Source organism: Brevundimonas sp. NIBR10 (assembly GCF_027912515.1).
Classification (GTDB): Bacteria; Pseudomonadota; Alphaproteobacteria; order Caulobacterales; family Caulobacteraceae; genus Brevundimonas.
Genome location: NZ_CP115464.1, coordinates 3,077,501 through 3,189,924, shown reverse-complemented (window position 1 = coordinate 3,189,924; position 112,424 = coordinate 3,077,501). Strand labels below are relative to the sequence as shown.

The following is a 112,424-nucleotide window of genomic DNA, read 5'->3' as shown; positions in this document are numbered from 1 at the left end:
CCGGTGGGACGGGCTGAACATCGAGCAGCAGGCCATGGCGGTCGAGCATCGGTTCCGGCGCTCTCGGGGCCAGGCGACGCCGGGAGACGACGCCTTCTATGCCCGCATCTGCCCGTTCGAGGCGGTGGTCGAAACCCAGCGTTTCGATCCCGGACCTTGATCGCGGGAGGGGAGGTATTAAATCCGCTACAGACGCTGTTACGATAGCGCGTCGCGGTTTTTGCAGGAGCGCCCCATGGCGAAGGTTCTGGTTCTCTATCACTCCACCTATGGCCACCTCGAGACGATGGCGAACGCCGTTGCCGAAGGTGCCGGTTCCGTCGAGGGCGTCACCGTCGACATCAAGCGAGTGCCTGAGACGGTGCCGCACGACCTGGCCGTCGCCTCCCACTACAAGCTGGACCAGGCGGCGCCGATCGCGACGGTCGAAGACCTGAAAAACTATGACGCCATCATCGTCGGGGCCGGGACCCGGTTCGGGACCATGGCGTCGCAGATGCAGGCCTTCTGGGACACGACCGGTGGCCTGTGGTTCAGCGGAGCCCTGATCGGCAAGGTCGGCGGTGCCTTCACCGCCACGGCGACGCAGCATGGCGGGCAGGAGACGACCCTGACGGGCTTTCACAAGACCCTGCTGCATCACGGCCTGATCGTCGTCGGCCTGCCCTACAGCTATCAGGAGCAGATGACGCTGGACGGCATTCACGGCGGCAGCCCTTATGGCGCAACCACGATCACCGGCGGCGACGGATCGCGTCAACCCAGCGAGATCGAGCTCGGTGGTGCCCGGCATCAGGGCCGGCACATTGCCGAGATCGCCCTGAAGCTGCACGGCTGAGCCGTGACCCAACCGGCCATCTTCTTTGGTCACGGCTCGCCGATGAATGCGCTCGGCGGACCGTACGTCGCGGCCTGGCGTGAGCTGGGCGAGGCGATCGGCAAGCCGAAGGGCGTCGTCATGATTTCGGCCCACTGGGAGACCCGTGGGCTGGGGGTGACGGCGCAGGGACGGCCGGAAACCATCCACGATTTCGGGAACTTCGGGCCGGAACTGCATGCGATGCAGTACCCGGCACCGGGGTCTCCCGATCTGGCGCGGCGGGTGTCCGAGCTGACCCGGGCCCATGCGGTCGAGACCTGGGGTCTGGATCACGGGACCTGGTCGGTGCTGGTCCATGTCTGGCCCGACGCTGATGTGCCCGTGGTGCAGCTGTCGCTGGACCGAAGCCTGACCGCGCGCCAGCACTATGAGCTGGCCAGAGCGCTGAACCCACTGCGGGACGAGGGGATCGTCATCGCGGGGTCAGGCGACTTCGTTCACAATCTGCGGACTTGGAAGCGGACGGGCGACGATGGGCCCTATCCGTGGGCGACGCATTTCAATGACGCCGTGAAGGCGGCCTTCGTTCGCGGCGACCACGACGCCCTGATCGACTGGGTCGACCTGGCCGAGGATGCGCAGCTCAGTGTGCCAACGGATGAGCACTATCTGCCGTTGCTGTATGTGGCGGCCCAGCAGCGGCCGGGGGATGAGATTTCCTTCTTCAATGACGAGATCACCGGCGGGTCGATCTCAATGACGGGCGTTCGGATCGGCTAAGGACCGGGTATCCAGAACGACCATACGCCGTTCGATTTCTCGGTCGCGGCGAAAGTGACGGGCGTAGGCCACGGCGGTTCTCCCATGCGATAGATGGCGTAGGTCCGTCCGACATCGGCGTTTTCAGGCAGCCGGATCGTCGAGCCCGTCGAAATCCAACGATGTTTCCACACCAGAAGTCCGCCGACCTTGGCGTCGTCGTTCTCAAGGCCGGTGTGAGCGTGAATCCACCCGTGGTCGTTCATACCGCTTCGTGTCAGTCCTTCGCTTCCGCCAGCTTCTGGATCGCGACGTAGTCGGTCTTGCCGGTGCCCAGGACGGGCAGTTCCTTCACCTTGAGGATCTTCTTCGGCACCGCCAGGTCGGGGGCACCGTGGTCGCGGGCCCATTCGGAGAGGCGGCCGGATTCGGCGTCCTTCTGGTCGGTGACGAGGACCAGTTTCTCGCCCTTTCGGCTGTCGGGGATCGACACGACGGCGTGGCGGCCCTCGGGCCAGACGGCGGCGGCCAGGCCCTCCACGGCGGTCAGGGAGACCATCTCGCCGCCGATCTTGGCGAACCGCTTCACCCGTCCCAGGATGGTGACATAGGCCTCGTCGTCGAGGGCGCAGATGTCGCCCGTGTCGTGCCAGCCGCCTTCCAGCGGGTCGATGGCCTCGGGATCGTCGGGCGACAGATAGCCCTTCATGACATTGGGGCCGCGCAGATACAGACGCCCGCCCTCGAGGATGCCGGGGACGGGATCGAGCCGCCATTCCATGCCGGGCAGCATCTGGCCGACGGTGCCGGGGCGATTGCGCTCGGGATGGTTGACGGCGACCACGGGTGCCGCCTCGGTCGCGCCGTAGCCTTCCAACAGCAGGACACCGCCGAACTTGGTGTTGAACAGGTGGCGGGTCTCGTCTCGAACCCGCTCGGCGCCGGCGACCACGAACTTCAGCGTCGAGAAGTCGTCGGGCCCGGCGACGCGGGCGTACTGGTTCAGGAAGGTGTCGGTGGCGAACAGGATCGAGGCGCCGACCTGGGGCAGCAGTTCGGTGATCTGTTTGGCATGGAGCGGCGAGGGGTACTGGAAGGCCTTCAGCCCCTGCAACAGGGGCAGAAGCACCCCCCCGGTCAGGCCGAAACAGTGGAAGGTCGGCAGGGGGTTGAACATCACCCAGTCGGGGTCGAGCGGGATGTGGGTATTGATCTGGCGGCAGTTGGCGACGAGGTTGCCCTGGCTCAGCACCACGCCCTTGGGCGCGCCGAAACTGCCCGAGGTGAACAGGACGACGCCGGGATCGGACGCCTTGGTCGGAGTGCGGAAGCGTTTGGGCATGAAGCCCGCCATCAGGCCGAACAGCTTGTCCTGAAGCCCGATCGTGCCGCGCAAATCGTCCAGCCAGACGATCTCGGCGACCGTGGCCAGTTCGGTCATCAGGTCGTCCAGCTTGGCCTGGCTGACGAACCGCTTGGCGGACAGGATACGTTTGACGCCGGCGGCCTTGATGGCGGCCTTGATGTTGGCCTCGCCCGAGGTGAAGTTCAGCATGACCGGCACCCGCCCGAAGGCGTGCAGGCCATAGAAGGTCACGACCACCCCCATGGACGACGGCAGCAGGATGGCGACCCGTTCGGCCGGTTCGGTCAGCCCCGCGATCTTGCGTCCCAGCACGAAGGCGGCGCGGATCAGGCCGGTATAGGTCAGGGGCTTGCGGTCCTGATCCTCGAGAATTTCCTTGTCGCCGAACCGCTCGCGCGCGGCGATCAGGGCGTCGAAGATGGGTTCGTCACTCGCCTTGGGATCCAGACCGGGCCGCAAACGCATCTCCTCTCGAGGCTTGTGCCGCCCCGTCACTTCGAACGGGCGGACCCTAGTGCCGGGGCCGGCGATTGAAAAGATGCGTTACGTTGGGTGAGGGGTTGGTGGCTGGTGGCTGGTGGTTGTGGCATGCTCGACGCAGCGACCATGGCTGCCGCCGGAGCCCGTTGCCAGACGCAGCTGCCAGCTGCCAGCAGCCACCCAGCCACCCAGCCACTCATCACCCTCCACACACGGCTCTTCGCCCTCACGCGCCGAGGCGCTGAAGTCATGGGAAGGGCCAGCGGAGCGCCCGGGCCTTCGCCCGGAAAAGAATAGAAAATACCGTTTCGGCGAAAGACGAACGCTCCGCGCATGTGGTCTTCCGGGAGCTGTACGGCTCGGTCTCCCGAACCAGCGGGGGTATTAACCCCTTGCCGCTACCGCGCCCCCGGCGGGAAGGTGGCCCCCTTGCAGAGCCATCCCCTGAACGATCCGACTCTCTTCGCCAGATCCTTTGCACGGCCGGCGACACCGCCCCCGATCCCCCGGGCGCCGCGCCCAGCCTCCCGAGGGACGCCGGCTTCGGAGCTCGACAAGGCTGACCGGAGACGAGGCCTCGACCGCCCCGCTCCACACACCCCCGCCGCAACAAGATCGCAAGGCCTTGCGCCCTTCCCCGCGACGGGACGAAGGGCAGTATAGCCGCAGCCGGTACCTGGGCGGGTTGGAGGGGGTCAGAAATCTGCAATCCGTTGCGGGGCAAGGGATTGGTGGCTCGAAGTTCGCAAGTTCGAGGCGGCGGACAAGCCGGATTTCACCTCTCCGGCGCCGAAGGGCGGCGGGGAGGACAGACCGCGAAGCGGTCAGGAGGGGGCGAGGTGACGGTGGGCGTGGGGGCTGCCGGACACGTCGGGGTGGCGCAAGGAGTCCCTCACCGGCCAGACCTCGTCGCCCCCTCCTGGCGTCGCAAGGGCGCCGCCTGTCCTCCCCGCGCGCCTTCGCGCACGGAGAGGTGAGTTAAGACGCGGGCCATTTCGTCACGGCGCAGACGGAGCGCAGCGCCTGTCGTCGGTCGTAGCGCCAGCGACCCTGTTGAAGGCGCTGGATATGCCGGCGATGGGACTGCACACTCGGCTCTGATCGATAGACGGATATCCCCATGAAACGACCGGCCAAGCCTTCTTCGGACACCCCCACGCCCCGTCGCCTGGTCGCTGCGACCCCGGCGGTGGCGGCACCCGTCGAGGCGGCATCGGCCAGTGAGGAGGTCGTCGAGGCCCGTCCGGTCAAACACCCCTTCTATCGTCATCTGTATTTCCAGGTGCTGATCGCCATCGCGCTGGGGGCGCTGATCGGGCATTTCTGGCCCAGCACGACCGGGCCGAACGGGGAGGCGATCGCGGGCTTCGGCGAGAAGCTGAAGCCGCTGGGCGATGCCTTCATCCGGCTGGTCAAGATGATCATCGCGCCGGTGATCTTCCTGACCGTGGCGACGGGGATCGCGCATCTGAGGGATCTGGCGCGTCTGGGCCGGGTGGTGGGCAAGGCGTTTGCCTATTTCCTGACCTTCTCGACCCTGGCGCTGATCGTCGGGCTGATCGTGGCCAATCTGGTCAAGCCGGGCGCCGGCATGAACATCGATCCGGCCAGTCTGAACGCCGGGGCGGTCGCCGCCTATGCGGACAAGGCGCACGATACCTCGATCGTCGGCTTCCTGATGAACATCATCCCCGAGACCGTGGTCGGGGCGTTCGCGGGCGGCGAAATCCTGCAGGTGCTGTTCTTCTCGGTGCTGTTCGGGGTGTCCCTGGCCATCATCGGGGACCGGGCCCAGCCGGTGCTGAACGTGCTGGAGAGCCTGTCGGACGCCATGTTCAAGCTGGTAGCGATCCTGATGAAGGCGGCGCCGATCGGGGCGTTCGGGGCCTTTGCCTTCACCATCGGCAAGTACGGGATCGAGTCGGTGGTCAACCTGGCCGCCCTGGTGCTGACCTTCTATTTCACGGCCGCCCTGTTCGTCGTCGTGATCCTGGGGACCGTGGCGCGGCTGAACGGGTTCTCGATCTTCAAGCTGATGCGGTATCTGAAGGAGGAGCTGCTGCTGGTGCTGGGCACATCCTCGTCCGAGGCGGCCCTGCCCAGCCTGATCCAGAAGATGGGCGCGGCCGGGTGCGACAAGTCCGTGGTCGGGGTGGTCGTGCCCACCGGGTATTCGTTCAACCTGGACGGCACCAATATCTACATGACGCTGGCGGCGCTGTTCATCGCCCAGGCGTGCGGGGTCGAGTTGACGCTGGGCGAGCAGGTTCTGCTGCTGGCGGTGGCGATGCTGAGCTCCAAGGGGGCGGCGGGGGTTACTGGTGCCGGGTTCATCACCCTGGCGGCGACCCTGGCGGTGGTGCCGTCGGTGCCGGTGGCGGGGATGGCGCTGATCCTGGGCGTGGACCGCTTCATGAGCGAGTGCCGGGCCCTGACCAACTTCATCGGCAACGCCGTGGCCACCATCGTGGTGGCGCGCTGGGAGAACGAACTGGATCGCGAGGCGCTCGACGCCGCCCTGAACGGAACGCCCAGGCCCCTGGCCGCACAGCCCGACCCGAAGGCGGGGCCGGGCGACGATACGGCCGTGGTCGCAGACTGAACCCGGAAGGCGCTTGCCGGTGTTGCGCGGTGCGTCATACCTTCGCCACGAGCGGCCTGTCAGCATCCGCGCGTCGAGTGAGCCGCGAGGCTGAGGGGGACCACGATGAGCCAGGTCGAGACCGGAAACGCCGTGAGCGACGCCGAGGACCTGGACGGGTTGCGGGCCGATCTGGCGCGGCTGATCCTCAATGAGGCAGGGCAGGCGGTGGCGCGCGATCCGGGTCTGGCGCTGTCGGCGGCCCTCGTGCAGGCCGTGGATCGCCGGACGGCCCAGGCGGCGCGGGAGATCGAAAGCCGGACGCCTTCGGCCGAAGCCCTGGCCGACGCCGTGCTCGACGCCGTGGGGCCTGAGCTGATCCGGATCGCGCGGGCGGCGGGCGCGGGGCAGACGGCGGGCCTGGGGGGGCGGTCGTCGCAGATGACCCTGGTGATCGGGGCGGGGGTTGCCGTTCTGGCCGCCGTCCTGCTGTTCGTCGGCGGGTTCGTGACGGCCAGAATGCTGCCGGACAGGGCAGCGCCTGCGGCGGTCGCGGCGGTGCCGAGCCCCGTGGTCGATCCGGCCGCAGTGACGGGCCAGACGCCGCAGGCCCCGGTCGATGGGGCCTCGCCGCCCGTCTCGGGGCCCGCGCAGTGAGCGACTATCCGACGCTGAGCATCGGGCCACGCGACCGGGGGCGGTCGTACGGGGTGCTGCATCATTCGCTGGAGGCCGACGATTTCGCCAGGGCGCGGCCCCGGCTGGAAGATTTCGCCCTTGCCCTGGCCGCCTGGGCTGATTTGGGGCTGACGCGGTTCGCGGCGCTGACACCGCTGGAGGGGCCGGGTGGTCCGGCCGTGCTGTGGCGGGCCCGGTTCATCGGGGCGGGCGAGCTGGGCAGTATCGCGGTGGCCAACGGCCTGTTCCTGTCGGAAACCGAGGTCGCGCGACTGGGCGGGCAGGCGCATCGACTGTTGGGCAGCCTGCCCGAGCCGGACGGGAGTCCGTTCGGGGTGACACGCCTGTCGATCGGCGGGCTGTTGACGGCGGGGCCGGACATGCTGGCGGCATTCGGGCTGGAGTGGCGGGATCAGGTTCTGGATTTGCTCGACGACGCCGATCCCGAGGCGGTCGCGATCGCGGCGCTGGACGGGATTTCGCCGCGCGTACAGCAGGCGCGGATCGACGGCTGGGCGACCACGGGCAGTTTGCGGCCCTCTGGCGGGTTCGATCCGGACGCGGCGTTCCGGCTGATCGTTCGACCCCAATCCGAACCGCGTGAGCCTCGGCGGGTCGAGGGCGGGGACCGGGCGGCGGTCGAGCTCAGTGGCGGACGGATCATGGCTCCGCCCCAGTCGGAGCCGGCGTCGTGGCGCGCTTGGCAGGCGGTGCAGACGGCGGTGGCGGGGGTCTCGCAGGCGGCCGATACGGGCTGGAAGCCGGCGTATCAGGCGCTGTTGCCCGATCGGAGCGCGGCCCTGGCGCTGCTGCAATTTGCAGCACCCCTGACGGCCCCGGATCGACTGGCGTTGATATCTAGGGCGGTGAGCGGCGCTCCTGCCGATGAAGAGATTGCGGAGGCCTTGAGCCGGGCGGCGGGTCAGGCCCTGGTCCGGCTGGCGGCGGCGACCGACGAGGCGGGTGCCGGCGACGCCTATCTCGAAGCGGGGCTGACTGAGGTGGCTCTGGGGGATGTGGCGGCACGCGAGGTGGTTCAGGCGGCACCGATCGAAGCGGTGGCACGGCTGGGGCCGGCGGCGACGGCGCGTGCGCTGGAGGTCGGGCTGATTGAACGGGTCGCCGCAGCCGGCGTGGCGGCCGTGGCGGCGCTCGGTCCCGACCTGACCATGACCATGCTGGGCAAGGTTCTGGGGCGGCCCCGGCTGGAGGGCGAAACGCGGGCGCTGGCCGTCGGCCTGATCCGGCGTCTGTCTGGCGGCGAGCCTTTGTCGAGGCGCTATGCCGCCGCCGGGGTCGCGGCCCTGATGGAGCGACCGGCGGACGCGGTGGACGTCGGTCTGGCCCGGGTCGAGATCGCCGGACTGGTCCGGGATCATCCGCGCATCGATCGCGCCGCCTATGCCGAGCGGGCGCTGCGTCCGGTGCTGAGACGGCAGACGAGCATGACGCGGCCCGACTTCATCGAGGGCCTTCGCGCCGTCGCCCTGATCCTGGAGCCTGCCGCATGAGCGTCTGCGAAAGCCATGGCCGGTACGAGGCGACCGACGGCGAATGTCCGCAGTGTCGCCGAGAGCGTCAACGCGCCGAGGCGGTGAACCGGCTGCTGGGCGTGACGACGGAACCGGCGGTGCGGGTCGAGGCCCCTGCCGTGGAGGTGGCTCCGCTGACTGAGCCGACGGCGGTGAAGCCACCGCTTGTCCTCGTGGAGCCGGAGCCGGAGCTAGGTCCCGAGCCTGAGCCGAAACCGGAGCCAGAGCCGACAGTCGGGCCTCGTTCCGTCGAGGTGGCGGCTCCCGCGCCGTCGGCGGAAGAGGCCGCGCGTATCCATGACGAGATCCGCAAGCTGACGGCCGATCTGGACCCCGCGCCCGTCATCACGCCCAGTTTCGCCGAGCCGGTGGACGCGCCCGCCGATCCGCCGCCCGCGCCGGCCGAGGTGGCGGTGCCGGTGCCGGGCGTCGCCGAGACGGTGGCGGACGATGCGGCGGTGCTGGAACGGTTCAACCGGACCCTGGCCGAGGCCGGTCCGTCGGGGGCGGCCCCCCGCGTCGTCGAGCCCGAGATGTCGGCCGAGCGGATCCAGGAGTTGATCGACAAGAACGCGAATGTCGTCGGCCTGCTGGGCTTTCCCGGGGCCGGAAAGACCTGGTTCCTGAACCGGCTGAAGTTCGAACTGTTCACCTCGCGCGACGACCGGCACGCGGCGATCCCGCCCCATGCTGCCCAGTGGGACAATGTCGGGCGGACCAACGGCGTCAGCGAGCATTTCTTCCGCTCGACGCGGCATGACGCGCCGTCGTCCTTCTATGTGATCGACATTCCGGGCGAGCGGTTCATCTCCCTGGCCGAGGGGCGCTTCCTGGGGCGGGAGCGGGAGCTTTTGGCGCTCAAAGCGTGCAAGGCCCTGATCATCGTGGTGCCGGCCGACGAGGTGCTGCTGGGCGAACGGGCCAGCGCCCTGTTCTCGCGCCAGGCCGGCGGCGCCGAGGTGAGCGACTTGGAGCGGCAGGCGCGGGCGCTGGCGGCCGACAATCCCCGACTGGAGCGGTTCACGGCCCATGTTGCCCAGCTGAACGTGGTCCTGTCGTTGCTGAGCCACGGGGTCGAGGTTGGCAAGATCGCGGCCATGACGTCGGAAGATCTGATCCGGCATCTGGATTCCGAAGCCTACAAGCCCTCGTCCAAGCCGGTCTTCGTGGCCCTGTCCAAGGCCGATGTGATCGAGGCCCAGGCGGTGTCGAGCGGGGCGGGCGAAGACGGTGCGCCGAAATCCGTGCTGGACCTCCTGTACCGCGATGCACCCGCCGACATCGAGGCCTTGCAGGAGTTCGACCGCGACCCGGAGGAGATCGTCGATCGCTATCGGCCCGCGCTCGCCAGTGCGGTCGGGGCGTTCCGGTGGAGCAAGTTCGACTTCGTGACCGCGTTCAGAGGCCATGGTGACGGTGGGGCGGCAGGGACGGTGGTGGATTACACGTTGGGCCGTCGCGGAGTGGCGGCGGTGCTGCGCTGGATGGAGTGGGCGCGGGCGTCCGACACCGACCTCACGGAGGCCGACTGGCGCGCCATCGGCGCGGCGCGGGCGCTGCGGCGGTTCCGGAATCAGGGACGTCTGAGAAAAGTCCGTCGCGGGGATCAGTTTCGATGAGCGGACGGGGGAATGATCCGGTGAGCCGGGGGCGGCGGTGGCTGATCGACACGGTCCTGATGCGCGCCGACGCCCGGCCCGAGATGGGGGCGGCGGCGCTGGGCGCGGTTCTGGTTCTGGTGTTTGCGGCGATCCTGTTCGGGGCGTTCCCGGGGGAGGGGGCGCAGGGGCCGGTGGACTTCGAGCGGGCCGAGGCGGGACGGGGGGCGGACAGGCTGGCCCCGCGCGCCTTCCTCGACACGTCGGACGAACCGTCGCCGGCCGTGTTGCAACCCGTGCTCTCGGCGATCAACACGGGGCGTGATTTCGCGGCACCCGAGGGGCTGTTCCGGACGGCCGAGGCGCGTGAGTGGCTGGACGAGAACCTGTGCGCCGTGACGGCGCGGCGGACGGGCGACGAGAGGCGGGCCTTGGTCTGGTATCTGCGGGAACACGCCGACCTGTGCCGAGGCGCGGGCAAGGCGATGATCCTGGCCCCCATGGCGACGACCCTGACGCCGATCGGATCGGCGATCTTGTCGCTGGCGCTGCTGGCGGGACTGACGGGGGTGGTGGTCAGCGGCGCGCGGTTCCTGCGGCGGGTGCGGCGGGCCTATCGGCGGCTCTATGTGTCGGAGCACCGGGCCGACCATCTGGAGGCCGAGGGGTGAGCGCCGGATGACCGGAGCTCTGGTCGCCGTCGCCCTGGGGTTGCTGGCCTGGCTGATCTGGTCGGGGTCGGGCCAGTCGTCAGGACAGCCTGCGCCGCTGTCGGGACGGGTCGCGGTGCTTGGGGTGCTGGTCGCCCCGGCCATCGTGCTGATTGCCATCGGCAGCGCGGTGCTGATCGATCGCGCCGGAGGCCAGACGGCGCGGTTCGGCCAGATCCGGTTGACGCTCGAGAGCCTCGACCTCGGCGGGCGCGGCGACCGGCTGACCATCGGCGGCGGGCCCGAGGACGGGCTGGTCGTCGAGGGTGCGCCGGCGGGGCTGGCGTCGTTGCGGCCGGTTTCGGCGGGTCCGGACGGTGAGGGCATCGCTGAACTGATCATGCGGCCGCCCACGCCAAGGGACGAGACCGTCTCGGTGGTCTCGATCGATAAGGATTTCGTCGGGTCGGAGCCGTTTCCGCGCGGCAGCGCCCTGTGCGTCGGCGCCTGTGAAGGCCCGGGCGCGCGCTGGCGTGTGCTGAGCCGATCCGGTGCGGTGCGGTTCCGGCCAGGTCGGCTCGACGCCGAAGGCCGGGTCGAGGTCGCCGAGTACGGCGCAGCAGACGGCGAGACTTTTCCGCGCCGCGAGCCCTTCCCCTTCATCGCCGCGCCCCGGCCGTGGCGGGCGTCGCAGGCCGTTTATCCCGTCGAGCGGTATCTGGAGGCGGACGCAGCCGCCGGACGGCTGAGGTCGGTGCTGTATCAGCAGGGCGGCTGGCGGGGCGCGGACTGGCGGCTGCTGGCGCTGGACCCACAGCTCTGGGTCGCCCTGCCCGGCGAGACGCCGCGTCGGGCCAGCGCCTATGGTGGGGCGAACGGGCTGAACGGCCGGTCGGTCGAGGTCGCGTCGGGTTCGACGGTCACGGTCTGGGACCTGCGGACCTATGGATTTTCGCAGGCCGGGCAGCCGGCGGGGCGGTTACAGGAGCGGCGGGCCCTTCTGGTCGAGCAGCAGGGTCGGGGTATCTCGGTTCGGCTCCAGACCCCGGCGACCGAGGTGGTGGCGACCTGTCCGACCAACGGGCGACTGACCACGGCGGATATCCGCTATCCGATCCTGGGTGGGCCGGTGGCGGCGGGGCTGGATCAGCACCCGACCCTGCCGCGCGCGGCCAGTTGCGCGCGGTTCCAATCCAGTGTGATCAAGGGTGAGGGCGGTGTCGCGCCGACCTTCACCATGGCCCGGTTCGGGGCGCCCTGGTCGCTGGTGGTGCTGATCCTGGCCTGGACCGGGGGCGTGCTGTGGTTGCAGCGCGGCGTGTGGACGGAGCGCGCGGTCCACTGGTCGATCTATTGCGTGTTCCAGACACTGCTTGCGCTGAGGTTCGTGATCGCGGTGTCGGGGGCGGCGGCCGATCCGGAGACCCTGGCGCCCGGCCGGCTGATCGGCGAGGCGGCGATCGCCTATGTGGTTTTGCCGGTTCTGTTCCTGCTGCTTGTGCCGCCGAAGGACGGACGCAGGCCGTGGGCGGTCGGGCTCGGTCTGTTCGCGGGCGTGGCCCTGGTGGTCGGCGGGTTGTACGGCGCGCCCGTCGCGGCGGAGGGCGGTCTGGCGGGCGCGGTGCCGGGCGGACTGGCCCTCGTTGGAGGTGTTCTGGCGATCCTCGGCGCGGCGGTGGTCGGCTTCTGGCCGGATCGAGGCCTGCCGGATGCGGATGCCGAGGTTGGAGCCGAAGCCGAGGCCGAAACTGACACGGCCCAGACCTGGCCGGTGCTGTTCGGGGCGACGGCGGCAATGCGGGCGGTGCTGGGATTCCTGTCGATCAAGGAGCGGATCCCCGGCCTCGGGTTCGCGGTCAGCGTGATCTATACGCCGGCGATGATCCTGGGGTTCTCGGGGCTGCTAGCCGAAGCGTTGCGGGCGGATCCCCGGCGTCTGATGCGGCTGGGGCTGGTGTTCGCAGGCCTGTTGTTCGTGATGCTCGCGGTGCTGCCGGGGCTGGTCAAGGACAACGGCTATGTGATCGTCGCCCTGCCCATCGCGGGGATGGCGGCCTGGGTGGCGTGGAGCCGGTTCGGGCGCGGGTCGCCGTTGCAAACGCGGATGATCTGGTCGGCCCCGGCGGCGGGGCTGGCGGCGCTGCTGCTGGGGGTGCTGGTCGCGGGGGCGTTTTCGCTGGGGTTCGCCGAGAACCGGGACCGAAATATCGCCCAGGCCCGTGACGCGGTCAGCGACGCCCAGGCGCTGAAGATCCTGGAACAGGCGGTGGACGAGGACCCGACCCTGCTGCGGGTCTGGATGCGGCTGGATCCCGAGCGGTTGCTGCGGTCGGGGGCGAGCGAGGCCGAGGATCTGAGGGTCATCTCGCGCCAGCTATCGGGGTACACCGACACCCTGTTTGGGCGAGGCTATCTGACACCGGCCAATCTGACGGTGCTGAGGCCCGTGCATCTGAACGACAACCTGTCGGCCATCCATCTGATCTCGCCGTTCGGTCGGGTGACGGCGGCGGCCCTGTTGATCCTGCTGGTCGTGGTGCCCGTCGCTCTGGCGCGGCGGACGCGACGGGATGGGACGCTGCGCGGTCGCTATGAGATCGCGGGCTTCATGGCGCTGTGGGTCGTGTTCGGGGTGGACGCTTATATCGTGCTGGCCAATCTGCAGCTCGTGCCGTTCACGGGGCGCAACGTCTATCTGCTGGCGGCGGCGTCGGATAGCGACCTGCTGGAGGGGACGATCCTGATCGTCCTGGCCTATGTCGGGATCGCCGGTCTGTGGGCGAAGGACGCCTTCGCCTGGGAGGCGGGGCTGGGACGGATGGTGCGGCGGTTGCGACCGGGGCGGGCGTCATGAGCCGGTCGCGCATTCCGAAGGCCCGGATGGCCCTGCCGTCGCTGAAGGCGATGCGGGTCTCTTGGGGCGGTGCGCTGGGCGCGCTGCTGGTGCTGCTGATTTGCGTCGCGCCCCAGGTTCTGACCGTGACCAATCCGATCCCACGCGTCGCCGGTGGTGCGGTAGCGTCGGGGGGCGACGAGCGGGCGGAGGGGTACAATGCCCTGATCGACGACCTGGTTGTCGCGCGAGGTTGGCTGGAGATGCGGGAGACCGGCGGGGGATATGCCGTGGTCGAGTCGCCCTTGGCGCCCGACGATCCGGTCTGGCAGCGGTTCAAGCGCGAGTCCTATCTGTTCGGCGACCTGAGAGCACCCGAGCGTTGGCGGGTCTCGGACTATCGGTTCCAGCGCGACGGCCGCGAGACCATCGAGATCGTAGGCGTCGATCCTTCCGCCCATCAGGTGGCTGGGCCGTTCAATGCGCCGGACAACTGGCGCGGAGGATTGTTGTACCGGCCCGGCACGGCGCGGGTCGTCGGCCTGACGAGGCGCGTCGCGGAGGCCGGCGCGGGACCGGGCCGTGAGCGGCCGATGCGGTTCCGGCCCAACGGTCGCGATGGGACAGTCGAGCTGTTCGGCGAGACCCCGGCGACGGCGGACGCGGCCTGGCGCTATCGGTTCCGCGCGACCAAGGCGGGCTGTGTCGGCGAGGTGGCCAGTGTGATGCGGATCGGCACCGACCTGCGCGGCGACGCCCTGGTGCGGCTGCGAGCCCATCCCGAATGCCGGCTGGCGGTGCGCATCGGCGGCCGGCTTCAGGCGGCTGACGGGGTGGCCTATGCGCGGCTGAGGGCCGGCGAGACCCTGACCTTCGAGGCGGCGGGACCGGGCGGCGCGATGCTGCGGGACGCCTATGACTACGGCGGGGCGAACGAGGCGATCTCGCCGGCCCCTGTGCCCGGGGCCAGGCGGACGCGGGCCTGGGGGCTGGATGCCTTCAGCCGGGGGGTAGAGACGCTGGTGGCGGGTCGGCCGGGCCTCGGCGATATCGAGACGACGCTGGACGCACGGTTGCAGGACGCGGCCGAGACGGTGCTGGGGCCGCCCGGCCGGCTGCTGAATGCAGCGGGCCTGCCGGCGCGGGCCTCGATCACCCTGATGGACGCCAATACGGGCGAGGTGCTGGCCATCGCCAGCCGGCCGCAGCGACCGCCCGACGCCTCGATCTTCACCCGCGCCGGGATGGACGACCGCAATCACAACTTCACGGCCCAGCCTGTCGGGTCGGTGGCCAAGGCACCGATCACCATGGCGATCCTGCAAGCCCATCGGGAACTCGCGGGGCTGAAGCTGACCGCCATGGGCGACTTCAAGGGGGTGGTGGGGGTCGAGGCGCCGTTCAGGGATACGGTGTCGGGTGATCTGGACATGGTCAGCTTCCTGGCGCGGTCGAGCAATCGCTACGCCGTGGGGCTGATGCTGCTGGCGCTCAGTGATGCGCCGGCCGTACCCGATCCGGCGCTGGTCGACGGGTCGGACTGTTATGCGATCGGGGTGACGCGGCTGTGCCGGCCGCCGATGATCGAGACCATGCGGCCGATCGGGCCCTCCGGGCCGGACGGCTATCGGCTGGAGGGACGCACGGGGCCGCCGCTGTCCTGGGGCGTGACGATGAACGACCTGTTCGGCGCCCTGACCGAGTTCGAGGCGGGCGGGGCGACGTCTTCGGCCAATCTGTGGCCCGGTCTGGCGGAGACGCCGAAACAGGGGGCCGGGTGGATCTTTCTGGAGGAGGGCAACCTCGGTCTGAACGACCTGGTCGATCTGCATCGCGACTATCTGATGAGCATATTGGGCGGGAACCGGACGCGATGGTCCTCGATCAAGGTAGCCGAGATCGTGTCGCGGATGGTGACGCGGCGGCCTGTCAATGCGCGGCTGACCCAGCCGGACCGCCTGCCGCTGCCCGCCGTGCGCATGATTGCCCATCCGGCGGAATGGAATCTGGTATTGCAGGGGATGGAGGCCGTGACCGGCCGCGATCCGGCGGTGCGGGGCACGGCGGCGCGGTTGCGGCCCAGCCTGCCGCCCGGCGACTATCGCGTCTTTGCCAAGACCGGGACGCCGACGCTGGAGATCGGGGTGGCGCCGTCGCCGGCGCGGGCAGCGGCCGTGCGGCTGGCCGAGCGCCAGTGCGGTCTGACCTGGGATCCGGAGCGTCGCAGGATCACCGCGCCGATCACGATGCGGCCGGTCTGTGCAGACATCGCCGGCCAGGCGGGATCGCGGGCAAGCCTCGATGCTGCGCTGGGGGCCATGTCGCCGGCCTATCGCAGCCGGATCGATCGCGACCTGCTGGCCCGGCCCCATGCGGTGACGGACTTGACGCTGGAGGCGTCCGCTGCGGTCGGGGTGGGGCACGGGATCGCGCTGGTGATCGGCCGCTATCCGTCGGCCGTGGCAGAGGCGAAGGCCGTGCCGGGTGTGCCGCCGTACCGGGCCCTGGCCATCGTCATCAATCTGGAGAGCCATGACGGAGAAGCACCGGCGACCGACATGGCGGGGGCATTGCTGGCCTCGGCGGTGGTCCGCGCCTGGCTGGTGCAGGAGGCAACCGCGCCATGAGCCGGGGCAGTCGCGTGCCGAAAGGACAGAGGTCCAGATCGCGAGCCGTGCCGACCGGGTGGGGCAGGCTCGCGCCCGTCGTCGGACTGTGCGCCGTGGCGCTGATTTCCGCCGTGATGGCGTTTGGCGGTCGCGGCGGGGTCGAGGCGGCGTCGGGCGCGGCCTGTGTCACCGACGCGGTCCCCGGCGAGTTCAAGAGCTGGTCCGCCTTTTTCCGTCGCTACCCGTTCGACGACGCCTTCGTGAAGGCCCGAATCGAGGCGGTGAACGGGCCCACGCCCGGGGAGGTCGTCACCATCCCGCTGGCCGGCGATGCATCCTGCGGCCAGGCCGCTGAGATCGACTAGATCAGGGCCGACACCGGCAGGGCGGCGTTCCAGTCCTTGAAGGCGACCGTCAGGGGCGGGGTCAGGTCGGGTCGGGCCAGTTCGACGACCAGGGGTCCGATCTCCGATGGATGGGGCAGGGTTTGGGGGTCTTCGCCCGGGAAGGCCTGGGCCCGCATGGCGGTGCGCATCCGGCCGGGATCGAGAACGGCGACGCGGATCGAGGTGTTCTCGATCTCGTCGGCCCAGATTTTCATCATGATTTCGGCGCCCGCCTTGGTCGCGGCGTAGGGGCCCCAGAAGGCCTTGGGCACGGAGGTCAGGCTGGTGGTCAGATGAATCACGCGGGCGGCGTCGGACTGGCGCAACAGCGGCTCCAGCGACCGGATCAGGCGATAGACGGCGGTCAGGTTGGTCTTCTCGATCTTGCCCCAGCCGCGCGGGTCCAGATGCGAGACCGGCGTCAGGCCGGCGGCGCCCAGGGTGGCGGCGGTGTGGACCCAGATGTCCAGCCGGCCGAACCGCTCGAAGATCGCGCCGCCCAGCCGGTCGATGCCGCCGCCGTCCACGAGGTCGAAGGGGACGAGCGTGGCGTGCTTGCCGGTCGCGGCATAGATGGCGTCATCGAGCTCTTCCAGCCCCCCCTGCGTCCGGGCCGTCGCGACGACGTGGGCACCGGCCCTGGCCAGGGCAAGCGCGCTCTCATAGCCGATACCGCGCGAGGCGCCGACGACAAGGGCGATACGGTCGGCGAGGAGTTGATTGGGAGAGGTTGTGGTCATCTGGTATGCTTCCGGTACAGGCCGGCCTTTTAGCGGAGCGGCGACGTGAGTGCTGAAGAAAAGCTGACATTGACCCTCTCAGCGGAGGTTCAAGAGGCTCTGGCCTACATCTCCGGGCTGTCGGGGAGAACATCCGCAGCGTTAGTCGAAGAGGCGTTGCGCCAGTTCATCGACCGCGAAGTGCCGATCTTCGAACAGATCGAGGAAGGCATGGACGATTTTGCCTGCGGACGGACGGTCAGCCATGAAGACGCCATGGACCGCCTCCGGGCACACATTGCTGAAAGATCGGCCGAAGCCGCGTGACGGTTTTGCATTGGTCTGAGTCGGCCAGCGCGGAATTCAGAGCGGCCTACGATTATATCGCCAAGGATAACCCAATGGTCGCGCTGAAAGTCGTCAATCGAATTGGCAGCCAGTGAGTTGGTCGCCCGCCGTAATATTGGTCGGGTCGGCCGTCGGCGCGGCACATTCGAAAAATCGGTGATCGGAGCACCGTACGTTCTTATCTATACGAGAGATGAAGTCTCATCCGTGACGACAATCATCACCTTGATGCATACGGCTCGACAATGGCCAGCAGAGCATGATGTCGGCTAGAAACCCGGTGCCGCCTGCCACAGGCTGAAGCTGACGCCCTGGTCGTCGCAGACGACGCAGGACTGGCCGGTCGCGCTCTCGGCGGGAATCGCGGCCTTGCCGCCGAGTTCGGCGACGCGGGCGCAAGTCGCGTGGATGTCGTCGACGCGGAAGTACAGGTTGGGTTCGCTGACGGGGCGTTCGGCCTTCACGAAGCCGAACGGCGGGTTCGAGTCCGCGACGTGGGCATAGGTCGACCGTGACGCGTCCTCGTCAAACGTCCAGCCGAACAGGGCTCCGTAGAAAGCGCGTGCCTTGCCGATGTCGGCGGTGTCGAGGGTGAAGTAACCGAGCTGGACCTGCGTCATGGCGTTCCTTGTTGCGCGCGACCCGATCCGAAAACCGGCGTCCACTTTTCGGGATCGCGCTGTTAAGCACTCACCAGCAGGGAAAGTTGCCGGTCCAGCATCTGGCGGCCGCCTTCCTCGATCTCGCGGTCCACCAGGCGGGTCGGATAGTCACCCGTGAAATAGTGGTCGGTGAACTGGGGCAGGGCGTCGTTGCGGCCAGACTCGCCCATGGCCTTGTAGAGACCATCGACCGACAGGAAGCCGAGCGAGTCGACCTCGAGGAACTGGCGCATCTCTTCCAGCGTCTGGTTGGCGGCGATCAGCTGGTCGCGTTCGGGCATGTCGATGCCGTAGAAATCGGGCCACAGGATCGGCGGGCTGGCCGAGCGCAGATGGACCTCGGTGGCCCCGGCGTCGCGGACGGCACGGACCAGTTTGACCGAGGTGGTGCCGCGCACGATGGAATCGTCGATCAGCACGACCCGCTTGCCTTCCAGCACCGCGCGGTTGGGGCTGTGCTTCATGGCCACGCCCTTCTGGCGGGCCCCCTGGCTGGGCTGGATGAAGGTGCGGCCCAGATAGTGGCTGCGGATGATGCCCATCTCGTAGGGGATGCCGCTTTCCTGGGCATAGCCGAGGGCGGCGGGCACGCCGGAGTCGGGGACGGGCACGACCACGTCGGCGTCGATCGGGAACTCGCGGGCCAGGCCCTGACCCATGCGCTTGCGCACGCCATAGACCGAGCGGCCGTTCACGACGCTGTCGGGGCGCGAGAAGTAGACGTACTCGAACAGGCAGGGTCGGGCGGCGCGAGCGGGGAAGGGTTTGAGCGAGCGCAGGCCCTCGTGGTCGATGACGATGACCTCGCCGTGTTCGACGTCGCGCACGAAGGTCGCGCCGATGGTGTCGAGCGCGCAGGTCTCGGACGCCAGGACCCAGGCTTCGCCGATCTTGCCCAGTACCAGCGGGCGGATGCCGAGGGGATCGCGGGCGCCGATCATCTTGGTCCGGGTCTGGGCGACCAGGGCATATCCGCCCTCGATCCGGGCCAGGGCGTCGATGAAGCGGTCGACGATCTTGGCTTTGCGGCTGCGGGCGATCAGATGGAGGATCACCTCGGAGTCTGACGTCGACTGGAAGATCGAGCCCTCGCCGACCAGCTGGTTCCGCAGATAGTGGAAATTGGTCAGGTTACCGTTGTGGGCGATGGCGATGCCGCCCTGATCCAAGTCGGCGAACATCGGCTGGATGTTGCGCAGGAAGCTGCCGCCGGCGGTGGAATAGCGGGTGTGGCCCACGGCCGCCGCACCGGGCATCCGTTCCTTCAGGTCCGTGCCGCCGAAGGCCTCGCCGACATGGCCCATGTGGCGTTCGGTGTGGAAGCGGGTGTCGTTCACCGAGGCAATGCCGCAGGCTTCCTGACCGCGATGCTGGAGAGCGTGCAGGCCGAGGGCGACGATGGCGGAGGCCTCATCCGCTTCGGCGCCCCAGACGCCGCAGACGCCGCATTCCAGACGCGGATGATCGTCATCGGCGTCGCGGAAATGCTCCCGATGAACGACGGGGGCGGCGATGGAATGGTCAAGGCTGCTCATCGTGGGGGGCTCCGATGATAGCGGGGTGACATTACTGGGCAGGGGCGGCAGGCGAACTATTGCCTGTTTGGGGCGACTGCAAGGCTTCATCGTCGGAAAAGCCTCTGCGGACGGATGAATCGACGACGGGCGACAGGGCATCTGCCCCGCGACCGATGCCGGGGAGGATGATCTGGATGGCGCGGGCGGCCCCGGCGCTGACCGGGCGCAGCGTGGCCTCGGACAGCCAGCGCGGCGTCCGCTCGCCCGGAAGGGCCGCGACGATGACCAGATGGATGGCCCCCAGCAGCACCAATGACCGACCCGCGCCGACGAAGACGCCGAAGATGCGATCGACGCCGCCGAGGGTCGGATGAGCCTGGGCCCGCTTGGACAGGATCGAGCCGAAGATGCGGATGCCGAAATAGATGATCAGGAAGGCGGCGACGGCGGCGAAGATGGTTCCGGCCCAGTCGGGGTCGATCAGTGCCCGCCCGATCCGCGACGTCAGCGGCAGGCTGACCAGGGCCAGAAACGCCGCCAGCACGAAGCTGAGCAGGGTGATGATCTCGCGCGTACCACCGCGCACCCAGCCAGCGGCAGCCGAGGCCAGGATGACCAGGATGGCGAAGGCGTCGAAGCCGGTCATTCGGTTCCCGTGGGGCGCATGGGACCCTAATACCTGTTCTGGGAGATTCGTTCGACGGCTTCGGTCAATCGGTTGACGGATGTGACGGAAACGCCGCCACCCTTGACGGTCAGGGGCGGTGCCAGGGCCTTGTCGAAGCCCAGTTTGGAGGCTTCACGCAGGCGGGCCTCGGCGCGGCCGACGGCGCGGACCTCGCCCGACAGGCTGATCTCGCCGAAGACGATGCAGCCTTGCGGCAGGGGGGTGTCGGTCACCGACGATATCAGGGCGGCGGCGGCGGCCAGGTCGGCGGCGGGCTCGTTGATGCGCAGGCCGCCCGCGACGTTCAAGTAGACGTCCTGCTGGCCGAAGCCGACGCCGCAGCGCGCCTCCAGCACCGCCATGACCATGGCCAGGCGTCCGGTGTCCCAGCCGATCACCGCGCGGCGCGGCGTGCCGTAGGCGGACGGGGCGACCAGGGCCTGCATCTCGACCAGGACGGGGCGAGACCCCTCGATCCCGGCGAAGACAGCCGCGCCTGGCGCACGGTCCTTGCCTTCGCCCAGGAACAGGGCCGAGGGGTTGGCGACCTCGGTCAGGCCGGCGTCGCCCATCTCGAAAACCCCGATTTCGTCGGTCGCGCCGAAGCGGTTCTTGCCGGCGCGCAGGATGCGGAACGGATAGCCGCGCTCACCCTCGAAGGTCATGACGGCGTCGACCATATGTTCGACCACGCGGGGGCCGGCGACCTGGCCGTCTTTGGTGACGTGGCCGACCAGGACGACGGCGGGACCGCCCGCCTTGGCCATGCGGACCAGTTCACCGGCGCAGGCGCGGACCTGGGTGACCGATCCCGGCCCGGCCTCATGGACGTCGGACCACAGGGTCTGAATCGAATCGACAATGACGATGTCGAACTTCTCGCGCTTCAGGGTGCCGAGGATGTCGCGAAGCGCCGTGGCGCTGGCCAGCTGGACCGGGGCCTTCTCCAGCCCCATGCGGCGGGCGCGGGCGCGGATCTGTTCGATGGCCTCCTCGCCCGAGATATAGGCGACACGGACGCCGCGCAGGGCCGCACGACCGGCGACGTCCAGCAGCAGGGTCGATTTGCCGACGCCGGGATCGCCCGACAGCAGCAGGGCCGAGCCCGGCACCACCCCGCCGCCGCAGACCCGGTCGAACTCGGCGACGCCGGTGACGATTCGGGGCGGCTCGGGAGTGTCGGAGTCCAGGGTCTCGAAGGTCAGGCCCCGGCTGCGCGAGGCGCTGACCGGCTTGATCGCGCCGGGCGGGGTGGCGCGGCTCTCCTCGACGATGGTGTTCCACTGGTTGCAGGCATTGCACTGGCCCGACCACTTGCCGTGGACCGCCCCGCAGGACTGACAGACGTAGATCGCGGAATCCCTGGCCATGGTCAGGGCTTACAGGAGGTGGGGCGGGATGGGCAGGGGCTGGTGGAGGGGGTGCGTCCGGAAATGACGTAGAGACGCAAGGCCTCCTGTTCTTCTCCCGCGCAGCGGGGAAGTGCCGCGTCGCTGAGCGCAGCGAAGGCAGCGACGATGGGGGTCTGTGAAGGGAGCGAAGAAATCAGACTTCCCCCATCGACCCTGGAGCCCTTCGGGCTCGACGGGCCACTTCCCCCGTGAAGGACAGGGGAAGAAGGAAAGCGGCGACGTCAGACCCCCAGCGCCACCCGGCTGAGCCGTTCCAGCAGGGGGCCGCCCTGGCCGACGGCGGCGAGGCGGCTGGAGACGTGGCCCAGGACGTTGGCGGCGTAGACTTCGTAAAGGACGATCTTGCCCTCGAGCCATTCCGCGTCGCCCTCGCCAGTGTCGAGTTGGGACTTCGCGGCCAGCGCGCCCTTCGCCAGCATCCAGCCGCCGATGACGTCGCCGAGCAGTTTCAGATAGGCGTCGGCGGCGGCCAGGACGTCGGCCCGGCGCGCGGGATCGGCCTTGGCGTCCAGCAGCCACAGGGTGGCGTCCTCGACGGCCTCGATGGCGGTCTTGAACCGTTCGACGGGCTTGCCGGAATAGAGCTTGCCGAGTGCCGTCAGGGTGGTCCTCATCTCGGAGATCACCGCCTTGGCCGAGGCCCCGCCGTCCTGGGACAGCTTGCGGCCGACCAGGTCCATGGCCTGGATGCCGTTGGTGCCCTCGTAGATCGGGGTGATGCGGGCGTCGCGATAGTACTGGGCGGCACCGGTCTCCTCGATATAGCCCATGCCGCCGTGGATCTGGACGCCCATGGAGGCCACGTCGCAGCCGACGTCGGTGCCCCAGGCCTTGGCGATGGGGACCAGCAGGTCCTCGCGGCCCTTCCAGGCCCGGCGCTCGTCCTGGGTCGCCGCGTGCCTGGCCAGGTCGGCGGCGACGCCGGTGGCCAGGGCGATGCCCCGCGCGGCCTCGATCTTCGACTTCATGACGCCGAGGGCACGGCGGATATCGGGGTGGTCGATGATCGGAGCGTTGGCCTCTCCGGTCCAGATCGAACGACCCTGGCGGCGGTCCAGCGCATAGGCCAGGGCGTGCTGATAGGCGCCCTCGGCGACGCCCACGCCCTGCACCGCCACGGCGACGCGGGCGTTGTTCATCATGACGAACATATGGGCCAGGCCCTGGTTCGGCAGGCCGACCAGTTCGGCGCGGGCCCCCTCATAGCTCATCACACAGGTGGGCGAGGCGTGGATGCCCAGCTTGTGTTCGATGCCGACGGGGCGGAAGTCGTTGCGGCCGCCCAGGGTGCCGTCGTCCCTGACCTCGAACTTCGAGGCCAGGAACAGGCTGATGCCCTTGGGTCCTGCGGGTGCGTCGGGCAAACGGGCCAGGACCAGGTGGACGATATTGTCGGTGGCGTCGTGGTCGCCCCAGGTGATGAAGATCTTCTGGCCGTTCAGGGCATAGGTGCCGTCGCCGTTCGGGGTGGCTGTGGCCGTCAGGGCGCCGAGGTCGGAGCCCGCGCCGGGCTCGGTCAGGACCATGGCCCCGGTCCATTCGCCGCTGACCAGTTTGGGCAGATAGGTCGCCTTCTGATGCTCCGTGCCGACCTGTTCCAGCGCCTCGATCGCCGCCAGAGACAGCATGGGGCAGAGGGCGAAGGCCATGTTGGCGCCCTGGATCGTCTCATAGGCCGCCAGTTCCAGCGCCTTGGGCAGGGCCTGTCCGCCGGCCTCGGCCGAGGCGGTAAGGCCGGTCCAGCCCCCTTCCGCGAACTGGCGATAGGCGTCGGCGAACCCGGGGGCGGCGGTGACCGAGCCGTTGGCGTATTTGGCACCGTTCAGGTCGCCCGGGCGGTTCAGCGGAGCCAGCACCTCGTCCGAGAACGATCCGGCCGCCTCCAGCACCGCATTCATGAGATCGGCGTCATAGTCGGGGAAGGCCCCGGTGGCGGCGACCTGGTCGATGCCCGCGACGGCGGTCAGGCTGAAGGCGAGGTCACGGACGGGCGAGCGATAGGGCATGGCGGCAATCCAGATTGATCCGCCTTTGTGACGGTTTGCCGTAGGGGCACGCAAGCATCTTGGCGAACGTCATCGGCTGGTTCAGTGTGCCGCCGAATCCGATGGGAGCCCCGATGGCCGAGCCGAGAAACCGCTATTCCGCCGTGTCGCTGGCCTTCCACTGGGGGCTGGCGCTGATGATCCTGGCCCAGGTGCTGCTGATCACGGCGCACGAGGCCACGGAGGGGCCGATCTCGCGCGAGTTTGTCCAGAGCCACAAGGCGCTCGGCCTGACCATCCTCGTCCTGACCCTGGCGCGGATCGGGTGGCGGATCGCTAACCCGGCCATTCCCTTGCCGGCCGGGACGCCGAAGTGGCAGGCGTTGGCGGCCAAGGCCACGCATGTGCTGTTCTATGTGCTGCTGATCGGCCTGCCGCTGGGCGGGTGGGCGGCGTCGTCGGCCGGCGGTCGCGCGATCGAGTGGTTCGGCCTGTTCAACTGGCCGCTGCTGCCCCTGCCCCAGAGCCGGGATCTGGCCGGGACCTTCATGGACATGCACGAGGCGGGGGTGAAGGTCCTGTACGTCCTGCTGGCCCTGCACGTGCTGGCGGCGCTCAAGCACCAGTTCGTGGATCGCGACAACGTCCTGCACCGGATGATCCCGCTGATCCCGCGCAGGCCCTGATATGAGGCGGTTCGCGGCCTTGATGGGGGCGGGTCTCATGGCGATCGCCATGGCCGGACCTGCGGGTGCCGTGGCGGATCGCTGGGCCGTCATCGGCGAAAGCTCGGCCATCACCATGTCGGTGCGGGCCCTGGGCGTGACCCAGACGGGGCGGTTCGGGCGCTGGACCGGCGACATCCGCTTCGATCCCGACGCGCCCGAGGACGCCGAGGTGGCGATCACGGTGCGGGCGGCCAGCCTGACCATGCGCCAGGCGGCGGTGACCCAGCGCGCCGTCGGGCCGGGGTTTCTGGACGCCGAACGCTATCCGACCATCCAGTTCCGGCTGCGCGCGCTGGAGCCGACCGCGCCGGGGCGATACACGGCGCGGGCCGATGTGACGGTTCGTGACCGGACCCGTCCGGTGACCTTTCCCGTGACCCTGGCGGTGGACGGGGGGACAGCGCGGATGCGGGGCGGGTTCGTGCTGGATCGCGCCGACTATGGCATCGGGACGCAGGGGGCGATGAACGCCCTGGTGGCCCGTCAGGTGCGCGTCGATGTAGCCCTGGCCACGCGCCGGGCGTCGTGACCGGGTCAGATACCCTCCAGGCGGCGCAGGCGCTGCGGGAGGGCCGGCTGGTGCTGCTGCCGACCGAGACGGTCTATGGGCTGGCGGCGGATGCGGCCAATGCGGAGGCGGTCGCCGCCATCTTCGAGGCCAAGGGAAGGCCGCGCTTCAACCCCCTGATCGCGCACGTGGAAGATGCGGCGGCGGCGGAAGGTGTCGCCGTGTTCGACGCGGCGGCGCGGCGGCTGGCCGAAGCCTTCTGGCCCGGCCCGCTGACCATCGTGGCACCGGTGCGGGCCGGCGACCGGGTCTGTGACCTGGCGCGGGCGGGGCTGGACAGTGTGGCGGTGCGGGTGCCCGGCCATCCGAAGGCAAGGGCTGTGATCGCGGCCTTCGGCGGGGCGGTGGTCGCGCCGTCGGCCAATCGGTCGGGCAGGCCCAGCCCGACGACCTTCGTCGACGCGTTCGAGGAGACGGGGTTCGCAGTCGCGGCCGCCGTCGACGGCGGGCCCTGCGCGGTGGGGGTGGAGAGCACGGTGGTCTCGGTTCTGGACGGGCGGATGGCCTTGCTGAGGCCGGGCGCCGTGACGCGCGACGAGATCGAGGCCCTGGTCGGGCCGATCGATCGCGGCGGGGAGGGGCATCGCTCGCCCGGCCGGCTGACGACCCACTATGCGCCGGACGCGCCCGTGCGGATCGAGGCGCAAGGCGCGCGCGACGGTGAAATCCTGCTCGGCTTCGGGCCGGGGGTGGGGGAGGCGCGCTGGAGCCTGAGCGCGTCGGGCGACCCGCGCGAGGCGGCGGCGAACCTGTTCCGGCTGCTGCGGGAGGCGGATCGGGAGCAGCCGGCAGGGATCGCGGTGGCCCCTGTGCCGATGGCCGGGCTGGGTGAGGCGATCAACGACAGGCTCAGGCGGGCGGCGGGATTTGTAGGGTAGATTTCTCCTCCCCGTTCGCCGCTTGGCGAATGGGGAGGTGGCAGCGAGCGCTTGCGAGCTGACGGAGGGGGCGACTCGATCTGTCCGATCAACTCTGCCAGCCCCTACTCCAGTTACCGCGTCGCCCCCTCCGTCTCGGCGCGAAGGAGCGCCGATCCACCTCCCCATCGCTCCGCGACGGGGAGGAGAATTCTACCCAAACCGCGCCTGCAGATCGACGCTCGACCGCACGCCGACCTCCGCGAAACAGCTCCCCAGCCACTCGTCCGCCGCCGCCCTCCCGCGCGTCTTCAGGTCGTTAAGGAAGGTCCATTCGGTGTTGAATTTGGAGCCCAGCGACAGGTCGCCCAGCCAGCTGTCGGCCTCGATGGCGTGCATCAGGATGTTGCGATAACGGTCCTTGGCCGAGGGCGTCAGGCGGCCCTGTTCGATCAGGTCCTGAACGAAGGCGACGGCGCGCAGTTCGGCGCCCAGGGGGGCGTTGAAGACGACCTCGTTCAGCCGGTCCATGATATCGCCGGGGGCCTTGGGCGTATCGGCGCGCTCGAAGGCATTCAGGGTGATCAGCAGGACGTCGTCGGGCGTGTCCTCATAGAACAGCGGCCAGAGCGGCGGATTGGCCAGATAGCCTCCGTCCCAGTAGGGCTCGCCCTCGATCTCGACCGCCTGGAACAGTTGCGGAAGACAGGCCGAGGCCAGCAGGACCTGGTCGGTGATCTCGGCATTGGTGAAGACGCGGGATTTGGCATGGCGGACGGCGGTGGCGGCGACGTGCAGCTTGACGTCGGAGGCTCGCACCGCCTCGAAATCGACCGTCGCGTTCAGGACCCGCTTCAGAGGATTGAGGTTCAGGGGATTGAACTCATAGGGCGACATCGACATCGCCAGGGTCTCCGACGCCCGCCACAGGGTCGTGTCCTTGAGCCAGCCGGGGGTCAGGGCATTGGACCAGATCGAGGTATCGCCGAACACGTTCTTGCCGCCCGACTGATTGGTCTCCCGCCACAGCTTGTCGAGGGTGGCGCGGGCGCCGTCATGCCCGCCCGTCGCCAGGCCCGAGACCAGGGCCGCCCCGTTCATCGCCCCGGCCGAGGCCGCCGTCACCGCCCGGATGTCCAGCCGCCCATCCTCGAGCAACCGGTCCAGCACCCCCCACTGAAACGCCCCGTGCGCCCCGCCGCCCTGAAGCGCCAGACAGACCTTGCGCTGGCCGTCGTCGGGGGCGACTGGCGCGGCTTTCGCCGCCGGAGCCTTGCGTTTGAAAAGCGCCATGGGCCGGCCTCAGCTCAGATGTCGGGGGAAATCCATCGAAGCGTGCAACAGACGCAGGATTTCGACGCGGTGTGGGTCGAACCGAAAGACGATCACATGGCTCGCAGTCCCGACGCGGTCGCCGCGCGCCACGCGGTCGCGGCTGTGTCGGATGGGATAGAAACGCAAGCTTTTGGGGACATCGTCGTGCGCGCTGACGCCGACCCTCGTCGGGCTTTCCAGCAAATCAGCATAGGCCTGCTCGATCAGGATCCTGTATCTGAACGCTGCCGCCAGGCCGAATTTCGCTGCGCTATGGACGAGTATCTCCTCAATCTCCAGCTCTGCTTGGAGCAGACATCGAGGGCTCTCAAGCCACGCGCGCTTTCACACGTTCCATGATCCCGTCGAAATAGGCTTTGAGGTCTGTGACCCTGATCCCTTCGCCTCGATCCAGGCTGTCGATGCTCACTTGAAGCTTGGCGTTAAGCTGGGCCAGCTTGACGTCATCACTCTCCTCATGGGCAACCGTGTGTTCGCGCAACATGCCCACGGCATCGGCGATCACAGCATCCCGGTCGGGGTAGGCTCCCGAGCGCACCTGTTCGTCGACGAAGGCGTCGAGCGTCGGCGGAAGCTGGAGCGCGGGCTGGGCCATGGCAAACCCTTATCATGCCACGACTGCGGATGCATCAGCCACGGCTCAGAGGGGCGTGTGGCCGTCGGCTATCGGGCGGTCCAGCCGCCGTCGATGGGCATGCTGATCCCGGTGGTCGAGGCCCCCAGATCGCTGACCAGATAGAGGAAGGCCCCGGTCAGTTCGTCGGTGGTGACGAACCGCTTGGTCGGCTGGGATTCCAGGATGACTTCGGACAGGACCTTTTCCTTGGAGGTACCGCGCGTGCGGGCCAGGTCGGCGACCTGGGCGGCGACCAGAGGGGTCTCGACGAAGCCGGGGCAGATGGCGTTGCAGGTGATGTTGTCCTGGGCCAGTTCCAGGGCGACGGTCTTGGTGAAGCCGACGACGCCGTGCTTGGCCGCGACATAGGCCGACTTAAATGGGCTGGCGACCAGGCCGTGGACCGAGGCGATGTTGACGATCCGGCCGCGCCCTTGCGCCTTCATGATCGGAATGGCGGCACGGGTGGCGTAGAAGGTCGACGACAGGTTGATCGCGATGATCTTTTCCCACTGGTCCGAGGGGAATTTCTCGACCGCCTCGACGTGCTGGATGCCGGCGTTGTTGACCAGGATGTCGAGCCGGCCCAGCTGGTGTTTGGCATAGGCGACCATGTCGGCGACCTCGTCGCCCTTGAGCATGTTGGCCGCGTGATAGCGGACGCGGACGCCGCAGGAGGCCTCAAGCTCGGCGCGGGTGCGTTCGATCTCGGAAGGGTCGCCCAGGCCGTTCAGGACGACGTCGCAGCCCCGCGCCGCAACCGCGCGCGCCAGGGCCAGGCCGATGCCTGAGGTCGAGCCGGAGATGACCGCCACCTGGCCGGACAGGTCGTTGGGGTCCTTGAAGACCGGACGCTGGTTGTCCATCGCGTCTTTCTTTGTGCGTTGAAACATGAAGGCGTTTCCCGGATCGTGTCTTGAGGTCGTTTCTGATTTGAGCCCGACTCTAGCGGCTCAGGCGGCGGAAGGCGACAGGCCGGTTCAAGGATTTCGCTACCTGGTGAATATCCAGTCTGTGTTGGTTGATGCGGCCTTGTCGAACCGATAGCCGTCGCGATCGAAAGCCTTGAGCGATTCGGGATCGTCGATGCGTTCGTCGATGGCGAACCGGGCCATGGTGCCGCGCGCCTTCTTGGCGAAAAAGGAGATGATCCGGCTTTCGCCGTCCTTCTGCTCGCGGAAATGGGGCGTCACGACGGGGACCCTGAGCGCCTTGGCATCGACTGCGCCGAAGTATTCCTGGCTGGCCAGGTTGACCACGACCGGGTGAGCATGGCCGTCGAGGTCGGCGTTCAGCTGTTTCGAGATCCGGTCGCCCCAGAAATCATACAGGCTCTGACCCCTGCGGGTGCGCAGGCGGGTGCCCATTTCAAGCCGATAGGGCTGGATGCGGTCCAGGGGGCGCAGCATGCCGTAGAAACCCGACAGGATACGCAGATGGTCCTGGGCGAAGGCCAGGCCCGGCGTGTCGAGGGTGCGGGCCTCAAGCCCCTGATAGACGTCACCGGCGAAGGCGAAGGCGGCCTGGACGCCGGTGTCGAGCGCCTCTGCGTCGAAGGCCTTGAACCGTTCCTGGTTGAGGCGTGCAAGGTCCTCGGAAATCCCCATCAGCCGGCGCAGATCGGCCTTGGTCTGACGCCGCGTCGTCACGGCCAGGGACGCCGTGTCTTCCACGAACCGGCGCGTCGTCGCGGGCAGGGCGGGGTCGGGCTCTGAAAAGTCGAGCCGTTTGGCCGGGGACAGGACGATCAGCATGACGGTCGTTCGGGGCTGAACAGGACGGCCGGGTTCATGATGCCCTTCGGATCGATCGCGCCCCGGATCGCGGCCATGGTGGCGACTTCGAGCGGCGACTTGTAGCGGCGGACCTCGTCGGTCTTGAGCCGGCCCAGGCCGTGTTCGGCGGAGATGGAACCGTCGTAGCAGGCGACGATGTCGTGGACGACCCGGGAGCCCTCTTTCCAGCGTGCGATGAAGGCGGGCACATCCTCTCCGACGCCCGGCAGGATGTCGTAGTGCAGGTTGCCGTCGCCGATATGGCCGAAGACGGAAACGCGGGCACCGGGGTGGAACCGCTCCACCGCCGCCGTTGCCTCGTCGATGAAGTCGGCGATGCGCGAGATGGGCACCGAGACGTCGTGCTTCCAGCCGCCCCCCTCGGGCTTGAGCGCGGCCGAATGCTCCTCGCGCAGACGCCAGAAGGCCGCGCGCTGGGCGTCGTTCTGAGCGATGGCGGCGTCGGTGATCAGGCCTTCTTCGAAGGCGACCTCCAGCAGGCTTTCCATCTGCGCCTCGGCGCCGCCCGGCGTGCCCGAGGCGATCTCGATCAGCACCGACCAGGCGGGGACGGGATCCAGCGGCCAGCGGCTGTCGGGGATGTTCTTGACGACCAGTTCGGCACCCATCCGCTTCATCAGCTCGAAGGCCTCGACCCCGCCGCCGGTCTCCTGTTTGGCGCGGGCCAGGAGCTCGATCGACGCTCCGGCTGTCTCCAGCGCCACCATGGCCACCGCCCGCGACCGCATGATGGGAAACAGCTTCAGCGTCGCGGCGGTGACGACGCCCAGCGTGCCCTCGGCCCCGATCAGAAGCTGCTTCAGGTCATAGCCGGTGTTGTCCTTTCGGAGCCGCTTCAGGCCGTTGAAGATCTCGCCATTGGGCATGACGGCCTCGATCCCCAGCACGAGGTCGCGCATCATGCCGTAGCGCAGGACCTGGGTGCCGCCGGCATTGGTGGAGATCACCCCGCCGATGGTCGCCGACCCTTCCGCAGCCAGACTCAGCGGGAAGAACCGGCCGGCGTCCCTGGCGTGGTGCTGAGCCTCTAGCAGGGTGATCCCGGCCTCCAGCGTCATGGCGTCGTCCAGGGGCGTCACGTCGCGCACGGCGCGCAGGCGGCGCGTGGACAACAGGACCTCGCCATAAGGAATCTGCCCGCCCACCAGACCGCTGTTGCCGCCTTGCGGGATAATCGCCACGCCGTGGGCCGCACAAATGGCCACCGCGCGCTGGACCTGTTCGGTCGTGCCGGGCGTCAGCAGGATCGGCGTCTCGCCCGTCCAGCGATTGCGCCATTCCGTCAGATAGGGGGCCAGGGTGAACGGATCCTGGCTCCAGCCGGACGGGCCGAGCGCAGCCTTCAGTTCGTCAAGCACGGCGGGGGAGGGCGGGGTCATGGCCGCCTTCTGTCAAAATCGGTCGCGGGACGAAAGCGGAAAGCTATGGTGGGCCATGGAAAGCGCGCGATGACCTCGATTCCCCAGGCCGGTCCGGTTCCCGCCGTCGGTGTCGTCTGTCTGAAGGGGGACGAGGTCCTGCTGATCCGGCGGGGGCGACCCCCGCGTGAGGGGGAGTGGAGCCTGCCCGGGGGTCGGATCGAGCCGGGCGAGAGGCTGCACGCGGCAGCATTGCGGGAGTTGTATGAAGAAACCGGCGTCTCGGCGCGAATCCTAAGTCTGGTCGATGTCGTGGACGGGCTGTTTCCAGCCTTTCACTATGTGCTGATCGACTATGTCGCGGTCTGGGTCTCCGGTGATCCGGTTGCTGGGGATGACGCGGCCGAGGCCCGGTTCTTTGCGGTCGATGCGGCTCTTGGACTTCTGGCGTGGGACGAGACCCGGCGGATCGTCACCGAGGCGGTACGGATTCGCGATCAGGACGTCACCGCCTGACCCACGCCGCCGTCTACCGGAACGGCGCTCAACGGACCTGAAATTCCGGCGTGACAGCCGACATTCTCTATGTAACATCCGCGCCCAACGGGTCGATACTGTGTCGGCTCGGGGGGGCTTACCTCGGCTTTTCGCCGAAATGGGGGACTACAATGATCAAGACCACTCTGGCGGCTGTCGCCGCCCTGATGCTCGCCGGCGCGCCTGTCGTCGCCTCGGCCCAGGTGACCGAGCCGGTCACCTTCACCCTGCACAACGAGACCGAGCACGACCTGATCTCGCTCTACATCTCGGTCGTCTCGACCAATGAATGGGAAGAGGACATCTTCGGCGACGGGATCCTGGAAGCCGGCGACAGCGTCGAAGTCACGATCGACGATGATCTGGAAGACTGCGAATACGACCTGAAGGCCGAATTCTCGGACGGTTCCGAAGTGACCGTCGGTTCGGAAGACTTCTGCGAACTGGACGGCGGCGACATCACCGTCAGCGACTAAGCTTCGCGACAGGTCAGACGTCGAGGGCGGCTTCCGAGAGGGAGCCGCCCTTTTCGTTTGTGACGACGGTCCGGATTCGATGGCGCGGCGGGCGCGGCGGGCGTAATCTGGTTCAAACAGCCGAAGGATTGCCGCATGAGCCTCGTCTTCGTCCTCGCCCTGGTCATACTGGCCTTCATTCTGCTGTTCAGCGTGGTGAAGATCGTGCCTCAGGGCCGTGAGTTCACGGTCGAGCGGTTCGGGAAGTACACCAAGACCCTCAAGCCCGGGATCAGCGTCCTGACGCCCTTCGTCGAGCGGATCGGGCGGCGCATGAACATGATGGAGCAGGTCCTGGACGTGCCCCAGCAGGAGGTCATCACCAAGGACAACGCCATGGTGAAGGTCGATGCCATCGTCTTCATCCAGGTGATGGACGCCTCGGCCGCCGCCTATCGCGTCGAGAACCTTCCCTATGCGATCACCCAGCTGTGCTCGACCAACCTGCGGACCGTCGTCGGCTCGATGGACCTGGATGAGGTGCTGTTCCAGCGCGACAATATCAACTCGCGCCTGCTGACGGTCATCGACGCGGCGACCGAGCCGTGGGGCGTCAAGGTCAACCGGATCGAGATCAAGGACCTGACCCCGCCGGTGGACATCACCAACGCCATGGCGCGCCAGATGAAGGCCGAGCGCGAGCGCCGCGCCGTCATCACCGAGGCCGAGGGCGAGAAGCAGGCCGCCATCGCGCGCGCCGAGGGTGCCAAACAGTCGGCCATCCTGCAATCCGAGGGCCGCAAGGAAGCCGCCTTCCGCGACGCCGAAGCCCGCGAACGCGAGGCCGAGGCTGAGGCCAAGGCCACCGCCATGGTTTCGGAGGCGATCGCCCGTGGCGACGTCAACGCCATCAACTACTTCGTCGCCCAGAAGTATGTTGAGGCCTTCGCCGAACTGGCCCGCAACCCCACCGCCAAGACCGTCATCGTTCCGGCCGAGATGAGCGGCCTGGTCGGGACCATCGCCGGCATCGGTGAACTGGTCGGCCTGGCCCGCGATCAGCAGCGGACGCCGTCCGCACCGCCGCCCGCACCGCCCGCACCGCGCGCACCCCGCGGCGGTGCCGTGCCTCCGACTGCGTGACGCCATGGACACCTTGATCGACCTCTATTCGGCCCAGCCCTTCTGGCTCTGGCTCGCCATCGGTGCCCTGTTGCTGGCGGTCGAGGCGGCAGCCTCGACCGAATGGCTGCTTTGGCCGGCGGTTTCGGCCGGGATCGTGGCGGTGGTCACCGCCCTGGGCCTGTCGCTGGGTCTGGCCGGAGAGGTGGGGCTGTTCGCGGCCCTGACCTTGGCCTCGACCCTGCTCTCGCGTCGGCTGGTCCAGCGCGTCAATCCCGACGACCAGCCCGACATCAACGATCGCGACCGCCGCCTGATCGGGCAGAAGGCGACGGTGGTCGAACCGTTCGTCGATGGCCGGGGACGCGTCTTCGTATCGGGTGCCGAATGGTCGGCCGAACTGGACGGAGACACGCCGGCCATCGCTGAGTCCGTCGTGGTGACGGCGGTGGGAAGTGGCAGGCTGACGGTCAAAGCCACGACATGATCCTGATCTGGCTGGCCGCAACAGCCTTGATGACGGCCGCTCCGGGCGCTTCCACGCAGTCCAGCCCGGCCGAGGCGGCCGCGCCGTCCGCTGCCGCCCAGGCGCTTGCGGCCTTCGACCCGCTGATCGGCAAGACCTGGCGTGGGGCGTCGCTGAATGCGGCCGATACCATAGACGAGGTCCGGTTCGAGCGCATCCTGAACGGGCGTGCGATCCGCAGCACCCATTCGGTCAATGGCGGCGTCTATGCGGGCGAAACCCTGATCACCTGGGACCCTGCTCAGAACAGACTGGTCAGCTTCTATGCGACCAACGGCGGCTTCTACACGACCGGCACGATCGCGGTGCGGGGGCCCGGCACCTTCGAATTCGATCAGGTGGCTCACGGCCTGCCCGACCTGCCGGGCGTGCGCGCCACCACGACCTTCGAGAACGGCGTCTACAGCATTCGCAGCCGCCATCTGATCAAGGGCGAATGGGTCGATACGGGCGGCTTCGACTATCGCGTGGTCGAGTAGGGATCAGCCCGCGCGTGCAGACCGCATCTCGGCGATGCCGCGATTGGCCAACTGGTCGGCGCGTTCGTTCAGTTCGTGACCGGCGTGGCCCTTGACCCAGTGCCACTTGACCTCATGCCGGGCGCGGGCGGCATCAAGGCGTTTCCACAGGTCGTCGTTCTTGACCGGGGACTTGTCCGCTGTCCGCCAGCCCCGCGCCTTCCAGCCGTGGATCCATTTGGTGATCCCGTCCATGACGTATTTGCTGTCGGTGTGCAGGTCGATCCGGCACGGGCGGGTCAAGGCCTCCAGCGCCATGATGGCGGCGGTCAGTTCCATCCGGTTGTTGGTCGTCAGGGGTTCGCCCCCCGACATTTCCTTGGTCTTGCCGGACGCTTGCAGTATCGCGCCCCAGCCGCCGGGCCCCGGGTTGCCCTTGCAGGCACCGTCGGTGTGGATGATGACGTGAGAAGACGGTGTGCTCATTTGGCATGTGACTACAGCGTCGATTGCCGCGCCGCCACGCCTTGGCCTATATGGCGCGTATGATTTGCAGCGGGCCGAGGTCGGGCCGCTTTTTCGGAGACGTGTTCGTGGGCAGCTTCAGCATCTGGCATTGGGCCATCGTCGCCGTCATCGTGCTGCTGTTGTTCGGTGGCCGTGGCAAGCTGTCGGGCCTGATGGGCGACGCGGCCAAGGGTATCAAGGCGTTCCGCGAGGGTCTCAAGGACGACGCCAAGAAGGACGGCCCCACTGATGGTGTGTCCTCCCTGCCGCGCACCGAGGCCGAGAAGGAAGAGCTGAAGCGCTAGTTGGCCGCGACGGAAGACTCCGCGCATGGGCGGTCTGACCCCGGGGATCGGGGGCCTGGAATGGGTAGTGATCGGACTGGTGGCCCTGGTGGTCGTCGGGCCCGAACGGCTGCCTGGCCTGCTGCGTCAGCTCGGCAAATGGGTGAGCAAGGCGCGCGGCATGGCCAACGAGTTCCGCGCCAGCTTCGACGAAATGGCCCGCCAGTCCGAGCTGGATGACCTGCGCAAGGAGGTCGAGGCCCTGCGCACCGGCCAGTCGCCCTATTCGCCCGTCCGCCTGGGGGCCGAGGCCGACGCGGCGTTCAAGGACATCCGGAACGAGCTCGAAAAACCCCTGACCGACGAGGCCGTGGCCGCCGATCCGGCGATGACGCCCCAGGCCTCGGAATGGCCCTACGGCGATCCCGTCATGCTGCCGCTCGCCGACCCGCCGCTGGTCGCCCTGCCGGAGGAAGCACCGGTCGTGCCAGTCGCCAGAAAGCCGGCCCGTAAGCCGCGCGCAAAAGCTGCCACAGCCGTCTCCGCGCCCGTGAAGGCCAAGGGCGGGAGCGCCGCCAAGTCTCCGGTCAAGGCCGCCACCAAGGCTCCGGCCAAGGCCAAACCCCGCACATCGCGTAACTCGAAGCTCGACCTATGACCCGCGACGAGTCTGAAATCGAAGCCTCGCGCGCTCCCCTGATGGATCATCTGATCGAGCTGCGCGGGCGCCTGGTCGTGTGCGTGATCGCCTTCGTCCTGGCCTTCTTCCTGTGCTTCTTCTTTGCGGCCCAGATCCAGATCGTGCTGATCAAGCCGTTCCAGGCGGCCTCGGCGGTCCATGCCGCCGCGGCGGCGACTGGCGGGCACGGTAACATGATCGATCTGCTGATGGTTACGGCCGGACTAAAACCGATCCCGGAGGGCGGCCAGGCGGCGGTGCAACTTATCGCCACCGCGCCGCTGGAACAGCTGTTCTCCAAGATGAAGATCGCCGGGTTCGGGGCCATCGTCCTGGCCTTTCCGGTCATCGCCTGGCAGCTGTACCGGTTCGTGGCACCGGGGCTGTATCGCAACGAGCGCGGGGCCTTCCTGCCGTTCCTGATCGCGGCACCCGTGCTGTTCTGCCTGGGGGGAGGGCTGGTCTATTTCGTCATGCTGCCGCTGGTCATGTGGTTCTCGCTGAGCCAGCAGATCGTTTCGGACGGCATCTCCGTCGCCCTGATGACCAAGATCAGCGAATACCTCAGCCTGGTGACGTCCCTGATCCTGGCGTTCGGCCTGTGCTTCCAGCTGCCGGTCATCACCACCCTGCTGGGCATCGCCGGCATCGTGTCGTCAAAGATGATGGCCGAGGTCCGCCGCTATGCCATCGTCGCGGTGGTCGTCGTTGCCGCCGTCGTCACCCCGCCCGACCCCATCAGCCAGCTGATGCTCGCGGTGCCGCTGGTGCTGCTCTACGAGATCTCGATCTGGTGCGTGCGCGCGATCGAGTGGCGGCGAGGGAAGGGTGAGACATCACCGGCTGCCTGAAGGATGCTGGTCAGGAGTTTTTCATCGTTCTCGGTGCGACCCTGCCCAGTGCGTTTCAGGCGCGACCAGAAACGGGCGTGCTTGGCGCTGACGTAGGGCTACAGGTCGGAAATCGAAGTCTGCTTCGCGCGAAGCTGCGCGATCAGCCGTTTGGCCTCATCTGTAGGATAGATCGTTCTGGCTCCCAGACCACTTTCCAGTCGATCCGCATCTCCAGGATCGCCCCTTCGCTCCAATACCAACAAGACGAAGACAGCGGCGTCGTATGGCAGGAAAGGCGCGAACTCCGCCAGCTGGTCCAGAGGCGCAAGGCCGGTCAATGGCCATACGGACTCCGCAAGACCCTTTGCCTCGGACGCAAGCATGTCGTGATCACGCTCTGCTAGAATGGCGTCGAGCAGAGCCTGATGGAACAGCTGAGCTTGGACCGGCGTCATGGCGTCGATTCGCTTGAGGCGGTCCGCCGCCACAACCACGCCGTGGCGTCGCTCGTCGACATTCTGGCTCATCAGATAGGTCAATATCTGTTGATGATCGTCCGCGACTTCCGGCTTCGTGAGAGGCTCAGGCGATGTCGGCGCTCGCTGGATCAGTAGTCCAAACGACGTTGTCGCGAAGCCTGAAATGGCGATTCTCAAGCTGACATCGGTACTGAATGGTGGGACGTCGATCACATTCTCAATGACGCCTTCGCCGAGATCGAGTCGAAGAGGGGCCATGCGATGGCCCTTCAGAGTCAGCCTGCGCTGCAGTTCTTCGAAGTCTCGTCTGCGAAACAGAACCGTGCCTTGATTGTCGATCGTTTCGTCATTCGAGAAGAGATTGAATTCCGTCGTGTGGACCGCCCAGCCGCCGGGCCTCAGGCAGTCGATCGAATTTTCAACGAAGCGCAGCCCATGTTCTATCGATCCAAGGTGTTCGAAAGCACAAGACGACCAGCAAAAATCGAAACCTTTCAAACCAGGATCGATCGCGTTCATGTCGCAGGCCTGGAACGACACATTTCGGTCGAAAATATCTTCCGGACAGATATCGGGGCGCCGCAGTGAATCCCGGTCGTGGGCGTGTTGCGCGGTTTCGATCCAACCCGTGCCAACTGCACCTTCTGGCCCTAGATCAGTGGCGACGATTTCGCATCCATGAGCCGCAAACAGCGCCGGCAACACCTCTTCGCCTACGCCGAAACCGACTCCACGCATATGAGGCGCAATGAGGCCGCGTTCGTAGAGGCACTGGCAAATGAACACATACTCCCACAGTTTTCGATGATACCGGGGCCAGAACCCGGTCTGCAGGCTCCAGTGCGTGAACCAGGCGGTATGAAAATCGCTTTCACGACACATGGTCGAAACGTCGAAAATCTGGTTTCCGGGCCCGCCATGGACGAGCGGAGGCCTTTCGATCACATCGCGCCGGGCGAGTGGACGATTTGCTCGATGCAGGAGGCGTGTCTCGGCAGTACTCGCGTTGATTTCGGTGCTTAGAAGGGCAGCTGTCCGTTCCAGCAAATCAATCCGCTGTTCGAGTTGAATGATTGCGTCATCCGTCCGCATGGCCGCAACCGCCTGCTTCCGGCGTTGGGCTTCGCCCGTCACCTTGTGCCAGCGGCGACGAAGCGTGCCGATGATTCCCGCCATTGCCAGTCCCTTCAAAAACGAAGGCGCCGAGCAGAGTTGCCCGGCGCCTCCCTAGTGTCTCTGTGCGGTGCGATCAGCAGCTGTAGTACATGTCGAACTCGACCGGGTGTGGGTGCAGGGCCAGGCGCATGACCTCTTCCATCTTCAGCTCGATGTAGCTGTCGATGAAGTCGTCATCCATGACGCCGCCCTTCTTGAGGAAGGCGCGGTCCTTGTCGAGGTTCTCGAGGGCTTCCTTCAGCGAACCGCAGACCTCGGGGATCGAGCCGCGTTCTTCTGGCGGCAGGTCGTACAGGTTCTTGTCGGCGGGCGCGCCCGGATCGATCTGGTTCTCGATCCCGTCCAGGCCAGCCATCAGCAGGGCGGTGAAGGTCAGATAGGGGTTGCCCATCGGATCGGGGAAGCGGGCTTCCAGACGCTTGCCCTTGGGCGACGACACCCATGGGATACGGATCGAAGCCGAGCGGTTGCGGGCGGAGTACGCCAGCTTGACCGGGGCTTCATAGCCGGGGACCAGGCGCTTGTAGGAGTTGGTGGTCGAGTTGGCGAAGGCGTTGATGGCCTTGGCGTGCTTGATGATGCCGCCGATGTACCACAGGCATTCCTGGCTCAGACCGGCGTACTTGTCGCCCGCGAACTGGGGCTTGCCGTCCTTCCAGATCGACATGTGGACGTGCATGCCCGAGCCGTTGTCCGCGAACATCGGCTTGGCCATGAAGGTCGCCGACTTGCCGTAGGCGGCCGCCACGTTGTGGATGATGTACTTATAGAGCTGCAGCCGGTCGGCCATGGTCAGCATGTCCGAGAACTTCAGGCCGAGCTCGTGCTGGGCCGGGGCCACCTCGTGGTGGTGCTTCTCGGGCTGCATGCCCATGTCGCGCATCACGCCCAGCATCTCGGCGCGCAGGTCCTGACCGGAGTCGACCGGGTTGACGGGGAAATAGCCACCCTTGGGCCCGGGGCGGTGGCCCATGTTGCCCTCGGTGTATTCCGAGCCCGTGTTGGCCGGCAGTTCGATCGAGTCGTAGGAATAGCCGGTGTTGCCCGGCTGGGTCGTCCAGCGCACGTCGTCGAAGATGAAGAACTCGGCTTCCGGCCCGAAATAGACCACGTCGCCCACGCCGGCCGACTGAATGTACTGCAGGGCCTTCTTGGCCATGGAGCGGCTGTCGCGGTTGTAGGGTTCGCCGGTGTCCGGGTTCATGACGTCGCAGAACAGGAACATCGTCGTGGCCTGATAGAACGGGTCGATATAGGCCGTCGTCAGGTCGGGCTTGAGCAGCATGTCCGACTCGTTGATCGCCTTCCAGCCGGCGATCGAGGAGCCGTCGAACATCGTGCCTTCGTTGAGGAAATCCTCGTCGACCAGGTCGATGTCGAAGGTGACGTGTTGCAGTCGGCCCTTGGTGTCGGTGAAGCGGACGTCGACGTATTTGACGTCCTTGTCCTTGATCTCTTTCAGGATCTTTTCGGCGGTGCTCATTCTCGGGTGGTCCTGTTTCTTCTGGGGAGAGAGGGAACGCGAACGACCGCGCGGACGCGGCCGGGTACTGTAGTCGTCAGACCGCCTGGGCGCCGGTTTCTCCGGTGCGGATGCGGATGACGTCGATCACATCGGTGACGAAGATCTTTCCGTCGCCGATCTTGCCGGTGCGTGCGGCGGTCTGGATGGCCTCGACCACGGCCGGGTAGAGGTCGTCGGAGACCACCACCTCGATCTTGATCTTGGGCAGGAAGTCGATGACGTACTCCGCCCCGCGATAGAGCTCGGAATGGCCCTTCTGGCGGCCATATCCCTTGGCCTCCAGCACAGTCATCCCCTGCACTCCGATGTCCTGGAGCGCCTCCTTCACATCGTCCAGCTTGAACGGCTTGATGACGGCTTCGATCTTCTTCATGGGCACCCCGTGACCGGCGTTTCGAACAGCCGGTCGCTCGGGGACGAAAGGGACATCGCATTGCGGTATAAGGCAAGGGCTGCCTTCGAATTTTCCTCAATGTGCGGCCCCGGAAACGTCATGACGCAAGAATATTCCACGCCCGGATCGTGGCGCGCACTGTTTCCCTGGCCGACTCTGCAAACCCACAAGCATGAGAGGGGCAGGCTGGGGGTGGTTTCGGGTCCGGCGCTGAGGACCGGCGCCGCGCGGCTGGCGGCGAGAGGCGGTTTGCGGATCGGGGCCGGGCTGGTGCGAATCCTCTGCCCCCCGGACGCGGCACTGATCGTTGCGGCGGCGGTGGAGGCCGTGATGGTCGACGAGTTCGCCTCGCCCGAGGCCCTGATGAAGCTGGCCGAGCCGCTTGACGCCGTCGTCATCGGACCGGCGGCGGGGCTGGGTGAGGGGACGGTGCATAATCTGCAGGCCCTGGCCCGGACGGGCGCGGCCCTGGTGGTGGACGCCGACGCCCTGACGATCTTCCGCGACCGGCCGGCTGTGCTGTTCGCCTGTCTGGATCGCGACGACGTGCTGACGCCGCATGAGGGGGAGTTCGAGCGGATATTCCCGGGATTGCTGGCCCAGGGGCGAGAGGCGGCGGCGAGGGTCGCGGCCGGACAGGCGGGGGCCGTGGTGGTGCTCAAGGGACCGCAGACGGTGATCGCCGCGCCGGACGGACGGGTCGCGGTCAATGACAACGGCGTGCCCTGGCTGGCCACAGCAGGCAGCGGCGACGTCCTGGCCGGGATGATCGGCGGCCTGATCGCCCAGCGGATGGACAGTTTCGAGGCCGTGCGGGCGGCGGTCTGGCTGCATGCGGATGCGGCGGCGCGATTCGGCCCCGGGCTGATCGCCGAGGACCTGCCCGAGATACTGCCTGCGGTGCTGGCGGGCCTTCGTCCGGCATGACCGGGGCCCGCCCGCCGGGCCTCAGGGCAGGGGACGGACGTTGTTCGCGGCGCTGATCTCCAGGGGTTCACCGTCCAGCACCAGCCGCACCCTCGATCCTGCCGGAGCGGGCCGTGGCACCGACAGGGTCACCGTCTGGACCTTGGGCTGAAGGTCATCGGGTGCCGCCAGGCTTGCGAACCGGGTGCTGGCCAGCACGGCCCCATCCGGTCCTTCGAGGACAACACGCCCGGCCGGAGAGGCGACGCCCCCCAGGCCGTGGACCGTGACCGACAGCCGTCCGCCGCGGCGCACGACGTCGTCCACGCCGATTCCGACGTCGGGCCGGGTGGCCATGGCCGGGCCTGCCTCGGTCAGGGCGAAGGTGATGACGCTGGCCCCCAACGGCAGGGTGACCGGCACCCCCTCTCCGGGCCCGAACGCCACGGTCGATGCGGTACCCGCGTCCGGCCGGTCGTCGCCGTCCGCGTCGATCCCTTGCGTCACCGTCCATTGGCCCGGCGTGACCTGACCGCCCGAGATCGTCGCGGCGACAGGCCGGTCGGCCAGGTTCCAGACCACGACGCGGAAACCGTCGGCCGCCGGCTCGCGCACCAGGATCGCCGTCTTCAGCGCATCCCCGGCGTCGTCGAAGCGCCAGCTGATCCGGTTGCCGGGCACGATCCGGTTGCGGACATGGGCGACGCCGCCCAGCCGGGCGCGCTGCAGCTGGTCCGACGGTACATCGACCCGGTCGGACCACCAGTGATCCTCGGTCTGCATCGTCATCCGCACCGAGGCGAAGCGGATCTCGTCGGCGTACAGCCGCTCCAGCAGCGAGCGGTCGCCGGTCTCCGCGGCGGCGAAGGTCAGGGCGTCCGGCGACGCGCCCGGTCTGGCGGCGGCGGCCACCCATCCCTGGCTGATCTCGGGGCGCTTGAGCTCGCGCGCGACGTCGGCGGTGATGCCGGACCAGCCGGGCGATCCCGGCTCGCCCATCGGCGTCAGATATCTGGCTTCACCGGTCCAGCGATACGAGGCCCAGAGCAGCATGTTGGTCGGCCCCAGACCCGTGCCGCGCTGGGCGTCCGTCGTCCAGTTGATGTCGGCGGGCCAGGTGACCACGCCGTCCGCTCCCGGCTTGCCGTGCGCCAGATAGCCGTCGGCCAGTTCCAGCAGCAGGGCCTTCAGGCGCGGCGACCCGTTGTAGTCGACTAGTGCATACCCGGGATGCAGGATCAGGTTCGACTGCGACTTGGACCAGTCCCAGGGCGTATCCCGCGCGAACAGCGAACCGGAGAAGTTGGACGAGATGATGTGCCGGTGCCCCGCCGCATTGACCTGGGTCAGGTCGCTGTAGCGCCGCGCGGTCGCCATCAGCCGCTCGATCGTCTTCGGATCGCCCCGGTTCAGCATGGCCGCCTGGCTGATCGCGTTGACGCCCTCCTCATAGACGTGAAGCTCGTCGGTCTGGATCATGCCCAGGCCGTTGTCCCACATCCCGTTGCGATAGCTGGCCTCGATCAGGGCCAGGAGGGAGGCGTTGAACTTGTCCGGGTCGACGCCCATCAGGGCCGGGCCGACCCACTGGTTGGTCATGTCGGTGTCGTCGGAAATGCCTCCGCCGAACTCACCCTCGACCTGGCGATTGTCGATCCACCAGTTGATGAAGGTCCGCACCTGTTTCAGGTCCTCGACCTGGCGGAAGGCCCACAGCGGAACGCCCGCCGGCGGCGTGGCCTGGGTGAAGGCGGGCAGGGGCTGGGACGCGTTCCACTCGCTCCAGTAGGCCCGGCCCTCGACATTGCCGGGATCGACCCGCAGCAGGTCGGTCAGGTCCAGATAGAATTGGTCGAACAGGGCCAGGTCGCGCGTGATCTGGCGTTCCTCGACCAGGAAGCCATAGCTGTCCTTGATCTGCATCAGCCGGTCGGCGACGTGCTCGGGCCGGGCGGCGTCGCGGTCCTTGAAGATCAGCCGCACGGCCATCCCGTCCAGGCCCTGGGCGCTGAAGTCGGCGGCCGACGATGCCACGGTCAGGTACAGGCTGTTGTCGTTGTCCAGCACCCGGTCGCGCGTATCCAGGAACACCGTCCGCGCCTCGCCCGGCCTGACCGAGACGTTGATGTCCAGCAGGTCGCGCAGGGCCCAGGTCGGATCCTTGACCCGGATGTTCAGCGAGATCAGCCCGTCCGGGCCCGGCGTCGCGGTCAGGGCCGGGATCTCCAGCACCAGCCCGTCGAGACCGCCCGCCTCCTGATAGCTGAGCGTCGGCACATTGCGGATCAGGGGTCCGGCGGCCCGGCCGCGCCGGAACTCGATCGGGATGACGACGTGGGCGATGGGGCGGGCGCCGTTCAGCGCCGTTGTGCGCGGCGCGGTCGGAGCGCTGGCGGGCAGGGCGGCGACGGTGTCGCGTTCCTCGGCCGGATAACGCCCGGCGATGAAGGCCGACAGGTCGTCGGTGGCGACATAGGATGGCTCGACCCCTGCGCGCACGACATAGCGATAGTCGCCGAGGCTGTCGGGCACAGCGCCGGCCGTGACGTTGTAGACGCCGATCTCCTGGATCGGGGTCTCCTGCTCGACATTGACGAAGCGGATCGCGCCGCCGTCGCGACCCTCGACACGCGTCGTCGTGCGCTCGGCTCCGCGCGGGCGGCTGGCCAGGGGCTGGGGCGCGCCGGCGTCCACGATCTTGCTGGATGCGATGGTGGCATCGACGGCCGACAGGGTGCCGAAGGCGGCCCCCTGGATCTCCACCTGGTTCCACGGTTCGTCAGGCAGGAACCAGGTCGCCGACTTGCCGCCCATGGAATAGACGTCCCAGTCGGGCAGGATGAAATAGTCGCTGCGTCCCGTCAGGCGCGACCGGTTGTAGACGCCGGGCCAGGTGGTCTCGCGGATGCCGTCGTTGCCGAACATCAGTCGCTGGGCGATGTCGCGCTGGTCCGTGAACTCGACCCGGCGGATGCGGGTCACCGGATCGGCGAGATAGGGCGCCGGACCCTGATCGAAGCCGAAGCGGCGATCCCAGGCGGGCCGCCAGTCAGCCGGAGCCGAGGACGTCACAGGGTTTGCGGCGGGACTCACCAGAGCCTGCACCTCGCCCTGATCCAGCGCGTGGTCATAGATGCGCAGGTCGTCATAGTCGGAGCCGCGCGTGAAGCTGTAGCGGCTGTGAACCTGGATCGGCGACACGATCCGTCCGGCCGTGCCGAACTGATCCAGCGCGGCGTCGAGCACCGCCGGGGTCCGCGTCGCCGCCACCCGCTCGCCGTCGACATAAAGCACAACGCCCTCGGCCTCGTCCCAGCTGAAAGCCAGATGCATCCAGGCGTCTGGTGCGGGTGCTTCGGGCATCTTCCACGACACCCGGACGCGGGCCAGGTTGTTGTCGGTGACGAAGGCATCGAAACCTTCGCCGTTCCAGTCGATCCGCAGGAAGGTCATGTCCCAGCTGGAATGGTTGGCGTACCCGACCCGGAACAGGACGAAGGGCGTCGGCCCGGTCGCGTAGCGAGGCCGCCAGTCGAAGGCGATCGTGCCTCTCTGGGCATAGATGTTGCCGGGTGCCGACCAGGCCAGTTGCTGGTCGTCGGTGCCCTCAAGATAGCCGCCGTCGGTGCCGCCGGTGGGTTTCTGGGTGATCTTGTCGGCGAAGGTGGGTTCCGCCTGACCTGCCGCCACATCGGCCGTCAGCCCCGTATCGGCCGACATCCGGAACAGCAGTCCGTCACCGGCAGGCGAGGGGTTCTGCGCCTGGGCCAGGGACGGCAGGGCGAGCCCGGCCAGAAGCGCGGCCACGCAGGCGGTGGAGCGAAGAGCAAGCATGACTGTACCTCGGCGTCGTCCCTGTGCGGCTTGATCGACCGCTTGGGCTCAGGTTATGACACCGGTGTCTCAAAGCAAGCGGTTTGAGACGAGCCTCGGTCGCAACCGGCTTAGGCGAGAACGCGGGGCAGTTTGAACGTCACGGTCTCCCGTTCGCCGGGATCGTCGATCATCGTTACGTCGAAGCGCTCGCGGATCGCCTCGATCAGGGCTTGGATCAGCGGTTCGGGGGCCGAGGCACCGGCGGTGATGCCGACGGTCGAAACGCCGTCGAACCAGCTCCAGTCCACATGGGACGCATCATCGACCAGCCGCGCATCCGCCGCCCCGGCCCTGAGCGCCACCTCGACCAGCCGCACCGAGTTCGACGAGTTCGGCGAGCCCACCACCAGCACCAGGTCCGATCCGTCCGCCAGACCCTTCACGGCCTCCTGACGGTTTGTGGTGGCGTAGCAGATGTCTTCCTTGTGCGGGTCCGGCAGTTCGGGGAACCGGGCCTTGAGCACACTCAGGATCTCTGCGGTGTCGTCCATCGAGAGCGTGGTCTGGGTCGCATAGGCGAGGGGGGCGTTGCCCGGTCGCTGGACCGTCTGCGCATCCTCGACCGTCTCGACCAGGGTGATGGCACCGTCCGGCAGCTGTCCCATGGTGCCGACGACCTCGGGGTGACCGGCGTGGCCGATCAGCAGGATGTGACGGCCGGCGGCGTGGTGACGCTCGGCCTCGACATGGACCTTGGAGACCAGGGGGCAGGTGGCGTCGAGGTACAGCATCTGGCGCGCGCCCGCCGCCGCCGGCACCGACTTGGGCACCCCGTGGGCCGAGAAGACGACGGGCCGATCGTCGGGACATTCGTCCAGTTCCTTGACGAAGACCGCGCCCATGACCTTCAGGCGCTCGACCACATGCTTGTTGTGGACGATCTCGTGGCGGACATAGACGGGCGCGCCGAACTTCTCGATCGCCCGCTCGACGATCTGGATGGCGCGATCGACCCCGGCGCAGAAGCCGCGTGGCGTGGCCAGACGAACATTCATCGGTCGGCGGTTCGGGGAAATCGCGTTCATGCCCTCTAGGTAGCGGTTCCGGCCGCTGATCGCCACCGCGAGCGTTTGCCGCGCCTCGCTTTAGCCGCTATCAGCACCCAGCGTGGCAGGGTCGGCGCCGACCCCTGTGCAGCGCCTCCTTTCGGCTGTCGGATACTTCCCTTGATGCGTCGCGTTATCTCCGTTCAGACCGCCGCCCTGGCTGCCGTCGCCCTGTTCGCCGGTTCGGTTCCGGTCGCGGCTCACGCCCAGTCCATGCCGGGTCAGCAGCAGCAGGGCCAGCGTGACCGCCAGCAGGGTCAGGAAGAAGAGGGTGCCAGCCGCCGTCCTGCGCGTATCGCGCCGCTGAACCAGCGCGCCAACGCCGGACCCTGTCCCTATGTGAAGATCCTCTACGACGCCGCCCGCTACGTCGAACTGGCGGACAACCGCCCGGCCGTCGCCAACGTCGGCTATACCGGCGAGATCGAGGGCGTCACCGCCGGCTGCAGCTATCGCGGGGATGAGCCGATCACCGTCCAGATGGACCTGCTGTTCAACCTGGGCCGCGGCGCCCAGGCGACGGCCGATCAGCGCACATATCGCTACTGGATCGCCGTCACCGCCCGAAACGAGGCGGTCCTGGCCAAGGAATATTTCGACCTGCCGGTGGATTTCGAGGGTGCCCGCACCGCCTCGGTGACCCAGGAAAAGACGATCGTCATTCCGCGCGCCAACGCCGAGACCTCTGGCTCGAACTTCGAGGTCCTGGTCGGCTTTGACGTCACGCCCGAAATGGCCGCCTTCAACCGCGACGGCAGCCGGTTCCGCGTCAACGCCGGCACCGCGCCGGTCGCCCAGCCCCCCGCTCAGTAATGGCCGACCTCAAGACCGAACTGGGCGAAGCGGTGGCCGCCGCCTTCGCCGCCGAAGGCGTGGACGCGTCGCTGGCCCGGGTAACGACGTCCGACCGCCCCGACCTTGCCGACTTCCAGTCCAACGGCGCACTCGCCGCCGCCAAGGCGCTGAAGGCTAATCCGCGCGATCTGGCGACCCGCGTCGCCGCACGCCTGTCCGGCGATCCGCGCTTGTCGGGCGTCGAGGTGGCGGGGCCGGGGTTCATCAACTTCAAGGTCGCCGAAGCGACATTGGCGACGCGCGCCGAGGCGATCGCCGGGGATACCGTGCTTGCCGGCGCATCGGCTGTCACCACGCCGCGCAAGGTCGTCATCGATTACGCCGGGCCAAACGTGGCCAAGCCGATGCACGTCGGGCACCTGCGCTCCTCCATCATCGGCGAGAGCCTGAAGCGACTGTTCCGCCTGCGCGGCGACACCGTCTGGGGCGACGCCCATTTCGGCGACTGGGGTTTCCAGATGGGGTTGCTGATCGTCGCCGTCGGCGATGAGGGCAGGGCGGACGCGTTTCTGACCGACGGTGAGGGCCCCTTCCCGGACCAGAGCCCCGTCAGCCTCGAAGATCTCGAACGGCTGTATCCCGCCGCCGCCGCCCAGGCCAAGGAAGACCCGGCCTTCCGCGACCGCGCCCGCAAGGCCACGGCCGAGCTTCAGGCCGGCCGGCCCGGCTATCGCGCGCTGTGGCAGCATTTCGTGGCCGTCAGCCGCACTGCCCTGGAACGCGAGTTCGGTGCCTTGGGCGTCACCTTCGACCTGTGGAACGGCGAGAGCGACGCCGATCCGCGGATGGCCGAGATGATCGCCCATCTGGAGGCCAGGGGCCTGCTGGTCCAGGATGACGGTGCGCGCGTGGTCCACGTCGCCGGCCCCGGCGAGACCCGCAAGAAGAAGCTGGCCGACGGCTCGGTGATCGAGGCCCCCAGCCCGCCGCCGCTGCTGGTGATCAGCTCCGAGGGTTCGGCCATGTACGGCACGACCGACATGGCCACGATCGTTGATCGTCGCGAGACCATCGACCCCGACCTGATCCTGTATGTCGTGGACGAGCGTCAGGCCGAACATTTCGAACAGGTGTTCCGCGCCGCCTACCTGGCCGGATACGCCGAAAAGGGCACGCTGGAGCATCTCGGCTTCGGCACCATGAACGGCACGGACGGAAAGCCGTTCAAGACCCGCGCCGGCGGCGTCCTGAAGCTGCACGACCTGATCACCCAGGCCCGGGACAAGGCCCGCGCCCGTCTGACCGAGGCCAATCTCGGCGCCGACCTGTCGCCCGAAGAGTTCGAGGCCACGGCCCACAAGGTCGCCATCGCCGCCCTGAAATTCGCCGACCTGTCGAACAGCCGCACCACCAGCTACGTCTTCGATCTCGACCGCTTCATGAGCTTCGAGGGCAAGACGGGGCCGTATCTGTTGTATCAGGTCGTCCGCATCCGCTCCTTGCTGCGCCGCGCGGCCGAACAGGGCGCGGGTGTGTCGCCGATCGCCATCGTCGAATCGGCCGAGCGCGATCTGGCCCTGACGCTGGACGCCTTCGATCAGGCGGTGTCGGACGCCTACGACAAGCGGATGCCGCACCTGATCGCCGAACACGCCTATCGGCTGGCGCAGAGTTTCTCGAAATTCTACGCCGCCTGCCCGGTACTGATCGCGCCGGACGACGCCACGCGCGGCTCGCGGCTGGCCCTGTCGAAGGCGGCGCTGGACCAACTGGTGCTGGCGCTGGATGTGCTGGGGATCGAGACGCCGGAGCGGATGTAAGACGGATCGAACTTGGGATAAGCTGTCCATCAATTCGGAGCTGCCATGTCCCTCGACGCCTTCATCGCCGGCCTGCCCAAGGCCGAACTGCACCTCCACATCGAGGGCTCACTCGAGCCCGAGCTGATGTTCGCCCTGGCCGAGCGCAACAAGGTCTCGATCCCGTTCGACAGCGTCGAGGCGGTGCGCGCCGCCTATGATTTCTCGAACCTCCAGGACTTCCTCGACATCTACTACGCCGGGGCCAACGTCCTGCTGACCGAGCAGGATTTCCACGACCTGGCCTTTGCCTATTTCCAGCGGGCGGCCGCCGACGCCGTGCGCCACGCCGAGATTTTCTTCGACCCCCAGACCCACACCGACCGCGGCATCCCGTTCCAGGTCGTCGCCGACGGCCTGCTGTCCGGCATGAAGGCGGCCGAGACGGAGCTGGGCGTCAGTTCGCAGCTGATCCTGTGCTTCCTGCGTCACCTCGACGAGGACGCGGCCTTCACCACTCTGCGGCGCGCAGAACCGTGGCTGGACCGTATCCGGGGTGTCGGGCTGGATTCGTCCGAGGTCGGCCACCCACCGTCCAAGTTCCAAAAGGTCTTCGCCGCCGCCGGCTCCATGGGGCTGAAGCGCGTCGCCCATGCGGGCGAGGAGGGGCCGCCCGCCTATGTCTGGGAGGCGCTCGACCTGTTGAAGATCGACAGGATGGACCACGGCAATCGCTCGATGGAGGATCCGGCCCTGGTCGAGCGGTTGGCGAAATCGGGGATGACCCTGACCGTCTGCCCCCTGTCGAACCACAAGCTCTGCGTCGTCGATGATCTGAAGGACCACCCGGTTCCGGAGATGCTGCGTCAGGGTCTGCACATCACGATCAACTCGGACGACCCGGCCTATTTCGGCGGCTATGTGAACGAGAACTACCGCCAGCTGGCCCAGGCCGTCGGCCTAACGCGCGAGCAAGTCACCCTGCTCGCGCGCAACAGTTTCGAGGGCGCGTTCCTGACCTCGGCAGAGAAGGCGGCGTACATCGACGAGGTCGAGGCCTACGCCGCCCTCTGATCGCCGTCAGATCGGCAGGATGGCCGTGCCGAACGCCCGCTTCAGCTCATGCGCCGCGAACTGCTGGGCCACCGCCGCGTCCGGCACCACCAGCCCCATGCCGAAGAACTCGTGCGTCGAACCGTTGAAGGTCTTGGACCGGGTATCGACACCGGCCGCTTCCAGCAGTTCGGCCAGCTTCTCGCCCTCGGTCCGCAGTGGGTCGATCTCGGCCGTGATGACCGTGGACGACGGCAGACCGCGCAGGTCGGCATTGCCGACGACATTGACGCGCGGATCGATCAGATCGGACAGGTCGGCGAAGGTCTGTTTCACGAACCATTCGATCATCGGCTTGTTCAGCGGCTTGGCCGTGGCGTTCTCGCGATAGCTTTCGTTGTCGAGGTCGGTGCCGACCAGCGGATAGACCAGAACCTGATGCATGGGTGCCTGCAGCCCCTGATCGCGCGCCGCAATCGAGACATTGATGGCCAGGTTGCCGCCCGCGCTTTCACCCATCACCGCGATCCGACGAGGGTCACCACCGATCGACTGGGCATTGGCAACCGCCCATTTCCAGGCCGCGACAGCGTCCTCATGTGCCGCCGGGAACTTGTTCTCCGGGGCCTGGCGATAGTGGACCGACAGCACCACCACGTCGGCAAACCGTGACACCCCGCGCGGCCCGCCGTCGTAGACGTCGAGGTCGGCGATCACGAAACCGCCGCCGTGGAAATAGACGACCAGTGGCTTCAGGTCGTCGCTGTCGGGATCGGGGCTGTAGACGCGGGCCTGGAGAGGGCCGGCCGCGCCGTCGATGGTGATGTCGCGCGTCTGGATGCCCATTGACGGGTTCTCGTCCTTGACCGCCTCGCGCAGAATCTTCTTCACCGCATCGGTGGGTGTCGGCTGCAGCCGCGCCTCCTGCGCCGTCAGGGTCTCGATCGGCTTGCCGCCCAGTCCGGCCAGGGTGTCCAGCACCTTGCCCATGGCCATGTCGGGCTTGGCAGGCGTGTCGCGCGGCGTTTCGTCCTTGCCGAGAATTTTATCGAGGATGGACATAGGCTTCTCTTGAATCTGGAGGGTGGGATGCTCGCTTAATCCCGCTCTCCGGCCATTGTTCCTTCGCCCAAGCTTGACTTGCCGCGTGAGTCGAGGCCTACGTCACTTCGCTCTCGCGGGAGAGATCGGCGGCTTACGACAGCCGCCGGAGCCGAAGGCGCAACCGCCCCGGAAACGCTCAGGCAAACGGACCGCGAGAACATTCGGACGCTGGAAAGTCGATCTTCGGATCGCGCCGACGGAGCAAGCTTGTCATCCCGGACGGCCTCGGCCGAGCCGGGACGGGCGGAATCTCTCAGGCTTCACAGACAGCGGGGGCGCGAGGACGGCGGAGCTTTCCGCCTCAATACGCGACTCTGAAAGGCCGGATACCATGACCGACGAAATCCTGAAGACCACGCCGCTCAATGCCGCGCATCGCGCGCTCGGAGCCCGCATGGTCGGGTTCGGCGGCTATGACATGCCGGTCCAGTATGAAGGCGTCCTGGCCGAACACCGCTGGACCCGCGAACACGCCGGTCTTTTCGACGTCAGCCACATGGGCCAGTGCAAGATCACCGGCGCGGACGCCATCAGCCAGTTCGAACGGTTCGTACCGGGCGACTATGCGATCCTGAAGGCGGGCAAGCAGAAATACTCCCTGCTGTTGAACGAGAGCGGCGGCATCATCGACGACCTGATGGCCGGAAAGCCCGACCACGACGGCCTGTTCGTCGTCGTCAACGCCGGCAACAAGGACGAGGATTTCGCCTTCTGGTCCGCGAACCTCTCGGGCACCGCCACCCTGACGGTGCTCGCCGACCGCAGCCTGATCGCCATCCAGGGCCCCGAAGCGGCCGAGGTCATGGTCGCCCATGAGCCGGTGCTGGCCGAGATGGCCTTCATGGACTCTGCGCGGCTGATGCTGTTCGGCGTCGACTGCTACGTCTCCCGCTCGGGCTACACCGGCGAGGACGGCTACGAGATTTCCGTGCCGAACGCCGACGCCGAACGCATCTGGAACACCATCCTGCAAGACGCCCGCGTCAAGCCGATCGGCTTGGGTGCCCGCGACAGTCTGAGGCTTGAGGCCGGCCTGCCGTTGCATGGCCACGACATCGACCCGACGACCTCGCCGGTTGAGGGAGCCCTGACCTTCGCCCTGTCGAAATCCCGCAAGGAAGCCGCCAGCTTCAACGGTGCCGATCGCATCCTGAAGGAACTGGCCGAAGGTCCGTCGCGCGTCCGCGTCGCCCTCAGCGTCAAGGAAGGTGCCCCCGCCCGCGAAGGCGCCGAGATCGCCGATGCGGACGGAAACGTCATCGGCAAGGTCACCTCGGGCGGTCCCTCGCCGACGCTCGGCCGCAATATCGCCATGGGTTATGTCCCGCCGAAATACGCCGACCTGGGCACAGACCTGAAGGTCATCGTGCGCGGCAAGGCCGCCGCCGCAGAAGTCGTCGCCATGCCCTTTGTCGCCACCCGCTATCACCGCAAACCCAAAGCCTAGAGATCAGCCATGAAGTTCACCAAGGATCACGAGTGGGTCAGCCTGGACGGCGACATCGCCACCGTCGGTATCTCCAAACACGCTGCCGAGGCGCTCGGTGACGTGGTGTTCGTCGAGGTGCCCGAAGTCGGCAAGACCGTCTCCAAGGGCGACAGCTTTGCCGTCGTCGAAAGCGTCAAGGCAGCCTCCGACGTCTACGCCCCCGTCTCCGGCGAGGTGGTCGAGGCCAACGACGCCCTGGGCACGGCCCCCGAGACCGTCAACGCCGATCCGGTCGGTGAAGGCTGGTTCGCCAGGATCAAGGTTTCCGACGCCTCGGCGCTCGACGCCCTGATGGATCAGGCCGCCTACGACGAATACCTGACCACGCTTTAAAAATCCCCGCTCATCCCGGCGAAAGCCGGGACCCAGTCCTTTCACGCGAGAGGTCTGGGATCAGCGGTTCGTCCTCCCCGGCGAAAAACATCGCCCAAAGCACTGGGTCCCGGCTTTCGCCGGGATGAGCGGAAAAGAATATGCGCTACCTCCCCCTGACCCCCGACGACCGCACGGCGATGCTGTCCGCCATTGGCGTGAAGTCCATCGACGACCTGTTCGTGGACGTGCCCGGCCCGGCGCAGCGCGACGGCTTCGTCGATCTGCCGCGCGTGGCGGGTGAGATGGAGGTCGAGCGGGCCCTGTCCAAGATGGCGGGGCGCAACGTCGCGGCGGGCTCCGTGCCCTTCTTCTGCGGGGCCGGCGCCTACAAGCACCACGTCCCGGCGACGGTGGACCACGTGATCCAGCGCTCGGAGTTCCTCACCAGCTATACGCCGTACCAACCGGAGATCGCCCAGGGCACCCTGCAGTACCTGTACGAGTTCCAGACCCAGGTCGCGAACCTGACCGGAATGCCGGTCGCCAACGCCTCGCTCTATGACGGTTCGACGGCCATGGCCGAGGGCGTGCTGATGGCGACGCGGGTGACGCGCCGGAACAAGGCGATCATCTCGGGCGGGGTCCATCCCCACTACGTTCGCGCGACCGAGACCGTGGTCCACGCGGTCGGCGTCGAGACCCAGGCCCTGACCGCAGCCATCGACGCCGAGGCCGCCGTCATCGACGCCATCGACAAGGACACGGCCTGCGTCGTCGTCCAGACCCCCAACGTCTTCGGCACCGCCACCGACGTCACGAAGATCGCCGAGGCCGCCCACGCCGCCGGGGCCCTGCTGATCGTCGTGGTCACCGAGGCCGTGTCGATGGGCCTGCTGAAATCGCCGGGCGAGATGGGGGCCGACATCGTCGCCGCCGAGGGACAGTCGATCGGTAACGCCTTGAACTACGGCGGCCCCTACGTCGGCCTGTTCGCCACGCGCGACAAACTCGTCCGCCAGATGCCGGGCCGCCTGACCGGCGAGACCGTCGATGCCGACGGCGAGCGCGGCTTCGTCCTGACCCTGTCGACCCGCGAACAGCATATCCGGCGCGACAAGGCGACGTCGAACATCTGTACGAACTCGGGTCTCTGTACTCTGGCCTTCACCATCCACATGAGCCTGCTGGGCGAGACGGGCCTGAGGAAACTGGCCCTGCTGAACCACGAAAAGGCCTTGGCCACGCGTGATGCGCTCGCCGCCATCCCCGGCGTCGAGATCCTGACCCCGCGCTTCTTCAACGAGTTCGCGGTCCGTCTGCCGAAGAACGCGGCCGAGGTGGTTTCGACCCTGGCCGACCACCACGTGCTGGCGGGTGTCCCCTACAGCCGCCTCGCGCCCGACGCCGGTATGGACGACGTCCTGCTGGTCGCCGCCACCGAAACGACGATGGATGTCGACATCCAGATCCTCGCCAAATCGCTGACCAAGGTCCTGGGAGCCTGACCATGAGCACCATGAACACTGTCGGCCGCCCGACCGCCCCGAACGCCGTGACCGCCAAGCCCGCGACCCTGACCGGTGCGCGTGGCCTGTTGCAGGACGAGCATCTGATCTTCGAGAGCGACGGCTGGGGCAAGACCGGCGTCGATCTGCCGGAACCCACGACAGATGGCTCCGATCTCGGCGATCTGGTCCGCCGCGATCCGATCGGCCTGCCGGGCCTGTCCGAGCCCGAGACGATGCGCCACTACGTCCGGCTCAGCCAAAAGAACCACGCCATCGACCTGGCCATCTATCCGCTGGGCTCGTGCACGATGAAGCACAATCCGCGTCTGAACGAGAAGATGGCGCGTCTGCCGGGTTTCTCCGACATCCATCCGCTCCAGCCGATCTCGACGGTCCAGGGTGCACTGGAGCTGATGGATACACTGTCGCATTGGCTCAAGACCCTGACCGGAATGCCGGCCGTCGCCCTGTCGCCCAAGGCCGGGGCCCACGGCGAACTCTGTGGCCTGATGGCCATCCGCGCGGCGCACGAAGCATCCGGCGAACACGTCAGGCGCCGCAAGGTGCTCGTGCCGACCTCAGCCCACGGCACTAACCCCGCGACCGCCGCCTTCGTCGGCTATACGGTCGTGGAGGTCGCCCAGACCGATGACGGCCGCGTCGATGTGGCTGACCTTGCGTCCAAGCTGGGTGACGATGTCGCCGCCATCATGGTGACCAACCCCAACACCTGCGGCCTGTTCGAGCGCGACATCCTGGAGATCAGCCGCCTGACGCACGAAGCGGGCGCATATTTCTACTGCGACGGGGCCAACTTCAACGCCATCGTCGGCCGGGTCCGCCCCGGCGACCTCGGCGTCGATGCCATGCACATCAACCTGCACAAGACCTTCTCGACGCCCCACGGCGGCGGCGGTCCGGGCGCGGGTCCAGTCGTCCTGTCGGCGGCGCTCGCCCCCTTCGCCCCGGCCCCCTGGGTCGTCCACGGCGACAACGGCTACAGCCTGATCGAACGGGAGGAGGGCGATGCGGCCCAGGCCTTCGGGCGCCTCTGCGCCTTCCAGGGCCAGATGGGAATGTACACCCGCGCGCTCAGCTACATGATGAGCCACGGCTCGGATGGCCTGCGCCAGGTCGCCGAAGACGCCGTCCTGAACGCCAATTACATCAAGGCCCGGCTCGGTGATCTGATGAGTCCGGCCTTCCCCGACGGCCCCTGCATGCACGAGGCCCTGTTCGACGACGAATGGCTGAAGGGCACGGACATCACCACCCTCGACTTCGCCAAGGCGATGATCGACGAGGGCTTCCACCCGATGACCATGTATTTCCCTCTGGTCGTCCACGGGGCCATGCTGATCGAGCCCACGGAAACCGAGTCGAAGCAGGAGCTGGATCGCTTCATCCACGCCATGCGCCTGCTGGCCCAGGCCGCCAAGGCCGGCGACGTCGACCGCTTCAAGGGCGCCCCCTTCCATGCGCCGCTGAAACGCCTGGACGAGACCCGCGCCGCCCGCTCGCCGGTCCTGCGCTGGACCGCGCCGCAAGGGACCAATATCGCGGCGGAGTGACGTCTTGCGGTGAGGGCAGGGCATGCCAACATCGACGGCATGGCCACCTTCACCGTTCGCGACATCCCCGACCTCTCCGGCAAGCTGGCCGTCGTCACCGGGGCGACCGGCGGGCTGGGGCTGGAGACGGCGCTGGGGCTCGCCGGTGCAGGTGCCGAGGTCGTGCTTGTAGGCCGCAATCCGGCCAAGGGCAGGGATGCCGCCGCCCTGATCCGGGATCGTCATCCGGCTGCCAAGGTCTGGTTCGAACAGGTCGATCTGGCCAGTCTGGCCTCCGTCAAGGAATTCGCCGACGAGATGCTAGGCGAGGGAAGGCCGATCGACATCCTGGTCAACAACGCCGGCGTCATGGCCCTGCCGAAGCGCCAGACCACGGCGGACGGGTTCGAGATGCAGTTCGGTACCAACTACCTGTCCCATTTCGCCCTGACGGCGCGGCTTCTGCCCTTGCTCAGGTCCGGGCAGGCGAGGGTGGTCCAGCTGGCCAGCATCGCCCACAAGGGCGGCGCGATCCGTCTCGACGACTTGAACTACGCGGCCGGCTACAAGCCCTGGCCCGTCTATCAGCAGTCGAAACTGGCCATGCTGATGTTCGCCATCGAACTGCAACGGCGCAGCGATGCCCAAGGCTGGGGCCTGACCAGTGTGGCGGCTCATCCCGGCTATGCCCGCACCGACCTGATCGCAAACGGACCCATGGTCGACAGCGGGCTTGCCCTGGAAGGGTTGAGGCGGCTGTTCCGGCCCCTGATCGAGCCCCTGGTCAGCCATGATGCGGCCGCAGGGGCCCTGCCGATCCTGATGGCGGCGACCCAGCCGAATGTGACGCCCGGCGGCTACTATGGCCCCCAGGGCTGGCAGGACCTGAAAGGACCGCCCGGTCCGGCCCGGATCAGCCCGCAGGCACTGGATACCGGCGTCGCCGCAAGGCTCTGGACGGTGTCAGAGCAGTTCACCGGACTGACCTTCGGATAGGTCCGCTGCCTGTGGCCCATTGGCCACCGATCGGCGCGTCCGATCCCGCCTTACAAAACCTTCACCGTTCAGCCTCGGTTCAGCCACCGAAGCAGAATGTAAACACCTGTGTGGCAAGGTCGTCACGGTCGTGGTTTTCGCCGCCGATCGTGGACCCGGAGAACTCCGGCGACGTTGTCCAGAACTGACTGACCTCCACTTGGATCGCCCGTGACCTTCGCGCCTGCCCTTTCTGGCTTCACGTCCCGCCCGCGGGATCCGCTGCGCGCCCTGCGCCGCAGCGCGATGCTGGTCGGCGGGGTGCTGGTGATCATTCTGGGTATCTTGATTGCGCCCCTGCCGGGCCCCGGCGGCGTGCCGGTCATCGCTGTCGGTCTGGTTCTGGTGCTGCGCAGCTCTTACTGGGCCAAGCGCCAGTTCATCCGCGCCCAGTACGCTCGTCCTCGCTACGTCTATCCGTTCCGCCGTCTGCTGCGGAAGAACCCCGAGATTGCGCCGGTCTTCTGGCAACAGGCTCTGAGGGCCGAGAAGATGGTGCTGCGTCGTCGTCGGGGCCCTCTGGGTCGGTTCCGCAAGACCCTGCGCCGCGTCTGGCGCCGCACCTTCCACAAGGCCTGATCTCGCTCTCCACGGCGCTGCGGCATCGCATCTGCGAAGCACGCGTTCGTGATTGTGGCCGAATGGCGCCCTGATCTCAGAGGCGTAGACTCCCTTCTGCGTTATCGGAACAGACAAATGCGTTGGGAGGCGCTGTCGTTATGATGTCACGCGTACAAAAGGGTGTGGTCGCGGGTTTTGCGGCCACCGTGGTGGTCTCGATCCTCGAGGCGATCAATATGATGGCCGGTCCCTGGGTCACGCCCTACCCGGACATGCTGGCATTCATGATGGGCATGGAAGGCAATCACGTCGTCGGCTGGATCGCCCACGTCGTCACCGGCACGGTGGTGCTGGGCGCGCTTTACGGGATCGTATGCCCGCGCCTGCCCACCGACCTGCCGGCCACCAAGGGGATCGCCTTTGCGGTCGGGGCCTTCTGCGTCCTGATCGTCGGTCTGCTGATGTTCGGCGATCCGGGGGTGTTCAGCGGCGGCACCCTGGGCATCACCATCGCCTGGCTGCTGGTCTCGAACGTCATCTTCGGCTTCGTGATGGGCTCGGTCTACGGCAACCTGGTCGAGCGCGAGAAGCGGGCGGCCAAGCTGATGGACGGCGTTCCGGCGCACTGAATCAAAAAGGCCCCGCCGTCGCCGGCGGGGCCTGATCGGTTCGGAGTCGAACGGATCTAGTTCAGGCGACCGGCAATCTGGCCGATCGCGGCGTCGAGCAGCGGATCGCTCTTCTGGCCCGAAACGCGGGCGGTCAGGATCTGTTCGGCGGCGCGGGCGGCCAAGTCGGCGGCGGCCTGCTTGACCTCGGTCATGGCCTGGGCCTCGGCCTGGGCGATGCGACGCTCGGCCAGGGCCTGACGGCGGGCCAGGGTTTCCTCCAGCTTGACCTTGGCGTCGGCTTCCATGACGCGGGCATCGGCCTCGGCGGCGCGAAGCATTTCAGCAGCCTGGGCCTCGGCCTCGGCCTTCTCGGCGCGGATCGTGGCCAGCAGGGCCTCGGCTTCGGTGCGCAGGCGCGTGGCCTCGTCCAGTTCGGACTGGATCTTGGCGGCCTTGGCGTCGAGGGCGCCGGCAACCAGCTTGGGCACGCCCACGAAGATGCAGATGCCGATGAAGATCAGCAGGCCGACGCCGACCCACAGCTCGGCCTCGGCAAAGTTATAGAAATGTGCGGTCAGAAACGCGGGCATATCAGGCAGCTTCCTTGACGGCGGCGGCGACTTCGGCGGCCGTGGCGGCCTTGCCGGTCAGGCGCTCGACCATGGCGGCGGCGGTGTCGGTGGCGATCGCCGAGACATTGGTCATGGCGGCGTCGCGGGTCTTGCCGATGGCCAGTTCCGCCTCGGCGATCCGGGCGTTGACGACGGCTTCTTCCTCGGCGGCGCGACGGTTGGCTTCCTCAGTCACCCGGGCCTTGGCGGCGGCGGCGGTGGCGCGCGACGAGGCACGGGCCTCGGCGACCTCGGCCTTGGCGATCTCGGCCTGGGAGGCGGCTTCGGCCTGGACCTGACGTGCGGTGGCGACGGCGGTGGAGATGGTCGAGGCGCGCTCGTCGAACACCCGGCGCATGCGCGGGGCAAAGACCTTGGCGATCAGCCAGTAGAGAATGGCGAACAGGACAACCAGATAGACGATCTGGCCGAACCAGTGCTGGAATTCGAACTGAGGCAAGCCGCCGGACTCGTGCGCGGCCTCGGTTGAGGCGTGCGTGGTCTCGACCACGTCCCCATGCGTCGCGTCAGCGTCGTGGGTCGCGGCGGAACCGAGGTCGGGTGTGTGCGTGGCCATGCTTCGTCTGTCTTGCAAATCAATCGAAAAGGCTCAGGCCCGGATCATCCGGGCCTGAGCCTGTCCGCAAAGGCGGCCTTAGGCCGAGTAGATCAGGATACCCAGAACGAACGACAGGATGCCCAGGGCTTCAGCCAGGGCGGCGCCGACGAACAGGTTGCCGATTTGCGAGCCGGCGGCCGACGGGTTGCGCAGGGCACCCGTCAGGAACGAGCCGAAGATGTTGCCGACGCCGATGCCGGCGCCGATCATGCCGGTCATTGCGAGGCCAGCGCCGATGAGCTTGGCGGCTTCTGCTTCCATAATCTTAAGTCCTAGTCTGGGGTTGGTTGGTTAGGGACGAAAACTGAGGTGGGGCTTTAGTGCCCGTGGCCCAGGTTGACCACATCATTCAGATAGATGCAGGTCAGAACGGCGAAGACGAAGGCCTGGAGGAAGGCCACCAGGAACTCCAGCGCGGTCAGGCCGACGGTCATGCCCATGGACAGCAGGGCGATCGGCAGGCCCAGCCAGCCCACGGCGCCCGTGACGCCGATGACGACGAAGCCGGCGAACACCTTCAGCGCGACGTGGCCGCCCATCATGTTGCCGAACAGACGAAGCGTCAGGGTGATGGGGCGCAGCAGGAAGGACACGAACTCGATGATGACCACGAAGGGCAGCACGAAGATCGGCACGCCCGACGGCACGAACAGCTTGAAGAAGCCCAGGCCGTGCTTGGCGAAGCCGATGGCCAGCACCAGCAGGATGGTGATCACGCCGAAAGTGGCGGTGACCGCGATCTGCGACGTCGCCGTGAAGGTCAGGAACAGGCCGATGAAGTTCATGGCCAGGATGAAGGTGAAGACGGTGAACACGAAGGGGAACAGCTTGCGCCCCTCGTGACCGATGATGGAATCGACGATCCCGTCGATCATGCCGAACAGGGTCTCGCCCGCCGACTGCATCCGGCCCGGCACGACCGTGGCCTTGGCGGTCACCAGTTGCAGGAACAGGATCACCAGGCCGAACGCGATGGTCATGGCCAGGTGCGAGTTGGTGAAGGCGATCTGCTGCTCGCCGACGACGGGCAGGGTAACCGTCCCGAAATCGATCAGGGGTTCGATCTTAAACTGGTGCAGCGGATCAGCCATGGGCCCCTTAGTCTTCTTCGTCTTCGTCGAAGGGAACCGACTTCGGCTCCACTCCCGTTGCTCTTGCCTGGGCCATCAGGCGTTGCGCCGTCGACCAGGCCATAAATACCGAAACGGCGAAGCCCAGAAGGACGCCGCCGATCAAACCCCACGGCCCGGTCTCGAAAAACCGGTCCACGATCGCCCCCAACGCCAGGCCGACGAACACCCCACCGAACAGGTCGGCGATGATCCGCCAGGCCTGACCCGCCGCCGCCTGACCCGCCGCTTCATGCGAAACGGGGTTGGTGGTCCGCGCCTCCAGCGAGGATGCGCTGGCGGAGAGGCGTTTGATCGCCTCTTCGCGCGATTCCTGAGGAGTGGCCATGGGTTGTGTTTGCCCGGTGTCCCGGCGAGCCGGAACGGGTCTGAATTTCGCGCGGAACCTATCGTCGAGGGGCCGATTGGTCAAGGCGTGTTACAGTCCGCTGAAGTCTCTGATTTTACGACAGATTATTCCCGCAAGGCCGTGGCGTGGCGAAGCGTCGCGATGACTGCCGGCCGATCGCCGGATTGGCCCGCGGGCGTGACCGGGGTGTGACATCCTGTCCTCGCGACCCGTGCTAACGACCGCGCGGGGGACACCATCATGCAGCAAGACCTGACCCAGGGATCGATTGCCGGACGCCTGCTGGGCATGGCCGCCTTCATCGGCATCGGCTTGATCTTCCAGACCCTGTATTTTCTCGTCGACCTCTATTTCGTCGCCAGTCAGGGCCCGGAGGCGATCGCCGGTGTCGGTCTGGCCGGCAATGTCTTCTTCCTGGCCATGGCGGCGTCCCAGATGGTCGGGGTCGGGGGCCTGTCGCTGATCGCGCGCTCGATCGGTGCGCGGGACCTGGACCAGGCCCGCGCCGTCTATGGTCAGGCCATGCTGCTGTCACTCATTCTGGCGGTCGCCAGTCTGGTACTCGGCTATCTGTTCTCTCGCCCGGCCCTGACATTGCTGGCCGCCGACGAGGGCACGCTGGAAGCGGGCGTCGTCTATCTGCTTGGCTTCCTGCCGGCGGTCGCCCTGATGTTTCCGACCGGGATCATGGCCTCGGCGCTCCGGGCGGCGGGCGTCGTCCGCCCCGCCATGCTGATCCAGGCGGGCACGGTGATTCTGAACGTGGTTCTCGCGCCGGTGCTGGTCGCCGGCTGGGGTACCGGTCATGCGTTCGGCGTCTTCGGGGCCGGTCTGGCCAGTTCGATCTCGGCGGCGGTCGGGATGGTGGCCACCCTGCTGCTGTTCCCGCGCGTCCAGACGATCTTTGCGAAAGCCATTCCTCTTCCGCGCCCCGACTTCGCGCAGTGGCGGCGCGTCATCGGCATCGGACTGCCGTCGGCGGCGGAGTTCCTGCTGATGTTCATCACCACGGCCGTCATCTATGGCGTGATCCGCCATTTCGGCCCCGAGGCCCAGGCCGGTTACGGCGTCGGATCACGGGTCATGCAGGCCATCTTCCTTCCCGCCATGGCGATCTCATTCGCCGTCGCGCCGGTGGCGGGCCAGAATTTCGGAGCGGGGCGGGCGGATCGCGTCCGGCGCACGGTGCGGGACGCGGCGGTGATCTCCTGCGGGCTGATGCTGGTCCTGACCCTGGTCTGCCAGATCTGGCCGGAGGCCCTGATCCGCGTCTTCGCCCCGGATCAGGCGGTGATTGACGTCGGCGCGGGCTTCCTGCGTATCATCTCACTGAACTTCCTGGGCACCGGTCTGATCTTCATCGCCTCGGGCACCTTTCAGGCCCTGGGCGATACCCGACCGGCGCTGTACGGCAGCGTCTCGCGCCTCTTTCTGTTCGCGGGCCCGGCCATCTGGCTCTCGGCCCAGCCCTGGGCCCGGCTGGAGCATATCTGGTGGCTCTCGGCGACGGCGGTGGTGATCCACTGCCTGATTGCCCTGTTGTTCCTGCGCCGCGAACTCAGCCGCAAGCTGGCGGGACTTGTTCCACCCGAGCCCGTGGCCGCCGGTTAGGCCAGGCGGCGGGGGTCGATCATCGCATGGGTGATCCTGCGCCGATCATGGGTCCAGGTCGCATGGATCATCCCGTCCGCCGCCTGAATGATCGCCGGATAGGCATAGCCGCTGGGCAGGGGCTCGGTGGCCAGCACCAGCGACGGCCGCCAACGCACCCCGTCCTCCGACACCGCCAGCCTCAGCGGATAGCGGGGTCCCTTGCCCGGCGTCTGCGCCGCATGGGCCGAATGGTTGTAGATCAACAGGTGCCGCCCGTCGGCCAGGGTCAGGGCGTCCGTGCCCGAGTTCGGATTGGGCAGGTCGATCGCCCCCAGACCCGACCAGGTCCGTCCGCCGTCCCGCGACCAGGTCGAGGCCAGCGCACCCTGCCGAGTCCGCGCCACGGCCTGCAACACCCCGTCCGCATGGACCAGCAGGCTGGGCTGGATCGCGTCGATGTTGAGCGGCGAGGGGACCGGGTCGGTCCGGGTCCAGCTCCGGCCGCGATCCTCGCTGCGTTCGAAATGCAGACTCCAGCCCGCCCCGGCACCGGCCCCGACGCCTTCGGCCAGCTCCACGCTGGAGGGCGACAGCCATGACCCGTCCGCCAGAACGACCGGCTTGTTCTTGATCGGCCCGAGGATCCCGTCCGGCAGCCGACGCGGTGCCGACCAGCTGCGTCCGCCATCCGCTGACGTCATCACCATGCCCCACCAGTCCTGCGGCGTCGGCCCGACCTTGTAGAACAGGTTGAGGTCACCGCCTGGCGGCTGGAACAGCACCGGGTTCCAGGTCGGATGCCGCGATCCGTCGGCCTGAAGGCCGGTGGCCACGCCGGCGGGCGTCGCCCACCGCCCGTCTTCACGCCGCGCGAACCAGATCTCCACGTCGGGATTGCGCTCCTTGGTCCCGCCGAACCAGGCGGCGGCCAGAGCCCCATCGGTCGTCTGCACGATCGTCGAGGCATGGGCCTCGGGATAGGGGGCGTCGTCGTAGATGAAGCCAGACGACACGACCGGCTCCGCCGCCGATTCCTGGGCCATGACCAGCCCGGGCGCTGCGGCAACCAGGCCCACAGCGCCCAGACCCATTCCGCGACGCGTGACCTTGGTCATCGACGCAGCGCGGCGCTGGCGTCGCGGATGCTGGCACCCTCGACAGCGAACATCTTGTCGCCTGCGCTGACATAGATCGGGATCCGGTTCTGCAACGACAGAAAGACGTGGGTCTCGACGGGTCCCGCCGACACGATCTGACTGACGACCAGCCCGACCGACTGAGCCCCTCGCGGTACCTGGTTCTTCGGCAGGTTCAGGCATGTGTTGGTCAACTGGTCCCGGCGCAGCACGGTTCTGCCGTCGGCACTGATCCTGAAACGGTAATGGCCTCCCATCGGAATGATATTGGCGTCGGTCGTCGAGGTCAGCAGCCAGGCCAGCCAGCCGTCACTGTCGGGATCGCGCATGACGACCGCATTCAGCCTCTCCGAGCAGCGCAGGGCGCCGATGTTGGCCGCCGCCGTCAGCCGCGCGTTCCAGCGCGCCGTTTCCTCGTCGCTCAAAGTGCCGTCAGCGGCGGGGACCACCGCTCCGGCCCGACCGTCAGTGACCAGCACGTCCCAGCCGGCCTGCACGCCGTTGGCTGCGGGCTTGAAGAAGCGAACCCTCTGGTTCTGGCCGTCTGGAATGACGACCCAGCCACGGACTTCGCCGATCCCGGCCTGTCCCAGTGCCGCCACCAGGGCATCGGTGGCGACCCACGAAGCCGTGTCCTGGCGAAAGATTTCCTGGCCCATGGCGATGACCTTGGCCTGCGACCATTCCTCGATCGGTACGGGCATGGGGGTCGCGTCGCGCGACGCCTGCGCCCGAGACGGTGTGGAAATCGATCCCGCCGTCCCGATCAGGGCAAGCGCCACAATGCAAATGGCCGAAAACCGCATCGCCGACTCCCGAGTTACGGGATCAGGCGTAACTTCACACGTCCAGATCGGCAACCGCGAACTGGGCGTTGTCCTGGATGAAGCGGAAGCGGGCGTCGGCTTTCTTGCCCATCAGTCGTTCGACCAGATCCTCGATGTCGTCCTCGCTCTCAGGCAGGGTGACACGGGCCAGGGTGCGCTTCTTGGGGTCCATGGTGGTCTCCTTGAGCTGGGAGGCCATCATCTCGCCCAGGCCCTTGAACCGGCCCAGTTCGACCTTCTTGCCCTTGAAGGTGGTGGCCATCAGCTCCTCGCGGTGCGCCTCGTCGCGGGCATAGTCCGACAGCGGCCCGCTCGACAGGCGATAGAGCGGCGGCAGGGCCATGAACAGCCGACCCTGACGGATCACCTCGGGCATGGAGCGATAGAAGAAGGTGATCAGCAGCGCCGCGATATGGGCCCCGTCCACGTCGGCGTCGGTCATGATGACGATCCGCTCATAACGCAGCTGGTCGATGTCGAAACGCGGCCCCGGCGTGACGCCGAGCGCCAGGGTCAGGTCCGACAGCTCGATATTGGCCCTCAGCTTGTCGGCGGTCGCCGAGGCGACGTTCAGGATCTTGCCGCGCAGCGGCAGGATGGCCTGGGTCGTGCGGTCGCGCGCCTGTTTGGCCGAGCCACCGGCCGAATCGCCTTCGACGATGAATAGTTCGGTGCCGTTGGCCGACTGACGCGAACAGTCCGACAGCTTGCCGGGCAGGCGCAGTTTCCGCGTCGCGGCGGCCCGCTGGACCTCCTTGTCCTTGCGCCGCCGCAGCCGATCCTCGGCCCGGTCGATGACGAAACCCAGCAGGGTGTTGGCCTGTTTCGGGCTCTCGGTCAGCCAGTGGTCCAGGGGGTCGCGCAGCAGGGCCTCGACCAGCCGTTGCCCCTCGGGCGAGGACAGCCGGTCCTTGGTCTGGCCCTGGAACTCGGGATTGCGGATGAAGACGGAAATCAGGGCACCGGCGTTGGCGATGACGTCCTCGGCGGTAATCTGGACCGCGCGCTTCTCGTTGGTCAGTTCGCCGTAAGCTTTCAGCCCCTTGACCAGGGCGGCACGGAACCCGGCCTCGTGCGTGCCGCCGTCGGGCGTCGAGACGGTGTTGCAATAGGACTGCACGAAGCCGTCCGCCTCGCCGAACCCGATCGGGGACCAGGTCACGGCCCACTCGACCGCCCCCGCCTCGCCCTTGCGCTCGACCCGGCCGGAGAAGGCGGGCGTGACCGTCTCCATCTCGCCGATCCGCTCGGCCAGGGCGTCGGCCAGGCCGTTGGGGAAGTGGAAGGTGGCGGTGGCGGGCGTCGCGTCGGTGATCCGCTCGGGCGCACAGGTCCAGCGGATCTCGACCCCTCGGAACAGATAGGCCTTGGACCGGGTCATGCGGAAAAGCCGCGCCGGCTTGAACGCCGCGCCGACGCCGAAAATCTCGTGGTCGGGATGGAAGCGGATCAGGGTGCCGCGCTTCTTGGACGGCTGGACCTGGACGATCGAGCCTTGCGGGATGCCCCGGCTGAACGACTGCTTCCACTCGAACCCGTCGCGCCAGACGGTGACGTCCAGCACGTCCGACAGGGCGTTGACCACCGACACCCCGACGCCATGCAGGCCGCCCGAGGTCTCATAGGCCTTGCCCGAGAATTTCCCGCCCGAGTGCAGCACGGTCATGACGACTTCCAGCGCCGACTTGCCCGGGTGTTTGGGGTGCGGATCGACCGGGATGCCCCGCCCGTCATCCTTCACCGACAGGAAGCCGTCGGCGTCGAGGTCGACGGTGATCAGCTTGGCATGGCGGGCCACCGCCTCGTCCATGGCGTTGTCGAGAACCTCGGCGAACAGGTGATGCAGCGCCCGCTCGTCGGTGCCGCCGATATACATGCCGGGGCGTTTGCGGACGGGCTCCAGCCCCTCCAGCACCTCGATCGACGACGCCGAATAGCCGCCGGGGACCGGGGGCGGAGAGGCGGCTGCGGCGGGCGCAACTGCGGGCGCTGACACCGGCGCAGCAGCCTGCGGCTTCAACTCCGGCGCGACCTCGGCCTTCTTCGGCTCGGGCTCGGGGATGTCATCGAACAGGGAGGGGGCGGCGACCATGCGGAGAGTGTGCTGCGATTCGGGATCGCGTCAGGTAGGCCGCGCCGCGACCGTGGGCAAGGCGACCTGTCACGAGCGGTGCCCGCATAACCTCGGGATCCGCCAGCAGCCCCCGCGTCATGATGGCCAGCAACAGCGCCCAGGGCAGGTTGGCGTTGGTCAGCAGCACGCTTTCGGACAGGCTGAGCAAGAGGAAGACCGCGAAATAGGCGATGCCGAAATAGCCCTCTCGCGCACCGGCGACCGGAATGCGGAACAGCGACGTCAGAAACGCCAGCATCACCGCGAACCCGACCGAGAACGCCCCCGGCCAACCCAGCTGGATCAGCAGGTCGATCCATCCGTTGTGCGCCGACGGCACAGGCCACTGGGTTTCCGCACGAATGAAGGCGGCCGGAATCGACTCCCGCCCCCAGAAGGCCTGATAGCCGAATCCGGTCCAGGGCCGTTCGCCCACCTCGCGCATCAGGGCGACCCAGATGTCGGTGCGTCCGGTCAGGGACGGATCCTTGCCCAGCGCCTTCAGGACCACGGCCGGGTCCGTGATGAAGACATAGCCGACGATACCGGTCAGAACGACGCCGAACCACAGGGCCGCCACCGTCAGGGCCGGTCCGCCGTGACGCATCGCCCACAGCGCCCCGACCACCCCGACCCCGATCAGCAGGCACAGCAGGGACGTCTTGGACTGGGTGGCCAGCACCAGCACCGTCGTCACCACCAGCGCCAGCGCGGGCAGCAGACGCCTCCGATCCTCGGACGCCAGACAGGCCGCCGCAGCCACGGCCCCCGCCACCATGACCACGCCCATCTGGTTCTTCTCGTACCACAGCCCGCGCCACAGGCCGGCATTGTCGTACTGGTGGATGCCGATGGCGGGAAAGGCGAATACCATCACCAGACTGCCCAGCCCCATCAGCAGGCCCGACAGCATCAGCACCCGCGGCAGGTGCGGCCCCCGAAACACCGCCCCCAGATAGATGGCGAACAGGCTGGAAAAGAACAATGCGAGCGTCCGTCTGGACGTCACCCCCGGATCGATCGACCAGTATTTCGACGCATAGGCATGCAGGCACAGCAGGACCAGGATCAGCAGCGCAGGCCACGCCTTGACCATCCGCTCGGCCCGCCAGCAGCATAGCCCCAGCGTCACCGCATAGACCGGCAGCCAGATCAGCCTGAGGATCGGCGTTTCCTGCTGCAAGGGCGCGAACACCGGCCCGATCAGGGCCCCGGTCAGCATGACGATCACCCCGATGGCCGCCGCCTGTTCCCACAGGGGTGGTTCGGGTTCGTCGAACACGGGGTCTGGACGGGCGAGGGTCACGTCCGGCAGGGTCGGCGATCGTGCTTAAGGAAGCGTTGGCCTATTCGCCGCTGGCGACCTTCAGGGCCGCCTCGATCCGCGCCACGACGGCGGGGTCCGCAGCGTTGGCGGCCTTCAGCGCCGCGCCTTCGGCGATCAGGCCGTCGCCGCACCGCATCGTCTCCATCTGCGCCTGGACCTCTCGGTCCCGCTCCGACCCGTCGCCCCCGATTTCGCCACCCAGGTGCGAGCAGAGTTCCGCGCGCCAGGCCAGGTTCGCCACCGGCTCGGTCGGCGGTGTGTTGGCCGCATCATAGGCTGCCTGATCCGCCGCCTCGGCCGCGAGTGCGGCAGCGGTCGGTGCCTCCGCCTGCAACGCCTCCGACTTCGGCGCATCCGCCGGGGTGCAGGCGGCCACGGCCACTGCGGTCAGGGCGATCAGGATGTTGCGGTTCATGTCAGGCGCTCCCCGGGGCATAGGTTGGCGATCTGTGGGCCTGAACAGGCGTCTTGGAAAGCCGATTCGGGGCTACCGATCGGCCGCCTCCACGAACCGATCGATCACCCGTGTCCCGGTCGCCTTCCCACCTTCGACCGTCGCCGTCACATGTCGGCCAGTGACCTGGCGTGGACAGTGACCAACCTTCGGGTCGATGCGTCCGTATCGAAGACCCCATACCAGCCCTGAGGCTCATGTGGCGGATCACCCAGCCAGGCGTTGTCGCCGCTCTGGAACCGGAAGTCCGGATTGCGCGTCCGGCCCTCGCCGTTCCAGGCCCAGAAATTCGATCCGACCAGCGGCCCGCCAATCCTCGCATCCGCCAGGACGGCGGCGTGGATGTCCGCATAGAAGCTGTCTCTCATCGTCGTCGGCACTGCGGGTTCGTACCGGTCGCCGTTGCGCGGATAGCCGAACTCCTCGATCACCAGCGGCTTGTTCAACTGACGCGCAAAGCCGATGTGCTGCGCGACATAGTCCCGTGTCTTTTCCCGCGCGGAGTCGTGTGACCCGGCCATGTCGGTCCGATCCAGCCAGCCCCAGTTCCCGGGCCAGATGTGGGCGGTGGTGTAGTCGATCTCGGCAAAGGCCTGGGTGGCCATGACAATGTCGGCCTTCTCGACAGATCCCTTCAGCCCCTCGCCGCCGGTCGAGACGAGATGGTTTGGATCGATCGACTTGATCAGGCGGGCCGTGCCCTGGATCCAGCCGTAGAAGGCCTGCAGGTTGGCGACGGCCTCTGCCTCGCCGCCGGCGGGCCGCGGCTCGTTGGCCAGCTGCCAGGCCATGATCGTCGGATCGTCGCGATATCGGACGCCGGTGACGCTGTTGGTCCGCCCGACGACCGCCCGGACATAGTCGTGGTAGAGGCCGACCGCCTCGGAACTGCGATAGAAGTCGGCGATGAAGTTCGGGAACTCCGGCCACGGATGAGCCGGGTCGTTCATGTTCAGATAGCGCCCGCCGTTGACCCACGACAGATAGGTCATCATCCCGCCGGACCACTCCCAGAAATTGGTCAGGTAGAGCACCGCCTTCATGCCGCGCTTGCCGATCTCGGCCAGCGCATGGTCCAGGCCCACCAGCAGGGTTTCGTTGTAGCTCGCGCTCTGATCACGAAACGCGGGACGCACGGAATTCCTGAGCGGCGAAAGCTCGGCCGAGGCCCCGATCCGCAGGTTGGTCACGCCGTCCGACGCCAGGGCGTCCAGCTCGCGCCCCAGCCGCGCCCGGTCGCCGAAGTCCGCATCCGCGCCCAGCCAGGCCAGATACCAGGCGTTCGATCCGACGAACCTGTACGGCTTCCCGTCCAGCATAAGGGCCATGCCTTCGCGGGTTACGAAACCCGTCCGGACCGCCCCGACAGCAGGGCCCGCCACGAGCACGGCCGCCGTCGCGGCAAGGACATTTCGGCGCGTCGCCATCGGAATCTCCGCAGGGTTAGCGATACCATTCCTTAAAAGGAGCACCGGTTCAAACTCGAGCCCGATCTCAGGTGTCCGCCTTCTCCACGAACGTATCGATGACCCGCTTTTCCCCCGCCTTCTCGAAGTCGATCAGCAGCTTGTTGCCCTCGATGACCCGCACCGCGCCGTAACCGAACTTCTGGTGGAAAACCCGCTCCCCCTTGGCCCAGCCGGCGCCGGCCTTGGGATCGGCGGTGGCGACCAGGCGGCCTTCGCCTTCGATGACGGTGTGGCGGGCGTGCGCCGCCCTCGGCGTCTGGGTGGCGGTGAACGACTGGGCCCGTTTCCAGCCCGGTGAGGAATAGCCCGAACCGAACGACGGCGCGTCGTCCCAGCGGCTCTTGGCCTCCTTCATCCCGGTGGAGGCACCGTAGTATCCAGTGTCGCTCTCGGCCTCCACATTGGCGATGGGCAGTTCGTCGACGAAGCGGCTGGGCAGTTGCGAGGTCCAGCGGCCATAGACCAGCCGGTTGGCGGCAAACGAAATCCGCGCGTCCCGTTTCGCCCGCGTCACGCCCACATAGGCAAGCCGCCGCTCCTCCTCGAGCCCCTTCTCGCCCTTCTCATCGATCGACCGCTGGGAGGGGAAAACCCCTTCTTCCCAGCCCGGAAGGAAGACCAGAGGGAACTCCAGCCCCTTGGCCCCGTGCAGGGTCATGATCTGCACCGCGTCATCCCCGGCCCCGCGATCCAGATCCATGACCAGCGAGACGTGCTCCAGATAGGCCTGCAGCGTCTCGTACTGCTGCATCGCCTGGGTCAGTTCCTTCAGGTTATCCAGACGCCCCTGACCGGTCGTCCGGTCGGCCTTCTGCATGTCGGTATAGCCGCTCTCTTCCAGGATGGTCTCGGTCAGCTCCCAGTGGCGGGTGTCGGCGGCCAGCGCCCGCCAGCGGTCCATGTCGCGCACGAAGGTCGACAGCGCCGTGCGCGTCCGGGCCTGAAGCTCGTCGGACGTGATCAGGTCGCGCACCGCCGTCATGGCCGAGACCTGGCGGTGGCGCGCCACCGACAGGATCTTCTGAACCGAGGTGTCGCCGATCCCCCGCTTGGGCACATTGACGATCCGTTCGAAGGCCAGGTCGTCGTCCTCGGACTGGATCAGCCGCAGATAGGCGTGGGCGTCCCGGATCTCGGCCCGCTCGAAGAAGCGCGGGCCGCCAATCACAACATAGGGGATGGCCAGCATGACGAACCGTTCCTCGAACGCCCGCATCTGAAACGACGCGCGAACAAGGACGGCCATGTCCTTGTATTTCATGCCCGGTTCGCCCGCGTGGGGCCGCCGCGCCGTCTCGATCTCGTCGGCGATCAGCCGGCTCTCGGCCTCACCGTCCCAGACGCCGCGCACCCTGACCTTGTCGCCCGACTGATCCTCGGTCCACAGGGTCTTGCCCAGCCGGTCGCGGTTGGCCGCGATCAGCCCCGACGCCGCCCCCAGGATATGCGAGGTCGAGCGGTAATTGCGCTCCAGCTTGACGATCTTCGCGCCCGGAAAATCCCGCTCGAACCGCAGGATGTTGTCCACCTCGGCCCCCCGCCAGCCATAGATCGACTGATCGTCGTCGCCGACGCAGCACACATTGCCGGTCGAGGCCGTCAGCAGTCTCAGCCACAGATACTGGGCGACATTGGTATCCTGATACTCGTCCACCAGAATGTAGCGGAACCGCCGTCGGTATTCCTCCGCGATATCAGCGTGCTTCGACAGAATTGTCAAGTTGTGCAGCAACAGGTCGCCGAAGTCGCAGGCGTTCAGTGTGGCCAACCGGGCCTGATAGGCGGCGTACAGGATCTGCCCCTTGCCGTTGGCGAAATCCTCGGTGCTCGGCAGCTTCTCCGGCGTCCAGCCCCGGTTCTTCCAGTGGTCGATCAGGCCGCTCAGCGACTTGGGCGTCCACCGCTTGGTGTCGATGTTGGCGGCCTCCAGCAGTTGCTTCAGCAGCCGCTCCTGATCGTCGGTGTCCAGGATGGTGAAGCTGGACTTCAGCCCGACCAGTTCGGCGTGCCGCCTCAGGATCTGCGCCGCGACGGAGTGAAACGTCCCCAGCCAGCGCAACCCCTCCGCCGACGGTCCGATCAGATGGGTGATCCGCTCGCGCATCTCGCGCGCGGCCTTGTTGGTGAAGGTGACGACCAGCAGTTCCCACGGCCGCGCCTTCCCCGTCGCCAGGATGTGCGCCAGCCGCGTGGTCAGCACCCGCGTTTTGCCCGTGCCGGCGCCGGCCAGGACCAGCACCGGCCCCTCCGTCGTCTCGACCGCCAGCCGCTGTTCGGGATTCAGCCCGGCCAGATAGTCGGGCAGTTCGGCCACGCCACCGGGCCCGCGCGAACGGGCCAGGTCGGAGATGCGGGGGGCGGGCACGGAATCGGTCAAGGTCGGCAACGCTCTCGGGCCGGCTGACGCGCCGGCGGAATCGGGGAGAACATATGTAGCACACCGGCGAACGCCAGCGACGCGGTTCGCATCGGCGTTCATCGGCGCGTTCATCGGCCTGAACGTCTTGAGACCCGCTCGCAGGGAACCGTGACTGTACCGTCCCGTTCACAGCCCAGCGTTCAAAGGGCTTTGGGAGATACCACAATGGCTGAAGGCAACACCGGAAACACCTCGGGCGGCGGCAACATGGGCCTGGCCTTCATCGTCGGCGGCCTCCTGGTCGTCGTGGTGATCATCGCCTTCTTCGTCTTCGGACGCGGCGGCATGCCGGACACGACCAAGGACATCAACGTCGACGTCAACCTGCCCAAGGTCGAGGCGCCGTCGGTGCCGACGCCGCCGTCGACCTGATCGCCTATTTCAGGCGATAGCTGACCGTCGCCACGACCCGCACCCGCTTGTCCAGCGAGGTCGATTCGGAATCCACGTCTTCGCGGGCCAGGATCTCGAACGACCCCTGGGTCGCCTGGGAAATGCCGCCCAGACTCGTCTTGGCGTCCTTGGCGAACTGTTCGGCGCCGGTGCGGGCGGATGCGGTGGCCTCGGCGATCATCGCCGGCCGGACTTCGTTCAGCTTGGTGAAGACATAGGTCGGGGCGGTGAAGTCCAGCACCACGCCCTCGCGGACCAGATCGTTCAGCGCCCGCTCGGTCTGGGCCACCCGCCGCACGTCATTGGTCCGCACCGTCACCGTCTGGGCCAGGATGTAGTGGGGCGCGTTCTCGGACGAGACATATTCGCGGGCCTTGGTGTCCGTGACCTCCAGACGACCGATGGTCACCACATCGTCGGGATAGCCTTGAGATTTCAGGAAGGCGCGCACCCTGGCCAGATCGCCGTCGATCTTGGCCTGGGTCTCCGTCAGCTCCTCGCCCGCGCCGGTGAAGCGCAGCGACAGGATGGCCAGGTCGGCGGTGACGCCACGCTCGGCCAGACCCCGCACCGTGACCTGACGATCGCCGACCTGGGCGTTGACCACCCCATTGCCGATGAAGGCCCCGGCCCCCAGCAGGCCGACGGCGATCAGCCCGCCGAAGATGGCGGCCGGTGCCCAGGATTTTTCCAGAAAGCTCATGACGTTTCCCCCGAAATTTGAACGGGGTAGCCCGCTTTAATGGACCCCGATTGCGCGAACAATGCGCCGCCCCAAGCGATTGTCAAACGGTGTTTTTTTCCGCCGTCCAGCTCAACGCCAGCACCCGGCAGGCCGAGGCCAGCGGCCGGCGTCCACGGGTCTGATCGATCCAGGCCAGCAACCCGGCCTGGCTCAGTTCGCGCTCCGCCGCGATGGCGTCCAGCACCGCCCAGAACTCGGGTTCTAGCGCGACCGAGGTGGCATGACCCGACAAGGAGACCGACCGCTTTTTCAGCATCCCTGCCTCCGATTGCGACGACTTGAACCCATATTAACGCCGATCAGTCTCATGTATGTTGTGTTTGATCCCACGGGGACGATCCCATGACCACCGTCGAATTCTCGGATGATTTCGGTCGGGTGCGGCCACAGAAGCTGCGTCCGCTCAAGGCGCTCGCCGCCTTCCGCCGCCTGATCCGCGACAAGGAGGACACCGCTCAGGTGTTCGAGATCATGCGCGCCCTCAGCGGCCGCTCGATCGCCCGGGGCTATGCGCGGATGCTGGCCTCGATCGAGGGCGGTCGCCAGGCTTTCCTACGCGACGAGCTGGCACTGAAACTCGACGATCCGGTCTGGCTTGCGGCCTTCGCGCCCGGCACGGTCGGTGCCGCCTATCGCGAGTTCCGCGAGACGAGGGGCTTCACGGCCGACGGCCTGGCCGAGGTCGAACGCGAGGTCATTCCCTTCACCGACGCGCCGCATCCGCACCTCTGGTATTCGCGCCGCCTGCGCGACGTGCATGACATCTGGCACGTGCTGACGGGGTACGGCACGGATGCGCTGGGCGAGGCGTGCGTAGTCTCCTTCTCCTACGGCCAGACGCAAAATCTCGGCTTCGGATTCATCGGCTGGGGCGCCGCGCGCGAGATCCACCGCGAGAACGCCTCCATCCCGGCCCGCAAGGCGGTGCTTCAGGCCTGGCGGCACGGCCGCGCCGCGCGCTGGCTCCCGGCCTTGGACTACGAGGCCCTGTTCGCCGAACCGCTGGTGGCTGCACGCTCCCGCCTCGGCCTGCGTCCCGCCACGGTCTATGCCGCCGTGCCCCAGGAAACCCTGCTGGCCCTCAAGCTGCGCGCCGCCTGATCTGACATAAGCCGCACTGATGTCGGCGCGGCGACATTGACGGTTGCATCGCGGTCCAGCGACGTTCATCGGCTGGGTCCAGCCGTCCCGAGACCTCCCCCGTGTCCCTGACCTTCAAACCCTCTCCCATGGCCGTCGCCGTGGCCAGCGTCGTCGTCTGCGCCCTGATCTGGGGCACGACCTGGTATGCGATCACGTTTCAGCTCGGGGTCGTCGATCCGATCGCCTCGATCGTCTGGCGCTTCGGCCTGGCCTCGATCGTCCTGTTCGCGATGGCCAAGGCGACCGGACAGTCGATCCGGCTGTCGCGGTTCCAGCACCTGTGCGCCGCGGCCCAGGGCATACTGGCCTTCGGGGCCAGCTACGCCCTGGTCTATGAGGCCGAGATGCGCGTCGCCTCGGCCATCGTCGCCGTCGCCTTCGCCAGCATGGCCCTGATGAACCTGATCATGTTCCGCGTGGTCGAGCGCCAGACCGCCGCGCGGCCCGTCTGGATCGGCGCCGGTCTTGGGGCCGTCGGTGTCGTGGTCATCTCGGCGGGTGAACTGATCGGCGCGGACCTGGGTCCCGTCGGCATGGTCGGCATCGCCATGGCCCTGGGTGCCTCGGTCGCTTCGACCGCCGGAAACTATTTCGCCTGGAAGGGGCAGGGCAGGGGCACGAACGTCCTGCCGGGCACGGCCTGGGCCATGGCCTACGGCGTCGCCGGTCTGGCGCTGGTCGGACTGCTGACCGGGGTGCATTGGACGATCGACCTCAGCCCGGCCTACATCGGCTCGCTGCTGTACCTGTCCGTGTTCGGTTCGGTCGTGGCGTTCGGCCTGTACCTGAACCTCGGCCGCTCGCACGGCTATACATTGGCCAGCTACATCGGGGCCCTGACCCCGGTCATCGCCACGGTGATCTCCCTCGTTTTCGAGGGCGCGCGGTTTCAGTGGACGGTGCTGGCCGGTCTGATCCTGGTCATCGCGGGCCAGGTCCTGGTCATCCGCGCACCGAAGGCGCCCTGAGCCTCAGCGGAACCAGCCGCGCCTCATTTTCGGCGGCGTGACAGGCGCGACGGCCCCGCCCTTGGTGGCCCCGTCCTTGGCGACGCGGCGCGCCTGCTCGGCCCTGGCCCGCCGGAAGGCGAGCAGGGCGATCAGCCCCAGGTTCATCTTCTGATTTCGGGACCAGCCACCCACGCTCAGTCCTCCCGCTTGGCGCCGTCGAGCAGGCGCGCCGCCCGGTCGCGCTCGGCCTCCGCCTTCTGACGATCGGCTTTGGTCCGGCCGTGCGCGGCGCGATTGGCCACGGCGACCGCCTTGTCCGCAGCCTTGTCGCGCGCCTTCCTGGCCCGGTTCAGATTGACGATCTCGCCCATTGTTCAAGCTCCGCCGTGAACCCCGATCCCCTTACCGCGTTGAAAGTCCACGCCATCAGGACAGGAGACACCCCCATGGTAGACGCCTCGCTCATCAAGGAACACCTCGAAGTCGTCGGCTCCGACGGCGGCCATGTCGGCCGCGTCGATCACGTCCACGGCGACACCATCGAACTGGCCAAGCTCGACTTCGCCGGCGGCTTCAAACACCACATGATTCCCGTCAGCTGGGTCGATCACGTCGACGAACACGTCCACCTCAACGTCACCGAAGACGACGCCAAGGCCCGCTGGAGCGAAAAGCCCCACTGACGCTGTTCTGACCCTTGAAGGCCCCGCCCATCCGGCGGGGTCTTTTGCTATCCGGGCGGATGCTCGAACCGCACCGTCGGCAGCAGGAACTGCATGTTCGCCCCGATCGAGACCTGGGGCTCCGACCCCGGCGACAGCCCTTCCGCCTCCTCGCGCCGCTTGACGCACCCCCGCGCCGCGTTGGCCAGGGCGATGAAGTCCGACGCCGTCTTCAGCCCCTCGATCACGCAGCCGTCGAAATAGGGATAGGTCGCGTCCTCGCTGCACCCGAACGACGACCGGTCCCGCCTCGCCGCCGTCATCACCATCCGGTTCGGCCCGGCCAGGGCGTCCACGAAGATGCCGGAAAAGCAGGCCGAGACCACCACCACCGTCGGCCGCGCCTCGCACAACTGTCGCACCAGGGTCGCCATGGCCGTCGGGTTCAGCGTCCGGTCCGCGCCGAACACCATCCCCTCCGGTGAGCCGTGAGAGGTAAAATACAGCAGGCATCCGCCCGTCGCCCCGGCCGCGACCTGTGCCACGCCCTGGATCGCTTCGGTCGCCGTCACAGGCTCGGCCACGTCGGGTCTCAGGGTCGCGTCATACAGGCGGTCGCGCTGCAAACCCGCCGCCAGCAGTCCGGCCGTCAGGTCGCGCCGCGCATTGTCGAAGGCCTGGATCGGCTCGCCGCCACTGGTCCGCCAGTCCGCAGCGATCACCGCACCCGACCAATCCGATAACCGGCTCTGGGCGACGGCAGGGGCCCCGGCCGCCATCACCACGCCGAAGGCCAGCAGGGCCGTCCACGCTCGCCGGCTCGATCCCGTCATCACCGCCCCCGCACCTCTGCGCAGACCAGCTTATCCGGATCGGCGCATCGGAAAAGACCGCTGTGACGGCTATTTCTTGCGGAATTGGTCCAGCGACACGACTTTGGGGCCGTCACCGTCGCCCGACGGCCGGGGTTCGGTCGGCTTGGGGGCCTCGGTCAGGGTCAGGACCGGCTCGGCCGGCGTTTCGGGCGGCTCGAACTGCAGCAGGAACTTCACGCTGGGGTCATAGAACCGAGTCACGGCCGTATAGGGCACGGTCAGCACCTTGGGCATCCCGCCGAACTTCAGCATGACCGAGAACAGGTCCGGCTCGACCGCCAGGTCCCAGTACTGGTGTTGCAGCACGATGGTCATTTCGTCGGGGTATTTGGCGATGACGTCGGGCGGCACGCTGACGCCCTTCGCCCGGGTCTTGAAGGTGATGTAGAAATGGTGCTCGCCGGGGATGCCGCTGGGGCTCTGCGCCCGCTCCAGCGCCAGGCGGACCACGCCGCGCAGCGCATCCTGCGCCAGCGCGTCATAGTTCATCTCGTCGACCGGGGTCTGTTCCGCCATCTGATCCTCAAGGTCTGCGAGCGCGACTGATAGCGGCGCGAGGCAGTCTGCGAAAGTCGCGATGTGAGGAAAGTGCCGGAGGTTCTGTTGGCAGGCCCTCCGGCGGCCCCGCCTGAGGATCTGAACCCTCAGGACTTAAGATTCGAAATCAACCGAACCGCATTACGCGGCGAGGCGGACTTCTCCAGCGAAGTTATCGTTCGCAGTTAGAAAATGGCCCGATACGGTGGGCCAGGACGAGCGAAAGCAGTCTTCTTTACACGTCCGTCGATGCTAGTCGGCCCCGCATCTCCCCCGAAAACGAGGAGCGATTGGTGGAGCCGCCGGGAATCGCACCCGGGTCCGGTCCGCTTATTACAAGCGCGTTTATCGCCATATCCGGAGCAAGCCCCGGCACGACCTATATAGGCGCTTGCGCCCCCGGTTCCAAGGGGCACCGCGATCAGCCCCCGCCGGTCCGTCCCGTCGCCTTGCCCGTGCCCTCGCAGACGGGGCAGGTTTCGCCGGTCGTCAGCGATCCCACGCCTTCGCATTCGGGACACAGGGTCGCGTCGTGATGCTGGCCGAACGCCGGGTCGGCCGGGTCGCCGGGCGTCAGGCCGTGATCGTCGATCTCGTGCTCGTTCATCCTACCAGCGCCTTCCGTTTTCCTGCCAGAAGACGCGTTCGCGTCCATATCGGCCGTCGCGATTGTACCCGCCGAAGCCATAACCGCAGGGATCGTCCTCGGCTGACAGTTCACGCCCCAACAACCCGCCGATCGCCGCGCCGATCGCCGCCCCGCGCTCCCGGTCGCCGGGCCCGGCTATGGCCGCCCCGGCCGCCGCGCCCAGCAGGGCTCCCGACGCCGTTGCCCGGTCCCGGTTGTAGGCATAGTCGCGCTCGCACGCCGACGCATAACCGTCCGTCGTCGCGCACCCGGCACTGGCCAGGCCTCCGACCACCAAGACCGCCACTGCCAAAAATCGCTTCTTCATCGAACCCTCCACCAACCCCTGTCTGTAGCAAACACCTGCGGGGTCTGTGTCGTTCCGGCGCGTCTCAGGCCCGGGGCCAGTCCGGCGTTTGGTTCCTGAACCAGGTCAGCTGGCGCTTGGCATAGTTCCGCGTCGCCTGACGCGCGGCGGTCATGGCCTGATCCAGCGTCGTCTCACCCTTCAGATGGCCTGCGAACTCCCGCACACCCACCGCCTTCATCGCGGGCAGGGCAGGGTCGAGGCTCCGCGCCACAAGCGCCCGCACCTCCTCCAGCGCGCCCTGTTCGACCATAAGCCCGACCCGCGCGTCGCAGCGGGCATAGAGATCCGGCCGCTCTGGCTCGACCACAATCCGGTCATAGGTCTCGCGCGCCAGCAGCGGATGGGTGGACGCCTGCCAGTCCGACAGCGACCGAGTCGTCGCCCGCCCGACGGCCCAGGCCCGGGTCAACCGTTGCCGGTCCCCCGGCGCGATGGCGGCCTCGGCGGGCGGATCCAGCGCGGTCAGTCTCAGCCGGAACGCAGCCTCCCCCTCGGTGTCATACAGCGCCATCGCCTCCTCGCGCGCGGCAGCGGGCACCTCGGGGATGTCGGCCAGCCCCTTGGTCAGGGCGGTGAAATACAGGCCCGTCCCGCCGACGATCAGCGCCGGCCGCTTCTGTGTCTTCAACTCGGCCAGGATCTCCAGCACGGCCCGTGACCAGCGCCCGACCGACCAGGCGTCGGCCGCGTCGGCCACTCCGTACAGCCGGTGCTCAGCCGCCGCCTCGTCTTCGACCGAGGGCCTTGCGCTCAGCACCCTCAGATCGGCGTACAGCTGCTGGCTGTCGGCGTTGATGATGACCGCGCCTGTTCGGGCGGCCATGTCGAGCGCCAGCCGCGACTTGCCCGAGGCGGTCGGGCCGGCGATCAATGTGATCTGGCGATCGGGCAAATGCGTACTCGCGGGCGGTCTGTGCGGGCGATAGAAGTCCCCGACCCCGCCTGCAAGCCTGAGTGCGCATGACCGACCCCGCCCCCCTGACCAAAGACGCCGTCGTCGCTGTCCTTGACGCCATCCCCGATCCGAAATCTGGCCGGGGTCTGGTCGCGTCGGGCGTGGCACAGGGTCTGACCGTCGCCGCCGACCGCGCCGGCTTCGTGATCGAGGTCGCCCCCTCCGACACCGCCCTCTATGCCCCCGTCAGGGACGCCGCCGAGGCCGCGCTCAGGGCCATGCCCGGCATGACCAGGGTCTCGGTCATCCTGACCGCCGAGTCCGCGCCCGCCGCGCGCCCACGACGCGGTGCCGGCCTGTCGCCCGCCGCCGTCGAACAGGGCCGGCCCCGGGCCCCCGTCCCGACTGACCGCCCCGCCCACGTCCGCCGCGTCATCGCCGTGGCCAGCGGCAAGGGCGGCGTCGGCAAGTCCACCGTCGCGGTCAACCTGGCCTGCGCCCTGGCCGCGCGGGGACTGAGCGTCGGCATCCTCGACGCCGACGTCCACGGCCCGTCCATCCCGACCATGCTCGCCCTGTCGGGAAAGCCCGACTACGTCGACGGCATGATCGAACCGCATCTGGCCCATGGCCTGAAGGCCATGTCCGTCGGCTTCCTGACCAAGGCCGACGACGCCATGATCTGGCGCGGCCCCATGGCCTCCCAGGCCCTGACCCAGATGCTGACCCAGACCCGCTGGGGAACGGAGCACGCGCCGCTGGACATCCTGGTCGTCGACATGCCCCCCGGCACCGGCGACATCCAGCTGACCCTGATCCAGAAGACCCCCCTGGACGGCGTCGTCATCGTCTCCACCCCGCAAGAGGTCGCCCTCGCCGATGCCCGCCGCGCCCACACCCTGTTCACCAAGGTCGGCGTCCCGACGCTGGGCCTGATCGAGAACATGTCCGGCGATGTTTTCGGTCGCGGCGGGGCCGAGGCCGAGGCCGCGCGCCTGAACATCCCCTACCTCGGCGACCTGCCGCTCGCCGCTTCGGTGCGACAGGGCGGGGATGCGGGCGTGCCGGTGGTCGTCGCCGATCCCGACGGTGAGGCGGCCTCGCGGTTCGCGGCAATCGCAAAGGTCGTCGCGGCCTGAACTCACCTCTCCGTTCGCGCCGGTGTTCAGCCCGGCGAGATAGCTGACGTGTGTTCGGGGACATGGCTGACGGTTTCTGGGTCGATCGAGTTTATTGCCCGTTCCCCCGGCACCGCCGCCTCGACCTGGGGCGGCGTTCGCCTTGCGTTGCGGTCCGGACTCTTTTGGCCCGGTAGCCGATGATGGCTGTGATGAGGACGCCGGAGAGGAACCTGGTGGCGAGCTTGTCGTATCGCGCAGCGAAGCGGCGATATTCCTTCTATCTGGCCCAAGAGGACCGAGGTCGTGTCGATCGCCGCCGAGGAGTGGATTCCGTTATGGCCGGTCAGGACTTTGAAGATGCCATGCCAGACGCCGTCCCGCCTCCACAGATGAAGCGGCTGTCGACTGTCGTGTACGACCCGTACTCCGCCGGGCAGTTACGCCAGCGCGCACCCGATTGAAGCATTTGGACAATCCCGGAGATGACCCGGTGACCATCCACTCTCCGAGTCCCCCGACGGCCACGCGGCAAGTGTGGCTTGATCCGAATCAGACCGAACTTGCTCCGCTGACGCCATTAAGTATGGACCCTGGAATTGGGCATGCCGGCACGCTGGTTAAGCGGCTTTGACAGCATAATCAGTTTGGGCTGACAATGCTCGCGAGGCGATACTCAGCCGTAGATGCGACCCAGCAGGTCGATCAGACTCTTTAGCTCCTCGGCCGTGAACCGTTCCGAGAACTTCAACTCGTGCTCGCGTGACAGCTTCTTGACCTGCACCAGCAGCTTCTGTCCCTCAGGCGTAAGGTACAGCTCGTGGCGGCGGCGATCGACCGTCGAACGTTGGCGCACGACCAGGGTGCGGCCCTCCAGCCGATCGATGATGGCCATGGTCGTGGCCCGGTCCATCCGCAGCGCGCCGCCGATACCGATCTGCGACGTGCCAGGATTGGCCCCCACCAGCCAAAGGGCTCCCGCCTGCTTTTGGGTCAGGTCGATGGAAGCTAGGGTCTCGATCAGGCGGCGATGCATTGTCCCCTGGGCCTGCCGGACATGAAACCCCAATACCTCGTCCAGCCCATCGAAGTTTAGAACGGCGTTGGCACTGCCGATTTCCTCGGTCAGTGGAGCAAGGGTCTTGGTCTTCATCGTGACGCGGGTCCGGGTTGACGGGAGAAGGTGCCAGGGTGGACGAACAACCCCGTCCACAAGACTGTATTAGCCACTTACGATCACAGAGGCGAGCCTTGGAGGTGGCCTGGCTGTTTGGGTCGCAGCGACTGCAACAGGCCGACGATGGCGGCACGTTCCACGGCAGTCATGCGGTGCAACAGATGCATTTCGTTCGCCGTGACATGTTCCCACGCACGCTCGGCCAGGTTTGCGCCTGCATTGGTCAAGCTCAGGCCGTGTGACCGGCCGTCGATCTGGTCCCGCTTGATCAGCCCACGTGCCGCAAAAGTCGCTGTTATCGGGGCCAGGTTGGCGCGCTGGATGACCAGCGCCTTGCCAAGCTCGGTTTGAGTTACGCCGGGGTTGGCCTGGATCATCAGCAGGACCGAAAGATTGGTCATGGTCAGCGACAGGCCTGCGAGACGCTCGCCCAGATCGGCCGTGACCAGCACCGACGCCTGCCGCAGCTGGAAGGCCATGAGCCCTTGAAATGGTTGCTCAAGCGTCCTTGGCGCGGCTTTTTCGCTTTTCATCCTGTCACCATGAACAGAGTACTTGAGCCGCACAACCGATATTGCTAGGAACCATAACTATAAGAACACAAACCGTTAGGGTGGCCTCATGTCTCTGTCCAATCAGACTCTCGTTCGCCCGTCCGGCGCAACCTTCCAGCGGCTGAGCCCCATGACTGGGCAGGTGGCTAGCGAGGCTCCTGCGGCGTCCGTCGCCGATGCGTCGGCGGCGGTGGATGCCGCTCAGGCCGCCTTGTCGGCATGGAGCAGTATGGGCCCCAACGAGCGTCGCGCGATGCTGCACAAGGCTGCGGTCGCGCTGGAATCCAAGGCCGATGCCTTCGTTGAGGCGATGCAGAACGAGATCGGCGCGACGGAGGGCTGGGCCCGGTTTAACCTCATGCTTGCCGCGGGCATGGTCCGCGAGGCGGCCGCGCTGACAACCCAGATCGGCGGCGAAGTGATTCCGTCCGACAAGCCCGGCTGTATCGCCATGGCGCTGCGTGAACCGGCCGGGGTCGTCCTGGGAATCGCGCCCTGGAATGCGCCGATCATCCTTGGCGTGCGGGCGATCGCCGTGCCGCTGGCGTGCGGCAACACCGTCGTGCTGAAGGCCTCGGAGACCTGCCCGCGCACCCACTCCCTGATCGTGGAGGCCTTCGCCGATGCGGGCTTCCCCGCGGGCGTCGTCAATGTGGTCACGAATGCTCCCGCCGACGCCGGCGAGGTGGTCGGAGCGCTGATCGATCATCCGGCCGTGCGACGCATTAACTTCACGGGATCGACCGCCGTCGGTCGGATTGTGGCCAAACGGGCCGCCGAACACTTGAAGCCCGTGTTGCTGGAGCTGGGCGGCAAGGCTCCGTTCGTGATCCTGGACGATGCGGACCTGGACGAGGCGGTCAAGGCGGCCGCCTTCGGGGCCTTCATGAACCAGGGCCAGATCTGCATGTCGACCGAGCGGATCATCGTCGTCGATGCCGTAGCCGATGTCTTCATCGAGAAGTTTGGGGCCAAGGTCGCGACCATGGCGGTCGGTGATCCCCGCGAGGGCAAGACGCCCCTGGGCGCCGTCGTCGATCTGAAAACCGTCCAGCATGTCGAGGGCCTGGTGGCCGACGCACTGGCCGCCGGCGCGGTCAGCGTGACTGGAGGACCCTCGACCGGAGTGCTGATGCCGGCCACAGTCGTCGATCGGGTTACCCCGTCCATGCGGCTGTTCAGCGAGGAGAGCTTCGGGCCTGTAGTCGCCGTAACCCGCGCCCGCGATGAGGCCCACGCCGTCGAACTGGCCAACGACACGGAATACGGCCTGTCGGCTTCGGTCTTCACGCGCGACATCGCGAGGGGGCTGAAAATCGCCAAACAGATCAAGTCGGGCATCTGTCATGTCAACGGCCCGACCGTTCACGACGAGGCCCAAATGCCGTTCGGTGGAACCAAGGGCTCAGGCTACGGCCGGTTTGGAGGCAAGGCCGGAATCGACGCATTCACAGAGTTGCGCTGGATCACGATCGAGACTCAGCCGGGCCACTATCCCATCTGATCGGCCGCTCACTCGCCGACTTAATCAATAATACGACTGCGTCGACACGACGCCACGGGGACAAGACCATGACCGACGATCCGAACGTTGCCACCTACCAGATCGAAGACGGGATCGCTTGGGTCAGCTTCAATCGGCCTGACAAGCGCAACTGCATGTCGCCCAACCTGAACCGTCGCATGGGCGAGATCCTGGACGAACTGGAATACCGCACCGACTTTGGCGTGCTGGTGCTGAAGGGCGAGGGCACGGCCTGGTCGGCGGGCATGGATTTGAAGGAGTATTTCCGCGAGACCGAGGCCAAGGGTATCGGGGCAACTCGTCAGGCCCAGCGCGAGGCCTATGGGTGGTGGCGTCGCCTGCGCTGGTACAACAAGCCGACGATCGCCATGGTCAATGGCTGGTGCTTCGGCGGCGGGTATGGCCCGCTGTATTCCTGCGATCTGGCCATCGCGGCCGACGAGGCCCAGTTCGCCCTGTCCGAGATCAACTGGGGCATCCTGCCTGGTGGTGGCGCGACAAAGGTCGTCGTCGATCTGATGCCGATGCGCGACGCCATGTACCATGCAATGACCGGCGAACTGATCGACGGCAAGAAGGCCTCGGAATGGCGTCTGGTCAACGAGAGCGTGCCGCTCGCCTCGCTGGAGACCCGCGTGCGCGAGCTCGCCGCCATCCTGCTGAAGAAGAATCCCGTGGCCCTCAAGGCAACCAAGGACGCCGTCCGCCGGGTCAAGGAGATGACCTACGACAACGCCGAGGACTATCTGATCCGGGCGCAGGAGGCGGCGAACTCCTACGACAACGAGGGCCGCAAGGAAGGCATCAAGCAGTTCATCGACGACAAGAGCTACAAGCCCGGCCTCGGGGCCTATGAGCTGAAGCAGAAGTCGGCCTGATCGGGCCATGGGGCCGATCGACGATACGGCCTTTCAGGCCCGCCGCCAGCCCGACGCGCTCGCGGCGGTCGACCTCGCCTCGGGACGACGCTGGACCTATGCCGAACTGGACCGCGCGGTCGGGCGGTGCGCCGATCTGCTGAGGCATCGCCACGGCTGCAGCCTGGGCGACCGCGTCGCCTCACTGGCGAAGAACCGGGTCGAGCTGATCATCTTGCATCTGGCCTGTGCCCGGGCAGGATTGACCTATGTGCCGCTGAACTGGCGACTTAGCGGCCCGGAGATCGCGGTGCTGGTCGCGGATGCCGAGCCGCGCCTGATCGTCGGCGACGGCGCACTGGGGGACCTCGCGCCGATCGATGTGACGCTGGACGACCTCGCGCAGCAGATCGACGGGCACGGCACGATGTTGGCCGAGACTGCTGACCCCGAGCGCGTGTCGCTGATCTTGTTTACCTCGGGTACGTCCGGCACGCCAAAGGGCGTGATGCTGAGCGAGCGCGCACAGCGCCAGACCGCCATCAACTTCAGCCTGCTGGGCCAGGTCGATGCCCGGAGCCGAATCCTGATCGGCACCCCGATGTTCCACATCATCGGTCTGATCACGAGCGTGCGGCCGATCGTGATGCAGGGCGGGGTCATGTTGGTCTCGGACGGGTTCGAGCCGGGGCGGACGCTGGCCCGTCTATCCGATCCGAATCTGGCGGTGACCCACTATTTCTGTGTGCCACAGATGGCGGATCGCATCCGCGCGCAACCCGAATTCGATGGCAGCCGCCTCGGCCATATGACCGCCCTGTTCACGGGCGGCGCGCCTCACCCGGCGGCGTCGATCATGGCCTGGCTCGATGCCGGCGTACCCGTCGTCGACGGGTTCGGCATGAGCGAGGCGGGCACGGTCCTGGGCATGGCGCTCGATCCGACAATCATCGCGGCCAAGGCCGGGGCAGCGGGCATCCCGGCACCGGGGACCGAGTTGCGCCTGGTGGATGCGAGCGAAAACGATGTGCGGCCGGGTGAGCCGGGCGAGTTGCTGCTGAGCGGCCCCAATCTGTTCAGCGGCTACTGGCGGCGGCCGGACGAGATGGCTCGGGCCTTCACCGCCGACGGCTGGTTCCGGACCGGAGACATCGCTGTCTGCGACGCCGACGGCTATCTGACCATCGTCGATCGCCGCAAGGACATGTACATTTCCGGGGGCGAGAACGTCTATCCGGCCGAGATCGAGGCGGCGCTGGCCGATTTCCCCGGCCTGATCGAGGTCGCCATCGTCGGCGTGCCCGATGCTCGCTGGGGCGAGGTCGGCGTGTGCGCCATGTCGCACGTGGACGCCGACGAAACCCTGGCCGAGCGGGTCCGTACTCATCTGGCGAGTCGGCTGGCCGGCTATAAGCTGCCCCGGCACGTCCTGGTGGTGGAGGCCCTTCCGCGCACCGGCTCGGGCAAGGTCAGGAAGGGCGACCTGCGTACCCTGTGTCTGGCGCGGCTGGAGGCAAGTGACGACGCGGCGTCGCCGGTTGGCTGAACCAGCGAAGGGGTCCCGGCCTGAAACCGGCCGTCTGGAGTTGCTGCTGACGCTGGGCGCGCTGGCCGCGTTCGGATCGCTGTCCATCGCGATGTACCTGCCGGGCTTGCCGGCGATGGCGCTGGAGTTTCACGGCTCGACGGCGGGGGTGCAGGACACGGTCGCGGCCTTCTCTCTGGGCCTGTGCGTCGGTCAGCTGGCTTATGGCCCGATCTCCGACCGATGGGGGCGACGCGCGCCGCTGCTGTTCGGGATCGCCCTGTATCTGGTCGCGACCGTAGCCTGCATCGTCGCGTCGAACCTGTCGACCCTGGTTGTCTTCCGGTTCTTGCAGGGGCTAGGCGGCTGCGCGGGCGTGGTGATCTCGCGAGCCATCGTCCGTGACCGCTTCACGCCGCAGGAGTCGGCCGGCGTCTATTCCACATTGATGCTGATCCTCGGCGTGGCCCCGATCCTGTCGCCACTGGCGGGAGGCTGGATCATCGCTGGTTTCGGCTGGCGTGCGGTCTTCTGGGTTTTGCTGGCCTTCGGAGTCGCGCTGGGCGTCGTGGTGTGGCTTCGACTTTGCGAAAGTAGCTCTGCTGAGTCGCGACGTCGCGCGCGCTCGGAGCATCCCTTCCGCAGTTATCTGGCCATCCTCGGCGACCGTCAGGTCGCGGCATTCGTGACGTGCGGAGGCTTCGGCGCGGCCGGCACCTTCATCTATATGACCATGTCGGCCCATCTGCTGATCGACGGATATGGCGTGCCGACGACCGCCTTCGGCTGGCTCTACGGGGCCGGGTCGCTGGCCGTCCTGATCGGGTCCCAAGTCAATCGCGTGCTGCTGACCCGGTTCAGCAGCCACCGGCTTCTGATCTGGTCGACCCGGCTGAACCTGGCGGCCTGCGTCCTGCTGCTGGCCAGCGTGTCGCTGTGGCCCGCCCTGATCCCGGCCTTCCTTATCCCGCTTTGCCTCGCCTTCTCCATGAACGGCCTGTCCAGCCCCAACGCGGCGGCCGAGGCGATGGGGGCGGCGGGCTGGCGCGCCGGGGCGGTCGCGGCAGTCATGGGGTTCGCCCAGTTCGGCATGGGCGCTCTGTTGGCCACCATCGCGGTGAGGCTGCTGGACGGCACCGCCTTCGAGATCGCCGCCATGCTGTGCGTCACCAGCGCCTGCGCGGTGGGCTGCCTCCTGTTCGCCGGGAAGTCGCCCGCCCAGGTCTGACCCGACGCTTGCCGATCGTAAGTGCTGCATACAGTATATGGTTGAACGCTCGCTGCCATCGGAGCAGGACGGGTGACCTTCGGAGGATGTCCCATGAAGACCGAACTGCTGTTGACCCTCGCCCTGCTCAGCCTGTCGGGCATGGGGGCCGCGCAGGCCCAAGTCGCCAATCCGCCGCTGAGCGCGCCCCCGGTCGCCGTCGAGGGTCTGGGCGGGCCGTATCCCGTCGTGATGGAGATGGATCCCTCGCTGGCGGACCACACCATCTATCGCCCTGCTGACATGGCCACCGTCGGCCACCCTCTGCCCCTGGTCGCTCACGGAGCCGGAGCCTGTCTGAACGTCGGGAACATGACACCGCAATTCCTGGGCGAGCTGGCGTCCTATGGCTATCTGGTCGTGACCGGCGGTCCGATCATCGAAGGCGCGGATGCGCCGATGACGCCGGGGGGTGGGGGAGGTGTGATGCAGACCGCCACCCAAAATCGGACGGCCCAGCTCCTGGAGACCATCGACTGGGCGATCGCCCAGAACGACGTCACCGGGGGCCGCTTCGAGGGGTACATCGCGGCCGACAAGATCGCTGTTATCGGCCATTCCTGCGGCGGGCTTCAGGCCATCGCTGCGGCTGACGATCCCCGCGTGACGACGGCCATCATCGGCAATAGCGGCATCATCCGCACGCCGCCCGCCGACGACACCCGCACCGGCCGCAGCTATCGGCCGGCGGGTATCGACGATCTGAAGCGGATCCACACGTCGATCCTCTATGTCTCCGGCGGCCCGACGGACCAGGCCCAACCCAACGCGATCCTCGACTTCCAGGCCATCGACGGCGTTCCGATCTTCCATGCCGACATCGGCACGGGCCACGGGGGAACCTATCGCGAGCCGCGCGGCGGAGACTACGCCGGGGTCATGAAGGACTGGCTGAACTGGCAACTGCTGGGCAACACGGCGGCCAGCCGGACCTTCGTCGGCGCGGACTGCCGCCTGTGTACCGACGACCGCTGGACGGTCGAGCGCAAGAACATCGACTGACGTCGGATGGAGTCAGGCCGCGTCGAAGACGACGCGGTCGCCGTCCCAAGCGAACTCGGTCTTGAAGCCGGCTTTCCGGGTGATGTCGATGATGTAGTCGGCGACCTCACGACCCTTGTCGTCCTGACCCAGGGGCCGGGGCTGGCCGCCCGGCAGCATCCAGAACGGCCGAAAGCCCGCGCTGATCGTGCCGTCGGTCGCGATGTGGCAGGCGGCGACCATCCCGTTCCGCGATTCCGGATGGAAGGGATAGAGGGGATAGTCAGCCAGGGGCTCGAACCCGAACAGGACCTTTCGCCGCTCGGCCCAGGCCCGGCGTTCCGGGCTGGCATTTCCCTCGACCGACAGGGCGCGCGTGACGGTTACGAAGTTTCCCAGACCGTGGAAGATCGGCTTGCCGCGCCAGATCTCGACGCCCCGCGTGATGTGGGCGTGGTGGCCGATGACGATGTCGGCCCCCGCGTCGATCGCGGCGCGGGACACGGCGGTCTCGTACATGGCGATGTGTGCCGGGGTGTGGACGACCCCCTTGTGCAGCGCGACAACCAGGACATCGACCTGATCGCGAAGGGCGGCGATGTCGCGCTGCATCGCCTCGACCGTGTCCGGGTCGGCGAAAGTGTAGACCTTGGGAGGACCGCCGGGATTGGCTCCCTCGGGTTCGTAGTGGCTGATGATCTTCAGATAGGCGCAGCCGGCGTTCTTCGGACCCGCCCAGCCTTCGCGCGGCCCGACGCAGTTGTAGCTCAGCAGGCCCACCCGCTTGCCCGCGCGTGACGTCAGGGCCGGCCTGCGCGCCTCTGCCAGGGTCAGGCCTGCGCCGGCTGAGACGATGCCCTGTTCGGTCAGGTTGGCGACCGTGTCGGCGATGCCCTCGGCCCCCCGGTCGTGGATGTGGTTTCCGGCCAGGCTGGCCATGTGGAAACCGGCGCGGCCTATGGCCCGCAGGTTCTCGGGATCGCTGGCGGGGGCGGGAATGTCGCCTATGGATTCCACGCCGCGCGTCGTATGCGGGACCTCGACATGACCGATCAACAGGTCGGCCTCTGCCAGCATGGCGCGGGCCGGATCGAAGAAGGTGTCGGCGTCCGGCTCGTCCAGGACGAGGTCGCCGGTCATGTACAGTTTGAAGACGTCGGCCATGGTCTGGACTAACCCGCCGTGGGACGGAACGGAATGACGACGCTGGAGGGCGTATCGCCGCCGAAGTGGACGCTCAGGGTCGGCGCGGGCGCGACCTCGACCCGGGCCCGCTCGCGCGCGTCCGATCCGGTGATGCTGACTCGCAGGGTGTGGCCTGCCTTGAAGACGTAGGACACGGCCAGAAGATCGAACGAGACCTTGACCGGCGTGCCGGCCACCAGAGGCTGGTGATCTTCGGCCCACGACCGGCGCCACGGGGTGCCCATGGTGTTCCAGGGGGCCTCGACGACGTGGCGCAGCGACGCGCGCTGACGGCCCTCGCTGACCACGGTGACGGTCCCGTCCGGCGCGACGTCCTCCAGGTAGGCGAAGACTGGCTGCTCGGGCGATGTGGACGAAATCCACAGGTCGGCGATCGGATTGCCGGTAACCTCCGTGTCGATCGCGAAGGTACGCGCGGCGACGGTCACGCTGGCGGCAGAGGAGCGACATGGCTGGGCGAAGGGGCCGAAGTTGGGCTCCACCGGATCGGATGGGCAGACCGGAGCGTAGTCTACGGTGACCGGACGGGTGCCAGCGGCGCGGGGCTGTTCGCTGCCCAACGCATCCCCGGCCAGGAACAGTCGCCGGTTGTCCGTGTCAGGCAGCGGCCAGACCTTGGCGCTGCGCCACTGCTGCCCTTCGGGCGCGTTGATGGTGAAGTACTGGATCGGGTCGTCGTTCTGGATGCCCGTGTCCTTGCCTTTCAGATAGTGGTCGAAGAACCGGACCTGTTCGGCCTGCAGGTCGAACTCCGGATTCAGGCAGTGACGCCAGGGCCCGATGATCATCCGCGCCTGGCCGGGCAGGTTCGCCAGAGTGATCAATCCTTCGGTTCTGAAATCATCATACCAGCCGCCCTGGATGTAGATCGGCACGCCGCCGTCGCGGACCTGGCTCAGATAGGCACCGATACTGACCTCGCCCCAGAAGCGGGCCATGACCAGTGGTGACCAGCTGTCGCGAAAGGGCATGGACTGCATCAGGGCCAGCAGGTTGGTCGAAGCGACATGCTCCTCGGCCGCCTGACGCAACAGGACCCGGTCCTCGTCGCCCTGGACGGGCATGGCGCGCAGGTCGTCCTCGACGGTGCGGGTCGGGCCTGTGCCGTACTGCGAGATGATGCCGCCGCGCGTGTGGCCGTCATAGCGGTCCCAGGCGAAGCAGCCGGCGAAGACAGCTTTCAGGTGCGGCGGCCGGGCGATGACCGCGTGCATCGCCGCCTCACCGGTGTTCGAGCAGCCGTACATGCCGATGTTGCCGGTCGACCATGACTGGGCCGCCAGCCATTCCGTGATCTCATAGGCGTCGAAGCCTTCGGTGAAGTCCTCATAACCCCGGCGGGTGCCGAAGGACGCGCCGTTGCCCCGCCGCGCCACGATGGCCACGACATAGCCGAAGCGGGTCAGGTCGGAAAGGGGGCGTCGGGCGTCCGAGCCTTCACCGGTCGGACGCGTGCCCGCCGACTCGATATCCAGGGCGTGGTGCCAGATGACGGGGAGGGCCCCCTCGACGGGTACGCCGTTGACCGACGGCCGGTGCAGCGACATCGCGATCTTCAGACCATCGCGCATCGTCAGGTGGAAGGACGTCGCGCCTTGCTCCGAATACTCCGGCGTGGCGGGGCCATTATTGAAACCTGATTGAGCCCATGCGGACATTGGCGAGAAATACGTGGCGAACAGGACGAAGAGGGCGGCAATGGCGCGGGTCATGGGCAGGCTCTGAAAGAAAGCGGCGAGCCAGGACACGCCCGGCTCGCCGTCAAGTTACCCCTGGGAGAACTGTTGTGAGATCACCAGCTCTTGGAGATTTCGAATGAGATGAAGCGCCCGATCGCCGACGCCGCCTGGCTGTCCCAGGAGACCGTGCCGTTCAGGGCGATGGGGGGATCCTCGTCGAACACGTTCAGGGCATTGACCGAGATCCGGACACCGTTGGCCATACCTTCGCCCTCGAACCTGTAGGACGCGGTCAAGTCATAGGTTGTCAGGCTGTCGACCATGACGTTGGGCGTGATGGCGGTGTTCAGATAGCTGTCGGTGTAGTTGGCGAACGCGTTCGCCGACCAGCCGCCCATGTTCCAGCTCAGCGAGCCGCGCACGCGCAGATCGACGGGGTTGCCGATAGTGTCCAGCACGTCCACGACCGGCAGGCCTGCTGCGCCTTGGCGCTCGACCGTCAGGATCTTGGCCACATCGACGCCGACCCGCCAGTCCCCGAAATCGGTATCGAACGCATAGCCGGCCGAGATGTCATAGCCGTCCTGGTTCAGCGTGCCGAGGTTCTGGCGACGGCCGTCGAGCACGACGTTGATGTTGGCGACCGGCTCCACAGGGTTCTGCAGGTCGGGGCTGGCGAAATAGGATGCGACCAGCGCATCGAAGGCCGCGTTGCCGGCGACGTCCGTGGCAGCGGGGCGCCGGCGGATCAGGGCCGAATAGACCGTGCCTTGAGCCAGGGCATTACCCGGTGCCACGTCGATACGGTTCTCGTACTCGATCTTGTAGTAGTTGAACGACAGGTTGAAGCCGTCGAGGAACTCGGGCGTCCAGTCGAAGCCACCGGAGAAGGTCTTGGCTGTTTCCGGGCCCAAGCTGTTGTTGCCGCCGTTGAAGAAGATACCGCGCGTGGTCCCCGTTCCGGACGTCGGATCGGTGATGTTCTGGACGAAGATATTGAGGATCTGGGCCGCGCTGTCGACGAGCGACGGGGCGCGGAACGAGGTGCCGTAGGTGGCGCGGAAATTCAGGTCGTAGCCCGGCGAGTAGATCACGCCGACCTTGGGGTTGGTCGTGGTGCCGAAATCCGAATAGTCCTCGTACCGGCCGGCGACCGAGAGCTCCAGGCGCTGGACCAGCGGCATGGCGTTGGTTTCGCTGATGATCGGCACGAAGATTTCGCCAAACACCGAGCTGATCGTGCGCTGGTTGAATACCTTCTTGGTCGTCGTCGCGCCCGTGGCCAGCACATTGGTTGCCAGCAGGGTCTGTCGGAAAGCGTTGTCGTGGAACTCGCCGCCCAGCGCCATTCGCACGGTGCCGCCCGGTAGATCAAACAGAGGACCATCGATCTTGGCCGACAGATCCTGGGTAATGTTGGTGCCGAACGTCGCCCGGTTGGCGTCGATGATGTCGAGCAGGGCCGCATTGTTGGTCCGGTTGAACGTCCCGTTGCCGAACGGGTTGAACGCTGTCGCCGGGTTGGTCGACGCCAGCGCCGCCGTCAGGGCGGCGTTGTTGATGACGTTCTTCCGATCCTGGAAGCCACGGCTCATGCTGTGGGCGGCGTAGGCGGCCAGACGCCAGTCGTGACCCAGATCGACATTCAGGCCAACTGCGTTTTGCTGGGCGTTCTCGAAGCCGGTCGAGTGGGAATCGTCGTCGTCCAGCAGGCGGTACTCTACGGTCGCCGAGGTCGCTCCGACCGGGCCGACGAAATACGGATTGGTGTTGCGAACCGTCAGGCTGAACAGGGCAGGGGGGGCCGCCAAGTCGTAGTCACGCTTGGTGTAAAAGCCCTCGTACCAGAACTCCAGCCGGTCCGTGACCTGCTGGTTGATGTTGAACAGGAAGGTGTCGCGGGTCTGTTCCGGCAGCAGATCGTTGGCCGCCGCTTCGTCGTAGCGGTTGGCGGTCGCCAGCAGCTGGGCCGAGGTGACGCCCACGCCGTTGGTGTTGGGCAGGCCGTAGCGCACGCCGCCGACGACGACGTTGCCGGGCGCGGCGGTGAAGGGGCGGGCGTCGGAGCCGCCCCGCGCGGTGCGGTTCTGGCTGGCGAAATCGCGATCGGCTCCCGACAGATTGCTGCGCTCATTGTGCTCGTAGGCGACGAACAGACCGCCGCGATCCCAGGTGCGGCCGTAGGTCTGGCTGAACTGGAACTGGGACACGGCATCGGCGAAGCCGTAGCGCGCGGTGGTTTCTGCGCCGTCCCAGTTCCGGCGGGTGATCAGATTGACCACCCCGGCCACGGCATCCGAGCCATAGATGGCCGAGGCACCGTCGGTGACGACCTCGATGCGCTGCAGGGCGGCTGACGGAATTTGGTCAAGGTCGCCGAGCGCCTTGATCACGCCGTTGGGCGCCAGGCGGCGGCCGTTCAGCAGCATCAGGGTAGCTTCAGGTCCGATGCCGCGCAGGTTGGCGCTGCGCACAGCGGTGGAGTTGGCGGCGGCGTCCTGGGCACCGCCGCTGAAGCTGTTGCGGCTTTCGTCCGCACCGAGGTTCAAGACCTGGGGCAGTAGGCGGGTCGCATCACTGACGTTGCTGGATCCACTGGCGACGATGTCGTCGCGATCGACGCCGATCGTGGGCGACCCCGCAGCAGCGACGCCTCGGATACTGGTGCCTGTGACAACGATGTCCTCGAGAGCTGACTCTTCCTGCTCCTGTTCACTGCTGGGTGCAGGAGTGGGGTTGGACTGAGCAGACGCGAGCGACGGAACCGCCAATGCGGCGAACAAGGCCAGCGCTGACGCGCCGGCATATGCGGACCTGTATCGTGACACGAACATGGCATCCTCCCCTTGATGATCCGGGCTTGATGCCCGTGACCCGTTGACGCTGACTATGCCGTCTTTTCGCTTAAACGCAAATAGTATGATTTCCAAACAGTCTCAAAGTCGCCCCTTGCTCGTTTCGGCCGCGTTTGCGGTCGATCTTCCGGCGTCCAGGGTGTCGAGAAAGGCGGCGATTTCAGCACTGACGACCTCGTTGCCGCTGCCCATATTGTTGAGGGCGATCCTGAGAACCGGCACGCCGGCCCGCTCCAGCGCCTCAAGCACCAGCGGATCGGCGTCATCGATAGCGACGGCCCCATGGCATCCGTGGGTCCGGGCTTCCTTGACGTGCCAAGCCCCCGACCAGGTCGGCATCCGGAGCTCGTCGCCCATGGTCACGAACCGGGCCGCAAGCGCGCGGATCACATCGTGCTCGCCCGCGAACGATCGCAGATAGCCGTCGGCGGCCAGCCCCAGATACATCGACCAGACGAACACCGCCCCGTGGCTCTCTTCCCACCGCTGATAGAACCCGGTGTCGCTCCAGAGTCCGCGCCCGACCCACATCAGGCGCAGGCGCTCGCCCGGGCAGGCTGCCTCGCCGTCGGCGGCGCGCTGCGCGACCTCCTCGTAGAATCGTCTAGCGGCATCGCGTGCCCAGACCGTTCCCCGATGCCACTGCGGGACCATGGTCGCGGGCATGGTGTCGACGACGCCGACGGGCACGGGATGCGTACGGGCGATGAGGTCGCGCGTGCGCCGGTAGTAGTCCTCCTGCTCGTTGACCAGGTTCATGACTTCGACCAGCCGGGCCAGGTCCAGCGTCCGGCCGGTCAGGGTCTCCAGCTGCGTGATCTGCTGCTCGATCTGGGCTGACATCAGCTCCAGCCGCTCGGGCTCCAGCGTCTGCTCCCAGCGTTCGGGCATGTCGTCCCACCAGTCGATGGGGAGGTCGATACGGCTCTCGATCGAGCGGTCGAAGACGAACAGGTCGGCCCCGGTTTCGCGCGCCCAGGCCTCGAAGATCCTGGGACTAGGATCGGAACCGGCGATCAGTGCAAGGGCCGACGGCGTCGGCAACCCGCCCCATGGCGCGTCATCAAGCTGGTCGTCGAGCGCGGCGGCCAGCCCTTGTGCGCTGTAGGTCTCGACGTGGGACGGATAGTCCGCCGCCCGTAGCAGGCGGCCATAGTGACCGGCCTTTTGCTTCGCCGCCACGATGGAGGCCCACCACTGGTTTACGACATAGGGGATGTCTAGGGCGCGCAGGATTTCCTGCGGCGCGTCGGCATTGACTACGGCGAATGGGCCGCTGGCGGCCTGTTCCCGCACACCGGCGAACCAGTCGCGCTGCCAGGCCCCAAAATCGGCGGTGCAGTCCAGCGACTTGCGGCTACGCCTTGGTTCGCGCTCGACAGGCTTCGGTGCGGGGGACGGCCGGGCTGTCGTGACTTTCGGTGCGGGCGTACGGACTTCGCCGGTGGCCAGGAAATGGGAAATCAGGCTGGAGGTCTCGGCGTCGAGCGCTGCGGTCGGGCTGAGCCCGGCAATCGCGAGAAAGGCGATGCCCGCCTCGTTGAGGGCCTGGCGGGTCGGCTTGACATCCCAGGGCGCGACTTCATCGCCCAGCAGTCCGCAGTGGATCACGGCATCGACGGACAGCGCCTTGGCGCGCAGGGCCAGTGCGGCTGCCCGCGTGTCGGCGGACTGCATGGGGCTGGGCCAGGCGGGGGATTGGCTACGCAGCGCGATCGCCTCGGGCACCGACACGGTCTCGTCCAGTGTCGCAGCCAGCCAGGGATCACCCCAGCCATGATCCTCGGCCACGATGATCGCGCCGAGAGACTCGATCTGGCGGTACAAGGCCGAGGTCTCATGCGGGGAACCGGTCAGCACGATCCGCCGGCCTTCCAGGACCGGTGACGCCTCTAACGCTGTGTCGAGATCATCAAGGATGCGGCTGGCCTTCGCGCCCGATACCCGGCTGATGACGCGAATGAGATCGAGCCCGTCGGCGCCTGACAGCCGCGGTGTGTTGCCGCTACGTCCCGCCGTGAAGAGGGCGGCCAGGCGTGACTTGAAGGCATTTTCTCGCTGGCGCGCGGCTTCGAGGGCGTCCGCATCGATGGAGTGCCCAGCCCTCTGCTCGAGCCAGGCCTGGAAGGCTGTGAGGCGGGAGAGGTTGTAGCGCCGGACGGCGTCTTCCACGCCATGCAGCAGATCCACGAACGCGAACGGCGTCTGGGGTCCACGTCCGGTGCGGTGAAGTTCGCGCAGCACGGCGAAAAGCTGGGCATCCTCGGCGGCGGCATGGGTGAGAACGAGGCCGCGCGGCGCGAACCCGTCAGCCTCGATCGCGGCGAGAATTCCCTGGGATCGGTGGCTCAGACCGGGGTGCGCCACGGTGCCGACAACGCTGGCGGGCACGATCGCCCATGGAACGAGCCCGGCTGCAGCAATCAGTTCGCGCGGGGCATCCGATCCGAGGCAGGCGATGACGTCCGATGGAGCGACCGCACATCCAGCCATGGCTTCGGCGACAATGTCGGAGATGGGCATCAGATCGTGCCCGCGGCCCGCAGTTGCGCCAGTCGTTCGGCGGAATAGCCCAGGGTTCCGCCATAGACGCTGGCATTGTGCTGGCCGATTTCGACCGGCAGGACATCGTCGAAGCCCGTGCGGCATTCGGAGAACTGGATCGGGACACCGACCGTGCGCAGTGATTCATCGGTGTCATAGCGGGGATGTTTGACGGCCATGGTTTCGCCGCGTGCCACCACGCGCGGGTCCAGCATGCCCTCGGACGGGTGGCGGACCGGGGCGACCGGGACGCCTTCGGCCTCGAGCAAACGCACGACCTCGGCGGTCGGCAGGGTGCTGGTCCAGGCTTCGATCTGTGCCTCCAGCCCGACGGCATTGGCGACCCGGCCGTCGCGGCTGTTGTAGCGGGGATCGTCCTGGAACCCGGGCTCGCCCATGATCCGGAAGAGCGCGCGGGCTAGCCCCTCATGGACGGCCACGATGGCGACATAGCCGTCCGCGCAGCGGAAGACGCCGAAGGGCGACAGGCGGTGGACGGTCAGTCCGGTACGCCCGGACATGCCCGCCATCTCCATCGCGCGCCAGTTCTCGATGGCGACGAAGGACGTCAGCGCCCCGAGCATCGACACATCCACGAACTGGCCGAGGCCGGTCTTCTCTCGGTGCTGGAGAGCGGCCAGAATGCCGATGACGCCAAACACCGGTGCCAGCATGTCGGCCATGGGAATGCCGATGCGCACGGGCGGCGTACCCTCTTCGCCGCTGGTGTACATCGCGCCGCTCAGGGCCTGGATCAGGACGTCCATCGCCTTGGACCCGTCGGAACCTCCGGCTCCGAATCCGCTGAGCGCGCAGTAGATGATGCCGGGATTGGCGGCCTGGGCTGCTGCATAGCCGACGCCCAGACGGTTCGCCGTCCCGCTTGTGAAGTTCTCGATGACCACGTCGGCGGTTCGCACCAGATCGGCGAAGACCTCGCGCGCTTCCGGCGCCTTCAGGTTCAGACTGATTCCCTTCTTGCCCCGTGCGCGGGTCAGGTGAGAGACCGACAGATCGTCCGTGTGCGACCGCATGACCGTGACCCCGTCCCGGCCTATGTAGGGGCTGTTCTCCCGGGCCAAGTCACCGCCCTTGGGATCCTCGACCTTGATGATCTCGGCCCCAAGGCCCGCCAGCAGAAGCGTTGCATAGGGACCAGCGAGGGCGCGTGTCAGATCTATGACGCGAAGCCCTTCGAGCGGACGGGGCGTGGAGACGGAAGATTGGGTCACGGACATTCCTCGGCGATCGCTTCTCACACCCCCAGCGGCGGCCCGGTCGATCTGGCTTGATTGAGCCGCGAGCGTCGGCTCGTGTCAATATTAGTTTCTAGAACATACGGTTTATATGTCGCCCGATGTTCTGATCGAGAATCTGATAGACCCGTAGCTGTGCTCTCTGTGGCTGCAAGGATCCGTGCCCATGACCAAACCGATGCTCGCCGAGATCGATCACACGCCGACCTCGGCCACGCGCGTTCTGGGCATCCTGACTCCGCTGCTGGGCTTCCGCATGAGACGGATCCACAATCATCTGACCCGGTCGTTCAGCGAGCGACTAGGCGATCAGGCGCTGAGGCCTGGCGGTTTTTCCGCCCTGGGTCTGATGGCCGCCAATCCCGGCATGTCGCAGAAGATGCTGTCCGACGAGCTGGGACAGGACAAGGCGACTGTCGTGGCCCTGCTGGACGAGCTGGAGCGGCGCGGATGGGCCGAACGCCGCCGTGACGTCGCCGATCGTCGGCGGCATCACCTGTTCATCACGCCGGCCGGCGAGGAGTCCTTGGCCTGGATGGCGAAGGAGGCCGTGGCCAACGAACGCGGCGTGGTGGCGGCCTTGACCGACGACGAGGCCCGCACCCTGCTGTCGCTGCTGGACAAGGTCTATCGCGGGGCCTTCCCGACGGACCCCTAGGCGGCGACCGTGGGCTCGTTGATACGGATGCTGCGGCTGGCCAGGGCCAGGAAGACCATCGAGATCAGGAAGATCGCAGACATGACCAGCAGGGCCACTTGAAGGCCCGAGGCGGACGCCTGGGCACAGGCAGCGCCGACGGCCTCCAGCGCGCCCTCAGGTGCACGGCCACCGGGACAGGTGGCGGTAAAGGCACCGGCCCCCACGAACCTGTGGCCCGCCACCGCGTCGCTGATGACTCCGGTCAGGAGCGGCCCAACCGTACTGCCGACCACCGTGGCAGCGACCATGAACACGGCGGTCCCGGTTGCGCGCATCGTCGACGGGACGATGTTCTGGATGGCCGCATACAGCGGTCCGTTTTTCATGTTGTACGCCACAGCCGCTGCCAACAGGAACGGCATGGCCCAACGGGCGTCCGGCGTACCGAAGGCAACCAGATAGGCGATGGCGGCAAGGCCGCTCCCGAGGGCGGGGACGAGCACATAGGAGCGGCCGCGACTGTCGGAAAACTTGTCGGCCAGCACACCGCCCAGCATGGCTCCGACCAGGCCGGCGATCCCGGTCATGCCTACGATGCCGCCGGCCTGCGACAGGGTGAATTCATGGGTCCGGAGCAGAAAAGACACGGTAAAGCCTGCGATACCCGCGTTGGCGATGCCGACGAACGCCCCGCCGATGAAGACGAAAACGAAGGCGGGCGTCTTCAGTAACCACTTGAAGTCGGTCCAGAAGGTTGCCGGGCGTCGCTCGGTGTTGGCGGGCGTGGCCTTGCGAGGGTCCTTCAGCGTCAGCCAGACCAGAAGGCTCAACACCACGCCGGGCAGGCCGAGCAGCAGGAAGGCCGAGCGCCAGCCCCAGGTCTCGGCCACGAAGCCGCCGATCATGGGAGCCAGGATCGTCGCCAGCGGCGGCGCCGAACTGACTACCGACATGACCAACCCGCGCTGACGTGGCGTGAAATAGTCGGCTAGCACCGAGTGACTGATCGGGATGCAGCCCCCTTCGCCGGCACCGACGCCGATCCGGTAAAGCAGCAACTGGCCAAAGTTCTGGGCCACGCCGCAAAGGGCGGTCATCCCTGACCAGATGGCAATGGCCAGGGCCAGCAGGCCGGCCCGGTTGAACCGCTCGGCGAACCGCGCCGCCGGGATGCCTGAAAGGGAATAGAACAGAGCGAAGGCAGGGCCCGTCAGAAGGCCCAGTTGCGCATCCGAGAGGCCCAACTCGATCTTGATCGGCTCCTGCAACACGCCGAGGACGATGCGGTCCAGATAGTTGCACACCGTCACGGCCAGCAGCAGCACGACGACGTAGATCTGGTATGGCCGCCAACCCTTAGAGGGAGCGCCGGATGCGGGAATGTCGGTCACGTCTGGAATCCTCCGGCATGTGCGCCCATGCGTCGCTCAGCGTCGACTGCTCCGGAAGGTTGATTGATAAAATCGTTTGTGTCTATGCCTATATTGGTCGTCGCGATTGATCGCGCCGTCGATCCTCCGCACCGCCGGTGTGCGGATGACCAATGAGACGAGCTTCCCCGCTGCCTGTCAGGGCCCGCCGAGCGACGCCACGATCTCTCGCCCCTGCACTCAGCCAATGGACGTGTTTGCGACTAGGTCGGCTGCGGTGGGATCGGGTCCGGCTCGTCGATCAGGATTCGTTCTGCCGCACCCTGGACGTCGTCGTACTGACCCGACCGAAGTGTCCACACGAAAGCACCCACCGCGACGAGACCCAGCAGGACGGAAAACGGGCCAAGCAGGAGAAGGATGTTCATCCTGCACCTCGCAGCCGGAGTGCGTTCAAGGTGACCACAAGCGATGACCCTGACATGGCCAGGGCTGCGACAAACGGGTTGACCAAGCCGAACATGGCTGCCGGTGCCGCTACGAGATTGTAGAGTGCGGCAAAGCCGAAGTTCTCCAATGCCCGCCTATGGGCGGAGCGGGCGACATCGATGGCGTCGACCACCGCCATCAGCCTGTCGTGGGTGAGAACCAGATCGGCGGCGTTCTGGCTGGCCTCGATCGCAGATCCCGGTGCGATCGCAGCGTGGGCCCGAGCCAGAGCGGCCGCGTCGTTCAGGCCGTCGCCGACCATCAAAACCCTGCGCCCGGAGGCGGCGAGACGCTCGATCGCCTCCGCCTTTTCCCCGGGCAACAAACCGGCCCGCCATGCCGAAATCCCCAGGTGGCGAGCCACGTTCTCCACCACGCTCGCCTGATCACCGGAGAGAATTTCGACAGTCAGTCCTCGCGCCATCAGAGCGGCTATCGTCTGTGCTGCGTCCGATCGGAGAGAATCCGAAAAACGCAGGCGGACTTTTGGTCCTTCCTCGAAGCCGAACCACAACTCCGTTTCCGATGCGCGAAGTGTGGGGACCCCGACAAACGCCGCGCGGCCCAGGCGCGCAGGTCGGCCGTCAATCAGCCCTGCGACGCCCAGACCAGCGTGCTCGACGACGTCCGTGGCGATTGAGCCGTCGCCTGCGGCGCGGGCCACGGCCCGGGCCATCGGGTGGTTGGAGGCGCGGGCCAGCGGAGCCGCCATGGCCACTGTGGATCGGGGGGTTCCAATCAAGACCGGCCGGCCCTCGGTGAGGACACCGGTCTTGTCGAACACGACATGATCGACCTCGGCCAATCTTTCCAGTGCGGCACCTGACTTGACCAGGACCCCGCGTCGAAACAACCGGGCAGAGGCCATGATCTGGACCGCCGGGACGGCCAGTCCCAGGGCGCAGGGGCAGGTGATGATCAGGACCGCGACGGCCCGGATCAGGGCCTCTCGCGGCTCCAGTCCCAGCGCCCAGCCGCCGACGAAGGTCAGCAGGGCGGCGGCGTGGACGACCGGCACATAGAGGGCGGCCGCCCGGTCGGCCAGGCGTACATAGCGGGACCGGGACTGAGCCCCGGCCTCGATCAGCCGGGCGATCTCGGCCAGGGTCGAGTCTTCCGATCCTGCCTGGGCCCTCAGGGTCAGCAGGCCCGCCAGGTTCACCGCCCCGGCCCGGCACAGCTGTCCGGGCGCGATCCGCTCGGGCACGCTTTCGCCGGTCAGAAGACTGTTGTCGAGCAGGGCTTCGCCCTCCTCCAGGATGGCGTCGACCGGAATCCGGTCGCCCGGTCGGACCCGGATACGGTCGCCGGGAGCGATGTCACCGAGCGGGACCGATCGCTCGTGCCCGGACCTGTCGACCAGGCACACGCTCGGGGCCTGGAGCGCCAGGAGATCGCCGGCCGCGCTGCGGGCGCTCGCCTTCAGCCGGTGATCCAGCCACCGCCCGATGAGCAGCAGAAACAGCAGCGAGACCGCCGCGTCGAAATAGGCGACGCGGCCATGCAGGATCGTCTCCGAGAAGCTGATAGCCAGGGTCAGGATGACGCCGACCGAGATCGGCACGTCCATGTTCGCGCGGCCGGCGCGCAACGACCTCAAGGCCGACTCGAAGAAGGTCATTCCGGCGAAGATGGCGCAGGGGGCACCGACCGCCGCCGACATCCACATCATCATCGTTCGCGTCGCCGAGCCCAGCTCCTGGTCAAACAGTCCGGCCCACAGGGGAACCGAGAACATCATGGCGTTCATTGCCCCGAAACCGGCGACGGCCAGGGCCAGGATCAGCTTGCGCCCCTCGCGATCGCGGTGTTCCAGGGCGACCCCGGGATCATAGGGGGTCGAGGGATAGCCCAGCTGGGCAAGGGTCCGGACCACGCGGTCGGGGTCGATGGCCCTGTCGGACACTTCGATCGCCAGCCGCCCGGTCGACAGATTGAGGCGAGCGGACTGCACGCCGGGCAGGGCCGAGACCTCCCGCTCGATCTTCGAGATGCAGCCCGCGCAACGCGCCCCAGTGACCAGGAGGTCCAGACTGGCGCGGCCGTCGTCCCGGCGTCGGACGAAGGCCGACATGTCGCGCCCGATCGCCGTGTCCAGGGTCATGGCCATGTCAGCCTCCGCTCGGCGATGAACGCTCGTTCGCCGCCGTCCCGGGCGCTGATCCTCACGTCCCAGGCCCCGGAGCGCGGACCCGCCGCCTTGTATCGTCCAGGCCCTGTCTGGGTCAGCCTGACTTCGGCGCGACCTTGTTCCGTGGCCGGGCGCTGGAGCACCGCCGAGACGTTCAGGCCGGACAGCGGGGCGCCGTCCCGATCCTCCAGCAGGACCTCGAGCCCGGTTGGCGTCGCCTTTACGCCCGCGCGCCAGCCCAGGGCGTCCTGGGCTCTCAGCCGCCCGAGTTCGGTATTGTAGATCAGCCCGGTCTCATAGGGCTTGGCCTCGACCTGACCCGGATGGGTCCGGTAGGCGATCACGAGAAAGCTCGTATCGACGCCCACCACCAGGGCGAAGAAGGCGACGACGCCGGCGGCGACGTGCCAACCCCTGACGGCGAACGGTGGGCGATCGGCCGGGGCTGGCGCGGTCATTGCGGGGGGCTCCCATATTCGAAGGCCGTTTCAACGCTGCGAGTCCGATCGCCGGAGATTACCGCGAAGGTCGCGTCCCGGCTCCCCTCTTCGGGCGCGCCGGCGGGCACGGTCACGAACAGCCGAAGCGGCGTCACGCGGTTCGGAGCCACATCGACGACGAGCGGGCCCTGGCCGGCCTGGCCGGGATGGTTCAGAACGGCATTGGGAACCCCCGCATAGCGGATCTCCACCCTTGCGGCCTCGAAGCCATGGTTGGCGATCTTGAGCGTATAGCCGTTGCGAACCGCCCCGTCGTGCAGTCGGACATAGGCCGGATTCCGGTCGCGCAGAGCGTGGACGACGATCTGTTCGCGGCGGCTCAGACCCCAGATCATCAGGCCGCCGATCAACACCAGGGCCCCGCCGTAATAGAGGGTCCGGGGACGCAGAAGCCGATGTTGCGGCTTGCGCCCCTCGCACCGGGCCGCCACGGCCGCGTCCGTGTCAAAGGCGATCAACCCGCGTGGACGCTCCACCCGATCCATGATCTCATCGCAGGCATCGATGCACAGGCCGCAGTTGATGCATTCCAGCTGAGCGCCCTTGCGGATGTCGATGCCCATCGGACAGGCGACCACGCACTGGTTGCAGTCGATGCAGTCGCCTCTGCCAGCCCAGGTCTCGGCCTTCTTGTGTGCACCCCGCGGTTCGCCACGGTCGTAGCGATAGGTGACCTGGAAGGACTGGTCGTCCAGCATGGCGCCCTGGATCCGGGGCCAGGGGCACATGTAGGTGCAGACCTGCTCGCGCATGTGGCCGGCGAAGACATAGGTCGTGAAGGTCAGGATCGCGCACGACACATAGGCGGTCAACGGCGCGGTCCCGACCCAGAAAGTCCGGATCAGCTGCGGCGCATCATGGAAATAGAAGATCCAGGCCCCGCCGGTGCCGAAGGCGATGCCGATCCAGACCGCGTGCTTGCCCGCCTTGCGCCACAGCTTGTCGAAAGACATGGGCGCCGCGTCGAGGCGCATGCGGGCGTTGCGGTCGCCCTCTAACAACCGCTCGACGTGGATGTAAAGGTCGGTCCATACCGTTTGCGGACAGGCATATCCGCACCAAAGTCTGCCGAACAGGGCCGTCACCAGGAACAGGGCCAGCGCCGACATCACCAGCAATCCGGTGATGAAATAGACCTCCTGGGGCCACAGCTGGATCATGAAGAAATAGAACCGCCCGCCGTCGAAATCGACCAGCACGGCCTGATCCGGCAAGGCACCCGGACGCTCCCAGCGGATCCACGGCGTGACGTAGTAGATTGCCAGCATGACGATCAGCAGCGCCCATTTCAGCCAGCGCCACGGACCGTGCACCAGCTTGGGATAGATGGGCGTCCGCGCCTTGTAGAGCCCCGTCGGCCGCGCCTTCTCACGCTGGCGTTCGGCGACGGAAACCGGACCCGCGTTCGGCGTCTTCGGGCGGGTCCGGTCGATCAGGACGGTCATGGGGTCGGGACTTCGACTTTCGTGACCGAGGGTTCGCCCCCACCGGCGTTCACGTGGACATAGACCGCCAGAGCCTTGATCACGTCGGGCGAGAAGCGGCCTTCCCAGGTCGGCATGACCCCGTTCCGGCCGTTGTGGAGCTGACTGGTGATCGCGGTCCGATCCGACCCGTTCAGCCATTCGCGGTCGGTCAGGTTCGGCGCGCCCAGGGCGCGTGACCCGACGCCTGTCGGCATGTGGCAGGCGGCGCAGTTGTCGGCGAACAGGGTCGTGGCGCGAGCGACGGCCTGGGCGTCGGCCGGGCGACCCGAGAGGTTGACGACATATTCGGTCAGGTCGGCGATCTGGGCCGGCTGAAGCAGTCCGTCACGTCCGAAGGCCGGCATCTGGGATGTCCTGGTATTGACATGCCCGGACCGGACACCGACCCGGAGGGTGTGCTCGATCTCCTCGAGCGAACCGCCCCAAAGCCAGACGTCGTCGCGCAGATTGGGATAGCCCTTCACCCCGCCGCCGCCGGCACCGTGGCAACTGGCGCAGTTGTCGCCGAACACGGACTGACCGACGGCCAGGGCATGGGCCTGGAGTTCGGGATCCGCCTCGATCTGCTGCAGGGACGCCGAAGCGAGCATCGCGTCGCCCTGGCCCCGCTGCACGTGAAGGGCGTTCAGGTCCTGGGCCACAGCGGCCCTGTCGGACTGCTTCAGAATTCCGGGCGTGTAGCCGCTGATCCCCGGCCATGCCGGCATCAGGACCCAGTAAACGATCGAGAAGGCGATGCAGGCATAGAAGACCCAGGGCCACCAGCGGGGCAGGGGACTGTCCAGCTCCTTGATGCCGTCCCATTCATGCCCGGTCGTATCCACGCCGGAATGTTCGTCGCGCTCGCGTTCAGACATGGTCGTCCTCGTCCTTCTCGAGCGGGAGTTGGGCAAGGCGGCGGAAGGCCTCGCCGTTACGGGGCCACAGGGCGTAGCCGATCCCGGCGAAAAAGATCGCGCCGAAGTAGATCAGACCGCCTTGCTGGGCGAAGCGGGCCACAGTCTCGTAGTCGAGGCCGCTCATCGCATGTTGTCCGGGTCTTCGGCCTGGAAGGTTCGGAAATCCACCATCGTGCCGAGTTGCTGAAGGTAGGCGATCAGGGCGTCCATCTTGGTCAGACGCGCCGGGTCACCGTCGAAATCGCCTTGAACGATGCGGGGGCCATAGCGACCACGAAGCGCCGAGGTCTCGCTGGCATAGGGATCGACCTGCGCCAGTGCGTCCGCTTCGGCGTTCGCGATCTGATCATCGGTGTAGGGCACGCCCACTGTTCGCATGGTCGCCAGCTTGGCGCGGATGGCATGCAGATCCAGGTCCTGATCAGCCAGGAACAGGTAGGGAGGCATGTTCGACTCGGGCACGACGGCCCGTGGGTCGCTCAGATGCTCGCGGTGCCACTCGTTGGAGTATTTGCCGCCGACGCGGGCCAGGTCCGGCCCCGTCCGTTTGGACCCCCACTGGAACGGATGGTCATACATGCTCTCGGCGGCCAGGCTGTAATGCCCATAGCGTTCGACCTCATCGCGCAGGGGCCGGATCATCTGCGAATGGCAGCTGTAGCAACCCTCGGAGATATAGACGTCGCGACCGGCGAGCTCGAGCGGCGTGTAGGGGCGAACGCCTTCGACCTTTTCGATCGTGCTCTCGACCCAGAACAGGGGCGCGATCTCGACGATGCCGCCGATGGAGACGACGATGACGATGCCGATCATCAGCAACAGGGAGTGCCGCTCAAGCGGTCCGTGTTTCTTCCACATGGCGATCCTCACTCGGCCGGCAGCAGTTGCGGCGCGATTGTCGTCGCCTGGACGCTCTCGACGGATGTCGAGGACGGCATGCGGATCGTTCGCCACAGGTTGTAGGACATGATGAGCGTGCCGCTCAGGTACATCAGGCCGCCGACAGCGCGGATGACATTCTCGATGTGTTTGGCGGCGACAGTCTCGATGAAGCTGTTGGCGAGATACCCGTCCGGCGTGTACTCCCGCCACATCAGGCCCTCCATGATGCCGGAGACCCACATTGCGGTGATGTAGAGAACGATACCGGTGGTCGCGATCCAGAAATGCCACTCGACCAGGGCGTTAGAATACAGCCGCTCCTTCTTCCACAACCAGGGCACCAGACAGTAGATCGCCCCGAAGCTGATGAAGCCGACCCAGCCCAGCGCTCCGGAGTGGACGTGACCGATGGTCCAGTCGGTGTAGTGCGACAGGGCGTTGACCGTGCGGATCGCCATCAGCGGCCCCTCGAAGGTCGACATGCCATAGAAGGCGATGGCCACGACCATCATCCGGACCACAGGATCGGTGCGAAGCTTGTCCCAGGCGCCCGACAGGGTCATCAGGCCGTTGATCATCCCGCCCCAGGACGGCATCCACAGCATGATCGAGAAGGTCATGCCCAGGGTCTGCGCCCACTGCGGCAGGGCCGTGTAGTGCAGGTGGTGAGGGCCGGCCCAGATGTAGATGAAGATCAGGGACCAGAAGTGCACGATCGACAGTCGGTACGAATAGACCGGCCGATCGACCCGTTTAGGCACGAAATAATACATCATGGCCAGGAAGCCGGCCGTCAGGAAGAATCCCACGGCGTTGTGGCCGTACCACCACTGGACCAGGGCATCCTGCACGCCACCGAAGGCCGAATAGCTGCGCGCCTCGAGCAGCCCCACCGGAACGGCGGCGTTGTTCACCAGGTGCAGCAGGGCGACGGTGACGATGAAGGCCAGGTAGAACCAGTTGGCCACATAGATGTGCGGCTCTCTGCGCTTCCAGATCGTGCCGAGGAACACCAGCAGGTAGGCGACCCAGACGATGGTCAGCCACAGGTCGACGTACCATTCAGGCTCGGCGTATTCGCGCGACTGGGTGATGCCGGCCAGATAGCCGGTCGCCGCCAGGACGATAAACAGCTGGTAGCCCCAGAAGACGAACCAGGGCCACATACCGCCCGCCAGCCGTGCCCGGCAGGTCCGCTGAACGACCCAGAAGGAGGTGCAGATCAGGGCGTTGCCACCGAAGGCGAAGATGACCCCGGAGGTGTGCAGGGGGCGCAGACGACCAAAATTCAACCATCCGGCCTCCGGGAAATAGAATAGCTCCGGCCACGACAGCTGGGAGGCGATGAGTACCCCCACCAGCATGCCCACGACGCCCCAGAACATGGTGGCGATCACCCCGGCGCGAATGACGCCGTCCGAATATCGCGCCGGATTTGCCCGGAACCGCCCATTGTTGATCCCGAGGGTCATAGCCGCGAGCGACAACACCCCGGCAGCCAGCAGGATATAGCCGTGGAAGCGGAATGCCGGGTCATCGGTGGCCGCCGCTGCCAGAAGGGCGACGAGTGTCAGCACCCCCAGGGTCACGAAAAGCGGAATGGTCCCGGTGTCGAGTTCGTCGGTCTGTGTTCGATTCGGCATTCACGCCCCCTTGTCTCGGGGGGGTTTGACGCAACGCAGCAGGACCGGCTTTGATCTAGCGCAAAGCGTGGTGGCGGCGTTCAGGGTGTGATGATCGGCGGAGACCCGAAATGCCAGACATCACAGATCAAGAGCGCCGAATTCTTGTGGGAGGGTTGCTCGTTATCGCGGCGTCCTCGGCGGCCCTCGCCGTGGTTCTGGGCCTCTGTGCCCTTGATCACATGGCGTTCAAGGCCAGCCTTTGCGGACCCGGTACGGGTCACTGCAGTGCCTGTTTCGCGGCCCTGGCGGCGCTGGCCGTCGCCGCGATCGCCGGCGGGGCGAGCTTCGATCTCCTGCGAGCGGGTCGTCGGAGCGGTGTTGCAGCATGATCTCCACCGCGAACAGCCTTTTCGACTACAAGGCCGCATTCGAATCCGCAGTCGACCAGGTCAAGGGCGAGGGGCGATACCGCGTCTTCGCCGATCTGAAGCGCGTTCGTGGTCAGTTCCCCAGGGCCGTGCTCCGCCGTGACGACGGGACCGAGCAGGACGTCGTCATCTGGTGCTCGAACGACTATCTCGGCATGGGCCAGCATCCGGCGGTGCTCGAGGCCATGCAGGCCGAGATCGACGCCGTGGGTGCCGGTGCCGGCGGCACGCGCAACATCTCGGGCACCACGCGTTCGGCCGTCGATCTGGAAGCCGAGCTGGCCAGCTGGCACCAGAAGGAAGCCGCCCTGCTGATGACCTCGGGCTATGTGGCCAACGAGGCGACGCTGACGACCCTGCAACGCATCCTGCCGGGCCTGATCACCTTCTCCGATTCGCTGAACCACGCCTCTATGATCGCCGGCATCAGGAATGGCGGCGGCGAACGCCACGTCTTCCTGCACAACGACCTCGAACACCTCGAAAGCCTGCTGGCCTCGGCCCCCGCCGATGCGCCCAAGCTGATCGCCTTCGAGAGCGTCTATTCGATGGACGGCGACATCGCCGACCTGAAGGGCACGATCGCGCTGGCGAAAAAGTACGGTGCCATGACCTATCTCGACGAGGTCCATGCGGTCGGCCTGTACGGCGCGACCGGCGCGGGCGTCGCCGAACGCGACGGGGTGCTCGACGGCATCGACATCGTCGAATGCACCCTGGGCAAGGCCATCGGGGTCATGGGCGGATACATCGCCGCCGATGCCGTGATCATCGACGCTGTGCGGTCGTGGGCCTCCGGCTTCATCTTCACGACGTCCCTGCCGCCCGCCCTGACCGCCGGGGCCCTGGCCTCGGTGCGTCACCTGAAGGCCCACCCCGAACTGCGCGTCGCCCATCAGGAGCGCGCCCAGACGCTCAAGGACCGCTTCGCCGCCGCCGGCATCCCGGTCATGCCGAGCGAAAGCCACATCGTCCCGGTCTTCGTCGGCGACCCGGTTCACACCAAGATGATCTCGGACATGCTGCTCGAAGAGTTCGGCGTCTATGTCCAGCCGATCAACTATCCGACCGTCCCCAAAGGCACCGAACGCCTGCGCTTCACCCCCTCGCCGAACCACGACGACGGCATGATGGACGCCCTGGTCAGCGCCATGGACAAGCTCTGGACCCACTGCCACATCGCCCGGATGCCGGCGGCGGCTTGATGGCGGAAGCAACGACGGCCGTCCGGGACGGCCGTCGCGCATGCGATCAGAACTTGCGGCCGATACCGAGGGAGATGACCCAGGGATCAAGGTTCACGTCGCTCTTCAGCGTGCCGCCATTGATGCTGGCGTCGGTATTGAACCAGACCTTCTTGACGTCCAGGTTGACTGTCCACGGGCCCGACACGGCAATGTCCGCGCCCGCCTGCAAAGCATAGCCGACGCCGTCGTCCAGTTTTACGTCGAAGCCGTTCTTGTCCTCACCGCTGAAGAACAGCATGTAGTTGAGCCCTGCGCCGACATAGGGACTGACGCGCGCTTCGGGGACTGGTCGATACTGCAGCGTGACGACGGGCGGCAGCACCCAGGTCTCGTGAACCGCGACATTCGTCGTGCCGCCCTGGGCCCGGATCTCGTGTTGTGTTGCGCCAAGGATCGCCTCGATCGAGATATTGTCAGTCAGGAAATAGGTAAAGCCGAGGGTGGGCATGACGTCATAGCCGACGTCCACGTGCAGGCCTGTCCCGGTTCCGGAGGCTGTGGTGATGGCGTCGTCGGCACCGGAGGCTACATCGGTAATCCGACCCGTGACGATCCAGTCGCCCTTTTGGGCGACCTGCCAGTCCTGTGCGGAAGCTGGAACAGCAGCAAGCAGGGCGAGGGCGATGCCGCCTCCGAGGGCGGCGATCCTGAGGGAGTTGTACGAGCGCATCTTGAGATCCACGACGCGGCCCGGTCGCGGAATGCGTCCGGTTGGAGGCGTCGGGCACGGTGTGATCTTGCGTGCCGCCGGTTGCCTTGATCCATCGCAAAGGTCAGATCATCCGACCGTGTCGCCCGGTGACGGATGCCAATGACGTGTCAAAGGCGGCACAGACAAGACGCACGAACGGCCGGCCAAGGTCCGTCACCGAGATCAGGCGGTCATCGCAGACCACGAGGCCGTCACCGATCAGTGGCACCAACCTGGCAAGGGCGGCGGAGAACCTGTCCGGAGCCGGGCCATGGATACCTTCGATCTCGGGAAGACTGACCGAGAGGTCGCACATCAGCCGTTCGATGACCTCGGCGCGTCGCCGGTCATCGGACGTCAGAGTCAATCCCCGCGCGATCGGGAGCGTCCCGGCAGACACAGCGGCACGCCAGTCCCGCTCGATGGCATGGTTCTGAACATAACCCTGCGCCGTGCGTCCAATCGACGAGGCACCAAGACCGATGAGGGTCGAGGCGTCATCGTCCGTATAACCCTGAAAGTTCCGATGCAGCCGCCCCGTTCGTGCGGCGATCGCGAGGCTGTCGGTGGGTAAGGCGAAATGGTCGAGGCCCACGGCCTGATAGCCCGCATCGATCAGATAGGTCGCGGCGGCCTGGCTCTGGGCGAACCGCTCGGAGCGGCCTGGAAGGTCGGCGTCGTTGATGAGTTTCTGATGGGGTTTCATCCACGGCACATGGGCGTAACCGAACAGGGCGATGCGCGCTGGCCTCAGCGTCGTCACCTGGTCCAGGGTGGCCAGCAAGTCGTCCCGCGTCTGCAGCGGAAGCCCGTACATCAGGTCGAGGTTGAGCGAACCTACGCCTGCGTCCCACAACCAGTCGGCGGCACGGACAACGGTTTCAAAAGGTTCGATTCGATTGATCGCCCGTTGTACCCTCGGCGACAGATCCTGAACCCCGAGGCTGGCGCGGTTCAGGCCGTTTCGGGCAGCGGCGCGGACCCAGTTTCGGGTCAGGCTTGAGGGATCGAGTTCGGCTGCGATCTCGGCATGGTGAACAAGGTCGAAGGTTTCTCGCAGGCCGTTGAACAGCCTATCCAGATCATCGGGGGCCACCATGTTGGGCGTACCTCCACCCAGATGCAGGCGTGACACCCGTTGACGTCGACCCAGCGCCGCCGCCGTCAGACCCGCCTCCGCGAGAAGCAGATCAATGTAGCTTCGGATCGTCTCCGCCCGGTTCACCGCGCGCGTATTGCACGCGCAATACAAGCAGAGCGTCCGGCAAAAGGGGATGTGAACATAGAGCGAGGCCGCATCATCTGCGGTAGTCCGGGCCAGCCAGTCCGCCCAGTCGGCGGCGTCTGTCTGGGCGGTGAACTGCGCCGCCGTGGGATAGCTGGTGTAGCGAGGCAGGTTGGCGTCGTAGCGTTCGATCAGGGCGGTGGACCGCAGATGGCGGTGGGTCTGGGCACAGGCGGCGTTCGCCAGGGTCATGGTCGGGCTCCGTAGCGCCGATCCCCGCGACCGACATCATGTCGCGACTAACGTCGCCGACATGGGTCGTCTTTGACCTTGGTCAATCCACGCCTGTCAGGCGTCTCCGTCAGCCAGGGCGCGAAGTACGTCCGGTTGTTCGATGCGGGCCTCGGTCAGCGATACCAGCCGGATCACGCCCTGGGTCTTCAACCGGGTGAAGACCCGGCTGACGGTCTCGATTGTCAATCCGAGATAGTCCGCGATTTCGGCGCGCGTCATCGGAAGGTGAACGTGGCCCGACGGACCCGGTCTTGCAGGGTCATGGGCCGGCATTTCCAGCAGGATGGTCGAAACGCGTTCGAGGGCCGTCTTGCGACCCAGCAACAGCATCTGGTTCTGCGCCGCCGCGAGCTCATGATTGGCTCTGTCAAGCAGGGCCGCCTCCAGCGTCGGTGTCTCACGGATCAGCGTACGGTAATCTGTCTTGCGAAAGCGGCAGGCGGTAACCGGCTCGATCGCCTCAGCCGAGAACACATAGGTCTCGCCTGTGGCCAGGCCCAGAAAGTCGCCGGCAAACAGGAAGCCTGTGATCTGGCGCCGTCCATCGGACAACAATCTGTACACCCTGACCGAACCCGAGGTGATGTTGAACACGTGCCGTGCCGGTTCGTCGGCACGGATCAGGGTGTCCCCGACGTTCAACGCCAGGTGCTCGGCCAGAGCATCGAGACGGCTGAGATCGGTATCGTTGATGCTGGCACAGACGCTCAGGGGTCGGGCGCCACAGGTGTCGCAGGCATTGCTTCGCCGACGATCGGCGCAGTCGGCGGGAAGGGACTTCAGCTCCAGCATGCTCAGGTCCTCCTTGTCGTCGAACGGGTAGGCGAATGCCTAGGGCTTTGGTGTTTGAGCGAGATCAATGCGGCGACATGAGTCTGGGCCAAAAATCGGCAGATGGCCATTGTCGTAAAGCCCCTTGAGCCGAATGAGTTTGACGATGGACTCGTTCTGGCCCGGCTGGGTCACGCGCCGTTCGACGAGGCGGCGTGGCACGAAGAGCTTGAGGCGCTTTCCGGAGACGCGATCCAGGGTGGCGCTCTTCTCGCACGGAACTCTATGGGGCGAGTTTGCGGCCTGATTCTGTATCGCATTCTCGCGGTGCCGGGGGCAGGCCCCAGCCTGGAGATTCTCCGACTCGTGGCCTTTGACCTGATGAACCCGCAGCCGATTGCAGACGCCCTTGTGCATGAGACGTTCCAGCTGGCCCGTTTGCAGGGGTGCGAAACCTTGCGCACCGTTCGCCG

At 67.0% G+C, this 112,424-nt stretch carries 108 protein-coding genes, 1 other RNA gene and 2 riboswitches (2 of these 111 running past the window's edge); of the genes, 49 read left to right on the top strand and 60 right to left on the bottom strand.

From position 1 onward, the window contains the following. The 3 genes from O5K39_RS15640 to ygiD all read left to right on the top strand — a co-directional run. Positions 1-160 carry the 3' portion of a hypothetical protein gene (locus O5K39_RS15640; RefSeq protein WP_271144529.1) on the top strand. 326 nt of this gene lie to the left of the window's left edge, so 160 of the gene's 486 nt are visible here — the last part of the coding sequence; the start codon falls outside the window, past its left edge; the stop codon is at positions 158-160. Positions 161-235: 75 nt separating this feature from the next. Beyond that, positions 236-838, top strand: a complete 603-nt coding sequence (gene wrbA, locus O5K39_RS15635; protein WP_271144528.1) for an NAD(P)H:quinone oxidoreductase — start codon at positions 236-238, stop codon at positions 836-838. Positions 839-841: 3 nt separating this feature from the next. Then, positions 842-1,600, top strand: coding sequence for a 4,5-DOPA dioxygenase extradiol (ygiD, locus tag O5K39_RS15630; RefSeq protein WP_271144527.1), 759 nt, complete (start codon positions 842-844; stop codon positions 1,598-1,600). A 256-nt stretch (positions 1,601-1,856) separates the two neighbouring features. Here ygiD and O5K39_RS15625 read toward each other — a convergent pair whose 3' ends face one another. Then, the gene (locus tag O5K39_RS15625) at positions 1,857-3,410 is read right to left on the bottom strand and encodes an AMP-binding protein (RefSeq protein ID WP_271144526.1); all 1,554 of its coding nucleotides are present in this window, start codon (positions 3,408-3,410) and stop codon (positions 1,857-1,859) included. A gap of 1,135 nt (positions 3,411-4,545) precedes the next feature. On the opposite strand from O5K39_RS15625, the gene O5K39_RS15620 reads away from it, so the two are divergent. The 8 genes from O5K39_RS15620 (at position 4,546) to O5K39_RS15585 (ending at position 16,271) form a co-directional block, all read left to right on the top strand. Next, positions 4,546-6,027, top strand: a complete 1,482-nt coding sequence (locus O5K39_RS15620; protein ID WP_271144525.1) for a dicarboxylate/amino acid:cation symporter — start codon at positions 4,546-4,548, stop codon at positions 6,025-6,027. Between the two features lie 105 nt (positions 6,028-6,132). After that, positions 6,133-6,663, top strand: a complete 531-nt coding sequence (locus O5K39_RS15615) for a hypothetical protein (RefSeq protein ID WP_271144524.1) — start codon at positions 6,133-6,135, stop codon at positions 6,661-6,663. Then, entirely contained in the window at positions 6,660-8,195 is a 1,536-nt protein-coding gene (locus O5K39_RS15610; protein WP_271144523.1) for a hypothetical protein, read from the top strand. Before O5K39_RS15615 ends, O5K39_RS15610 begins: the two co-directional genes overlap by 4 nt. Beyond that, positions 8,192-9,835 (top strand): GTPase, encoded by a 1,644-nt coding sequence (locus O5K39_RS15605; RefSeq protein WP_271144522.1) that lies wholly within the window; start codon positions 8,192-8,194, stop codon positions 9,833-9,835. Before O5K39_RS15610 ends, O5K39_RS15605 begins: the two co-directional genes overlap by 4 nt. Beyond that, positions 9,832-10,485 carry a hypothetical protein gene (locus tag O5K39_RS15600; protein WP_271144521.1) on the top strand — a complete coding sequence of 218 codons (654 nt, stop codon included), beginning with the start codon at positions 9,832-9,834 and terminating at the stop codon, positions 10,483-10,485. Before O5K39_RS15605 ends, O5K39_RS15600 begins: the two co-directional genes overlap by 4 nt. 7 nt (positions 10,486-10,492) lie before the next feature. Further along, on the top strand, positions 10,493-13,318 hold the full coding sequence (locus tag O5K39_RS15595) for a hypothetical protein (RefSeq protein WP_271144520.1): 2,826 nt from the start codon (positions 10,493-10,495) through the stop codon (positions 13,316-13,318). Next, positions 13,315-15,924: a penicillin-binding transpeptidase domain-containing protein gene (locus tag O5K39_RS15590; protein ID WP_271144519.1), complete on the top strand. Its 2,610-nt coding sequence runs from the start codon at positions 13,315-13,317 to the stop codon at positions 15,922-15,924. The genes O5K39_RS15595 and O5K39_RS15590 overlap by 4 nt, the downstream gene beginning before the upstream one ends. 95 nt (positions 15,925-16,019) lie before the next feature. Further along, on the top strand, positions 16,020-16,271 hold the full coding sequence (locus O5K39_RS15585; protein ID WP_271144518.1) for a hypothetical protein: 252 nt from the start codon (positions 16,020-16,022) through the stop codon (positions 16,269-16,271). Here O5K39_RS15585 and O5K39_RS15580 read toward each other — a convergent pair. After that, positions 16,268-17,032: an SDR family NAD(P)-dependent oxidoreductase gene (locus tag O5K39_RS15580; protein ID WP_271144517.1), complete on the bottom strand. Its 765-nt coding sequence runs from the start codon at positions 17,030-17,032 to the stop codon at positions 16,268-16,270. The genes O5K39_RS15585 and O5K39_RS15580 overlap by 4 nt on opposite strands. A gap of 45 nt (positions 17,033-17,077) precedes the next feature. Between O5K39_RS15580 and O5K39_RS15575 the strand changes: the two genes are divergently transcribed. Beyond that, positions 17,078-17,338, top strand: coding sequence for a hypothetical protein (locus O5K39_RS15575; protein ID WP_271144516.1), 261 nt, complete (start codon positions 17,078-17,080; stop codon positions 17,336-17,338). Between the two features lie 290 nt (positions 17,339-17,628). Here the strand turns inward: O5K39_RS15575 and O5K39_RS15570 are convergent, their stop codons facing one another. From O5K39_RS15570 to O5K39_RS15550, 5 genes are all read right to left on the bottom strand, one after another. Continuing rightward, a complete protein-coding gene (locus tag O5K39_RS15570; protein WP_271144515.1) occupies positions 17,629-17,979 on the bottom strand; it encodes a VOC family protein in 351 nt (116 codons plus the stop codon). A gap of 62 nt (positions 17,980-18,041) precedes the next feature. Further along, a complete protein-coding gene (purF, locus tag O5K39_RS15565) occupies positions 18,042-19,556 on the bottom strand; it encodes an amidophosphoribosyltransferase (RefSeq protein ID WP_271144514.1) in 1,515 nt (504 codons plus the stop codon). Between the two features lie 31 nt (positions 19,557-19,587). After that, positions 19,588-20,184, bottom strand: a complete 597-nt coding sequence (locus tag O5K39_RS15560; protein ID WP_271144513.1) for a CvpA family protein — start codon at positions 20,182-20,184, stop codon at positions 19,588-19,590. Between the two features lie 26 nt (positions 20,185-20,210). Further along, the gene (gene radA, locus O5K39_RS15555; protein ID WP_271144512.1) at positions 20,211-21,575 is read right to left on the bottom strand and encodes a DNA repair protein RadA; all 1,365 of its coding nucleotides are present in this window, start codon (positions 21,573-21,575) and stop codon (positions 20,211-20,213) included. A gap of 263 nt (positions 21,576-21,838) precedes the next feature. Next, positions 21,839-23,623: an acyl-CoA dehydrogenase gene (locus O5K39_RS15550; RefSeq protein ID WP_271144511.1), complete on the bottom strand. Its 1,785-nt coding sequence runs from the start codon at positions 23,621-23,623 to the stop codon at positions 21,839-21,841. A 113-nt stretch (positions 23,624-23,736) separates the two neighbouring features. Here O5K39_RS15550 and O5K39_RS15545 point away from each other — a divergent pair, with 113 nt between their 5' ends. Genes O5K39_RS15545 through O5K39_RS15535 form a run of 3 tightly spaced genes read left to right on the top strand, consistent with a single transcriptional unit; the run spans position 23,737 to position 25,776 of the window. Continuing rightward, positions 23,737-24,288, top strand: coding sequence for a cytochrome b (locus tag O5K39_RS15545; protein WP_271144510.1), 552 nt, complete (start codon positions 23,737-23,739; stop codon positions 24,286-24,288). 1 nt (position 24,289) lies between these two features. Beyond that, positions 24,290-24,859, top strand: a complete 570-nt coding sequence (locus O5K39_RS15540; protein WP_271144509.1) for a YceI family protein — start codon at positions 24,290-24,292, stop codon at positions 24,857-24,859. Further along, positions 24,856-25,776 carry an L-threonylcarbamoyladenylate synthase gene (locus O5K39_RS15535; RefSeq protein ID WP_271144508.1) on the top strand — a complete coding sequence of 307 codons (921 nt, stop codon included), beginning with the start codon at positions 24,856-24,858 and terminating at the stop codon, positions 25,774-25,776. Before O5K39_RS15540 ends, O5K39_RS15535 begins: the two co-directional genes overlap by 4 nt. A gap of 192 nt (positions 25,777-25,968) precedes the next feature. Here O5K39_RS15535 and O5K39_RS15530 read toward each other — a convergent pair whose 3' ends face one another. Further along, positions 25,969-27,048 (bottom strand): patatin-like phospholipase family protein, encoded by a 1,080-nt coding sequence (locus O5K39_RS15530; protein WP_271144507.1) that lies wholly within the window; start codon positions 27,046-27,048, stop codon positions 25,969-25,971. Between the two features lie 42 nt (positions 27,049-27,090). On the opposite strand from O5K39_RS15530, the gene O5K39_RS15525 reads away from it, so the two are divergent. After that, positions 27,091-27,429 carry a hypothetical protein gene (locus O5K39_RS15525; protein WP_271144506.1) on the top strand — a complete coding sequence of 113 codons (339 nt, stop codon included), beginning with the start codon at positions 27,091-27,093 and terminating at the stop codon, positions 27,427-27,429. Here O5K39_RS15525 and O5K39_RS15520 read toward each other — a convergent pair. From O5K39_RS15520 to O5K39_RS15505, 4 genes are all read right to left on the bottom strand, one after another. Further along, the gene (locus O5K39_RS15520; RefSeq protein ID WP_271144505.1) at positions 27,398-27,685 is read right to left on the bottom strand and encodes a hypothetical protein; all 288 of its coding nucleotides are present in this window, start codon (positions 27,683-27,685) and stop codon (positions 27,398-27,400) included. The two genes, O5K39_RS15525 and O5K39_RS15520, sit on opposite strands and share 32 nt — an antisense overlap. Positions 27,686-27,753: 68 nt before the next feature. Then, on the bottom strand, positions 27,754-28,572 hold the full coding sequence (locus tag O5K39_RS15515) for a 3-hydroxybutyrate dehydrogenase (protein WP_271147175.1): 819 nt from the start codon (positions 28,570-28,572) through the stop codon (positions 27,754-27,756). Between the two features lie 126 nt (positions 28,573-28,698). Then, positions 28,699-29,460, bottom strand: coding sequence for a peroxide stress protein YaaA (gene yaaA / locus O5K39_RS15510; RefSeq protein WP_271144504.1), 762 nt, complete (start codon positions 29,458-29,460; stop codon positions 28,699-28,701). After that, entirely contained in the window at positions 29,454-30,881 is a 1,428-nt protein-coding gene (locus O5K39_RS15505) for an FAD-binding oxidoreductase (RefSeq protein WP_271144503.1), read from the bottom strand. The genes yaaA and O5K39_RS15505 overlap by 7 nt, the downstream gene beginning before the upstream one ends. Positions 30,882-30,950: 69 nt before the next feature. Between O5K39_RS15505 and O5K39_RS15500 the strand changes: the two genes are divergently transcribed. The 5 genes from O5K39_RS15500 (at position 30,951) to O5K39_RS15480 (ending at position 33,979) form a co-directional block, all read left to right on the top strand. Next, on the top strand, positions 30,951-31,376 hold the full coding sequence (locus O5K39_RS15500) for an NUDIX hydrolase (RefSeq protein WP_271144502.1): 426 nt from the start codon (positions 30,951-30,953) through the stop codon (positions 31,374-31,376). Between the two features lie 152 nt (positions 31,377-31,528). Next, positions 31,529-31,873: a hypothetical protein gene (locus O5K39_RS15495; RefSeq protein WP_271144501.1), complete on the top strand. Its 345-nt coding sequence runs from the start codon at positions 31,529-31,531 to the stop codon at positions 31,871-31,873. Positions 31,874-32,008: 135 nt separating this feature from the next. Further along, a complete protein-coding gene (locus tag O5K39_RS15490) occupies positions 32,009-32,995 on the top strand; it encodes an SPFH domain-containing protein (RefSeq protein ID WP_271144500.1) in 987 nt (328 codons plus the stop codon). A gap of 4 nt (positions 32,996-32,999) precedes the next feature. Next, complete coding sequence (locus tag O5K39_RS15485; protein WP_271144499.1) at positions 33,000-33,461, top strand: NfeD family protein; 462 nt, start codon at positions 33,000-33,002, stop codon at positions 33,459-33,461. Then, complete coding sequence (locus O5K39_RS15480) at positions 33,458-33,979, top strand: hypothetical protein (RefSeq protein WP_271144498.1); 522 nt, start codon at positions 33,458-33,460, stop codon at positions 33,977-33,979. Before O5K39_RS15485 ends, O5K39_RS15480 begins: the two co-directional genes overlap by 4 nt. A gap of 3 nt (positions 33,980-33,982) precedes the next feature. On the opposite strand, the gene rnhA is transcribed toward O5K39_RS15480, so the two are convergent. Next, a complete protein-coding gene (gene rnhA, locus O5K39_RS15475) occupies positions 33,983-34,444 on the bottom strand; it encodes a ribonuclease HI (protein ID WP_271144497.1) in 462 nt (153 codons plus the stop codon). Positions 34,445-34,551: 107 nt separating this feature from the next. On the opposite strand from rnhA, the gene O5K39_RS15470 reads away from it, so the two are divergent. From O5K39_RS15470 to tatC, 3 genes are read left to right on the top strand one after another with little or no spacing between them, the layout of a single operon-like run. Next, a complete protein-coding gene (locus tag O5K39_RS15470; protein WP_271144496.1) occupies positions 34,552-34,770 on the top strand; it encodes a twin-arginine translocase TatA/TatE family subunit in 219 nt (72 codons plus the stop codon). 25 nt (positions 34,771-34,795) lie between these two features. Beyond that, on the top strand, positions 34,796-35,407 hold the full coding sequence (gene tatB, locus O5K39_RS15465) for a Sec-independent protein translocase protein TatB (protein ID WP_271144495.1): 612 nt from the start codon (positions 34,796-34,798) through the stop codon (positions 35,405-35,407). Next, positions 35,404-36,279, top strand: coding sequence for a twin-arginine translocase subunit TatC (tatC, locus tag O5K39_RS15460; protein ID WP_271144494.1), 876 nt, complete (start codon positions 35,404-35,406; stop codon positions 36,277-36,279). Before tatB ends, tatC begins: the two co-directional genes overlap by 4 nt. A 98-nt stretch (positions 36,280-36,377) precedes the next feature. Here the strand turns inward: tatC and O5K39_RS15455 are convergent, their stop codons facing one another. The 3 genes from O5K39_RS15455 to O5K39_RS15445 form a co-directional block, all read right to left on the bottom strand. Beyond that, on the bottom strand, positions 36,378-37,916 hold the full coding sequence (locus tag O5K39_RS15455) for a class I SAM-dependent methyltransferase (protein ID WP_271144493.1): 1,539 nt from the start codon (positions 37,914-37,916) through the stop codon (positions 36,378-36,380). A gap of 73 nt (positions 37,917-37,989) precedes the next feature. Then, a complete protein-coding gene (glnA, locus tag O5K39_RS15450) occupies positions 37,990-39,399 on the bottom strand; it encodes a type I glutamate--ammonia ligase (RefSeq protein ID WP_271144492.1) in 1,410 nt (469 codons plus the stop codon). Positions 39,400-39,475: 76 nt separating this feature from the next. Beyond that, a complete protein-coding gene (locus O5K39_RS15445; RefSeq protein ID WP_271144491.1) occupies positions 39,476-39,814 on the bottom strand; it encodes a P-II family nitrogen regulator in 339 nt (112 codons plus the stop codon). Between the two features lie 120 nt (positions 39,815-39,934). Here O5K39_RS15445 and O5K39_RS15440 point away from each other — a divergent pair, with 120 nt between their 5' ends. After that, complete coding sequence (locus O5K39_RS15440) at positions 39,935-40,762, top strand: NAD(P)H-hydrate dehydratase (RefSeq protein ID WP_271144490.1); 828 nt, start codon at positions 39,935-39,937, stop codon at positions 40,760-40,762. A 21-nt stretch (positions 40,763-40,783) separates the two neighbouring features. Here the strand turns inward: O5K39_RS15440 and O5K39_RS15435 are convergent, their stop codons facing one another. Continuing rightward, on the bottom strand, positions 40,784-44,575 hold the full coding sequence (locus O5K39_RS15435; RefSeq protein ID WP_271144489.1) for a LamG-like jellyroll fold domain-containing protein: 3,792 nt from the start codon (positions 44,573-44,575) through the stop codon (positions 40,784-40,786). Positions 44,576-44,685: 110 nt separating this feature from the next. Continuing rightward, complete coding sequence (gene ispH / locus O5K39_RS15430; protein ID WP_271144488.1) at positions 44,686-45,642, bottom strand: 4-hydroxy-3-methylbut-2-enyl diphosphate reductase; 957 nt, start codon at positions 45,640-45,642, stop codon at positions 44,686-44,688. Positions 45,643-45,786: 144 nt separating this feature from the next. Here ispH and O5K39_RS15425 point away from each other — a divergent pair, with 144 nt between their 5' ends. The 3 genes from O5K39_RS15425 to O5K39_RS15415 are packed head-to-tail and all read left to right on the top strand — an operon-like array spanning position 45,787 to position 49,331. After that, on the top strand, positions 45,787-46,476 hold the full coding sequence (locus O5K39_RS15425; protein ID WP_271147174.1) for a Tat pathway signal sequence domain protein: 690 nt from the start codon (positions 45,787-45,789) through the stop codon (positions 46,474-46,476). After that, positions 46,476-48,278, top strand: a complete 1,803-nt coding sequence (gene argS, locus O5K39_RS15420; RefSeq protein ID WP_271144487.1) for an arginine--tRNA ligase — start codon at positions 46,476-46,478, stop codon at positions 48,276-48,278. Before O5K39_RS15425 ends, argS begins: the two co-directional genes overlap by 1 nt. Before the next feature lie 45 nt (positions 48,279-48,323). Then, positions 48,324-49,331, top strand: coding sequence for an adenosine deaminase (locus O5K39_RS15415; RefSeq protein ID WP_271144486.1), 1,008 nt, complete (start codon positions 48,324-48,326; stop codon positions 49,329-49,331). Positions 49,332-49,337: 6 nt separating this feature from the next. Here O5K39_RS15415 and O5K39_RS15410 read toward each other — a convergent pair whose 3' ends face one another. Beyond that, positions 49,338-50,372 (bottom strand): alpha/beta hydrolase, encoded by a 1,035-nt coding sequence (locus tag O5K39_RS15410; protein ID WP_271144485.1) that lies wholly within the window; start codon positions 50,370-50,372, stop codon positions 49,338-49,340. Between the two features lie 106 nt (positions 50,373-50,478). Continuing rightward, positions 50,479-50,576: riboswitch (glycine riboswitch) on the top strand. A 4-nt stretch (positions 50,577-50,580) separates the two neighbouring features. Beyond that, a riboswitch (glycine riboswitch) is annotated at positions 50,581-50,686 on the top strand. Positions 50,687-50,745: 59 nt separating this feature from the next. Between O5K39_RS15410 and gcvT the strand changes: the two genes are divergently transcribed. The 7 genes from gcvT to O5K39_RS15375 all read left to right on the top strand — a co-directional run bounded on the left by gcvT (position 50,746) and on the right by O5K39_RS15375 (position 57,501). Continuing rightward, complete coding sequence (gene gcvT / locus O5K39_RS15405; protein WP_271144484.1) at positions 50,746-51,861, top strand: glycine cleavage system aminomethyltransferase GcvT; 1,116 nt, start codon at positions 50,746-50,748, stop codon at positions 51,859-51,861. Positions 51,862-51,870: 9 nt separating this feature from the next. After that, positions 51,871-52,236 carry a glycine cleavage system protein GcvH gene (gcvH, locus tag O5K39_RS15400; protein WP_271144483.1) on the top strand — a complete coding sequence of 122 codons (366 nt, stop codon included), beginning with the start codon at positions 51,871-51,873 and terminating at the stop codon, positions 52,234-52,236. A 140-nt stretch (positions 52,237-52,376) separates the two neighbouring features. Further along, positions 52,377-53,723, top strand: a complete 1,347-nt coding sequence (gene gcvPA, locus O5K39_RS15395) for an aminomethyl-transferring glycine dehydrogenase subunit GcvPA (protein WP_271144482.1) — start codon at positions 52,377-52,379, stop codon at positions 53,721-53,723. 11 nt (positions 53,724-53,734) lie between these two features. Continuing rightward, entirely contained in the window at positions 53,735-55,297 is a 1,563-nt protein-coding gene (gene gcvPB, locus O5K39_RS15390) for an aminomethyl-transferring glycine dehydrogenase subunit GcvPB (RefSeq protein WP_271147173.1), read from the top strand. Between the two features lie 9 nt (positions 55,298-55,306). After that, entirely contained in the window at positions 55,307-56,272 is a 966-nt protein-coding gene (locus O5K39_RS15385) for an SDR family oxidoreductase (RefSeq protein ID WP_271144481.1), read from the top strand. Between the two features lie 210 nt (positions 56,273-56,482). After that, positions 56,483-56,890 carry a PGPGW domain-containing protein gene (locus tag O5K39_RS15380; RefSeq protein WP_271144480.1) on the top strand — a complete coding sequence of 136 codons (408 nt, stop codon included), beginning with the start codon at positions 56,483-56,485 and terminating at the stop codon, positions 56,888-56,890. Between the two features lie 143 nt (positions 56,891-57,033). Further along, positions 57,034-57,501, top strand: a complete 468-nt coding sequence (locus tag O5K39_RS15375; RefSeq protein ID WP_271144479.1) for a DUF6789 family protein — start codon at positions 57,034-57,036, stop codon at positions 57,499-57,501. Positions 57,502-57,557: 56 nt separating this feature from the next. Here the strand turns inward: O5K39_RS15375 and O5K39_RS15370 are convergent, their stop codons facing one another. The 5 genes from O5K39_RS15370 to O5K39_RS15350 form a co-directional block, all read right to left on the bottom strand. Next, on the bottom strand, positions 57,558-58,073 hold the full coding sequence (locus O5K39_RS15370; protein WP_271144478.1) for a F0F1 ATP synthase subunit B: 516 nt from the start codon (positions 58,071-58,073) through the stop codon (positions 57,558-57,560). 1 nt (position 58,074) lies between these two features. Next, positions 58,075-58,671 carry a hypothetical protein gene (locus O5K39_RS15365; protein ID WP_271144477.1) on the bottom strand — a complete coding sequence of 199 codons (597 nt, stop codon included), beginning with the start codon at positions 58,669-58,671 and terminating at the stop codon, positions 58,075-58,077. A 78-nt stretch (positions 58,672-58,749) separates the two neighbouring features. Continuing rightward, the gene (locus O5K39_RS15360) at positions 58,750-58,974 is read right to left on the bottom strand and encodes a F0F1 ATP synthase subunit C (RefSeq protein ID WP_269516148.1); all 225 of its coding nucleotides are present in this window, start codon (positions 58,972-58,974) and stop codon (positions 58,750-58,752) included. Positions 58,975-59,030: 56 nt separating this feature from the next. Further along, complete coding sequence (locus O5K39_RS15355) at positions 59,031-59,804, bottom strand: F0F1 ATP synthase subunit A (protein ID WP_271144476.1); 774 nt, start codon at positions 59,802-59,804, stop codon at positions 59,031-59,033. A 7-nt stretch (positions 59,805-59,811) separates the two neighbouring features. Further along, on the bottom strand, positions 59,812-60,171 hold the full coding sequence (locus tag O5K39_RS15350; protein ID WP_271144475.1) for an AtpZ/AtpI family protein: 360 nt from the start codon (positions 60,169-60,171) through the stop codon (positions 59,812-59,814). 261 nt (positions 60,172-60,432) lie between these two features. Here O5K39_RS15350 and O5K39_RS15345 point away from each other — a divergent pair, with 261 nt between their 5' ends. Then, positions 60,433-61,803 carry an MATE family efflux transporter gene (locus O5K39_RS15345; protein ID WP_271144474.1) on the top strand — a complete coding sequence of 457 codons (1,371 nt, stop codon included), beginning with the start codon at positions 60,433-60,435 and terminating at the stop codon, positions 61,801-61,803. On the opposite strand, the gene O5K39_RS15340 is transcribed toward O5K39_RS15345, so the two are convergent. The 7 genes from O5K39_RS15340 to O5K39_RS15310 all read right to left on the bottom strand — a co-directional run bounded on the left by O5K39_RS15340 (position 61,800) and on the right by O5K39_RS15310 (position 71,488). Next, complete coding sequence (locus O5K39_RS15340; RefSeq protein ID WP_271144473.1) at positions 61,800-62,900, bottom strand: sialidase family protein; 1,101 nt, start codon at positions 62,898-62,900, stop codon at positions 61,800-61,802. The two genes, O5K39_RS15345 and O5K39_RS15340, sit on opposite strands and share 4 nt — an antisense overlap. Beyond that, entirely contained in the window at positions 62,897-63,625 is a 729-nt protein-coding gene (locus O5K39_RS15335) for a hypothetical protein (RefSeq protein ID WP_271144472.1), read from the bottom strand. The genes O5K39_RS15340 and O5K39_RS15335 overlap by 4 nt, the downstream gene beginning before the upstream one ends. 136 nt (positions 63,626-63,761) lie before the next feature. Continuing rightward, complete coding sequence (locus tag O5K39_RS15330) at positions 63,762-65,840, bottom strand: DNA topoisomerase IV subunit B (RefSeq protein ID WP_271144471.1); 2,079 nt, start codon at positions 65,838-65,840, stop codon at positions 63,762-63,764. Then, the gene (locus tag O5K39_RS15325; RefSeq protein ID WP_271144470.1) at positions 65,812-67,167 is read right to left on the bottom strand and encodes an O-antigen ligase family protein; all 1,356 of its coding nucleotides are present in this window, start codon (positions 67,165-67,167) and stop codon (positions 65,812-65,814) included. The genes O5K39_RS15330 and O5K39_RS15325 overlap by 29 nt, the downstream gene beginning before the upstream one ends. Before the next feature lie 40 nt (positions 67,168-67,207). Next, positions 67,208-67,603 carry a hypothetical protein gene (locus O5K39_RS15320; protein WP_271144469.1) on the bottom strand — a complete coding sequence of 132 codons (396 nt, stop codon included), beginning with the start codon at positions 67,601-67,603 and terminating at the stop codon, positions 67,208-67,210. A 146-nt stretch (positions 67,604-67,749) separates the two neighbouring features. After that, entirely contained in the window at positions 67,750-69,069 is a 1,320-nt protein-coding gene (locus O5K39_RS15315) for a cellulase family glycosylhydrolase (RefSeq protein ID WP_271144468.1), read from the bottom strand. A gap of 67 nt (positions 69,070-69,136) precedes the next feature. After that, entirely contained in the window at positions 69,137-71,488 is a 2,352-nt protein-coding gene (locus O5K39_RS15310; protein ID WP_271144467.1) for a UvrD-helicase domain-containing protein, read from the bottom strand. 207 nt (positions 71,489-71,695) lie between these two features. Between O5K39_RS15310 and O5K39_RS15305 the strand changes: the two genes are divergently transcribed. Beyond that, the gene (locus O5K39_RS15305; RefSeq protein ID WP_271144466.1) at positions 71,696-71,902 is read left to right on the top strand and encodes a hypothetical protein; all 207 of its coding nucleotides are present in this window, start codon (positions 71,696-71,698) and stop codon (positions 71,900-71,902) included. A gap of 4 nt (positions 71,903-71,906) precedes the next feature. Here the strand turns inward: O5K39_RS15305 and O5K39_RS15300 are convergent, their stop codons facing one another. Both O5K39_RS15300 and O5K39_RS15295 read right to left on the bottom strand, forming a co-directional pair. Continuing rightward, on the bottom strand, positions 71,907-72,626 hold the full coding sequence (locus tag O5K39_RS15300) for an SIMPL domain-containing protein (protein WP_271144465.1): 720 nt from the start codon (positions 72,624-72,626) through the stop codon (positions 71,907-71,909). An 82-nt stretch (positions 72,627-72,708) separates the two neighbouring features. After that, positions 72,709-72,924 (bottom strand): ribbon-helix-helix domain-containing protein, encoded by a 216-nt coding sequence (locus O5K39_RS15295; RefSeq protein ID WP_271144464.1) that lies wholly within the window; start codon positions 72,922-72,924, stop codon positions 72,709-72,711. A gap of 86 nt (positions 72,925-73,010) precedes the next feature. Between O5K39_RS15295 and O5K39_RS15290 the strand changes: the two genes are divergently transcribed. Next, positions 73,011-73,769, top strand: coding sequence for a Coq4 family protein (locus tag O5K39_RS15290; RefSeq protein ID WP_271144463.1), 759 nt, complete (start codon positions 73,011-73,013; stop codon positions 73,767-73,769). Positions 73,770-73,870: 101 nt separating this feature from the next. Continuing rightward, complete coding sequence (locus O5K39_RS15285; RefSeq protein WP_271144462.1) at positions 73,871-74,779, top strand: EamA family transporter; 909 nt, start codon at positions 73,871-73,873, stop codon at positions 74,777-74,779. Positions 74,780-74,782: 3 nt separating this feature from the next. On the opposite strand, the gene O5K39_RS15280 is transcribed toward O5K39_RS15285, so the two are convergent. Next, entirely contained in the window at positions 74,783-74,926 is a 144-nt protein-coding gene (locus O5K39_RS15280; RefSeq protein ID WP_271144461.1) for a hypothetical protein, read from the bottom strand. 29 nt (positions 74,927-74,955) lie between these two features. Continuing rightward, a complete protein-coding gene (locus tag O5K39_RS15275; protein ID WP_271144460.1) occupies positions 74,956-75,132 on the bottom strand; it encodes a DUF4169 family protein in 177 nt (58 codons plus the stop codon). A gap of 75 nt (positions 75,133-75,207) precedes the next feature. Between O5K39_RS15275 and O5K39_RS15270 the strand changes: the two genes are divergently transcribed. Beyond that, the gene (locus O5K39_RS15270) at positions 75,208-75,444 is read left to right on the top strand and encodes a DUF2171 domain-containing protein (protein ID WP_271144459.1); all 237 of its coding nucleotides are present in this window, start codon (positions 75,208-75,210) and stop codon (positions 75,442-75,444) included. 47 nt (positions 75,445-75,491) lie between these two features. Here the strand turns inward: O5K39_RS15270 and O5K39_RS15265 are convergent, their stop codons facing one another. From O5K39_RS15265 to miaA, 6 genes are all read right to left on the bottom strand, one after another. After that, complete coding sequence (locus O5K39_RS15265; protein ID WP_271144458.1) at positions 75,492-76,256, bottom strand: C13 family peptidase; 765 nt, start codon at positions 76,254-76,256, stop codon at positions 75,492-75,494. Positions 76,257-76,325: 69 nt separating this feature from the next. Then, positions 76,326-76,814 (bottom strand): ClpXP protease specificity-enhancing factor SspB, encoded by a 489-nt coding sequence (locus tag O5K39_RS15260; RefSeq protein ID WP_271144457.1) that lies wholly within the window; start codon positions 76,812-76,814, stop codon positions 76,326-76,328. Between the two features lie 71 nt (positions 76,815-76,885). After that, positions 76,886-77,248: a transfer-messenger RNA gene (gene ssrA / locus O5K39_RS15255) on the bottom strand. Positions 77,249-77,256: 8 nt separating this feature from the next. Beyond that, positions 77,257-77,442 (bottom strand): hypothetical protein, encoded by a 186-nt coding sequence (locus O5K39_RS15250; RefSeq protein ID WP_271144456.1) that lies wholly within the window; start codon positions 77,440-77,442, stop codon positions 77,257-77,259. A gap of 1 nt (position 77,443) precedes the next feature. Continuing rightward, positions 77,444-77,791 carry a glycine zipper 2TM domain-containing protein gene (locus tag O5K39_RS15245; RefSeq protein WP_271144455.1) on the bottom strand — a complete coding sequence of 116 codons (348 nt, stop codon included), beginning with the start codon at positions 77,789-77,791 and terminating at the stop codon, positions 77,444-77,446. Positions 77,792-77,855: 64 nt separating this feature from the next. Then, a complete protein-coding gene (gene miaA / locus O5K39_RS15240; RefSeq protein WP_271144454.1) occupies positions 77,856-78,725 on the bottom strand; it encodes a tRNA (adenosine(37)-N6)-dimethylallyltransferase MiaA in 870 nt (289 codons plus the stop codon). A gap of 68 nt (positions 78,726-78,793) precedes the next feature. On the opposite strand from miaA, the gene O5K39_RS15235 reads away from it, so the two are divergent. Next, complete coding sequence (locus O5K39_RS15235) at positions 78,794-79,867, top strand: Mrp/NBP35 family ATP-binding protein (protein ID WP_271144453.1); 1,074 nt, start codon at positions 78,794-78,796, stop codon at positions 79,865-79,867. Positions 79,868-80,522: 655 nt separating this feature from the next. Here O5K39_RS15235 and O5K39_RS15230 read toward each other — a convergent pair. Continuing rightward, the gene (locus O5K39_RS15230) at positions 80,523-80,999 is read right to left on the bottom strand and encodes a MarR family transcriptional regulator (RefSeq protein WP_271144452.1); all 477 of its coding nucleotides are present in this window, start codon (positions 80,997-80,999) and stop codon (positions 80,523-80,525) included. Positions 81,000-81,082: 83 nt separating this feature from the next. Next, the gene (locus tag O5K39_RS15225; RefSeq protein WP_271144451.1) at positions 81,083-81,589 is read right to left on the bottom strand and encodes a MarR family transcriptional regulator; all 507 of its coding nucleotides are present in this window, start codon (positions 81,587-81,589) and stop codon (positions 81,083-81,085) included. Between the two features lie 55 nt (positions 81,590-81,644). Between O5K39_RS15225 and O5K39_RS15220 the strand changes: the two genes are divergently transcribed. The 5 genes from O5K39_RS15220 to O5K39_RS15200 all read left to right on the top strand — a co-directional run bounded on the left by O5K39_RS15220 (position 81,645) and on the right by O5K39_RS15200 (position 87,753). Then, entirely contained in the window at positions 81,645-83,081 is a 1,437-nt protein-coding gene (locus O5K39_RS15220; RefSeq protein WP_271144450.1) for an aldehyde dehydrogenase, read from the top strand. A gap of 68 nt (positions 83,082-83,149) precedes the next feature. Beyond that, positions 83,150-83,980 (top strand): p-hydroxycinnamoyl CoA hydratase/lyase, encoded by an 831-nt coding sequence (locus tag O5K39_RS15215; protein WP_271144449.1) that lies wholly within the window; start codon positions 83,150-83,152, stop codon positions 83,978-83,980. Positions 83,981-83,987: 7 nt separating this feature from the next. Further along, the gene (locus O5K39_RS15210) at positions 83,988-85,505 is read left to right on the top strand and encodes an AMP-binding protein (protein ID WP_271144448.1); all 1,518 of its coding nucleotides are present in this window, start codon (positions 83,988-83,990) and stop codon (positions 85,503-85,505) included. Continuing rightward, on the top strand, positions 85,498-86,712 hold the full coding sequence (locus tag O5K39_RS15205; RefSeq protein ID WP_271144447.1) for a multidrug effflux MFS transporter: 1,215 nt from the start codon (positions 85,498-85,500) through the stop codon (positions 86,710-86,712). The genes O5K39_RS15210 and O5K39_RS15205 overlap by 8 nt, the downstream gene beginning before the upstream one ends. Positions 86,713-86,805: 93 nt before the next feature. Then, a complete protein-coding gene (locus O5K39_RS15200) occupies positions 86,806-87,753 on the top strand; it encodes an alpha/beta hydrolase (protein ID WP_271144446.1) in 948 nt (315 codons plus the stop codon). Positions 87,754-87,765: 12 nt separating this feature from the next. On the opposite strand, the gene O5K39_RS15195 is transcribed toward O5K39_RS15200, so the two are convergent. From O5K39_RS15195 to O5K39_RS15175, 5 genes are all read right to left on the bottom strand, one after another. Next, positions 87,766-88,896: a CapA family protein gene (locus O5K39_RS15195; protein WP_271144445.1), complete on the bottom strand. Its 1,131-nt coding sequence runs from the start codon at positions 88,894-88,896 to the stop codon at positions 87,766-87,768. A gap of 8 nt (positions 88,897-88,904) precedes the next feature. Next, positions 88,905-90,650, bottom strand: coding sequence for a CocE/NonD family hydrolase (locus tag O5K39_RS15190; protein ID WP_271144444.1), 1,746 nt, complete (start codon positions 90,648-90,650; stop codon positions 88,905-88,907). An 80-nt stretch (positions 90,651-90,730) separates the two neighbouring features. After that, positions 90,731-93,451, bottom strand: a complete 2,721-nt coding sequence (locus O5K39_RS15185) for a TonB-dependent receptor (protein ID WP_271144443.1) — start codon at positions 93,449-93,451, stop codon at positions 90,731-90,733. A 102-nt stretch (positions 93,452-93,553) separates the two neighbouring features. Beyond that, complete coding sequence (locus O5K39_RS15180; protein ID WP_271144442.1) at positions 93,554-95,995, bottom strand: 2-hydroxyacyl-CoA dehydratase family protein; 2,442 nt, start codon at positions 95,993-95,995, stop codon at positions 93,554-93,556. Next, positions 95,995-97,254, bottom strand: a complete 1,260-nt coding sequence (locus O5K39_RS15175) for a CoA transferase (protein ID WP_271144441.1) — start codon at positions 97,252-97,254, stop codon at positions 95,995-95,997. The genes O5K39_RS15180 and O5K39_RS15175 overlap by 1 nt, the downstream gene beginning before the upstream one ends. Before the next feature lie 184 nt (positions 97,255-97,438). Here O5K39_RS15175 and O5K39_RS15170 point away from each other — a divergent pair, with 184 nt between their 5' ends. Next, complete coding sequence (locus tag O5K39_RS15170) at positions 97,439-97,930, top strand: MarR family winged helix-turn-helix transcriptional regulator (protein WP_271144440.1); 492 nt, start codon at positions 97,439-97,441, stop codon at positions 97,928-97,930. Here the strand turns inward: O5K39_RS15170 and O5K39_RS15165 are convergent. From O5K39_RS15165 to ccoN, 9 genes are all read right to left on the bottom strand, one after another. After that, positions 97,927-99,303, bottom strand: a complete 1,377-nt coding sequence (locus O5K39_RS15165; protein WP_271144439.1) for an MFS transporter — start codon at positions 99,301-99,303, stop codon at positions 97,927-97,929. The two genes, O5K39_RS15170 and O5K39_RS15165, sit on opposite strands and share 4 nt — an antisense overlap. Before the next feature lie 242 nt (positions 99,304-99,545). After that, positions 99,546-99,710, bottom strand: coding sequence for a cbb3-type cytochrome oxidase assembly protein CcoS (gene ccoS / locus O5K39_RS15160; RefSeq protein WP_271144438.1), 165 nt, complete (start codon positions 99,708-99,710; stop codon positions 99,546-99,548). After that, positions 99,707-101,875: a heavy metal translocating P-type ATPase gene (locus O5K39_RS15155; protein WP_271147172.1), complete on the bottom strand. Its 2,169-nt coding sequence runs from the start codon at positions 101,873-101,875 to the stop codon at positions 99,707-99,709. Before O5K39_RS15155 ends, ccoS begins: the two co-directional genes overlap by 4 nt. Continuing rightward, positions 101,872-102,360 (bottom strand): FixH family protein, encoded by a 489-nt coding sequence (locus O5K39_RS15150; protein WP_271144437.1) that lies wholly within the window; start codon positions 102,358-102,360, stop codon positions 101,872-101,874. Before O5K39_RS15150 ends, O5K39_RS15155 begins: the two co-directional genes overlap by 4 nt. Next, entirely contained in the window at positions 102,357-103,847 is a 1,491-nt protein-coding gene (ccoG, locus tag O5K39_RS15145; RefSeq protein WP_271144436.1) for a cytochrome c oxidase accessory protein CcoG, read from the bottom strand. The genes O5K39_RS15150 and ccoG overlap by 4 nt, the downstream gene beginning before the upstream one ends. Next, positions 103,844-104,746, bottom strand: a complete 903-nt coding sequence (ccoP, locus tag O5K39_RS15140) for a cytochrome-c oxidase, cbb3-type subunit III (protein ID WP_271144435.1) — start codon at positions 104,744-104,746, stop codon at positions 103,844-103,846. The genes ccoG and ccoP overlap by 4 nt, the downstream gene beginning before the upstream one ends. Then, a complete protein-coding gene (locus O5K39_RS15135) occupies positions 104,739-104,912 on the bottom strand; it encodes a cbb3-type cytochrome c oxidase subunit 3 (protein WP_271144434.1) in 174 nt (57 codons plus the stop codon). The genes ccoP and O5K39_RS15135 overlap by 8 nt, the downstream gene beginning before the upstream one ends. Then, positions 104,909-105,646: a cytochrome-c oxidase, cbb3-type subunit II gene (gene ccoO, locus O5K39_RS15130; RefSeq protein ID WP_271144433.1), complete on the bottom strand. Its 738-nt coding sequence runs from the start codon at positions 105,644-105,646 to the stop codon at positions 104,909-104,911. The genes O5K39_RS15135 and ccoO overlap by 4 nt, the downstream gene beginning before the upstream one ends. Before the next feature lie 8 nt (positions 105,647-105,654). Beyond that, entirely contained in the window at positions 105,655-107,313 is a 1,659-nt protein-coding gene (gene ccoN / locus O5K39_RS15125) for a cytochrome-c oxidase, cbb3-type subunit I (RefSeq protein ID WP_348637111.1), read from the bottom strand. A 367-nt stretch (positions 107,314-107,680) separates the two neighbouring features. Between ccoN and hemA the strand changes: the two genes are divergently transcribed. Continuing rightward, entirely contained in the window at positions 107,681-108,928 is a 1,248-nt protein-coding gene (gene hemA / locus O5K39_RS15120) for a 5-aminolevulinate synthase (protein ID WP_271144432.1), read from the top strand. Positions 108,929-108,974: 46 nt separating this feature from the next. Here the strand turns inward: hemA and O5K39_RS15115 are convergent, their stop codons facing one another. From O5K39_RS15115 to O5K39_RS15105, 3 genes are all read right to left on the bottom strand, one after another. Beyond that, on the bottom strand, positions 108,975-109,640 hold the full coding sequence (locus O5K39_RS15115; RefSeq protein WP_271147170.1) for an OmpW family outer membrane protein: 666 nt from the start codon (positions 109,638-109,640) through the stop codon (positions 108,975-108,977). 103 nt (positions 109,641-109,743) lie between these two features. Beyond that, positions 109,744-111,138, bottom strand: coding sequence for an oxygen-independent coproporphyrinogen III oxidase (gene hemN / locus O5K39_RS15110; protein WP_271144431.1), 1,395 nt, complete (start codon positions 111,136-111,138; stop codon positions 109,744-109,746). 96 nt (positions 111,139-111,234) lie between these two features. Then, entirely contained in the window at positions 111,235-111,972 is a 738-nt protein-coding gene (locus O5K39_RS15105) for a cyclic nucleotide-binding domain-containing protein (RefSeq protein WP_271144430.1), read from the bottom strand. Positions 111,973-112,074: 102 nt separating this feature from the next. Here O5K39_RS15105 and O5K39_RS15100 point away from each other — a divergent pair, with 102 nt between their 5' ends. Then, positions 112,075-112,424: the 5' portion of a hypothetical protein gene (locus tag O5K39_RS15100; RefSeq protein ID WP_271144429.1), read on the top strand. 73 nt of this gene lie beyond the right edge of the window; only the first 350 of its 423 coding nucleotides appear in the window; the start codon lies at positions 112,075-112,077; its stop codon lies beyond the right edge, outside the window.

Coding starts and splice junctions, on each gene's coding strand:
- wrbA (WP_271144528.1), top strand. CDS start 236: ATGGCGAAGGTTCTGGTTCTCTATCACTCCACCTATGGCCACCTCGAG.
- O5K39_RS15625 (WP_271144526.1), bottom strand. CDS start 3,410: ATGCGTTTGCGGCCCGGTCTGGATCCCAAGGCGAGTGACGAACCCATC.
- O5K39_RS15620 (WP_271144525.1), top strand. CDS start 4,546: ATGAAACGACCGGCCAAGCCTTCTTCGGACACCCCCACGCCCCGTCGC.
- O5K39_RS15615 (WP_271144524.1), top strand. CDS start 6,133: ATGAGCCAGGTCGAGACCGGAAACGCCGTGAGCGACGCCGAGGACCTG.
- O5K39_RS15605 (WP_271144522.1), top strand. CDS start 8,192: ATGAGCGTCTGCGAAAGCCATGGCCGGTACGAGGCGACCGACGGCGAA.
- O5K39_RS15600 (WP_271144521.1), top strand. CDS start 9,832: ATGAGCGGACGGGGGAATGATCCGGTGAGCCGGGGGCGGCGGTGGCTG.
- O5K39_RS15595 (WP_271144520.1), top strand. CDS start 10,493: ATGACCGGAGCTCTGGTCGCCGTCGCCCTGGGGTTGCTGGCCTGGCTG.
- O5K39_RS15590 (WP_271144519.1), top strand. CDS start 13,315: ATGAGCCGGTCGCGCATTCCGAAGGCCCGGATGGCCCTGCCGTCGCTG.
- O5K39_RS15580 (WP_271144517.1), bottom strand. CDS start 17,032: ATGACCACAACCTCTCCCAATCAACTCCTCGCCGACCGTATCGCCCTT.
- O5K39_RS15570 (WP_271144515.1), bottom strand. CDS start 17,979: ATGACGCAGGTCCAGCTCGGTTACTTCACCCTCGACACCGCCGACATC.
- purF (WP_271144514.1), bottom strand. CDS start 19,556: ATGAGCAGCCTTGACCATTCCATCGCCGCCCCCGTCGTTCATCGGGAG.
- O5K39_RS15560 (WP_271144513.1), bottom strand. CDS start 20,184: ATGACCGGCTTCGACGCCTTCGCCATCCTGGTCATCCTGGCCTCGGCT.
- radA (WP_271144512.1), bottom strand. CDS start 21,575: ATGGCCAGGGATTCCGCGATCTACGTCTGTCAGTCCTGCGGGGCGGTC.
- O5K39_RS15550 (WP_271144511.1), bottom strand. CDS start 23,623: ATGCCCTATCGCTCGCCCGTCCGTGACCTCGCCTTCAGCCTGACCGCC.
- O5K39_RS15545 (WP_271144510.1), top strand. CDS start 23,737: ATGGCCGAGCCGAGAAACCGCTATTCCGCCGTGTCGCTGGCCTTCCAC.
- O5K39_RS15540 (WP_271144509.1), top strand. CDS start 24,290: ATGAGGCGGTTCGCGGCCTTGATGGGGGCGGGTCTCATGGCGATCGCC.
- O5K39_RS15530 (WP_271144507.1), bottom strand. CDS start 27,048: ATGGCGCTTTTCAAACGCAAGGCTCCGGCGGCGAAAGCCGCGCCAGTC.
- O5K39_RS15520 (WP_271144505.1), bottom strand. CDS start 27,685: ATGGCCCAGCCCGCGCTCCAGCTTCCGCCGACGCTCGACGCCTTCGTC.
- O5K39_RS15515 (WP_271147175.1), bottom strand. CDS start 28,572: ATGGACAACCAGCGTCCGGTCTTCAAGGACCCCAACGACCTGTCCGGC.
- yaaA (WP_271144504.1), bottom strand. CDS start 29,460: ATGCTGATCGTCCTGTCCCCGGCCAAACGGCTCGACTTTTCAGAGCCC.
- O5K39_RS15505 (WP_271144503.1), bottom strand. CDS start 30,881: ATGACCCCGCCCTCCCCCGCCGTGCTTGACGAACTGAAGGCTGCGCTC.
- O5K39_RS15500 (WP_271144502.1), top strand. CDS start 30,951: ATGACCTCGATTCCCCAGGCCGGTCCGGTTCCCGCCGTCGGTGTCGTC.
- O5K39_RS15495 (WP_271144501.1), top strand. CDS start 31,529: ATGATCAAGACCACTCTGGCGGCTGTCGCCGCCCTGATGCTCGCCGGC.
- O5K39_RS15490 (WP_271144500.1), top strand. CDS start 32,009: ATGAGCCTCGTCTTCGTCCTCGCCCTGGTCATACTGGCCTTCATTCTG.
- O5K39_RS15485 (WP_271144499.1), top strand. CDS start 33,000: ATGGACACCTTGATCGACCTCTATTCGGCCCAGCCCTTCTGGCTCTGG.
- O5K39_RS15480 (WP_271144498.1), top strand. CDS start 33,458: ATGATCCTGATCTGGCTGGCCGCAACAGCCTTGATGACGGCCGCTCCG.
- rnhA (WP_271144497.1), bottom strand. CDS start 34,444: ATGAGCACACCGTCTTCTCACGTCATCATCCACACCGACGGTGCCTGC.
- tatB (WP_271144495.1), top strand. CDS start 34,796: ATGGGCGGTCTGACCCCGGGGATCGGGGGCCTGGAATGGGTAGTGATC.
- tatC (WP_271144494.1), top strand. CDS start 35,404: ATGACCCGCGACGAGTCTGAAATCGAAGCCTCGCGCGCTCCCCTGATG.
- O5K39_RS15455 (WP_271144493.1), bottom strand. CDS start 37,916: ATGGCGGGAATCATCGGCACGCTTCGTCGCCGCTGGCACAAGGTGACG.
- glnA (WP_271144492.1), bottom strand. CDS start 39,399: ATGAGCACCGCCGAAAAGATCCTGAAAGAGATCAAGGACAAGGACGTC.
- O5K39_RS15445 (WP_271144491.1), bottom strand. CDS start 39,814: ATGAAGAAGATCGAAGCCGTCATCAAGCCGTTCAAGCTGGACGATGTG.
- O5K39_RS15440 (WP_271144490.1), top strand. CDS start 39,935: ATGACGCAAGAATATTCCACGCCCGGATCGTGGCGCGCACTGTTTCCC.
- O5K39_RS15435 (WP_271144489.1), bottom strand. CDS start 44,575: ATGCTTGCTCTTCGCTCCACCGCCTGCGTGGCCGCGCTTCTGGCCGGG.
- ispH (WP_271144488.1), bottom strand. CDS start 45,642: ATGAACGCGATTTCCCCGAACCGCCGACCGATGAATGTTCGTCTGGCC.
- O5K39_RS15425 (WP_271147174.1), top strand. CDS start 45,787: ATGCGTCGCGTTATCTCCGTTCAGACCGCCGCCCTGGCTGCCGTCGCC.
- argS (WP_271144487.1), top strand. CDS start 46,476: ATGGCCGACCTCAAGACCGAACTGGGCGAAGCGGTGGCCGCCGCCTTC.
- O5K39_RS15415 (WP_271144486.1), top strand. CDS start 48,324: ATGTCCCTCGACGCCTTCATCGCCGGCCTGCCCAAGGCCGAACTGCAC.
- O5K39_RS15410 (WP_271144485.1), bottom strand. CDS start 50,372: ATGTCCATCCTCGATAAAATTCTCGGCAAGGACGAAACGCCGCGCGAC.
- gcvT (WP_271144484.1), top strand. CDS start 50,746: ATGACCGACGAAATCCTGAAGACCACGCCGCTCAATGCCGCGCATCGC.
- gcvH (WP_271144483.1), top strand. CDS start 51,871: ATGAAGTTCACCAAGGATCACGAGTGGGTCAGCCTGGACGGCGACATC.
- gcvPA (WP_271144482.1), top strand. CDS start 52,377: ATGCGCTACCTCCCCCTGACCCCCGACGACCGCACGGCGATGCTGTCC.
- gcvPB (WP_271147173.1), top strand. CDS start 53,735: ATGAACACTGTCGGCCGCCCGACCGCCCCGAACGCCGTGACCGCCAAG.
- O5K39_RS15375 (WP_271144479.1), top strand. CDS start 57,034: ATGTCACGCGTACAAAAGGGTGTGGTCGCGGGTTTTGCGGCCACCGTG.
- O5K39_RS15370 (WP_271144478.1), bottom strand. CDS start 58,073: ATGCCCGCGTTTCTGACCGCACATTTCTATAACTTTGCCGAGGCCGAG.
- O5K39_RS15365 (WP_271144477.1), bottom strand. CDS start 58,671: ATGGCCACGCACACACCCGACCTCGGTTCCGCCGCGACCCACGACGCT.
- O5K39_RS15360 (WP_269516148.1), bottom strand. CDS start 58,974: ATGGAAGCAGAAGCCGCCAAGCTCATCGGCGCTGGCCTCGCAATGACC.
- O5K39_RS15355 (WP_271144476.1), bottom strand. CDS start 59,804: ATGGCTGATCCGCTGCACCAGTTTAAGATCGAACCCCTGATCGATTTC.
- O5K39_RS15350 (WP_271144475.1), bottom strand. CDS start 60,171: ATGGCCACTCCTCAGGAATCGCGCGAAGAGGCGATCAAACGCCTCTCC.
- O5K39_RS15345 (WP_271144474.1), top strand. CDS start 60,433: ATGCAGCAAGACCTGACCCAGGGATCGATTGCCGGACGCCTGCTGGGC.
- O5K39_RS15340 (WP_271144473.1), bottom strand. CDS start 62,900: ATGACCAAGGTCACGCGTCGCGGAATGGGTCTGGGCGCTGTGGGCCTG.
- O5K39_RS15335 (WP_271144472.1), bottom strand. CDS start 63,625: ATGCCCGTACCGATCGAGGAATGGTCGCAGGCCAAGGTCATCGCCATG.
- O5K39_RS15330 (WP_271144471.1), bottom strand. CDS start 65,840: ATGGTCGCCGCCCCCTCCCTGTTCGATGACATCCCCGAGCCCGAGCCG.
- O5K39_RS15320 (WP_271144469.1), bottom strand. CDS start 67,603: ATGAACCGCAACATCCTGATCGCCCTGACCGCAGTGGCCGTGGCCGCC.
- O5K39_RS15315 (WP_271144468.1), bottom strand. CDS start 69,069: ATGGCGACGCGCCGAAATGTCCTTGCCGCGACGGCGGCCGTGCTCGTG.
- O5K39_RS15305 (WP_271144466.1), top strand. CDS start 71,696: ATGGCTGAAGGCAACACCGGAAACACCTCGGGCGGCGGCAACATGGGC.
- O5K39_RS15300 (WP_271144465.1), bottom strand. CDS start 72,626: ATGAGCTTTCTGGAAAAATCCTGGGCACCGGCCGCCATCTTCGGCGGG.
- O5K39_RS15295 (WP_271144464.1), bottom strand. CDS start 72,924: ATGCTGAAAAAGCGGTCGGTCTCCTTGTCGGGTCATGCCACCTCGGTC.
- O5K39_RS15290 (WP_271144463.1), top strand. CDS start 73,011: ATGACCACCGTCGAATTCTCGGATGATTTCGGTCGGGTGCGGCCACAG.
- O5K39_RS15280 (WP_271144461.1), bottom strand. CDS start 74,926: ATGAACCTGGGGCTGATCGCCCTGCTCGCCTTCCGGCGGGCCAGGGCC.
- O5K39_RS15275 (WP_271144460.1), bottom strand. CDS start 75,132: ATGGGCGAGATCGTCAATCTGAACCGGGCCAGGAAGGCGCGCGACAAG.
- O5K39_RS15270 (WP_271144459.1), top strand. CDS start 75,208: ATGGTAGACGCCTCGCTCATCAAGGAACACCTCGAAGTCGTCGGCTCC.
- O5K39_RS15265 (WP_271144458.1), bottom strand. CDS start 76,256: ATGACGGGATCGAGCCGGCGAGCGTGGACGGCCCTGCTGGCCTTCGGC.
- O5K39_RS15260 (WP_271144457.1), bottom strand. CDS start 76,814: ATGGCGGAACAGACCCCGGTCGACGAGATGAACTATGACGCGCTGGCG.
- O5K39_RS15250 (WP_271144456.1), bottom strand. CDS start 77,442: ATGAACGAGCACGAGATCGACGATCACGGCCTGACGCCCGGCGACCCG.
- O5K39_RS15245 (WP_271144455.1), bottom strand. CDS start 77,791: ATGAAGAAGCGATTTTTGGCAGTGGCGGTCTTGGTGGTCGGAGGCCTG.
- O5K39_RS15235 (WP_271144453.1), top strand. CDS start 78,794: ATGACCGACCCCGCCCCCCTGACCAAAGACGCCGTCGTCGCTGTCCTT.
- O5K39_RS15230 (WP_271144452.1), bottom strand. CDS start 80,999: ATGAAGACCAAGACCCTTGCTCCACTGACCGAGGAAATCGGCAGTGCC.
- O5K39_RS15220 (WP_271144450.1), top strand. CDS start 81,645: ATGTCTCTGTCCAATCAGACTCTCGTTCGCCCGTCCGGCGCAACCTTC.
- O5K39_RS15215 (WP_271144449.1), top strand. CDS start 83,150: ATGACCGACGATCCGAACGTTGCCACCTACCAGATCGAAGACGGGATC.
- O5K39_RS15210 (WP_271144448.1), top strand. CDS start 83,988: ATGGGGCCGATCGACGATACGGCCTTTCAGGCCCGCCGCCAGCCCGAC.
- O5K39_RS15200 (WP_271144446.1), top strand. CDS start 86,806: ATGAAGACCGAACTGCTGTTGACCCTCGCCCTGCTCAGCCTGTCGGGC.
- O5K39_RS15195 (WP_271144445.1), bottom strand. CDS start 88,896: ATGGCCGACGTCTTCAAACTGTACATGACCGGCGACCTCGTCCTGGAC.
- O5K39_RS15190 (WP_271144444.1), bottom strand. CDS start 90,650: ATGACCCGCGCCATTGCCGCCCTCTTCGTCCTGTTCGCCACGTATTTC.
- O5K39_RS15185 (WP_271144443.1), bottom strand. CDS start 93,451: ATGTTCGTGTCACGATACAGGTCCGCATATGCCGGCGCGTCAGCGCTG.
- O5K39_RS15180 (WP_271144442.1), bottom strand. CDS start 95,995: ATGCCCATCTCCGACATTGTCGCCGAAGCCATGGCTGGATGTGCGGTC.
- O5K39_RS15175 (WP_271144441.1), bottom strand. CDS start 97,254: ATGTCCGTGACCCAATCTTCCGTCTCCACGCCCCGTCCGCTCGAAGGG.
- O5K39_RS15170 (WP_271144440.1), top strand. CDS start 97,439: ATGACCAAACCGATGCTCGCCGAGATCGATCACACGCCGACCTCGGCC.
- ccoS (WP_271144438.1), bottom strand. CDS start 99,710: ATGAACATCCTTCTCCTGCTTGGCCCGTTTTCCGTCCTGCTGGGTCTC.
- O5K39_RS15155 (WP_271147172.1), bottom strand. CDS start 101,875: ATGACCCTGGACACGGCGATCGGGCGCGACATGTCGGCCTTCGTCCGA.
- O5K39_RS15150 (WP_271144437.1), bottom strand. CDS start 102,360: ATGACCGCGCCAGCCCCGGCCGATCGCCCACCGTTCGCCGTCAGGGGT.
- ccoG (WP_271144436.1), bottom strand. CDS start 103,847: ATGACCGTCCTGATCGACCGGACCCGCCCGAAGACGCCGAACGCGGGT.
- ccoP (WP_271144435.1), bottom strand. CDS start 104,746: ATGTCTGAACGCGAGCGCGACGAACATTCCGGCGTGGATACGACCGGG.
- O5K39_RS15135 (WP_271144434.1), bottom strand. CDS start 104,912: ATGAGCGGCCTCGACTACGAGACTGTGGCCCGCTTCGCCCAGCAAGGC.
- ccoO (WP_271144433.1), bottom strand. CDS start 105,646: ATGTGGAAGAAACACGGACCGCTTGAGCGGCACTCCCTGTTGCTGATG.
- ccoN (WP_348637111.1), bottom strand. CDS start 107,313: ATGCCGAATCGAACACAGACCGACGAACTCGACACCGGGACCATTCCG.
- hemA (WP_271144432.1), top strand. CDS start 107,681: ATGATCTCCACCGCGAACAGCCTTTTCGACTACAAGGCCGCATTCGAA.
- O5K39_RS15115 (WP_271147170.1), bottom strand. CDS start 109,640: ATGCGCTCGTACAACTCCCTCAGGATCGCCGCCCTCGGAGGCGGCATC.
- hemN (WP_271144431.1), bottom strand. CDS start 111,138: ATGACCCTGGCGAACGCCGCCTGTGCCCAGACCCACCGCCATCTGCGG.
- O5K39_RS15105 (WP_271144430.1), bottom strand. CDS start 111,972: ATGCTGGAGCTGAAGTCCCTTCCCGCCGACTGCGCCGATCGTCGGCGA.